93 protein-coding genes are annotated in these 92,003 nt (G+C 31.8%); 54 read left to right on the top strand and 39 right to left on the bottom strand.

The window, feature by feature from the left end:
* Positions 1-511 precede the first annotated feature (511 nt).
* The gene (locus tag ACIQ66_RS03410) at positions 512-2,152 is read left to right on the top strand and encodes an RHS repeat domain-containing protein (protein WP_396211400.1); all 1,641 of its coding nucleotides are present in this window, start codon (positions 512-514) and stop codon (positions 2,150-2,152) included.
* A 5-nt stretch (positions 2,153-2,157) separates the two neighbouring features.
* Positions 2,158-2,541, top strand: a complete 384-nt coding sequence (locus ACIQ66_RS03405) for a hypothetical protein (RefSeq protein ID WP_396211399.1) — start codon at positions 2,158-2,160, stop codon at positions 2,539-2,541.
* 119 nt (positions 2,542-2,660) lie between these two features.
* On the opposite strand, the gene ACIQ66_RS03400 is transcribed toward ACIQ66_RS03405, so the two are convergent.
* Positions 2,661-4,802 carry a glycoside hydrolase family 97 protein gene (locus tag ACIQ66_RS03400; RefSeq protein WP_396211398.1) on the bottom strand — a complete coding sequence of 714 codons (2,142 nt, stop codon included), beginning with the start codon at positions 4,800-4,802 and terminating at the stop codon, positions 2,661-2,663.
* 143 nt (positions 4,803-4,945) lie between these two features.
* On the opposite strand from ACIQ66_RS03400, the gene ACIQ66_RS03395 reads away from it, so the two are divergent.
* The 12 genes from ACIQ66_RS03395 to ACIQ66_RS03340 all read left to right on the top strand — a co-directional run bounded on the left by ACIQ66_RS03395 (position 4,946) and on the right by ACIQ66_RS03340 (position 12,124).
* Complete coding sequence (locus tag ACIQ66_RS03395; RefSeq protein WP_396211397.1) at positions 4,946-5,404, top strand: DUF1801 domain-containing protein; 459 nt, start codon at positions 4,946-4,948, stop codon at positions 5,402-5,404.
* Positions 5,404-6,039, top strand: a complete 636-nt coding sequence (locus ACIQ66_RS03390) for a Crp/Fnr family transcriptional regulator (protein ID WP_396211396.1) — start codon at positions 5,404-5,406, stop codon at positions 6,037-6,039. Before ACIQ66_RS03395 ends, ACIQ66_RS03390 begins: the two co-directional genes overlap by 1 nt.
* The gene (locus tag ACIQ66_RS03385) at positions 6,040-6,834 is read left to right on the top strand and encodes a sulfite exporter TauE/SafE family protein (RefSeq protein WP_396211395.1); all 795 of its coding nucleotides are present in this window, start codon (positions 6,040-6,042) and stop codon (positions 6,832-6,834) included.
* 116 nt (positions 6,835-6,950) lie between these two features.
* Positions 6,951-8,369, top strand: coding sequence for a rhodanese-like domain-containing protein (locus ACIQ66_RS03380; protein ID WP_396211394.1), 1,419 nt, complete (start codon positions 6,951-6,953; stop codon positions 8,367-8,369).
* A 123-nt stretch (positions 8,370-8,492) separates the two neighbouring features.
* A complete protein-coding gene (locus tag ACIQ66_RS03375) occupies positions 8,493-9,899 on the top strand; it encodes a rhodanese-like domain-containing protein (protein ID WP_396211393.1) in 1,407 nt (468 codons plus the stop codon).
* Between the two features lie 7 nt (positions 9,900-9,906).
* The gene (locus ACIQ66_RS03370; RefSeq protein WP_396211392.1) at positions 9,907-10,104 is read left to right on the top strand and encodes a hypothetical protein; all 198 of its coding nucleotides are present in this window, start codon (positions 9,907-9,909) and stop codon (positions 10,102-10,104) included.
* A 2-nt stretch (positions 10,105-10,106) separates the two neighbouring features.
* Complete coding sequence (trxA, locus tag ACIQ66_RS03365; RefSeq protein ID WP_396211391.1) at positions 10,107-10,409, top strand: thioredoxin; 303 nt, start codon at positions 10,107-10,109, stop codon at positions 10,407-10,409.
* A 10-nt stretch (positions 10,410-10,419) separates the two neighbouring features.
* On the top strand, positions 10,420-10,686 hold the full coding sequence (locus ACIQ66_RS03360) for a cation transporter (protein ID WP_396211390.1): 267 nt from the start codon (positions 10,420-10,422) through the stop codon (positions 10,684-10,686).
* Position 10,687: 1 nt separating this feature from the next.
* Positions 10,688-10,882, top strand: coding sequence for a DUF6132 family protein (locus tag ACIQ66_RS03355; RefSeq protein ID WP_396211389.1), 195 nt, complete (start codon positions 10,688-10,690; stop codon positions 10,880-10,882).
* Complete coding sequence (locus ACIQ66_RS03350; protein ID WP_396211388.1) at positions 10,883-11,482, top strand: class I SAM-dependent methyltransferase; 600 nt, start codon at positions 10,883-10,885, stop codon at positions 11,480-11,482.
* Positions 11,483-11,611: 129 nt separating this feature from the next.
* The gene (locus tag ACIQ66_RS03345; RefSeq protein WP_396211387.1) at positions 11,612-11,812 is read left to right on the top strand and encodes a hypothetical protein; all 201 of its coding nucleotides are present in this window, start codon (positions 11,612-11,614) and stop codon (positions 11,810-11,812) included.
* A 138-nt stretch (positions 11,813-11,950) separates the two neighbouring features.
* A complete protein-coding gene (locus ACIQ66_RS03340) occupies positions 11,951-12,124 on the top strand; it encodes a hypothetical protein (RefSeq protein WP_396211386.1) in 174 nt (57 codons plus the stop codon).
* Between the two features lie 12 nt (positions 12,125-12,136).
* Here the strand turns inward: ACIQ66_RS03340 and ACIQ66_RS03335 are convergent, their stop codons facing one another.
* The 4 genes from ACIQ66_RS03335 to ACIQ66_RS03320 all read right to left on the bottom strand — a co-directional run bounded on the left by ACIQ66_RS03335 (position 12,137) and on the right by ACIQ66_RS03320 (position 16,956).
* Complete coding sequence (locus ACIQ66_RS03335) at positions 12,137-13,489, bottom strand: hypothetical protein (RefSeq protein ID WP_396211385.1); 1,353 nt, start codon at positions 13,487-13,489, stop codon at positions 12,137-12,139.
* Positions 13,486-14,907, bottom strand: a complete 1,422-nt coding sequence (locus ACIQ66_RS03330; protein ID WP_396211384.1) for a choice-of-anchor B family protein — start codon at positions 14,905-14,907, stop codon at positions 13,486-13,488. The genes ACIQ66_RS03335 and ACIQ66_RS03330 overlap by 4 nt, the downstream gene beginning before the upstream one ends.
* Positions 14,908-14,929: 22 nt before the next feature.
* Positions 14,930-16,333, bottom strand: coding sequence for a dihydrolipoyl dehydrogenase (gene lpdA, locus ACIQ66_RS03325; RefSeq protein ID WP_396211383.1), 1,404 nt, complete (start codon positions 16,331-16,333; stop codon positions 14,930-14,932).
* 170 nt (positions 16,334-16,503) lie between these two features.
* A complete protein-coding gene (locus ACIQ66_RS03320; protein WP_396211382.1) occupies positions 16,504-16,956 on the bottom strand; it encodes an Lrp/AsnC family transcriptional regulator in 453 nt (150 codons plus the stop codon).
* Positions 16,957-17,147: 191 nt separating this feature from the next.
* On the opposite strand from ACIQ66_RS03320, the gene ACIQ66_RS03315 reads away from it, so the two are divergent.
* The 3 genes from ACIQ66_RS03315 (at position 17,148) to ACIQ66_RS03305 (ending at position 21,168) form a co-directional block, all read left to right on the top strand.
* Positions 17,148-18,350, top strand: coding sequence for an aminotransferase class V-fold PLP-dependent enzyme (locus tag ACIQ66_RS03315; RefSeq protein ID WP_396211381.1), 1,203 nt, complete (start codon positions 17,148-17,150; stop codon positions 18,348-18,350).
* A 131-nt stretch (positions 18,351-18,481) separates the two neighbouring features.
* A complete protein-coding gene (locus ACIQ66_RS03310; protein WP_396211380.1) occupies positions 18,482-19,642 on the top strand; it encodes an ATP-binding cassette domain-containing protein in 1,161 nt (386 codons plus the stop codon).
* 14 nt (positions 19,643-19,656) lie between these two features.
* Positions 19,657-21,168, top strand: a complete 1,512-nt coding sequence (locus ACIQ66_RS03305) for a hypothetical protein (RefSeq protein ID WP_396211379.1) — start codon at positions 19,657-19,659, stop codon at positions 21,166-21,168.
* Between the two features lie 149 nt (positions 21,169-21,317).
* On the opposite strand, the gene ACIQ66_RS03300 is transcribed toward ACIQ66_RS03305, so the two are convergent.
* Together ACIQ66_RS03300 and ACIQ66_RS03295 are read right to left on the bottom strand one after the other, a co-directional pair.
* Positions 21,318-21,545 carry a VF530 family DNA-binding protein gene (locus ACIQ66_RS03300; protein ID WP_396211378.1) on the bottom strand — a complete coding sequence of 76 codons (228 nt, stop codon included), beginning with the start codon at positions 21,543-21,545 and terminating at the stop codon, positions 21,318-21,320.
* A 185-nt stretch (positions 21,546-21,730) separates the two neighbouring features.
* A complete protein-coding gene (locus tag ACIQ66_RS03295; protein WP_396211377.1) occupies positions 21,731-23,260 on the bottom strand; it encodes a S8 family peptidase in 1,530 nt (509 codons plus the stop codon).
* A 328-nt stretch (positions 23,261-23,588) separates the two neighbouring features.
* Between ACIQ66_RS03295 and smpB the strand changes: the two genes are divergently transcribed.
* Positions 23,589-24,041, top strand: coding sequence for an SsrA-binding protein SmpB (gene smpB / locus ACIQ66_RS03290; protein ID WP_396211376.1), 453 nt, complete (start codon positions 23,589-23,591; stop codon positions 24,039-24,041).
* 73 nt (positions 24,042-24,114) lie between these two features.
* On the top strand, positions 24,115-25,164 hold the full coding sequence (locus tag ACIQ66_RS03285) for a Fic family protein (RefSeq protein WP_396211375.1): 1,050 nt from the start codon (positions 24,115-24,117) through the stop codon (positions 25,162-25,164).
* 45 nt (positions 25,165-25,209) lie between these two features.
* Here the strand turns inward: ACIQ66_RS03285 and ACIQ66_RS03280 are convergent, their stop codons facing one another.
* Positions 25,210-25,851: a protein-L-isoaspartate(D-aspartate) O-methyltransferase gene (locus ACIQ66_RS03280; protein ID WP_396211374.1), complete on the bottom strand. Its 642-nt coding sequence runs from the start codon at positions 25,849-25,851 to the stop codon at positions 25,210-25,212.
* 143 nt (positions 25,852-25,994) lie between these two features.
* Between ACIQ66_RS03280 and ACIQ66_RS03275 the strand changes: the two genes are divergently transcribed.
* From ACIQ66_RS03275 to ACIQ66_RS03235, 9 genes are all read left to right on the top strand, one after another.
* The gene (locus ACIQ66_RS03275; protein WP_396211373.1) at positions 25,995-26,963 is read left to right on the top strand and encodes a Gfo/Idh/MocA family protein; all 969 of its coding nucleotides are present in this window, start codon (positions 25,995-25,997) and stop codon (positions 26,961-26,963) included.
* A 70-nt stretch (positions 26,964-27,033) separates the two neighbouring features.
* The gene (locus ACIQ66_RS03270) at positions 27,034-27,924 is read left to right on the top strand and encodes a 3-hydroxyacyl-CoA dehydrogenase family protein (protein ID WP_396211372.1); all 891 of its coding nucleotides are present in this window, start codon (positions 27,034-27,036) and stop codon (positions 27,922-27,924) included.
* Between the two features lie 62 nt (positions 27,925-27,986).
* Positions 27,987-29,204: a DUF1015 domain-containing protein gene (locus ACIQ66_RS03265; protein ID WP_396211371.1), complete on the top strand. Its 1,218-nt coding sequence runs from the start codon at positions 27,987-27,989 to the stop codon at positions 29,202-29,204.
* Between the two features lie 144 nt (positions 29,205-29,348).
* Complete coding sequence (locus ACIQ66_RS03260) at positions 29,349-30,017, top strand: YggS family pyridoxal phosphate-dependent enzyme (RefSeq protein ID WP_396211370.1); 669 nt, start codon at positions 29,349-29,351, stop codon at positions 30,015-30,017.
* A 28-nt stretch (positions 30,018-30,045) separates the two neighbouring features.
* On the top strand, positions 30,046-31,407 hold the full coding sequence (locus ACIQ66_RS03255) for an exonuclease domain-containing protein (RefSeq protein WP_396211403.1): 1,362 nt from the start codon (positions 30,046-30,048) through the stop codon (positions 31,405-31,407).
* A gap of 192 nt (positions 31,408-31,599) precedes the next feature.
* Positions 31,600-32,517 (top strand): tRNA (adenosine(37)-N6)-dimethylallyltransferase MiaA, encoded by a 918-nt coding sequence (gene miaA / locus ACIQ66_RS03250; RefSeq protein ID WP_396211369.1) that lies wholly within the window; start codon positions 31,600-31,602, stop codon positions 32,515-32,517.
* 27 nt (positions 32,518-32,544) lie between these two features.
* The gene (locus ACIQ66_RS03245; protein WP_396211368.1) at positions 32,545-33,228 is read left to right on the top strand and encodes a hypothetical protein; all 684 of its coding nucleotides are present in this window, start codon (positions 32,545-32,547) and stop codon (positions 33,226-33,228) included.
* Between the two features lies 1 nt (position 33,229).
* Entirely contained in the window at positions 33,230-33,838 is a 609-nt protein-coding gene (locus ACIQ66_RS03240; RefSeq protein ID WP_396211367.1) for a hypothetical protein, read from the top strand.
* Position 33,839: 1 nt separating this feature from the next.
* Complete coding sequence (locus tag ACIQ66_RS03235) at positions 33,840-34,586, top strand: acyl-[acyl-carrier-protein] thioesterase (RefSeq protein ID WP_396211366.1); 747 nt, start codon at positions 33,840-33,842, stop codon at positions 34,584-34,586.
* Between the two features lie 104 nt (positions 34,587-34,690).
* Here the strand turns inward: ACIQ66_RS03235 and ligA are convergent, their stop codons facing one another.
* The 5 genes from ligA to rpsF form a co-directional block, all read right to left on the bottom strand.
* Positions 34,691-36,682, bottom strand: a complete 1,992-nt coding sequence (gene ligA / locus ACIQ66_RS03230) for an NAD-dependent DNA ligase LigA (protein ID WP_396211365.1) — start codon at positions 36,680-36,682, stop codon at positions 34,691-34,693.
* A gap of 71 nt (positions 36,683-36,753) precedes the next feature.
* Positions 36,754-37,224, bottom strand: a complete 471-nt coding sequence (locus ACIQ66_RS03225; protein ID WP_396211364.1) for a DUF6495 family protein — start codon at positions 37,222-37,224, stop codon at positions 36,754-36,756.
* A gap of 95 nt (positions 37,225-37,319) precedes the next feature.
* Positions 37,320-37,760, bottom strand: a complete 441-nt coding sequence (gene rplI / locus ACIQ66_RS03220; protein ID WP_396211363.1) for a 50S ribosomal protein L9 — start codon at positions 37,758-37,760, stop codon at positions 37,320-37,322.
* A gap of 65 nt (positions 37,761-37,825) precedes the next feature.
* Positions 37,826-38,122 carry a 30S ribosomal protein S18 gene (rpsR, locus tag ACIQ66_RS03215; protein WP_298175114.1) on the bottom strand — a complete coding sequence of 99 codons (297 nt, stop codon included), beginning with the start codon at positions 38,120-38,122 and terminating at the stop codon, positions 37,826-37,828.
* 4 nt (positions 38,123-38,126) lie between these two features.
* Positions 38,127-38,468 carry a 30S ribosomal protein S6 gene (gene rpsF, locus ACIQ66_RS03210; RefSeq protein WP_298175115.1) on the bottom strand — a complete coding sequence of 114 codons (342 nt, stop codon included), beginning with the start codon at positions 38,466-38,468 and terminating at the stop codon, positions 38,127-38,129.
* A gap of 168 nt (positions 38,469-38,636) precedes the next feature.
* Here rpsF and ACIQ66_RS03205 point away from each other — a divergent pair, with 168 nt between their 5' ends.
* Positions 38,637-39,332, top strand: a complete 696-nt coding sequence (locus ACIQ66_RS03205) for a LytR/AlgR family response regulator transcription factor (RefSeq protein ID WP_396211362.1) — start codon at positions 38,637-38,639, stop codon at positions 39,330-39,332.
* On the opposite strand, the gene priA is transcribed toward ACIQ66_RS03205, so the two are convergent.
* Genes priA through ACIQ66_RS03180 form a run of 5 tightly spaced genes read right to left on the bottom strand, consistent with a single transcriptional unit; the run spans position 39,329 to position 45,163 of the window.
* Positions 39,329-41,776, bottom strand: coding sequence for a primosomal protein N' (priA, locus tag ACIQ66_RS03200; protein WP_396211361.1), 2,448 nt, complete (start codon positions 41,774-41,776; stop codon positions 39,329-39,331). The genes ACIQ66_RS03205 and priA overlap by 4 nt on opposite strands.
* Positions 41,777-41,791: 15 nt before the next feature.
* The gene (locus tag ACIQ66_RS03195; RefSeq protein WP_396211360.1) at positions 41,792-42,214 is read right to left on the bottom strand and encodes a DUF2147 domain-containing protein; all 423 of its coding nucleotides are present in this window, start codon (positions 42,212-42,214) and stop codon (positions 41,792-41,794) included.
* Positions 42,207-43,142 carry a YihY/virulence factor BrkB family protein gene (locus ACIQ66_RS03190; protein ID WP_396211359.1) on the bottom strand — a complete coding sequence of 312 codons (936 nt, stop codon included), beginning with the start codon at positions 43,140-43,142 and terminating at the stop codon, positions 42,207-42,209. The genes ACIQ66_RS03195 and ACIQ66_RS03190 overlap by 8 nt, the downstream gene beginning before the upstream one ends.
* Positions 43,143-43,150: 8 nt before the next feature.
* A complete protein-coding gene (gene nadC / locus ACIQ66_RS03185; RefSeq protein ID WP_396211358.1) occupies positions 43,151-44,008 on the bottom strand; it encodes a carboxylating nicotinate-nucleotide diphosphorylase in 858 nt (285 codons plus the stop codon).
* A 33-nt stretch (positions 44,009-44,041) separates the two neighbouring features.
* Positions 44,042-45,163 carry a cysteine desulfurase family protein gene (locus ACIQ66_RS03180; protein ID WP_396211357.1) on the bottom strand — a complete coding sequence of 374 codons (1,122 nt, stop codon included), beginning with the start codon at positions 45,161-45,163 and terminating at the stop codon, positions 44,042-44,044.
* A gap of 236 nt (positions 45,164-45,399) precedes the next feature.
* Here ACIQ66_RS03180 and ACIQ66_RS03175 point away from each other — a divergent pair, with 236 nt between their 5' ends.
* Positions 45,400-46,359, top strand: coding sequence for a hypothetical protein (locus tag ACIQ66_RS03175; protein WP_396211356.1), 960 nt, complete (start codon positions 45,400-45,402; stop codon positions 46,357-46,359).
* A 342-nt stretch (positions 46,360-46,701) separates the two neighbouring features.
* Here ACIQ66_RS03175 and ACIQ66_RS03170 read toward each other — a convergent pair whose 3' ends face one another.
* On the bottom strand, positions 46,702-47,253 hold the full coding sequence (locus tag ACIQ66_RS03170; protein ID WP_396211355.1) for a Smr/MutS family protein: 552 nt from the start codon (positions 47,251-47,253) through the stop codon (positions 46,702-46,704).
* Positions 47,254-47,504: 251 nt separating this feature from the next.
* On the opposite strand from ACIQ66_RS03170, the gene ACIQ66_RS03165 reads away from it, so the two are divergent.
* Together ACIQ66_RS03165 and ACIQ66_RS03160 are read left to right on the top strand one after the other, a co-directional pair.
* Entirely contained in the window at positions 47,505-47,777 is a 273-nt protein-coding gene (locus tag ACIQ66_RS03165; RefSeq protein WP_396211402.1) for a DUF2752 domain-containing protein, read from the top strand.
* An 18-nt stretch (positions 47,778-47,795) separates the two neighbouring features.
* On the top strand, positions 47,796-48,134 hold the full coding sequence (locus ACIQ66_RS03160; protein ID WP_396211354.1) for a CCC motif membrane protein: 339 nt from the start codon (positions 47,796-47,798) through the stop codon (positions 48,132-48,134).
* Between the two features lie 60 nt (positions 48,135-48,194).
* Here the strand turns inward: ACIQ66_RS03160 and rocD are convergent, their stop codons facing one another.
* A complete protein-coding gene (rocD, locus tag ACIQ66_RS03155; RefSeq protein WP_396211353.1) occupies positions 48,195-49,475 on the bottom strand; it encodes an ornithine--oxo-acid transaminase in 1,281 nt (426 codons plus the stop codon).
* A 261-nt stretch (positions 49,476-49,736) separates the two neighbouring features.
* Positions 49,737-50,282: a DUF1697 domain-containing protein gene (locus ACIQ66_RS03150; RefSeq protein ID WP_396211352.1), complete on the bottom strand. Its 546-nt coding sequence runs from the start codon at positions 50,280-50,282 to the stop codon at positions 49,737-49,739.
* Between the two features lie 208 nt (positions 50,283-50,490).
* On the opposite strand from ACIQ66_RS03150, the gene rlmD reads away from it, so the two are divergent.
* The 3 genes from rlmD to ACIQ66_RS03135 are packed head-to-tail and all read left to right on the top strand — an operon-like array spanning position 50,491 to position 53,178.
* Positions 50,491-51,909 (top strand): 23S rRNA (uracil(1939)-C(5))-methyltransferase RlmD, encoded by a 1,419-nt coding sequence (rlmD, locus tag ACIQ66_RS03145; protein WP_396211351.1) that lies wholly within the window; start codon positions 50,491-50,493, stop codon positions 51,907-51,909.
* 50 nt (positions 51,910-51,959) lie between these two features.
* Complete coding sequence (locus ACIQ66_RS03140; protein ID WP_396211350.1) at positions 51,960-52,451, top strand: DUF6452 family protein; 492 nt, start codon at positions 51,960-51,962, stop codon at positions 52,449-52,451.
* Positions 52,423-53,178: a DUF6048 family protein gene (locus ACIQ66_RS03135; RefSeq protein WP_396211349.1), complete on the top strand. Its 756-nt coding sequence runs from the start codon at positions 52,423-52,425 to the stop codon at positions 53,176-53,178. Before ACIQ66_RS03140 ends, ACIQ66_RS03135 begins: the two co-directional genes overlap by 29 nt.
* A gap of 92 nt (positions 53,179-53,270) precedes the next feature.
* On the opposite strand, the gene ACIQ66_RS03130 is transcribed toward ACIQ66_RS03135, so the two are convergent.
* On the bottom strand, positions 53,271-53,765 hold the full coding sequence (locus ACIQ66_RS03130) for a metallophosphoesterase family protein (RefSeq protein WP_396211348.1): 495 nt from the start codon (positions 53,763-53,765) through the stop codon (positions 53,271-53,273).
* Positions 53,766-54,070: 305 nt separating this feature from the next.
* Between ACIQ66_RS03130 and truA the strand changes: the two genes are divergently transcribed.
* From truA to lpdA (ACIQ66_RS03110), 4 genes are all read left to right on the top strand, one after another.
* Positions 54,071-54,826, top strand: a complete 756-nt coding sequence (truA, locus tag ACIQ66_RS03125) for a tRNA pseudouridine(38-40) synthase TruA (protein WP_396211347.1) — start codon at positions 54,071-54,073, stop codon at positions 54,824-54,826.
* Positions 54,827-54,855: 29 nt separating this feature from the next.
* Positions 54,856-56,616, top strand: coding sequence for an ABC transporter ATP-binding protein (locus ACIQ66_RS03120; RefSeq protein WP_396211346.1), 1,761 nt, complete (start codon positions 54,856-54,858; stop codon positions 56,614-56,616).
* Complete coding sequence (locus ACIQ66_RS03115; RefSeq protein ID WP_396211345.1) at positions 56,582-57,001, top strand: hypothetical protein; 420 nt, start codon at positions 56,582-56,584, stop codon at positions 56,999-57,001. Before ACIQ66_RS03120 ends, ACIQ66_RS03115 begins: the two co-directional genes overlap by 35 nt.
* A gap of 153 nt (positions 57,002-57,154) precedes the next feature.
* Positions 57,155-58,543 carry a dihydrolipoyl dehydrogenase gene (lpdA, locus tag ACIQ66_RS03110; RefSeq protein ID WP_396211344.1) on the top strand — a complete coding sequence of 463 codons (1,389 nt, stop codon included), beginning with the start codon at positions 57,155-57,157 and terminating at the stop codon, positions 58,541-58,543.
* A gap of 150 nt (positions 58,544-58,693) precedes the next feature.
* Here the strand turns inward: lpdA (ACIQ66_RS03110) and lgt are convergent, their stop codons facing one another.
* From lgt to ACIQ66_RS03080, 6 genes are all read right to left on the bottom strand, one after another.
* A complete protein-coding gene (gene lgt / locus ACIQ66_RS03105; RefSeq protein WP_396211343.1) occupies positions 58,694-59,608 on the bottom strand; it encodes a prolipoprotein diacylglyceryl transferase in 915 nt (304 codons plus the stop codon).
* Between the two features lie 5 nt (positions 59,609-59,613).
* The gene (locus ACIQ66_RS03100; RefSeq protein WP_396211342.1) at positions 59,614-60,546 is read right to left on the bottom strand and encodes a hypothetical protein; all 933 of its coding nucleotides are present in this window, start codon (positions 60,544-60,546) and stop codon (positions 59,614-59,616) included.
* Between the two features lie 27 nt (positions 60,547-60,573).
* Positions 60,574-61,326 carry a triose-phosphate isomerase gene (gene tpiA, locus ACIQ66_RS03095; RefSeq protein WP_396211341.1) on the bottom strand — a complete coding sequence of 251 codons (753 nt, stop codon included), beginning with the start codon at positions 61,324-61,326 and terminating at the stop codon, positions 60,574-60,576.
* A complete protein-coding gene (locus tag ACIQ66_RS03090) occupies positions 61,326-61,826 on the bottom strand; it encodes a TlpA family protein disulfide reductase (protein ID WP_396211340.1) in 501 nt (166 codons plus the stop codon). The genes tpiA and ACIQ66_RS03090 overlap by 1 nt, the downstream gene beginning before the upstream one ends.
* Positions 61,827-61,883: 57 nt before the next feature.
* Entirely contained in the window at positions 61,884-62,996 is a 1,113-nt protein-coding gene (locus ACIQ66_RS03085; RefSeq protein WP_396211339.1) for a MauE/DoxX family redox-associated membrane protein, read from the bottom strand.
* A 112-nt stretch (positions 62,997-63,108) separates the two neighbouring features.
* Positions 63,109-63,648 (bottom strand): DUF1599 domain-containing protein, encoded by a 540-nt coding sequence (locus tag ACIQ66_RS03080; protein WP_396211338.1) that lies wholly within the window; start codon positions 63,646-63,648, stop codon positions 63,109-63,111.
* Positions 63,649-63,826: 178 nt separating this feature from the next.
* Here ACIQ66_RS03080 and folP point away from each other — a divergent pair, with 178 nt between their 5' ends.
* Both folP and ACIQ66_RS03070 read left to right on the top strand, forming a co-directional pair.
* A complete protein-coding gene (gene folP, locus ACIQ66_RS03075) occupies positions 63,827-64,654 on the top strand; it encodes a dihydropteroate synthase (RefSeq protein WP_396211337.1) in 828 nt (275 codons plus the stop codon).
* Positions 64,655-64,666: 12 nt separating this feature from the next.
* Complete coding sequence (locus tag ACIQ66_RS03070; protein WP_396211336.1) at positions 64,667-65,314, top strand: hypothetical protein; 648 nt, start codon at positions 64,667-64,669, stop codon at positions 65,312-65,314.
* 76 nt (positions 65,315-65,390) lie between these two features.
* On the opposite strand, the gene rlmH is transcribed toward ACIQ66_RS03070, so the two are convergent.
* Positions 65,391-65,864 (bottom strand): 23S rRNA (pseudouridine(1915)-N(3))-methyltransferase RlmH, encoded by a 474-nt coding sequence (gene rlmH, locus ACIQ66_RS03065; protein WP_396211335.1) that lies wholly within the window; start codon positions 65,862-65,864, stop codon positions 65,391-65,393.
* An 80-nt stretch (positions 65,865-65,944) separates the two neighbouring features.
* Between rlmH and ACIQ66_RS03060 the strand changes: the two genes are divergently transcribed.
* The 3 genes from ACIQ66_RS03060 (at position 65,945) to ACIQ66_RS03050 (ending at position 71,662) form a co-directional block, all read left to right on the top strand.
* The gene (locus ACIQ66_RS03060; protein WP_396211334.1) at positions 65,945-69,364 is read left to right on the top strand and encodes a hypothetical protein; all 3,420 of its coding nucleotides are present in this window, start codon (positions 65,945-65,947) and stop codon (positions 69,362-69,364) included.
* A gap of 355 nt (positions 69,365-69,719) precedes the next feature.
* Positions 69,720-70,970: a sensor histidine kinase gene (locus ACIQ66_RS03055; protein ID WP_396211333.1), complete on the top strand. Its 1,251-nt coding sequence runs from the start codon at positions 69,720-69,722 to the stop codon at positions 70,968-70,970.
* A 2-nt stretch (positions 70,971-70,972) separates the two neighbouring features.
* Entirely contained in the window at positions 70,973-71,662 is a 690-nt protein-coding gene (locus ACIQ66_RS03050) for a response regulator transcription factor (RefSeq protein ID WP_396211332.1), read from the top strand.
* A gap of 56 nt (positions 71,663-71,718) precedes the next feature.
* Here ACIQ66_RS03050 and ACIQ66_RS03045 read toward each other — a convergent pair whose 3' ends face one another.
* Both ACIQ66_RS03045 and ACIQ66_RS03040 read right to left on the bottom strand, forming a co-directional pair.
* Positions 71,719-71,994, bottom strand: a complete 276-nt coding sequence (locus ACIQ66_RS03045; protein WP_298177167.1) for a type II toxin-antitoxin system RelE/ParE family toxin — start codon at positions 71,992-71,994, stop codon at positions 71,719-71,721.
* On the bottom strand, positions 71,987-72,226 hold the full coding sequence (locus ACIQ66_RS03040) for a type II toxin-antitoxin system ParD family antitoxin (protein WP_396211331.1): 240 nt from the start codon (positions 72,224-72,226) through the stop codon (positions 71,987-71,989). Before ACIQ66_RS03040 ends, ACIQ66_RS03045 begins: the two co-directional genes overlap by 8 nt.
* A 171-nt stretch (positions 72,227-72,397) precedes the next feature.
* Here ACIQ66_RS03040 and ACIQ66_RS03035 point away from each other — a divergent pair, with 171 nt between their 5' ends.
* Together ACIQ66_RS03035 and ACIQ66_RS03030 are read left to right on the top strand one after the other, a co-directional pair.
* Positions 72,398-73,246 carry a transketolase gene (locus ACIQ66_RS03035; protein ID WP_396211401.1) on the top strand — a complete coding sequence of 283 codons (849 nt, stop codon included), beginning with the start codon at positions 72,398-72,400 and terminating at the stop codon, positions 73,244-73,246.
* Between the two features lie 4 nt (positions 73,247-73,250).
* Entirely contained in the window at positions 73,251-74,204 is a 954-nt protein-coding gene (locus ACIQ66_RS03030) for a transketolase family protein (RefSeq protein WP_396211330.1), read from the top strand.
* Between the two features lie 74 nt (positions 74,205-74,278).
* On the opposite strand, the gene ACIQ66_RS03025 is transcribed toward ACIQ66_RS03030, so the two are convergent.
* From ACIQ66_RS03025 to ACIQ66_RS03015, 3 genes are all read right to left on the bottom strand, one after another.
* Positions 74,279-75,457, bottom strand: a complete 1,179-nt coding sequence (locus ACIQ66_RS03025) for an AIR synthase related protein (protein ID WP_396211329.1) — start codon at positions 75,455-75,457, stop codon at positions 74,279-74,281.
* A gap of 73 nt (positions 75,458-75,530) precedes the next feature.
* Entirely contained in the window at positions 75,531-76,418 is an 888-nt protein-coding gene (locus ACIQ66_RS03020) for an OmpA family protein (RefSeq protein WP_396211328.1), read from the bottom strand.
* Between the two features lie 404 nt (positions 76,419-76,822).
* Complete coding sequence (locus ACIQ66_RS03015; protein WP_396211327.1) at positions 76,823-79,012, bottom strand: glutamine synthetase III; 2,190 nt, start codon at positions 79,010-79,012, stop codon at positions 76,823-76,825.
* Positions 79,013-79,230: 218 nt separating this feature from the next.
* On the opposite strand from ACIQ66_RS03015, the gene ACIQ66_RS03010 reads away from it, so the two are divergent.
* Positions 79,231-80,196 (top strand): TerC family protein, encoded by a 966-nt coding sequence (locus ACIQ66_RS03010; protein ID WP_396211326.1) that lies wholly within the window; start codon positions 79,231-79,233, stop codon positions 80,194-80,196.
* 70 nt (positions 80,197-80,266) lie between these two features.
* Here ACIQ66_RS03010 and ACIQ66_RS03005 read toward each other — a convergent pair whose 3' ends face one another.
* Complete coding sequence (locus tag ACIQ66_RS03005) at positions 80,267-80,785, bottom strand: hypothetical protein (protein ID WP_396211325.1); 519 nt, start codon at positions 80,783-80,785, stop codon at positions 80,267-80,269.
* A gap of 90 nt (positions 80,786-80,875) precedes the next feature.
* Between ACIQ66_RS03005 and ACIQ66_RS03000 the strand changes: the two genes are divergently transcribed.
* The 4 genes from ACIQ66_RS03000 to ACIQ66_RS02985 all read left to right on the top strand — a co-directional run bounded on the left by ACIQ66_RS03000 (position 80,876) and on the right by ACIQ66_RS02985 (position 82,515).
* On the top strand, positions 80,876-81,445 hold the full coding sequence (locus ACIQ66_RS03000) for a DUF1543 domain-containing protein (protein ID WP_396211324.1): 570 nt from the start codon (positions 80,876-80,878) through the stop codon (positions 81,443-81,445).
* Position 81,446: 1 nt separating this feature from the next.
* Entirely contained in the window at positions 81,447-81,587 is a 141-nt protein-coding gene (locus ACIQ66_RS02995; RefSeq protein ID WP_396211323.1) for a hypothetical protein, read from the top strand.
* The gene (locus ACIQ66_RS02990; RefSeq protein ID WP_396211322.1) at positions 81,587-81,961 is read left to right on the top strand and encodes a YchJ family protein; all 375 of its coding nucleotides are present in this window, start codon (positions 81,587-81,589) and stop codon (positions 81,959-81,961) included. The genes ACIQ66_RS02995 and ACIQ66_RS02990 overlap by 1 nt, the downstream gene beginning before the upstream one ends.
* A gap of 110 nt (positions 81,962-82,071) precedes the next feature.
* Positions 82,072-82,515, top strand: a complete 444-nt coding sequence (locus tag ACIQ66_RS02985; RefSeq protein ID WP_396211321.1) for a hypothetical protein — start codon at positions 82,072-82,074, stop codon at positions 82,513-82,515.
* Positions 82,516-82,634: 119 nt separating this feature from the next.
* Here the strand turns inward: ACIQ66_RS02985 and ACIQ66_RS02980 are convergent, their stop codons facing one another.
* The 3 genes from ACIQ66_RS02980 to pyrF form a co-directional block, all read right to left on the bottom strand.
* Positions 82,635-86,057 (bottom strand): methylmalonyl-CoA mutase family protein, encoded by a 3,423-nt coding sequence (locus ACIQ66_RS02980; protein ID WP_396211320.1) that lies wholly within the window; start codon positions 86,055-86,057, stop codon positions 82,635-82,637.
* Positions 86,058-86,389: 332 nt separating this feature from the next.
* A complete protein-coding gene (locus ACIQ66_RS02975) occupies positions 86,390-87,172 on the bottom strand; it encodes an alpha/beta fold hydrolase (protein ID WP_396211319.1) in 783 nt (260 codons plus the stop codon).
* Entirely contained in the window at positions 87,169-87,990 is an 822-nt protein-coding gene (gene pyrF, locus ACIQ66_RS02970) for an orotidine-5'-phosphate decarboxylase (protein WP_396211318.1), read from the bottom strand. Before pyrF ends, ACIQ66_RS02975 begins: the two co-directional genes overlap by 4 nt.
* Before the next feature lie 89 nt (positions 87,991-88,079).
* On the opposite strand from pyrF, the gene ACIQ66_RS02965 reads away from it, so the two are divergent.
* On the top strand, positions 88,080-89,201 hold the full coding sequence (locus ACIQ66_RS02965; RefSeq protein WP_396211317.1) for an AI-2E family transporter: 1,122 nt from the start codon (positions 88,080-88,082) through the stop codon (positions 89,199-89,201).
* Between the two features lie 206 nt (positions 89,202-89,407).
* On the opposite strand, the gene prfA is transcribed toward ACIQ66_RS02965, so the two are convergent.
* Entirely contained in the window at positions 89,408-90,481 is a 1,074-nt protein-coding gene (gene prfA, locus ACIQ66_RS02960) for a peptide chain release factor 1 (RefSeq protein WP_396211316.1), read from the bottom strand.
* Positions 90,482-90,643: 162 nt separating this feature from the next.
* Between prfA and ACIQ66_RS02955 the strand changes: the two genes are divergently transcribed.
* Positions 90,644-91,147 (top strand): DUF6265 family protein, encoded by a 504-nt coding sequence (locus ACIQ66_RS02955; RefSeq protein ID WP_396211315.1) that lies wholly within the window; start codon positions 90,644-90,646, stop codon positions 91,145-91,147.
* 10 nt (positions 91,148-91,157) lie between these two features.
* On the top strand, positions 91,158-91,661 hold the full coding sequence (locus tag ACIQ66_RS02950) for a DUF6265 family protein (RefSeq protein WP_396211314.1): 504 nt from the start codon (positions 91,158-91,160) through the stop codon (positions 91,659-91,661).
* Positions 91,662-92,003: the final 342 nt, after the last annotated feature.

Genomic DNA, 92,003 nt, shown 5'->3' with positions numbered 1-92,003 from the left:
GCGGGGTGCAAATATAATAATTCTTTTTTACCCTTTCCAAATTTAAATCAAACCTTTTTTATTCTTTTTTTTAAAACACTGAATATGCGGTTTTTGGAAAACAAATTTTGTTTAAAAACATCCCTGTTGAATCCTAAAGTCTTCTGAAAAACATATTAAGTAAATAAAAAAATGCTGAAATAGTCCCGATTATCTCACTGGTTTAAATTTTTCATAGGAGTTCGATGAATTTCATTTGCAATGGAAATCCTTTTTAATGTTTTACAAAACAATAAAAAGACCTGCCTGCCGGCAGACAGGTTGTAACGAAAAGCGGGAACAAGGATAACTGATAAAGCCCGAGCCATTCGCCCCTACTCCCAAAAACTTATTTTCGTTTCAAATAGTATATGAAACCCCAAACGATATAGATAAAGCATTATACAACGGCAATATCAGTGAAGTTTACTGGCGTAGCAACAGCGATAATATAAAGCGTAAATACACTTTTGATTATGACAAGCTAAACCGATTGACCAACGCTGTCTATGCCAAACCCGATGCCAACGCCCCACTTACTAATGCCTACAACGAAAGCATGAGCTACGACAAGAACGGAAATATTACCAATTTATATAGAAACGGCGGACAAGATTTACCTATAAACAATCCGTTAGAAATTGATAATCTAACCTATAAATATGACAGTAACGACAACAAATTAAAAGGCGTACATGATAATTCTAATAGTTTACAAGGTTTTAAAGACAAAACAGGAAGCACTGTTAATGATATAGATTACACTTATGACGCCAACGGAAACATGCTAACCGATGCCAACAAAGGGATAACAAATATCAAATATAACCATTTAAACCTACCAACCGAAATTATTTTTAACAACAGTAATTCTAAAAAAATTACTTATCTTTACAACGCACAGGGTGCAAAGTTGCAAAAAGTGGTTACTGATGGTCCAAGTATGGTAACAACAGATTATTTGGATGGATTTCAGCACAAAGCGCAAATTTTAGAGTTTTTTCCGCATGCAGAGGGCTATGTAACCAATACGCAAACTCTTAAAAATGGTGGTGCAAAAAAAGATAATTTTAACTATGTTTTTAATTATCTTGACCATTTGGGTAATATACGATTGAGTTATGCATGGGATTATAATTTGAACGTTCTTAAGATAATTGAAGAAAACAACTACTATCCGTTTGGGCTCAAACACACCAACTACAACAGTGATTTAAGAGGGCATAAAGCGGTTTTAAATGAAACCAAAGTGGAGTTAAGAGCTATACCTGGTGGCGGTAATACGGCTGAATCGGCGATGTATAAGTATAAATACAACGGGAAGGAGTTCCAAGACGAGTTAGGGCTTAACTTCTACGATTACGGTGCTAGAAACTACGACCCAGCTATAGGTAGATGGATGAATATTGATCCAAAAGCCGAAACTTCAAGACGCTTTTCTCCATACACATACGCTCTTAATAATCCTATATATTTTATTGACCCAGATGGAATGATGGCAACGCCGGGTGATGAGTTGGTTGTTACAGGTAGTAGCCCTCAAGCTGTAGATTCATTTAAAAATGAAGTTAATAATGGATTAGGAGGTACTCATAGTTTAAATATTGATGCAAATGGCAAGGCTTCTTTATCTAAAACTAATGTTGAAGGTCCAATGACAGAACAACAACAAGCATTATATGATACATTTGACAAGGCAATTAGTGATACTGCTACTACTGAAATTGATATTGTAGCTAATGATCCAACTGTAGAAATTGGAAGTTTTGATACAGGACAAATAGATATTGCAGATGCAAAAAAACTTGGAAGTAGTGATTTGACAACTCCTGAATTTGTATCATCTCAAGGTGCAATTGGGCACGAAGTAGCTGAACAATATGACAAGCAGGTAACTTCGGTATCTCCTCCTTCAGCTCCATCAGTTTATACTTCTCACGCTCAAGGATTAAAAACTGAGAATGCAATAAACGGGAGTGTACGAAGTGATGTTGGAACATTTCAAATCAATGATAAAGCTGGCAATCCAATACCTGGAGGAAGTGCTATCCAAAGCACAAGCACTATTGGAAAAACTACAAAAACTGTAAATATAATAATGCTAAACGGTAACGTTAATCAAGTACAAAAATAGTATAAATGAAAACTATAAATATATTTTTTATAATGTTCAGCATTATAGCTTTTGGACAAAATCAAGTTAAAATTGATTCAACATTTAATCATTATTTTAAAGCATTAGATTTAGAATTAAGTGAAAATAAAAACTTAAACGAAAATGGTTTATATTTTGATGAAATGACTCTTGATGACGGAGAGAAAATATACATTAATAAATATGCTAATAAAGCAATAATTTTTCTTCAAGAAATAACAAAAATTAAAGCTCCTGTTAAATTTACTGCACAATCTTTGGCTTCATATGTTGACAAAGAGACATTAGAAAAATGGAAGCATTGGTATTTTTTAAATAAACGAAAGATTAAGTGGTGTAAGAAAGATAATTTACCATATATAAAATAGTCAATGTAAATATTATGGTAAGTATTAATATCTATTTATAAGATTTCAAAAGTAGTAATATACTAACAAAAAACCGAGCAATTAATAAATGGTTCTTGATTTTATATAGTCAAACTATTTTACAGTTTTTTCAATCCTTTTACATCTGTTTTACCAGCTTCTACAATGCTTATGGCATAACCACCACCTACAGCAACAAATTGAGAAAGTTTGGATTTGTTAGTTACCAAAACTTTTTTGATGGTATAGGCTTGCGGATTCGTTTTATAATGTGCATTATTAGCATCTGCATAAATGGTAGCAATATATAGTTTACCTGAATCTAAGAAATCAAACTTTATTGCCGATGTTCGTGTATCATTTCCTCCTACACTACCAACAAACCAATCAGATTTTCCTTTAGCTTTACGAGCAACTGTAATGTATTTTCCAGGTTCAGCTTCAAGATACTTACTATCATCCCAATCAACAGCTACATCTTTAATAAACTGAAAGGCATCCAAAAACTGATTGTAATGTTCTGGTAAATCTGCCGCCATTTGTAATGGACTATACATAGTAACATACAAAGCTAATTGGTTGGTCAAAGTAGTATTAACATGCGAATTATTGTTTGGACTAAACTTTTTAATATCCATTTCAAAAATACCCGGTGTATAATCCATCGGACCACCTATTAATCTAGTAAAAGGTAATAAAGTTGTGTGATTTGGTTTTGAACCACCAAAAGCTTGAAATTCTGTTCCTCTAGCCGATTCATTTCCTATTAAATTAGGATAGGTTCTAGCTATACCTGTTGGGCGAACTGCTTCGTGAGCATTGACCATGATTTTGTATTCAGCTGCTTTTTCAATTGCGTACTGATAATGAGTTATCATCCATTGGCTGTAATGGTGTTCGCCTGAAGGCAAAATATTTCCAACATAACCACTTTTTACGGCATCATAATTGTTGTCTTTCATAAATTGATATGCTTTATCCATATAACGCTCATAATTACGAACAGAAGAAGAAGTTTCATGATGCATAATCATTTTTACACCTTTACTTTTAGCATAATCTCTAATTTCTGGTAAATTAAAATCGGGATATGGCGTTAAGAAATCAAACACAAAATCCTTTGAATGACCAAACCAATCTTCCCAACCTTCATTCCAACCTTCTACCAAAACACCATCTAGCCCATGCTGTGCAGCAAAATCAATATGTTTTTTAACATTAGAGGTTTTAGCACCATGTGTTTTGTTTGGTTTTGCTTTAGAATAATCTGTTACTCCAAGTTGTACAGCTGGAAACTCATCAGTATAAGACCACGAACTTTTTCCAGTAATCATTTCCCACCAAACACCAACGTACTTAATTGGTTTTATCCAAGATGTATCTTTTATTTTACAAGGTTCATTAAGATTATAAGTCATTCTAGAAGCTAGTATATCTCTAGCATCATTACTAACAATAATCGTTCTCCAAGGCGAAGTAGTAGGTGCTTGAATAAGTCCTTTGTCGCCTTTTCCATCAGGAGTTAACCATGATTCAAAAACCATTTTTTTATCATCCAAATTCAGATGCATACAAGAATAATTAATCAAAGCTGCCTCGTGCAAGTTGATGTAAATTCCATCTTGGGTTTTCATCATAAGAGATGTTTGAACTCCAGTATCAGAAAATTGTTTTTGAGAAGCATTTTCTGAAACTGCTCCTTTGAATAACTTTCTTATTTCAGATAATTTACTTTCGGTAAAATCGTATTCTTGCGTATCATAATCCCCTGGAATCCAAAAAGCAGTATGATCGCCAGTCATTGCAAATTGTGTTTTTTCTTCTTTTATTACAAAATACACAAGATTTTTTTGCTGTGGAAATTCATATCTAAATCCTAAACCATCATCAAAAAGACGAAAACGAATAACAATTTGCCTATCGGTTTCTTTTTGATTTAAAGTAACTGCCAATTCGTTATAATGATTTCTAATTTTATTTTCTTCACCCCAAACTGGCTTCCAAGTTTCGTCAAATGTAGATATATTTGAATCTGCAATAGTAAAATCATTTAACAACGACTTTTTATCATTCTTTAATTCAAGCCCTAATTTACTTGTTTTAATAACCGTTTTTCCATAATAAGCTAAATCATAAGTTGGAACTCCATTATCATTTATTGAAAATGTCATTATAAAATTTCCGTTCGGAGATTTTAATTGTTGTGCATTAGCCAAAAAAAAAGTAAAACAAAGGGAAGCGAATAAAAATATTTTTCTCATTTTTAAAAAAAAATTAATTGTATCTGACAAATATACAAAAATCCAAAATTTACAATTGTATTAATCTAAATAACTATTGAAAATTAAATAGATTTATTATATTTGTTGTAAAAGCAATTAAAATCTGATTTAATTTGGAAATTATGCAATCAAAAGCTACAAATCCTGAGCAATATATAGCCGAACTTACTGATGACAGAAAAGAAGTCATACAAAAACTTCGCGAAATAGCTCTAAAAAATCTACCCGATGGTTTTGAAGAGCAAATAAGTTATGGTATGTTGGGTTATGTTGTACCGCTTACGATTTATCCAAATGGTTATCATTGCAATCCGAAAGATCCATTACCTTTTTTTGCTATTGCATCACAAAAAAATTCCATAAACATCTATCACATGACTGTTTATTCTGATAAAAATTTACATGATTGGTTTTCGGCTGAATATCCTAACTATTGTAAATCCAAATTGGATATGGGAAAAAGTTGCATCCGTTTCAAGAAAATGAACGATATTCCTTTTGATTTGATTGGTGAATTACTTTCAAAAGTAACAGTTGAACAATGGGTTGAACAATATGAAAAAACACTAAAAAGAAACTAATGTTAGATATAATAAAAGAAAATTACGGAATCATTTTTGAAGAAAAACTTCTGGAAGAAATTGCTCAAGTTGCTCAGATATATGATTTTAAAGAAGGTGCTATTTTAATTGATTTTGGCGATTATATCAAAAACATGCCTTTATTATTGAAAGGAGCAATCAAAATTTTAAGAGAAGATTTTGACGAAGGCGAATTACTATTATATTTTATAGAAAAAGGTGACACTTGTGCTATGACAATGGCTTGTTGCCTTGGAGATACAAAAAGCGAAATTAGAGCTGTTGCCGAAACAGATGTTCAACTTATCATGATTCCTGTAAACAAAATGGAAGAATGGCTTGGTAAGTATAAATCGTGGAGAAATTTTGTTTTTAACAGTTATAATAATCGATTAAAAGAAATGCTTTCTGCTATTGATAACTTAGCGTTCATGAATATGGATGAACGATTGTTGAACTATCTATTTGAAAAAGCTAAAATAAACAATTCCAAACAAATCCAAAATACACATCAAGAAATCGCTTATGATTTGCATACTTCAAGAGTAGTGATTTCAAGATTATTAAAAGCATTAGAAAACGAAAGAAAAATAAAATTGCATAGAGCTTCAATAGAATTATTGACTACCAAATAAATGGAAACAAATCATCTAATTGGCTATTTTTTAGCAGTTGTCGTTGGTATTACACTTGGCTTGGTTGGAAGTGGTGGTTCAATACTTTCAGTTCCAATTTTGGTTTATGTTATGAGTGTCGAACCGATTTTAGCAACAGCCTATTCATTATTTACAGTAGGAATTACTGCTTTATTTGGTGGTATTCAAAAAGCAAAAGTAAATTTAGTCGATTTTAAAAAAGTATTTTTATTCGGAATACCAACTATTCTTTCAGTTTTTATTACTCGAAAATTTGTTGTGCCTTCAATTCCAACTATTATCTTTTCTAATCAATCCTTTACTCTAAATAAATCGGTTTTTATAATGGTAATTTTTGCTATTGTGATGATTTTTGCTTCTGTTAGGATGATAAAACCATCTAAAGAAATCGTTGAAGAAAATATAAAACCCAACTATTTTAAGATAGTTTGTATTGGACTCTTAATTGGTTTTGTCGCAGGTTTTGTAGGTGCTGGCGGCGGATTTCTCATCGTTCCAGCCTTACTCTTTTTGACAAGAATTCCCATGAAAATTGCCGTAGGAACTTCCCTTTTCATTGTGGCAACTCAATCATTAATTGGCTTTCTAGGCGACTTACGTCCTGAACAAATTATTGATTGGAAATTACTTCTAACTTTTACATTCTGCTCCATAATTGGTGTTTTTATCGGGAATTCTATTTCAAAAAAATACTCTGGAGAAAAACTAAAATCGGGTTTTGGTTGGCTTGTTCTAGTTATGGGGATATATATAATTCTAAAAGAATTAATATGATTTACAGCTTTTTAGTTTAAATTAAAAAAAAATCTCAGTATATTCTATTATTTTAAGTGATATTTATCATGTTTTCAATAAGTTATAAATAGTAATTTTGAGGAAAATTTATAAATATGAAGTTAGAACAACTATATACTGGATGTTTGGCACATGCCGCATATTACCTTGAAAGTAATGGAGAAGTTGCCATTTTTGATCCACTTCGCGAAGTACAACCCTATATTGACAGAGCTCAAAAAGATAATTCGAAAATAAAATACATTTTTGAAACACATTTTCATGCTGATTTTGTAAGTGGTCACGTTGATTTAGCTAAAAAAACAGACGCAACAATCGTTTACGGACCAACTACCATGAAAACTGGTTTTGACATTCATGTTGGCACAGACGGTGAGGTATTTAAAGTTGGTGATGTACTAGTAAAATTGATTCACACTCCAGGACATACTATGGAAAGTTCGTGTTTCCTAATTTCGGATGAAAACGGAAAAGAACACGGAATTATTTCTGGCGATACTTTATTTATTGGTGATGTTGGTCGACCAGATTTGGCTCAACATGTCATTGCTGACTTGACTCAAGACAAATTAGCACGTCATTTGTATCATTCTTTGCGAAACAAAATTATGCCATTGTCTGATGATTTGATTGTTTATCCAAATCACGGAGCTGGTAGTGCTTGCGGCAAAATGATGAGTAAAGAAACAACAGATACTTTAGGAAATCAGAAAAAAACAAATTATGCTTTGCAAGAAATGACTGAAGATCAATTTGTAAAAGCAATCTTGACCGGATTAACAACGCCTCCTCAATACTTTCCGAAAAATGTTTTAATGAATATTCAAGGTTATGAAAGTTTAGATGAGATCATGATTCGCGGTCACAAACCTTATGATGCCAATACATTTGAAGTTGTAGCAAACGAAACTAAAGCTTTAATTTTGGATACACGAAGAGCAGAAGATTTTGCAAAAGGATTTATTCCATCTAGTATTAATATTGGTTTGGAAAGCAATTTTGCAATGTGGGTTGGCGAAATGATTTTAGATTCAAATCAAGAAATTTTAATTGTAGCTGATGATAACAGCAAAGTTGATGATGCCATAATTCGATTATCTAGAGTTGGATACGATCACGCAATTGGGTATTTAGAGGGAGGATTTAAAAGCTGGTTAGCTGCCAATAAAGAAATAAATATTGTAAACAGAATAACTGCTGAACAACTAAAAAAACATTACAACAAAGATAAATTAGTTCTAATTGATGTTAGAAAAAGAAGCGAATACAATTCAGAACATTTAGTTAATGCTATAAATATTCCATTGAATGAAATCAATAATCATTTAGCTGAATTTCCAAAAGATAAAGTCTTTATTGTTTATTGCTTAGGTGGCTATAGAAGTATGATTGCTTCCTCAATTTTAAAACAAAGAGGTTTCGATAATTTCGTTGATGTAATTGGTGGATTTAACACCATTAAAGCCACTAACTTACCGTTAACAGAATACGTATGTCCATCTACACTATTGTAATATAGTATTTTTATTTAATCTTTAGAAAGACATCTAGTTCTTCCCGATTTTTTTTGTTAAAATTGTAACAATTGTTACTATGTTATCTACCAAAACTATTTAATTTTACAGAAAATTAGAAAAATGAAAATAGAACAAATATACACTGGTTGTTTAGCACAAGGAGCTTATTATGTTGAAAGCAATGGAGAAGTTGCAATCATTGATCCTTTGCGTGAAGTACAACCATATATTGATATTGCTACTGCAAATAATGCCAAAATAAAATACATTTTTGAAACGCATTTTCATGCAGATTTTGTTAGTGGTCACGTAACTCTAGCAGAAAAAACAGGTGCACCAATAGTTTTTGGACCAACAGCCAAACCAAATTTTAATGTTCATATTGCAACAGATGGTGAAGTTTTTAAACTAGGAGAAATAACAATAACATGTTTGCACACACCAGGACATACTATGGAAAGCTCTTGTTTTTTGTTAAAAGATAAAGATGGGAAAGATTATGCACTTTTTAGTGGCGACACCTTGTTTTTAGGCGATGTTGGTCGTCCAGATTTAGTACAAAAAGCAGCCGATATGACACAAGAACAATTGGCTGGATTTTTATATGACAGTTTACGTTCAAAAATAATGACATTGGCAGACGATGTTATTGTTTACCCAGCACATGGTGCAGGAAGTGCTTGTGGCAAAAATTTGAGCAAAGAAACTGTAGGAAGTATTGGTGATCAAAAAGCGACTAATTATGCACTTCGAGCCAATATGACCAAAGAAGAATTTATTGCTGAAGTAACTGATGGTTTATTGCCTCCTCCTGCCTATTTTCCTATGAATGTGAAATTGAATAAAGAAGGTTATGCAAATGTTGAAGATATTATTAAAGAGGCAAAAACTTTTGATGCTAAAACATTTGAATTGGTTGCTAACGAAACCGATGCATTAATTTTAGATGTTCGCCATCAAGATGATTTTGAAAAAGGTCATATCCCTAAATCAATTTTTATTGGAATTGATGGGCAATTTGCCCCTTGGGTTGGTGCTTTAATTATAGATTATAAACAACCTATTCTACTGGTAACTACACTAGGTCGTGAAGAAGAGACTATAAAGAGATTAGCAAGAGTTGGATATGACAATACTTTAGGATACTTAAAAGGTGGATTTGAAAGTTGGAAAAATGTTGGTTTAGAATATGATACGGTTACTTCAGTTTCCGCTCAAGTTCTTGAAGATAAAGTAAATCAAAATGCTCCAATTTTTGATGTTAGAAAACCAGGTGAGTATAAAGCAGAGCATATTGTTGATGTTCCTTCTACTCCACTCGATTTCTTAAATGAACACATAGCAGAGTTTCCAAAAGAAGAAACTTTCTATTTGCATTGTGCTGGAGGATATCGCTCTATGATTGCTGCATCGATTTTAAAAGCGCGTGGTTATCATAATGTGGTAAATGTATTAGGTGGATTTTCAGCAATTAGAAATACCGGAATTAAGACAACAAACTACGTTTGTCCATCAACTTTGAAATAAATTAAAAATGAAACAACTACTATTTACCAACTGGCATTTTATGCGATTTCTTAGAGTTGCACTGGCATTATTCTTATTTTATAATGCATATGTTACTCACGAATGGTTTTTTATAGTTTTTGGAATTTTCTTTTTGGTTCAAGCCTTTTTTAATATGGGTTGTGGACCAAATGGTTGTAATGTTAATTATGATAAAAAAAACTAATTATGAACGATACTTTTCAAGATATTATAAATTCTGATAAACCTGTATTGATAGACTTTTATGCAACTTGGTGCGGTCCATGCCAAATGCTTAGCCCAATTCTAAAAGATGTAAAGGATAGTCTTGGAGAACGTATTTCTATCATAAAAGTAGATGTTGACAAAAATCAGGAATTAGCTTCAATTCAACAAGTTAGAGGTGTTCCAACAATGCTTTTATTTCAGAATGGAAAACAACTTTGGCGACAGTCTGGTGTAGTTTCTAAAGAAGAAATCATCAAAACTATTTTGGATAAAACAAATTAGAAAAAATAACATGGAAACAATTTTTGAAGTTGAAAACATAAAATGCGGTGGTTTCATGAATAGTATAAAAACAGCGCTTCTCAAACTAAAAAATGTGGAAGATGTAACAATTAATAAAGAGATTGACACCATTTTTGTAAATGGAAATGCTGAAAGAGAAATTATCATTGCTAAATTAAACGAATTAGGTTATCCTGAAAAAGGAGAAAACACCTTACTTCGTCAAGCCAAATCGTATGTAAATTGTGCAATTGGCAGAATGAGTCAAACTATATAAAATGAACAAAAAAGTAATCATTATTACATCAGTTGGTGTTGTTGTAGGAGCAATTGCAGGTTACGTCTACTATTATTATGTAGGATGTGCCAGCGGAACATGCGCTATAACTTCCAAACCGCTAAATAGTTCATTATACGGCGGATTAATGGGAGGATTATTGTTCAATATTTTCGTTACCAATCCAAAAAAATAGATGAACAATTTCTGGAACGAACGCTATGCCGAAGCTGATTTTGCCTATGGTTGTGAACCGAATGTTTTTTTAAATGAAAATATTTCAAAAATAACCAAAGGAAAAATACTATTTCCAGCCGAAGGTGAAGGCAGAAATGCCGTTTTTGCAGCACAATTGGGTTACGAAGTTAGCGCATTCGATACAAGTGAAGAAGGTCAAAAAAAAGCAATCCAATTAGCTCAAAACTGCAAAACATCAATCGATTACAAAGTAGGTTTTTTGGAAGATTTGAATTATTCTGAAAATGAATTTCATGCAATCGTTTTAATCTACGCTCATGTTCCAGCCGAAATAAGAAAACAATTTCACCATAAATTACTTTCTTTACTTAAACCAAATGGTATAATTATTTTTGAAGCATTTGGTAAAGAACAATTGAAATACACTTCAGGCGGACCAAAAGACATCAAAATGTTATTTTCTGAAGAAGAAATAAAAGAAGAATTTCCAAATGTTCAATTTTCAATTTTAGAAACCATTGAAACAGAATTAAACGAAGGAAAGTATCATATAGGTAGAGCAAATGTAGTCAGGTTTATTGCCAAGAAACATTGCTGAAATACAATTTTTAGTTATGAACTCTTCTAGTTACAAAAAAGTTAATTAGTTTTAAAAACAAAAAAATAATTATATATTTGGTTCAGAATTTGTAATAGAAAAGAAATTAACAATTTAAAAAAAATAAAAATGAAAAAATTAGTGTCAATTTTAGCTGTTGCAGCTTTTATGTTTTCAATGAATGTTTCTGCACAAGAGCCACAAGAAAAAGAGAAAAAAGCTAAAACAGAAAAATCTTGTTCTACAGAAGAGAAAAAAGCTTGTGGAACTGCTGAGAAAAAAGCTGGATGTTGCTCAGCCAAAAAAGCTAAAGAAGATAAAAAAGCATAATTTTTCTTCAATTGTCTTAAAATCAAACCATTCGTAAAAAAACGAGTGGTTTTTTTATTACTTTTTTATTTATATTTAAAAAACTAATCAATAATATTTATAATTATAAGAAATGAAACAATCATTACTCGAGTGCTAATGGGTACACTTTTAGTATTTGCTTTTTCATCTTATTTTCTTGATTTATTTTCACAACCAAAACCAACTGCTCTATTTTCAGTAATGGCTTATTTTGCAGCTAGTCAGCATTTATTTCCATTAACAAAAGTAAAAAGTCAGTTTTCATTATTGAAAAATGACCATTCCCTTTAGGATTTTAGTTGTTTATTTTAGTTTTACAACCCATAAATCATTTTCTCCTTTATTTTGCTGGGTATCAAAATCATTACTTTGTGAATCTCCGACAACTATTATTTCATTTTGACTATTTTGGTAGAAATCAGTCGCAACATCAAAACTTGAACCACCAACGGTTGTTTCCCAAAAAATACTAGAATTCGCTTTATTATCAATTTCGAAAATCCAAAAATCATTTTGTCCTTTAATTGTTTTACCATCTATAATACTCCTTGTATTTCCAACGACGCCAAAGTTTCCGTTTGAAAGTTTTTTGATAGTCGTAGCCGTATCAAACTCTGTACCTCCAAATGATTTATTCCAAATAAGATGTCCATGATCATCAATATGAATCACCCAAGCATCAAAACCACCAAGAGATTTAGAAACATCTTTATCACCACTGTTACTTCTTCCAACAATTAAATACGAATTATTATTTGTTTTGGTTATTCCATATGCTTGGTCTATTGCAGAACCACCATAATTATGTTTCCAATGCAAAGCTCCATTCTCATTTATTTTTACAACCCAAAAATCATAACTTCCTTTGCTGTCTGTAATATCAAAATTTGAACTTTCAGAATATCCAACCATAACTAAACCCCCATCGTTTGCTTCAACAACATCATTTATTCTATCATTTTGTGTTCCGCCGAAATATCTATACCATTTGAAATTTCCATTCTCATCAATCTTTATACCGATAAACTCACCTGAACCATGAAGAACATTTCTATGTCCAATTTCGTGGCCTTCTCCATTATTTTCAGTTCCTCCACTACCTTCTATTCCAGAAAATTCTGCAAAACCAACTACAAAATATCCTCCATCTCTAGTTTGTATTACCTTATGAGCGTGATCATGCCCAGTAAAACCATAATTTTTATTCCAAATTATATCACCATAACCATTAATCTTGGCTATAAAAAAATCATGAAACCCAACATTTCCTGGCACATCGCCATCAGAGCTTGCGCTATATCCAGCAATTACATAATTTCCATCTTTTGTGGCAATTATACTTGTACCATAATCATTTTGAGAACCACCAATTGTTTTACTCCAAACCTTATTTCCTTCTTTATCAATTTTTAAAATCCAAATATCTATTTTATCATTACCTTTTAATATATCTCCATCATTACTATTAGTACTCCCAATAATAATCATTCCTCCATCAGGTGTACTTACTATTCCACTGATGTTTTCTTCCATAGATCCACCAAATGATTTACTCATTACAATAGTTGACTTAGAAATGGAAACTAATTCATCAACCTGATTAGAATCTGAACAAGAAAAAACAAAAAATGATACTATAAATATTATTTTTTTCATTTTACAATTAATTTTAATGAAGTTGAATTATTTACATTAACAATATAAACGCCTGAATTTAAATCTTCAATATTCAAATCTATATGATTACTATTAATAGAATTTATAGTTTTAATTCTTTTTCCTATTAAATCAAAAATCTCTATAGTTTCTATTAAATTTTTAGATTCAATACTGACCATATTTGTTGCTGGATTTGGGCTTAACTTAAATGAATTTCTTTCAAAATCTTGAAAACTAAGGGATGCACTTTTCTTTACAATATACAAACCAGTGTCAATATCACTCATTATAATGCTACCGCTAGCAAAAAATGGGTACGTATTCCAAACTCCATTAAATTGAGCATTATTATTACTAGGATAGGTGTCAAAAAAAGCAATTTCATTCATTGTATTTGTTGCTGTAATAGAACTTGTATTGAGAATTCGAAGTCCTGCTGTATAACTAGCTAGGAAAAAATCATTACCAATACAGTATCCATTATGATCTATTGCTGATGTGGTTGCATAATATTCTCCTTTTAAAACAGGATTATCTAAGTCGGTCACATCAATAATAATTGACCTTCCGTTAAAACCAAAATTAAGTTCATCTAACTCATCACTTAATATCCAATACTTTTTATCAGCTGTAAACCAACCTTGATGAGCATAATAGTTGTTGTTATATGTAAAGTTAGAAATTGTAGCAGGATTAGATTTGTTTGTAACATTAACAATTGCTACTTTATTTTCATTGGCACCCATAAAAATTTCTTGCCCTTGATAATCTGGATCTGGACCATCATAAAGAACAATTTGAGCATCATGTGTATAACCATCATCGTCATGACTGCCAACTAAAACAGGAGCTGTAGGATTTTGCATGTCTAAAATTTGGGGGCCACCGTTAACAAGATTTGTCCCATCACAATAAGTAAAACCTGTAGCAGGATTGCTTGATACAGTATGACAATTTCCAAATCCAGTATATCTGGCATCAGGAGTGAATGTTTGTGGTGTTGTTACATTTCGCAATCGTGTTAAATCGAATATTTGCATCCCATGACCAGCTGTTTCACTAACTATTAATGCATGATTATTTATTACGCTAATTTCTCTCCAAATACTAGATGTATTATTGTGCCCTAAAACTTTACCTTTATAAACAGGTGCGCTAGGATTGGTAATATCAACAAAAGCGGTATGTGTTGAGCAACCCATAATAGCATATTCCTTATTAGTTAATGGATCAGTCCAACCCCAACATCCGCTGCCTTCAGTTGTATTGTTATTACCCCCAATTTGAGAAAAAGGCATATGTGCTTTCAAATCAATATTATTACAAGGATAAATTCCTGCAAATCCATTAATACAATTTTGAGCAATGGTAAAACTTGAAACTGTTAAAAGTAAAATAATTATTAATTTTTTCATAACCTATTTTTAAATTGTTGATTTAAACGTGCAAAGCCCTATTATCGGTTGCTGCTAAAGCTGCTTCTTTTATAGCTTCTGCAAAAGTTGGATGTGCGTGACTCATTCTTGAAATATCTTCGGCGCTGGCTCTAAATTCCATTGCGATAACGGCCTCTGCTATCAAATCGGCACAACGAGCACCAATCATGTGAACGCCTAAAACTTCATCTGTTTTAGCATCAGCTAGAATTTTAACAAAACCATCTGTATCACCACCAGCACGAGCTCTTCCCAATGCTTTGAATGGAAAACTTCCAGCTTTGTAGGTAACTCCATCTGCTTTCAATTGCTCTTCTGTTTTTCCAACAGCAGCAACTTCTGGCCATGTATAAACTACACCTGGAATCAAATTATAATCGATATGTGGTTTTTGTCCGGCTAAGATTTCGGCAACTAAAACACCTTCTTCTTCTGCTTTATGCGCTAACATTGCTCCACGAACAACGTCTCCAATGGCGTAAATATTAGGAACATTGGTTTGCAAATGATCGTTTACTTCTACTTGTCCTCTTTCTGTTAACTTCACTCCTGCTTTTTCAGCATTCAGTCCGTCTGTGTAGGGACGACGACCAACAGAAACCAATGAATAATCACCTTCTAATGTGATAATTTCACCTTTAGCGTTTTCTGCTTTTACAGTAACTTCCTTTCCTTTTCTTTCAACTGATTGTACTTTGTGAGAAGTGTAGAATTTCATTCCTTGTTTTTTCAACACTTTTGTCAATTCTTTTGACAAAGCTGCATCCATTCCTGGAATTATTCTGTCCATGAATTCAACAACTGAAACCTCAGCACCTAATCTTAAATAAACTTGTCCTAATTCAATTCCGATAACACCACCACCTATAATTACTAAATGTTTAGGAACTTCTGGAAGTTTTAATGCTTCAGTAGAAGTAATTACTCGTTCTTTATCTAACTTTATAAATGGTAAACTTGATGGTTTTGAACCTGTTGCAATAATTATATTTTTAGCTTCAATAACTTCTGAAGAACCATCAGACTTGGTAACTTTTACATGAGTAGCATCAACAAATGAACCCAATCCTTCAAAAACAGTTACTTTGTTTTTATCCATTAAGAACTTAACACCGCCCGAAGTTTGGTCAACTACTGCTTGTTTACGTTCAATCATTTTTTGAAGATTTACTTTAACTTCTCCGGAAACTTCAATTCCGTGATCGGCAAAATGTTGTAACTCTTCATAATGATGTGAAGATGACAATAATGCTTTAGAAGGAATACAACCTACGTTAAGACAAGTACCGCCAAGCGTTGAATATTTTTCGATAATTGCGGTTTTAAAACCTAATTGGGCACAACGAATTGCCGAAACATATCCGCCTGGACCTGAACCTATTATGACTACGTCAAATGAACTCATATATATATATTTTGTGCGTTTTTATAAATAGTTATGCAAATTTACAAATAAAATTGCAATATAAATAACATAAATCTATTGCAATTTCATAGATAATTAAACTTTACTAGATGGACTTTTTTCGGTATGAAAAAAAGAATAAATTACAACTTAATATTCTATATGTCTTATCACAATTCCAAAACAGAGGTATTCTTTACTTCGCTTATCATAAAGGTGCTATGTGTACTTCCTATATGCTTTAGCGTGGTGAGTTTAGTTACCAAAAATTCGCGGTATTCTTGCATGTTTTTTACGGCTATTTTCAAAATATAATCATAATCTCCGCTTACATGATGGCATTCGAGAACTTCTTTTAGTTGTACTACTTCACTTTCAAACTTGTTCAAAAACTCTTTAGTATGTTGTATCAATTTCAAATGGCAAAAAACCACAAAGTTCTTCCCTACTTTTTCTTTGTCGAGTAAAACAACATATTTAGCAATAATGCCTTCTCGCTCTAGCTTTTTAATTCGCTCATAAATAGCAGTTACCGAAAGATTGAGACTTAATGAGAGCTCTTTGGTAGTTTTCTTGGTGTCGTGTTGTAGTAGCTGTAGTAGTTTTTTGTCGATTATGTCCATTTATGGTTATCAGTTGTTTTATATTATCTATTTAATATTTGTTTTATATTCAAAAATAGTTTTTTTTTCTTTACAAAATAATATTAATAGTTTTAAAATCTAATTTAACATACAAACATTGACTATTAATCTAATAATAACGAATTTTGAAAAAAGTTAACAAATAACCGACAACTGACAACAAAAAACTCATGAAAACCTTAAATCCAGCAGACAAAATTCAAGATTTACAATACTTTGGAGAATTTGGTGGTGTAAATCCATCTATTTCCGATTCTTCTACCTATACTTTTCTTTCGGCTAAAACCATGTTCGACACTTTCGAAGGAAATGCCGAAGGTTGCTACTTATATTCTCGTCATTCATCACCAAGTAATTTGTATTTAGATAAAGCAATTGCTGCAATGGAAGGTACGGAAGCTGCTAATGTCTCAGCTTCTGGAATGGGTGCCATAACTCCTACTCTTTTGCAATTGTGTGGCAATGGTGATCATATTGTTTCTAGCCGAACTATTTATGGAGGAACATATGCTTTTTTGAAAAACTTCACACCTAGATTTGGTATTAAAACAACTTTTGTTGACATCACTAAATTAGATGTTGTTGAAGCTGCTATTACCCCAAACACTAAAGTTTTATATTGTGAAACCGTAAGCAATCCTTTATTGGAAGTTGCTGATATTACTGGCTTAGCTAAATTGGCTATCAAACACAATTTAAAATTAGTGGTTGACAATACTTTTTCACCTTTATCGGTAGCGCCTGCACAAATGGGTGCTGATATTGTGATTCATTCGTTAACCAAATACATCAATGGAAGTAGCGATACGGTTGGAGGTGTAGTATGTGGTTCAAGAGAATTTATCAATAGTTTAAAAGATGTAAATTCGGGAGCAAGTATGTTACTTGGACCAACAATGGATAGTTTACGAAGTGCTTCGGTAATGAAAAACTTGAGAACACTTCACATCCGAATGAAACAACACAGTCATAATGCTATGTATTTGGCAACCAAATTCGAAAACGATGGATTGAAAGTGGTTTACCCAGGTTTGGTAAGTCATCCAAGCCATAAATTGTATGCTGGAATGATAAATCCTGAATATGGTTTTGGTGGCATGATGACGGTTGATGTAGGAACCATTGATAAAGCGAATGAATTAATGGAATTAATGCAAGATAGAAATTTAGGTTATTTGGCAGTTAGTTTAGGTTTTTACAAAACGTTATTCTCTGCTCCGGGAACTTCAACATCGTCCGAAATTCCTTTGGAAGAGCAAAAAGAAATGGGATTAACCGATGGTTTAATTCGTTTTTCTATTGGATTAGACAACGATATAGAGCGCACTTATCAAATGATGAAACAATGCATGAAAGATTTGGGAATTTTGTAGTCACAACTAATTCAAAAAATATGAATCCGCTAAAGAATTTTCTTTGACGGATTTTTTTATATTTACTCAAAATACTAATTTCTCTTTTTTTGAGTTTTATACGAACTATTCAAGTTAAGAATATATATATTATGAATGAATTTGAAAAACAATACCAAGAATTGCTTTCACTACTTCAATTTGAAGATTACCCTATAGTTTTAAAACGAATTATTGATTTAACACTTGATACTGAAACTCTTTATTACTATAAAAAGACAGTTGATTTTCTAAAATGGTATGATAAAAACGAAACAATAACTGAAGGCAAAAAAGAAAAATTCCAAGCCATGTTGGCCGATTTGCATTCATTTCTTTCAACTAAACCTATTGCTCAAATAGAAACATTGGTAAATGCAACCGCTGTAACAAAATCGTATGGTACTTCTTTATTTTCGCTTGGTCCAATTGATATAAAATTAAAGCAAGGTGAAATTTTGGGATTAGTCGGCGAAAACGGAAATGGAAAAACAACTCTTTTACGATTATTATGCGGCGAATTGGTGATTACTAGCGGCAGTTTACACTATTATTTCAAACACGACGATTTATACAATTTAAGAACCAAATTAGTTTACATTCCGCAACGAACAGAAACTTGGCATGGTTCAATGTTTGAAAATCTTCAATTTACAGCAGCAACTTATGGTTACAAGCCAGAAGAAAATGCTTTGATTGTAGAATTAATTATCTCAAGATTAGGCTTGCGAAAATTTAGAAAACATAGTTGGAAAAGCTTGTCTTCTGGTTACAAAATGCGTTTTGAACTGGCTAGAATGTTGCTTAGAAAACCTAAAATATTATTGATAGACGAGCCTTTGGCAAATTTAGATATTTTGGCACAACAAACAGTTTTAGAAGACTTTAGAGCTATAGCCAAATCGCCATTTAGACCTATTGGAATTGTACTAAGTTCGCAACAATTATACGAAGTAGAAAAAACGTCTGATCAGGTTATTTTCTTAAAATTAGGTAAACAAAAAAACTTACACAACACTACCAAAACTGAAACTATTTTACCAGAAAATCAACTTATAATAGAATTTGAAAGCGAATGGACTCAAAAACAGTTAGGCGAATTGTTTAATAATTTCAATCTAATTTCCCTTCAGTTTAACGGTGGAACTTATATGGCAACTTTTCCACAAACCATGACTGTTCATGACTTTATGAAAATTAGTGTCGATAATAAAATCCCACTATTGTATTTCAGAAATATTTCGAACTCAACAAGACGATTTTTCGTTTCCTAAAAAAAAATAGAATTATGCTCAAAAAGATACAAAACCATTTATTGATTAACCATCCAATAGCATGGAATACTAAAGTGATTCCGCTTTCAATTTTACTAGTGCTACTAAACATAATTTTCTTTATTGTTGGTTATTCTACAACAAGCGTAAACTTTGATGAAACAGATAGAAATTATTTGTATGATAATGAAATAACTGTCAACTTTTTTGCTGTATTGGTTTCCATTTTGGCATTAATAATGTGGTTGGTATATTATTTCAAAAATAATTCATTCAAATCGTTTTACCCAAGAACTAATTTTTCATTGTTTAAAGAATGGAGCATTACATTGTTAATCAGCTTCTTATTGTCGCTGTTTATCACTTCTTTCTATTTTGGAAAAGATGTTAAAATGAGAAGTTATTATTCTGAAAGTGAAACTAAAAGACGATGCGAAATTTTAAGTAAAGGTTCTTTCTTTATTGATGGTTCATTTTCTAACAATTATAATGATTCTGAATATACGGTAGCTGAACCTGCAGAAACTATTGATACAGCCAGTTCTGCTCAAAATTATATTTCATTCAAAGGCAAAAAATATTCTTGGAATTCATTACTAAACAAAAACTTAAATCATTACAGTTGTTTTGACTACAAATCAGATTCAGTAAGAAAAGTATCTATTCAAAACTTATTAGTTACCAACCAAAAAGATTCTATAAAACGTATTCTTAAAAACTATTTATCTATAGCCAAAGAACACAAACTGCAGGCAAATGTTGATGAATCAAAATGGTTTGAACTGATTTATAATTATCCTACGTATGAAAATTATAAAATAGTTGGTGATAATGGAGTTGGTGATTATTACTATCCAGATAACTATAATAACAATTATAAGTTTGACTCAATAAATAAGTACATAAAAACAATAAACGGTCAGCAATTTGAATATTATAGATACTTCGTACCAGAAAAAAATATGAGTTATAACTACACCAAAATTTCAGATGCTTGGAACAGCCCAATCATAAACTTAAGTACATTACTAATTTCAATTTATATTGCCATAGCATTGTCATTATTAGTATTTTCTTTCCGTGTAACTTCTGGAAGAAATTGGTTAATTGCACTTGTAGGAATTGGAGTTTTGAATATTTTATTTGGGATTTTAAGTGCTATAATAGGATCGCAATTTAGTTATCCCATTTTGCTTCTATCACTAATTATTTTACTTTTATTCTATTTTATAATTACCACTAGTAAAAAAACAAGAAAACAATTATCAGGAATAACATTAAACGGAACTTTGTGGTTATTACCTGCTATCATTCCGCTAATTTATTTTATTGTTTTAGAAAATTTTAAGAGAATAGTACATAATACAATCAATATAGATTATTATAAACATACACTATATCCAACTATTAAATTTTTAGAAGTCAACTCAATCAATATGGCTTATCTAAATATAGTTTTTATTCTAATTATGATGCTTTTCTTTTCAATAAACATAAAAAAATGGAAAGGAATTGCTGAAGATTAATATTGTTTAGAAACGAAAATTCAGGCATTTTTGGAATGGTAATTCCCGCTATTCGTTCCAATCTTTAATAAAAATTGCCCTAGGTTTAAACCCAGAGCAATTTTTATTAAAGTATTTCCTCTACTATCGGGGTTAGGTGAGAATCCATTTTAAGTTTTGCTAAGTTTTGGTAGCGTTCTAACGTACAAGTCTTCAACTTTTTTTCTTGCCCAATCGGTCTTACGAAGAAAAGTCAAACTCGATTTTACGCTCGGGTTTTCTTTAAAACTTTTAATGTTTATTAATTCCGCCAAAGTATCAAAACCGTAAAAGTCAACAAGTGCTTCAATAATTTTTTGAAGTGTAATACCGTGAAGTGGATCTTTCGATTTTTGCATAAAACAAAAGTACAATTCTCAAACAGAATTCAATAAAAACCAACATCTTTTTTTACAAATTGCACCAAATCAAACGAACTATCTAATCTCAATTTCACTAAATCTTACTTAATCAATTCAAATTCGTGAAATAAACTTTAAAAAATTTAATTCTTAAAAATTATTGCAATTCGTGTTTTAATTTCTTATTGAACTGCTAACAAAGCATTGATATTTCCATGACCATAATTAGCATTCCTAGTTGGATAATAAGTAGATGATTGTTTCATCTTAGTCAAAACTTGTGCTCTTGTCCAAGTTGGATTTTTAGCCCAAACCAAAGCCGCAATTCCAGCAGTAGTAGCCGTAGCAATAGATGAACCACCAACATAATCAGTTTGTGCATTGTAATAACTATTCACCGGAACAGTATTTCCAGAAGTTGCTCTTTGCATTTGAATAGTAAAATCTATTTTTCCGCCAGAATGGCAAACATCACATTTTACATTAGAAGTATTTTCTTTAACACCTGTAACTGCAACCGCTTCAGCCATTGATGCTGGAAAAATTACACCTACAAAATTGGTAAAACTTGTTGATGTTCCCCCGGCGCAAAAAATTAGTTTTCCTTTGTTGTAAGCGTACTTTACACCATCTTCTATTTTTCCAACAGAAAAAATATGTCCCATCGACATTGATATAATTTTTACGGCAGCGTTATTTCCTAAAGCAACAAATGCATTTTTAACACCGTTTTGCTCATGATAACCATCTAAAACTACATTTGAAGCAGCTCTATACGTTATTAAGTTTGCGTTGTAAGCAACACCTACAGGCATTCCATTAGCATTACGTGGTGCAGCCGCAACAGAAGCCATACTTGTACCATGTCCACATAAATCATTTGGACCATCAGTAGTTGTACTCCAAGGCCAAATAGAATCAACATAAGTTCCATATTTGTATACCGTTCGTCCAGTTGAAAAACCATTGTTAAAACTTGATCCAAAAAGCGATTGACTAGGAGAAATTCCAGTATCTACAACCCCTATTGTCACACCAGCTCCAGAACTGAAACTCCAAGCTGCTGGAATATTGTGCTTATAAAAAGTCCAAGGTGCTTTCGCATTTGGCAAAACAGTAGTAAAATCAGCAGTGTTTAAAACCTCCGATTCATAACCACAACCAGATGAGCCAGATGAGTTTGTTGTGTTAGAGGAACCATCAGCATTTGAAGCCCTATAAGAGGCATTATTTTGAAAATATTTATAATCTGATGGCTCAAAGTAGCGAATATATTGACTTTTTCTTAATGCAATAACGGTTTCTTGTTTTTCAATAATTACATCTACTAAATTCAAAAATTTATCTGACGAAATTACAATTTTATCTAGCAATTTCCCTTCATAATGCTGTATAATATTTAAAATTTCTTGTTCAATTTTTTGGTTATCGGGAGATTTACTTCTGTCATAATCATTTTTGGAAGTTCCAAAACCGATAGTAGCAATATTATTTCCTCTTTTAATTGCACTCCAAAGAAAGTGATCGTCAACATGACTCCAATCAAAGGTATTCTTAATACTAATAGATTCGTCAATTGAAGTATTTATCCTTTCAGCCGAAAGAGCAGAAGTTTTCGAAGAATCAATAGTAATATCTTCATGATTGTCTTGGTTACAAGACGCTAAAAAAACGATAGAAAGACTAAGCAGTGAGAGAAATTTCTTTGTCATATTGTTAATTTTTTATTTAGGTTGGTTTTACGAATGTAGCATTATTTTTTTTTTAATAAAAAAAAATCGCTACTTAATTAAGAATAGCTATTTTCTGTACCAAGTGCTAATCTATTTTAACCAATAACTTATCTATAAATTTTATTAAAAAACAATTCCTGCAATTAAAAATATTTTTTTCATTTTGTCTTTAGTTTTAAAATTACAGGACAAATTTAGTAGCTACCATTCAGAGAAAAACTGATACAAATCATTGTTTAATTTTTTTTAGACTTAAAATGGTAGTTCTTATTGCAGAAAAAATCTTTTTTATAGTACATTTGTACCAATGCTAAAGACAATCAATATAGTAAACAAAAGAGCTAAGTTCGATTACGAAATAATTGACACTTATACCGCTGGTATTGTGCTTACCGGAACAGAAATTAAATCTATTCGTTTAGGAAAGGCTCAAATTGCAGAAAGTTTTTGTGAGTTTAATAATAATGAGTTATTCGCTATTAATACCTATATTGAAGAATATGCTTTTGGTAATCAATTCAACCACAAATCTCGTAGCGAACGAAAATTACTTCTTAATAAAAGAGAATTAAAAAAACTTGCACGTGATGTTCAATCTAAAGGTTTGACAATTGTCCCTCTTAAATTATTTACCAACGAAAAAGGAATGGCAAAACTTGATATTGCTTTATGTCGTGGTAAAAAAACATATGATAAACGGGAATCACTCAAAGAACAAGACACTAAACGAGATATTGACAGAATAAAAAAAGCTTACTAAACTTTTAAATAGTAGGAAAGTTTTTTTTATCAAAAAATATGACTAAATTTGTCAAGAATTTAAAAGTCATAAAATGAAAACGCTATTAAAAAATGCTAGAGAAAAAAAAGGACTAAAAACAAGAGAGGTTGCACAACTACTAAAAATTGATCAAGCCTTAATAAGTAAGTTTGAAAATGGTTCAAGAAAACCAACCAAAGAACAAATTTCAAAATTAGCTTCTTTATTAGATATCGATTTTGAAACATTAATGATTGCTTGGCTAAAAGAAAAAATTCTTTATGAAATTGGAGATGATAACTTGGCTTTACAAGCAATGTCAATGGTTAGAGAAGAAATTGAAAATAGTTATAAAATTAGCAAGAGAATTATTTCCAAAAATCTTCAATCAATATTAGACGAAATTGATGCAATGAAAAAACAATTAGATTCTTTTAGAGAATTTGATAGTTTTAGAATTGCCCAAGCTTTAGAACTCGAATATACATTTGAAAGTAACAGAATAGAAGGAAACACGCTAACCTTACGAGAAACCGATTTGGTTATTAATGAAGGTTTAACTATTTCTGGCAAAAGTATGCGTGAACATCTTGAAGCAATCAATCACGTAGAAGCAATTGGATACATAAAACAACTTATGGAAAGAAATTTCCCTTTTAATGAAAGAGAATTACTTTCTATACATAATTTAATTCTAAGAGGAATCATACCTGAAGATGCTGGTCGTTATCGTCGAGTACAAGTAATGATAAAAGGAAGTGCGCACATGCCACCACAACCTTTTATGGTTCCAAAAGAAATGGAAGATTACTTTATTTGGTATAATGAAAACAAAAGTAAATTGCATCCAATAATTCTAGCAGCAGAAATGCACGAACGTTTGGTTACCATTCATCCATTTATAGATGGAAACGGAAGAACTTCTCGTTTAGTTATGAATTTAATTTTGCTACAAAATGGCTATGTTATTGCCAATATAAAAGGAGATTACGAATCAAGAATGAGTTACTATCAATCGTTAGAAAATGCACAAACTTCTGGCAACAAAGAAGATTTTTTACTTTTTATTGCCCATATAGAAAAAGAGTGTCTTGAGCGTTATATAAATATTATAAAACAATAATTATAAATAACGCTTTCTTAGTTTTGAACTTTGACAAAGTTACTGTTAATTTTTGTTTTCCAATAAAGGTACAAATTTAAAATCACCAAATTCATGTTTTTCAAATTGTGTTTCGTTTTTACGAATTAGCAATGTCATGATTTGTTCTTTTTCACCTACTGGAATGACTAATCTACCTCCTATTTTTAGTTGTGCCATTAACGCCTTTGGAATTATAGGAGCGCCTGCTGTTACAATAATACTATCAAACAGTGCATAATTAGGTAAACCTTTATAACCATCACCAAATGAAATATGCTTAGGTCTAATTCCTAACTTGGGTAATAACAAAGATGTCGTTTTGAATAACTCATTTTGTCTTTCTATAGTATAAACGGTTGCTCCCATTGTGCACAAAACAGCTGTTTGATATCCAGAACCCGTTCCAATCTCAAGAACTTTATCACCTTTTTTTACTTCTAATAATTGTGATTGAAATGCAACAGTATAGGGTTGTGAAATAGTTTGCCCAGCTCCTATTGGAAAAGCTTTGTCTTGATAAGCAAAATCTTCAAAACTAGAATTCAAAAACAAATGTCTTGGAATTTTTTTGATGGCTTCCAAAACGTTTTTATCGGTAATTCCTTTATCCTCAAGAACTTTTGCTAATTGATTTCGAAGTCCTTGATGTTTGTTGGTATCTTTCACTTGGGCAGGTATTTTAGTTTGGTAAAAATAAAGTTAATAATATCAATAAACAAATTCCATATTCTAAAAAACTCTAAAACTTTTAAACCTCTAAACTTTTAAACTAAAAACTAAAATTGTACTTTTGATAAAATTTAATTTTTATGCTCAAAGTTGGCGTTTTAGGTGCTGGTCACCTCGGAAAAATACATTTGCGTTTATTACAACAATCAGAAAAATACGAATTGGTTGGTTTTTATGATGAAAATCACGAAAATGGAGCAAAAATTGCTGGCGAATTTGGATACAAACAATTCGATACCATTGCCAAATTAATTCACGCAGTAGATGTTATTGATATTGTAACCCCTACGCTTTCTCATTACAAATGCGCTAAGGTTTCTATTAAAAGCGGAAAACACGTTTTTATTGAAAAACCAATTGCTACTACGGTTGAAGAAGCAGAAGAAATTATTGCTTTAGCAAAAGAATACAATGTAAAAGGCCAAGTTGGACACGTTGAAAGATTCAATCCTGCTTTCATTGCTGTTAAAGATCAAATTGAAAACCCAATGTTTATAGAAACGCATCGTTTGGCTGAATTCAATCCTCGCGGTACTGATGTTCCTGTGGTTTTAGATTTGATGATTCATGATATTGATGCTATCTTGAGTGTTGTAAAGTCAAAAGTTAAAGCCGTTCATGCAAGTGGTGTTTCGGTTTTGAGTCAGTCGCCAGATATTGCAAATGCCCGAATTGAGTTTGAAAACGGCTGTGTTGCCAATATTACTTCGAGTAGAATTTCGATGAAAAACATGCGTAAATCAAGGTTTTTTCAAAAAGATGCCTACATTTCTGTAGATTATTTAGATAAAATTTGTGAAGTAGTAAAAATGAAAGAAGCACCAGAATTTCCTGGTGATTTCGATATGATTTTACAAAACGCAGAAGGCGAAAAAAAACAAATTTATTTTGCTAATCCAGAAGTTTCACCTAATAATGCCATTTTAGACGAATTAGAAACTTTTGCTGATGCCATTGTAAATAATACAAATCCAATAGTAACTTTAGAAGACGGAACGGAAGCTTTACGTGTTGCTTATATGATTATTGATTCGATGAACGAAAAATAACATTGACCGCAAATTAAAATATAAATTTATGAATTGCGGTGGAAAAAATTAAACAAACTAAACAAACATAATGAAAACAATAGCTGTAATAGGCGCAGGAACGATGGGCAACGGAATTGCTCACACTTTTGCACAAAGCGGTTTTACCGTAAAATTAATCGATATTTCAGAGAAATCTTTAGAAAAAGGAATGGCAACTATAGCTTCCAATTTGGACAGAATGGTTGCAAAAGGATCGATTACTGAAGATGACAAACATAAAACTATCGGAAATATAATCACTTACACCGAAATTAAAGATGGTGTTGTTGGAACGGATTTAGTAATAGAAGCTGCAACAGAAAATGTAACGTTGAAATTAAATATTTTCAAACAATTGAGTGAAGTTTGCGATCATAATGTGATTTTGGCAACCAACACTTCATCAATTTCAATTACTCAAATAGCAGCACAAGTAGTTCATCCAGAACGTGTAATAGGAATGCATTTTATGAATCCGGTGCCGATTATGAAATTGGTTGAAATTATCCGTGGGTATTCTACTTCTGATGAAGTAACTAAAATAATCATGGAGTTATCAGTAAAATTAGGTAAAACGCCAACAGAAGTTAACGATTATCCAGGATTTGTTGCCAACAGAATTTTAATGCCAATGATTAACGAATCAATTGAAACGTTGTATAATGGCGTTGCAGGCGTTGAAGAAATCGATACTGTTATGAAATTAGGAATGGCACATCCAATGGGACCATTACAATTGGCTGATTTTATTGGACTTGATGTTTGTCTTTCTATTCTAAACGTAATGTATGACGGATTCAAAAATCCAAAATATGCTCCTTGCCCTTTATTAGTAAATATGGTAATGGCTGGAAAACTCGGAGTAAAATCGGGTGAAGGCTTCTACGATTATTCTGAAAGTAAAAAAGCAGAGAAAGTTTCTAAACAATTTTTGAAGTAAACAGTCGCAGTTTTCAGTCGCAGTAAACTGAATACTGAGACTGAGACTGAAAACTATAAAACATGAGTAAAATAATTCCTTTCAAAGCCGTTCGTCCAACTCCTGATAAAGTCGCGTTGGTAACTTGTCGTAATTATGATGATTATTCGCCTGCGGAATTGGCTTCGTGGTTAGATTTCAATCCGTATTCGTTTTTACATGTCATAAATCCTGCCTATGTGCATTCGCAAAAGATTACGTTAGACAAGCGTTTTAAAGGTGTCGCTCATAAATATCAAGATTTTAAAAACGATGGTGTTTTTCTTGAAGATGAAAAACCAGCTTTCTTTTTATATGAAATTCAGACCAAAAGTCAATCTTTTACAGGAATTGTTGCAGGAACTTCAATTGATGATTACAAAAACAATGTCATCAAAAAACACGAAGATACTTTGCAATATCGTGTAGAATTATTCAAAGATTATTTGCATCAAACAGGTTTCAATACAGAACCAGTTTTGATAACATATCCAGATAAATCAGAAATCAACAATTGGATTTTAGAAAAGAAAAAAGAAAAACCGATTTACCATTTTGCCACAACCAACAAAGAAAAACATACACTTTGGAAAGTTGATTCTGATTCAGAAATAGTTTGGTTAGAAAAACAATTTGAAAATATTGCTGAATTGTATATTGCTGATGGTCACCACCGTTCGGCTTCGGCAGAATTATTATTTGATGAAGACAATCATTTAGGAAATCAGAATTTAAATTACTTTATGAGTTTTCTAATTGCTGAAAGTAATGTCAAAATTTATGAGTTCAACCGAATCATTCGTGATTTGAATGGTCATTCGAAAGAAGACTTTATCCTAAAGCTATCAGAACATTTCATCATCAAAACCAAAGAACAAGAATTGTGGAAACCACAAGGAAAATTTGAATTCGGAATGTATTTAGATGGTGCTTTTTATGCGCTGTTTTACAAATTAGAAAATAACAAAAATTCATTATTAGAGAATCTTGATGCACAAGTTTTATACGATAAAGTATTGCAACCCATTTTAGGAATCGAAGATTTGAGAAATGACGAAAGAATAGAATACATTCCTGGAAAACAATCTATTTTAACCATAAAAGAATTAGTTGACGAAGGTGAATTTGAAGTCGGATTCATGTTGTTCCCAAGTGATATTTCAGAAATTAAAGCTTTGGCAGACAACAATTTAATTATGCCACCAAAATCAACTTATATTGAACCGAAGTTTCGAAGCGGATTGATGGTGTATGAGTTGTAGATTAACGTTTGAAAAATAACGATTTTTTGATTTTAGAAAATAGAAAATAAATAGATTTTTAAGAACACAGATTTAAGAAATTAGAGAAATTTTTAATGTTTTATAGATTACTAAAATCTGTGTTTCTAAAATAAAATTAGATAAATGTCAATAAAACAAAACCTTACTCAAATAAAATCCCAACTTCCAAATCACGTAACACTTGTAGCCGTTTCTAAAACCAAACCTGTTACCGATTTAATGGAAGCTTACAAAGCTGGTCAACGAATTTTTGGAGAAAATTATGTTCAAGAATTAGTTGAAAAACACGAAGCACTTCCTAAAGATATTCAATGGCATTTTATTGGTCATTTACAATCACGAAAAGTAAAACTTATTGCTCCTTTTGTAAATTTGATTCACGGAGTTGATAGTTTGAAATTATTGAACGAAATCAACAAAGAAGCTCAAAAAAACAATCGTGTTATTGATTGTTTACTTCAAATTTTTATTGCCGAAGAAGAAAGTAAATTTGGATTGGATGAAGAAGAATTGAATGGAATTATGAAATTTATTACTCAGAATAGTGAAATTTATCAAAACATTAGAGTCATTGGTTTAATGGGAATGGCAACGTTTACTGATAATCGAAACCAAATCCAAAAAGAATTTAATCATTTGAAAACAATTTTCGACAAACTTAAAACATTACCTAAAACCCAAAACCTAAAACCTACAACCTTATCAATGGGAATGTCTGGCGATTACAAACTAGCAATCGAATGCGGAAGCACAATGGTTCGAATTGGAAGTAGTATCTTTGGTGTGCGATAACAATTTTAAACTTTTAAACTCTAAACACATTTACTGCATTCTCGACATAGAAACCACTGGAGGTCAATTCAACGAAGAAGGAATTACCGAAATCGCCATCTACAAATTTGATGGTCACGAAGTCGTGGATCAATTTATCAGTTTGGTCAATCCCGAAATTCCCATTCAGCCATTTGTAGTTAAATTAACTGGTATTAACAATGCTATGTTGCGCTCAGCTCCAAAGTTTTATGAAGTCGCCAAACGCATTATCGAAATCACTGAAGGCTGTATCATTGTAGCACATAACGCTTCTTTTGATTACCGAATTTTACGCACTGAATTCAATCGTTTAGGTTATGATTTTATAAAACCAACTCTTTGCACCGTTGAACTATCCAAAAAATTAATTCCAGACCAACTTTCTTATAGTCTAGGAAAACTAGTTCGCGCATTGGGAATTCCTATGGCTGATAGACATCGTGCTAGTGGTGACGCAATGGCAACAGTCAAATTGTTCAAAATGCTTTTGGCAAAAGACACCGAAAAAGAAATTTTAATCAGTTCTATAAAAGCCGAAATCAAAACGGGTTTGTCGCCAAAATTGCTAGATATTGTTGAAAGTTTACCTTCTAAAACTGGAATTTATTACATTCACAACGAAAAAGGTAATCTGGTTTATATAGGTAAAAGCAAAAACATTAAAAAGCGTATCAATCAGCATTTTACGGGAACTTCTGGCAAAAGCAAAAAACTTCAGCGTGAAGTATTTGCAGTAACTTTTGAAGAAACGGGTAGCGAATTGATTGCACTTCTGAAAGAAAGTGAAGAAATCAAAATCAACAAACCTATTTACAATCGTGCGCAACGAAAAAGCATTTTTCAATGGGCTTTATATAAAGAAAAAGATACTAAAGGTTATTTCAATCTAAAATTGCAAAAAGCCGATGGTCGCAAAAAGGAAATCACCTCGTTTACATCCATTCAAGAAGGCAAAAATGCACTTTTCAGAATCACTGAAAAATACAATTTGTGTCAAAAATTAAATGGCTTGTACGAAACTCAAAACGGTTGTTTTCAGTACAAAATAAAAGAGTGCAATGGCTCGTGTTTAGGCATTGAATCGCCCGAAATATATAACGAAAGAGTCGATGAATTCATAAACGAAATGACTTTTGAGAACAACAATATGGTCGTAATCGATAGAGGTCGAACCGTCAACGAAAGAAGCGCAGTTCTAATCGAAAACGGCATCTACAAAGGCTATTGTTTTTTTGACCTAAATTACCAAGTCAACAACATCGAAATATTAAAAAATATTATCATTCCAATGCAAAATAACCGCGATACACGCACAATTATTCAAGGATACTTGCGCAAAAACAAAGTAATGAGAATACTTAAATTTTAATTTTTTAGAAGCTATTTCCCGTCTCGTATTTAGAACGAGATTGCAACCTGCAGGCAGGCAGGCAGTTCTTTTTTTTAAAAGAAAAAAAGAAAGGGATTTCCACTACAAACACGAAGTGTTCACCGAACACCTATGAAAATAAATGTTTTAGTGAGGTAATCAGGGCTAGGGCATCACGTAAAACTACAACTTTTGAATTATTTAATTACCATAATCGGACCAACAGCCATAGGAAAAACTTCCTTGAGTATTACTTTGGCACAACATTTTGGTTGCGCTATTATTTCGTGTGATAGTCGCCAGTTTTTCAAAGAAATGAAAATTGGTACTGCCGTTCCAACCGATGAAGAATTGGCTTCGGCAACTCATCATTTTATCCAAAACAAATCTATTTTTGAAAATTACACCGTAGGCGATTTCGAAAAAGAAGCTATTGCCAAATTAGACGAATTATTTCTAAAAAACAATATTCAAATCATGGTTGGTGGTTCGGGTTTGTATGTAGATGCCGTTCTAAAAGGTTTTGATGAATTTCCTGAAATTGATAGTAAAATAAGACATAAAGTACGCCAAAACTATGAAAAAAATGGAATCGAATTTCTTCAAAATCAATTGAAAAAATTAGATTCAGAATATTTCAGTTTCATAACAGAAACCAATCCGCAAACGCTACAAAATCCGCAGCGAATGATGCGATTTGTTGAAGTTTGTTTGAGTACAAATCAACCTTATTCATCGTTTCTAAACAAAGAAAAAAACAAAAGAAACTTCACGCCAATCATTATAGGTTTAGAAGCCGAAAGAGCAACCATGTACAACCGAATCAACCAACGAGTTGACATCATGATGAATGAAGGTTTGCTAGCCGAAGTTGAAAAATTAGTACCAAATAAAGAACTGAATGCTTTACAAACAGTTGGTTATCGTGAATTATTCGATTATTTTGAAGAAAAAACAACTTTAGAAATCGCCATCGAAGAAATCAAAAAAAATACACGAAGATTTTCAAAACGCCAATTAACCTGGTTCAAACGAACAGAAAATGTAACTTGGTTTGATTTTGAAACTACTATTCAAAAAATAATATTGAATATAAAATCGAAACTTTAATTTCATTACATTTGAAAAAAATACATGATGAAAAAATTGTTATCTGTTTTTAGTTTATTATTCTTTTTTATCTCATGTGAAAGAGAATATGACGGCACAACACGCTATGTTTTTGATACACAAGTTTTAGATAAAAACAACCAGCCACTTGCAAATATTCCTGTTCAATTGTATTTTAACAGTTATTATTCTTTTTTTGGGAATCAAGATGATGGAAACGTTTTTATGACGACTAAAACAGATAGTAATGGTAATGTAAGATTGGTTTTTCCGTTTCCGACTCAAAACAGTAACGCAGTTGGAATCATAGAAATTGGGGAGTCAACTAATTATAATTCAGATAATAACAATTTTACATTTATAAATTTTCAGCCTTCTAATTTTACAAATTTTTATTTAAGAGAAACTCCAGTTACACTTTTTTCCAAAAATGAACTTGTCAATTTTCAAACTATTGTAAATAATACAACTATAAATAAAAGCGTTTCAAATATAGAAATTGAAGGAAGTCAATTTATACCTTTTAAAGATTTTTTAGCAAATAATCAAAATAATTATTACCAAAACTTTGCCAAATTAGAAAAAAACCAAACCATTATTTTAAAATATACGGTTACAGATTATCAGTTCAATCCAGCTACAACTGAAGTTATATCGGTTTCGATTGATGTTTTAGAGACCGATTTAAACTATACAATAACAATCAATTAAGATGAATAGATATAAGTTAGCTATCGCATTATTGTTTAGCCTTTTTTCGGTTATTGCACAAAATGATTCAATAAAAGTTGAAAAAAAAATAGTAAGGTTTACAGAATATTTCCGAGTAGGAATAATAAAGCCTATTTCGTTAGGAAATAACACCTATTCAGAAGATATAAAATCTAAATTTGGAATTAATTCGAGTTTGTCTATAATTTCTATTTATGATTTTAATCTTGGCGCTGGTGCGGATATAAGTTGGTATAGCATTGAAAAACCAGAGAATATCGGAACCTTTTCAAATGCAAAAACACTTGCTTACCATTTTGAAATTAATCGAGTTATAAAACTGAATACAAGTTTTAACCTGATTCCTTATATAGGTATTGGTCAAACTAATTTTATCTTAAGAGAAAGAAATGTAAAAAGATTAAATAAAAATGGAAATTTATATCGAATTGGATTTTTAAATTCCTATAAACTAGACAATACAGCAAATATTTATCTTGGACTTGAATATAATACCACAAAATTCAACATCCAAACAATTCCAGAATTAGTAGATTATTATAATCAAAATAACCAATTTGTACTTTCATTTGGTTTTTTAATGAACTAAAATGCCTATTTCACCTAACTTCACTTCTGTCCTATACAAAGATTGGGAAATCAATTTTCTGCAATGTTATCCAAACGGGAATTTGAAATATACCGAGTTGTGCAATCTTTTTCAATTAACAGCGGCGGCACATTCTGAATTGGGCGGCATTAGTTTTAGCGATATGCAAGAATTTCATCAAGCATGGGTTTTGAGCAAAATGCTAGTAGAAGTGCATAAATTACCCAAATGGAAAGACAAAGTAACCGTAAAAACTTGGATTAAATCGTTAGAAAATTCGCGTTCGGTTCGTTGTTTAGAACTGTATCTTGGTGAAGAAAAAGTAGTAGGTTGCGAAACTTTTTGGGCGGTTTTCAATACACAAACTCGCCGTCCAGAATCATTAGCATTGCCCAGCGATCAGTTTGAAAAATATCCTGAAGCAAGTGCAACACACAACTCATTTTCAAAAATTAATATTCAAAATGAACCTGACTGCCGAGAGACACGTTTTACAACCATTGCCAAAAGACAAGTGGCTTTATCAGATTTAGATATTGTAAATCACATGAATAGCGTAAAATATCTCGAATGGTGTTTGGATACAATCAACCCAAAAGACTTAATTTTAGGCAAACTCAAAAGTTTTGAAATGAATTATCTAAAAGAATTATCGCTTTCTGACCAAGCAACAATTGCTCAAAATGAATCTGTAATAACCATCAATAAAGATGGAAAGACTTGTTTTGCTTTGAGTTTTGTAGTGTAATATTTCAACACAAATTATCAAAAATTATTTTGCTTTTATTATTTCACTAATTAAAATTTGTGAAATTTAAGTTTTGAAAAATTCTTGTAAATTCATATCTTTTACTAACCAATCATTCCTATAAAGTCATCTTCGCTGATAATTGCAATTCCGAGTTGGTTGGCTTTTTCAAGTTTAGCTGGTCCCATATTGTCGCCTGCCACCACATAATCGGTTTTAGACGAAATTGAACTTCCCACTTTTCCGCCATTATCTTCGATTGCTTTTTTTAAATCATCTCTTGAAAATTTTTCAAAAACACCCGAAACCACAAAGGTTTTTCCAACTAACTTGTCAGTCGCATTTGGATTAAAGGTTTCTACAACTTCAAATTGAACTCCATGCTTTTTTAATCTCTCAACTGTGATTACATTGGTTTCATTTTCAAAAAACTCAATAACACTTTGCGCAATTCTATCACCAATTTCATCTACCAAAATCAAATCTAGTATAGACGCTTGTCTCAATGCATCAATACTTTTATAATGTTTAGCCAACTTTTTGGCAACTGTTTCTCCAACATAACGAATTCCTAACGCATACAAAACACGCTCAAACGAAACATTTTTAGATAATTGAACGCCATTTACCAAATTATCAGCCGATTTTTGTGCCATTCTCTCTAATGGTGTTATTTGGTCAACTGTCAATTCATACAAATCGGCATAATTCTGAACTAAACCATTATTGTATAGTAAAGCTACAGTTTCTCCACCTAATCCTTCTATATCCATCGCTTTTCGCGAAATATAATGTTGAATTCTACCAATAATTTGTGGCGGACAACCATAAAAATTTGGGCAATAATGTTGCGCTTCGCCTTCTTTTCTGATTAATTCTGTTTCACATTCTGGACAATGTGTTATATATTGAGTGGGTTGTGTTGCGTTTCCTCTTTTGGCTACACCAATAATTTTTGGAATAATTTCACCGCCTTTTTCTACAAAAACTTCGTCACCTACTCTAATATCCAATTTTTCAATTTGATCGGCATTGTGCAAAGAAGCACGTTTTACGATAGTTCCAGCGAGTTGAACAGGCTCTAAATTGGCAACAGGTGTAATTGCTCCAGTACGACCAACTTGATATGAAATTGAATTTAAAGTTGTAGTAACTTGCTCAGATTTAAACTTATAAGCAATCGCCCAACGTGGTGATTTTGCTGTGTATCCTAATTCATTTTGATGGTTAAAATCATTCACTTTTATCACAACACCATCTGTTTCGTATGGCAAATTATGGCGATGCGTGTCCCAATAATTGATAAATTCAAAAACTTCATCAAGGTTTTTTGCCAATTTAGATTCATTAGGAACTTTGAATCCCCATTTTCTAGCAGCTTCTAATCCGTCAAATTGACTTTTGAAAGGAAGATTATTTCCTATAATAAAATACAAAAGGCAATCTAAAGGACGTTTGGCAACTTCAGCACTATCTTGTAATTTTAAACTTCCAGAAGCAGTGTTTCTTGGGTTAGAATAAGGAGTTTCACCAATTTCGATAAGTTCTTGATTCATTTTTTCAAAACCTTCAAACGGCAAAATAATTTCACCACGAATATCAAATTTAGGCGGAAAATTTCCTTTCAAAACTAGCGGAATCGACTTAATGGTCTTAATATTATTAGTTACTTCATCACCTTGAAAACCATCGCCACGTGTTACTGCTCGTGCTAATTTTCCGTTTTCATACGTTATACTGATAGAAGCACCGTCATATTTTAATTCGCAAGTATATTCTAGATTTACATTTCCTAGAACTTTTTGAATTTTGGTTTCCCAATCGTACAAATCTTCTATTGAATAGGAATTATCAAGCGAGTACATTCTATTTTCATGAACTACAGTAGCAAAATTCTTAGTTATGGTTCCACCAACACGCTGTGAAGGTGAATTTTCATCAAAAAATTCAGGATGCTTGGCTTCTAATTCTTGAAGTTGTTTTAGTTTTTGATCAAACTCAAAGTCGGAAATCGTTGGGTTATCCAACACATAATAGTTGTAGTTATGCTGATTGAGTTGTTCACGCAAAGATTGAATTATACTTGAAATATCCATAAAAAAATTGGCTATAATAGTGTTTAATTTTGCACTAAAATAACCAATAATTTTGAATTTGTTGCAAAAAACTATTGCATAATTGTATTAATTTGGTTGTAAAGCTGTCCATCACTCAAAATGGTGCCTTGCCTTATCAAATCGAAGATTGCTTCGTTGCGTTCTTTGTCGTAGTTCTTTTTACCTGTCAGAATTTCAACAGTTTCTGTAAAAATATTGTCAGTTAACCATTGCAAACCATCTTTGGTAAGAAAATCAACTTCAGGAACTAATGATTTTAATACCATAGAATCAATATAATCTTCTTTGCAATGAAATAAGAAAATATGATTTTTAGAGAAATGTTCAAGGTACTCTGCTTTAGTTAAAACACCTTCCCAAATTAAATCTGAAAAAATATCTAGTTCTTGCTCGGCTACTTCTTTTTTTTCTTCTTTAATAGAATCCCATTCTTTTTTATCAATAGATTGAGAAGCTAGAAAATTAGTAAACTCAGGATGTAGTTCCTCAAATTGTTCTTTGGTAAGTCTTGCGTATTTCATTTTGAAAGTTTGGCTAAATCTTTAAATTTTAAATTAAAAAAAATCCCGATTTCGTTTTGCAACGATTCGGGATTTTGTATTATTGAAGCTAGCAATTATTGCTCAGCAACTATTTCATAAGGTAATTCAACAATTACATCTCTGTGAAGTCTAACGTTAGCAAAATATTTGCCTGTACGTTTAACGATTCCAGATGTGATGAATTTTCTATCAATTTCTTGACCTGCTTTAGCAAGAGCTTCAGCAACATCAATATTTGTAATTGAACCGAAAAGTTTTTCACCACCAGCTTTCGCTGAAATTTTAATTTCTAAAGCTTTTAGTGCCTCAGCAATTTTCTTAGCGTCATCAACAACCTTAGCTTCTTTGTGAGCTTTTTGTTTCAAGTTTTCAGCTAATACTTTTTTTGCAGACGATGTTGCTAAATGAGCAAATCCTTGAGGTATTAAGAAGTTTCTTCCGTATCCCGCTTTTACAGTAACTACGTCATCTTTGAAACCTAAGTTTTGTACGTCTTTTTTCAATATAATTTCCATGTTGTTGTCCTTTTTTACAGAAGTTAGGTTTCATAGTTTGAAAACCAACAACTTAATTTAATGTATTATTTTAATAAATCCGCCACATATGGCATTAAAGCTAAATGTCTTGCTCTTTTCACAGCAACAGAAACTTTTCTTTGGTACTTCAATGAAGTTCCTGTTAAACGACGAGGAAGAATTTTTCCTTGCTCATTAACAAATTTCAACAAGAAGTCAGCATCTTTATAATCGATGTACTTAATTCCTGATTTTTTGAAACGACAATATTTTTTTACTTTATTAGTATCAATATTTAGAGGTGTAAGATATCTGATATCTCCATCTTTTTTTCCTTTTGCAGATTGTTCTATTGTAGCCATTAGATTATGCTTTAGCGGTTTTTAATTTAGCTCTTCTTCTTTCAGCCCAAGAAATTGCATGTTTATCTAAACTTACAGTTAAGAAACGCATTACTCTTTCGTCACGTCTGAATTCAGTTTCAAAAGCGATTAGCACTTCTGGTGCCACTTTGAATTCGAATAAATGGTAAAAACCACTTTTCTTGTTTTGGATTTCGTAAGCCATTTTTTTTAGACCCCAATCCTCTTTCGATACCATTTCAGCTCCTCTAGACGTAAGAAATTCTTCAAATTTGCTTACTGTTTCCTTTACCTGTACATCAGATAAAACGGGATTTAAAATGAAAACAGTTTCATAATGATTCATATAATTTGTATTTAATAATTAAAATGGGTGCAAAAGTAATCATTATTTTTAAATCGACAAGCAATTATTTCATTTTTATCGCTGTAATGCAAAAAAAACCGATAAAATTAGGTTTGTTAAATTATTGTTATTATTTTCGTAAATCAAAATCTTTTAATACATCTATATATGAAGTTGAATTGTGTTGTTGTGGATGACAGTTCGTTACAACGAATGATAACTGCAAAGTTAGTGAATAACCATCCCAATTTACGTTTAATTGGTGATTTTTCAAACGCCATTGAAGCCAAAAATTGTATGTCTGTGCATACTATAGATTTGATTTTTTTAGATATTGAAATGCCTGTAATAAGTGGTTTTGATTTTCTAGATGGGCTAAAAGTTAAACCTCAAATTATTTTTATTACATCAAAAGCTGAATATGCCGTGAAAGCTTTTGATTATGATGCAACAGATTATCTGCAAAAACCTATCGCTTTAGATAGATTTAATGCCTCAGCTAAGCGAGCGATGGAAAACCACATGCTTAAAAGAGAAAATCATGATGAAAATGGGGATCATATCTTTATTAAGAGTAATCTAAAAAAGTTAAAAATTTTTACTTCTAAAATCAAATGGATTGAAGCATTTGGCGATTATGTAAAAGTAGTTACCGAAGAAGATACCAATTTGGTTTTATCGACAATGAAGTCTTTTGAAAAAGATTTGTCTAAGGAAAAATTCATTAGAGTTCACAAATCTTATATTATCAATATAGATAAGGTAGAACGTTTTAATAGTAAGTTTGCCGAAATTGGAATTACCAAAATTCCATTGAGCAGAAATAAAAAGGAAGATCTAATTAAAGCCTTAGCTATTGCTTAAAAATCTACATTTACCGCTATTTTTATAGCTCTATATTGTGCAACCGTTTCAAAACTATTCAGTATTTTCTGGATAGTTTTTTTTGTTGTGATTAAGGGTGTGCTCTGAGGAATTTTAATCATTATTGTTCGAATATATTCATTTCGAATTCTACTAATTGGTGGTTCCTCTGGTCCTAGAACCGGAATAGATAGATTTTGTTGCATTACTTGATACAACCACATAGATCCTTCTTTTAATTTATCAAAATCTCGGTGTTTCAAAGTGAATTTTATCATTCTGAAATAGGGCGGATAGTTGTATATACTTCTCTCATACAATTGCTCTTTGTACATCCCACTATAATCATTATTAGTAACTTGCTGAATAGTATTATGATTAGGATTATAAGTCTGAATTACAACTTTTCCACGTTTTTCTGAACGACCTGAACGACCAGCAACTTGCGTCATCATTTGATAACTTCTTTCAAAAGCCCTAAAATCGGGATGATACAGCATATTATCAGCATTCATAATTCCGACAAGACTTACATTATCAAAATCTAATCCTTTGGCTAGCATTTGAGTTCCAACTAAAATATCAAATTCACGGTTTTTGAAAGAATCAATTATTTTTTCAAAACCAAATTTTCCTCGAGTTGTATCCTGATCCATTCGTCCGACTTTGGCATTTGGAAAAAGAGTTATTAATTCTTGTTGAATTTGCTCTGTTCCAAAACCTTTAGTTGTAAGATCTACACTTGAGCAATTATGACAATTAGTTGGATTGGCAATGGAGTAGCCACAATAATGACATCGCAACTGATTTTTATGCTTATGATACGTCAAACTCACATCACATTGCTTACATTGAGGCACATGACCACAAGTCATACATTCGACAACGGGCGAAAATCCTCTGCGATTTTGAAACAAAATAACTTGTTCACCAAGCGAAATGGTTTCAGTAATAGATTCAATTAAATCGTCACTGAAATGACCATTCATTTTTTTTCTGAAATATTTATCTTTCAAATCAACCAACTGGATTTCTGGCATTTGCACTTTTCCGTATCGCTCGGAAATTTCTACCAAACCATATTTTCCTGATTGTGCATTATAATAGGTTTCTATACTTGGTGTTGCCGAACCCAAAACCACTTTTGCTTTTTGAAAGTTGGCCAAAACAATAGAAGCATCCCTTGCATGATATCGTGGTGATGGATCCACTTGCTTGAAAGTCTGTTCATGTTCTTCGTCAACAATTATCAAACCTAAATTGGAGAAAGGTAAAAACAAAGCCGACCTTGCTCCTATTACAACTTGTGCCTTTTCAGAATTTTCTAAAACTTGTTTCCAAACTTCAACGCGCTCGTTATTATTATATTTAGAATGAAAAACGGCAACTTTATTACCAAAATAGGATGTTAAACGAGTAACTAATTGAGTAGTCAAAGCTATTTCGGGCAACAAATAAAGAACTTGTTTTTCGCTAGCCAAATACGATTCGATTAGCTTTATGTAAATTTCGGTTTTTCCGCTTGAAGTTACACCGTGAAGCAAATTGACTTCTTTGGTTTCAAAATTCTGTTGCAATTCGTCAAATGCTTTTTGTTGCGCTTGACTTAATTGTAGCTGGTTTTCCTTTTTATTTTTATCAAAATTTACTCTGTCTTCTTGCAGATAATATTCTTCGAAAATCTCTTTATCAACTAATGCTTTTACAATTGAAGATGTTGAATTGGCGGTTTCTACCAAATGCTTAACGGTAATTGGTTTTTTGAAACTGGCGCTTAACTGGAAATAACTCAATACAATTTCTCGCTGTTTTGCTGCGTTTTTGAGTGTTTCTAGTAATTCATTCAAACTTTCACTTGAACTGTATTTGATATGTAAACGAACGTAACGAATTAACTTTGGTTTGTAAGTTTCGTTCATTTCTTCGTGAAGCACCAACACATTTTTATCGAGTAAACTTTGAATAATTGGGAAAATAGTTTTCTTATTCAGTATAGCAGAAATGTCATCAATCTTGAGAGAACTCTGTTGTTGCAATGCTTCAAAAACAAGAAATTCTTCATCTGTTAACAAACTTTCATCAATAAAGACATCTTGTTTTTGCGAAATAATTGTTTCATTTTCAAGTAACAAGGCACTTGGCAAAGCACTTCTAAAAACGTCGCCAATGGCGCACATATAGTAAGATGCAATCCATTGCCAATGTTGAATTTGGAGAGAATTTACAATTGGTTTTTCGTCTAAAATTTGATGAATTTCTTTTGCATCGTACAATGTTGGATTGTTACGATGCACCTCGGCTGCTAATGAAGTGTAGATTTTGCTTTTGCCAAACGGAACAGCAATTCGCATTCCGGGTTGAATGTAAAGGTATTCTGCTTCAGAAATTCTGTAGGTAAAAGTTTTAGAGAGCGATAACGGTAGAATTACTTCGACAAAATACATTTGCAAACTCTATAATTATGATTTAACCCTATACCAATACTGTGTTCGACCTAATAAAGATAGTCCTATAAAGCCTCTAACTTTTAGCTTGTCTTTCCCATCTAGTTTGATGTAACAATTGTAAAGTTTACCACTTTTCGGGTCTAAAATTTGCCCATCATTATATTCGTCGCCTTCTTTTTCCAAACCTTTTATGATGGTAAGCCCAAGAATAGGCTTGTTTTTATCAGGATTAGGACATAAGTTACATAATTTGTCTCGCTTTTCTGAGTCAATTATTTCAACAATTTTGCCATATATTTTTTTATCTTTTTGAAAAACCTCAATTACAGAAGTTTCCTTACCTGTTTCATCATCAATAGTTTTCCATTTTCCAATTATTGATTGCGAAAAAAGATTTGATGAAATCATACATACAAGAATTACCAATCTAATCATACTTTTGCTGTTTAAAATTATTTTTATGCTTATTTATTATGGCATTTAGTTCAAATCCGAGTAACAAAATTATACAGTTTATCCAGATGAAAAACATCATTATTAGCAAAGTTCCAATTGAACCATAGAGTTCGTTGTATTTTGAAAATTTTTCAACCCAAATTCCAAATCCATACGAACTTAGCAATATTAAAATTGTTGTTGTTACTGAGCCAACGGTAATGAAGGCACGTCTTTTATCTCGCTTTATTCCGAATTTGAATAAAATGGATGTTGTCATAAGTATCATTAAAATAACGAAAATGTATCGACCAATTCGGATAAGTGAAATCTTTTCACTCAACACATCTTGAAGAATGGTTTGCTGAATTATTACTTCAAAAACAATGATAGTTGCGATGGTTACAAAAAGCACTGTTGTTAGCAACAATGACATGGCAATTGCTACTAAATATTGTCGAACATAAGGTCTTTTTATGGCAATATTTTTGGAACTTTCAAAACCACTAAGCACAGCATTTAAGCCATTTGCCATTAAGAAAATAGACAACATAAATCCTGAAGATAGCAAGCCTGAATTACTATTATTAAGAATATCATTAATTATTGTTGCAATAGCATCATACGTTCTGGGCGGAACACCTTGCTCGACAAACTCAAGAAAATCTTGTTGAAAACCTTCAATTGGTATATACGGAATTAAGTTAAGAATGAACAGCGTAAATGGAAATAGCGCCATGAAGAAACTAAACGAAATTGCAGCGGCCCGATACGACAAATCGCCTTCGATAATTCCGATGGTGTAATGTTTTAGAAATTCATAAAGCGACATTCCGTTGAGAAAAGGAAGTTTTATCGACTTTAAAAACCTTACCATTCCCTTGACTAATGGAATTTTGCCTACAAGTATTTTTACTTTTTCATCCATTTCTTCAATCAAATCGCTTTTAAACTCAAGTCCATGTTATAAACCGAATGCGTTAATGCACCTGACGAAATATAATTTACACCACATTCAGCATATTGTCGGATGGTTTTTTCATTAATATTTCCTGAAGATTCTGTTAGACTTTTGGTTCCAATTAATTCGACCGCTTTTTTGGTGTCTTCAAAATTAAAATTGTCAATCAAAATTCGGTAAACGCCTTCAGATTGAAGAATTTCTTTAATTTCATCAAGGTTTCTGGCTTCAACAATTATTTTTAAATCTTTTTTATTTTGTTTTAAATATTCCTTAGTTTTATTTATGGCATTGGTAATTCCACCAGCAAAATCATTGTGATTGTCTTTTAGCATAATCATATCGTAAAGAGCAAAACGATGATTTTCGCCACCGCCAATTTTGACAGCCCATTTTTCGCAAGCTCGGAAACCAGGTGTTGTTTTACGAGTATCTAATATTTGGGTCGAAGTTCCCTCTAACATCTGCACATAACTATTGGTTTTGGTTGCAATTGCCGACATTCTTTGCATTGAATTTAAAACCAATCGTTCCGCTTTCAGGATAGATTGTGAACTTCCCGAAACGTGAAAAACAACATCGCCAAAGTTTACTTTTTCACCATCATTTATAAATATTTCCAATTGAAGATTGGCATCTACATAGTTAAAAACCATTTTGGCAAATTCAACTCCAGCGATAATTCCGTTATCTTTAACAAGAAGTTTTGCTTTTCCTGTTGCTTCTTTTGGAATACAAGCTAATGAGCTGTGATCGCCATCACCAACATCTTCTCTAATGGCATTTTGAATAATTAGATTGAGTTCGTTATAAAATTGAGTTTCTGAAATCATCTGAAAAAAATTTGAATGGCTAATGTACTAAATTTAAATTCCTTTTAATCCTTCAATCAATTCGTCAATATCACTTTTGGTATTATTATGACCGAAAGAGATACGTAAACTTGGTTTTTTCAATTCATCTTCAGGCAAAATTTCAGCTAAAACATGTGAAGGTTTTACACTCCCGCTTTGGCATGCGCTACCTCTAGAAACAGCAATTCCTTTCATATCCAAATTGAATAAAATCATAGCCGTTTTTTCTTCAGAAAAAGGCAATAAAATATTCAAAATATTGTAAAAAGTAGCTTCTCCGTTCACTCTAATTTCTGGAAAATTTGCTTTTAATTGTTCCAGGCAATAGTCTTTTAAATCTGAAATATAGTGGCGTTCTTTATTTAGATTTTCATAACTTAACTCTAATGCTTTTGACATACCAACTACTTGATGAACAGCCTCTGTACCTGCACGAAGTCCTTTTTCTTGTTCGCCACCATAAAGCATTGGTTGCAAAACGTTTGTTTTCTTTACAAAAGCAAAACCCGCACCTTTTGGTCCATGAAATTTATGTGCACTAGCAACTATAAAATCAACTGGAAGTTCGTTCAAATTGAATTCAGTTTTTCCAACAGATTGAACGGTGTCACAATGAAATAAAGCATGATGTTGCTCGCAAATACGACCGACTTTTTCAATGTCTAAAACGGTTCCAATTTCGTTATTTACGTGCATTAACGTTACTAAAGTCTTCACTTTTTTAGATAATAATTCAACTAAATGAGTAATATCAATTTGTCCACTTGGCAGAATTTTCACAAAATCAACATCAATTCCGTACATTTTTTGCAAATAATTTACGGTATATAAGGTTGCATGATGTTCAATTTTGCTAGTAATAATTCTCTCAACTTTCAAATCTCTAACGGCACTTTTCAAAATCCAGTTAGTAGCTTCAGTAGCGTTTGAAGTAAAAATTAGTTCTTGTGCTGCACAACCTAACATTTTTGCAATCGATTTTCTTGAAGTTTCAAGAGCAGTTTTGGCACTTCTACCATAACTATGTGCCGAAGATGGATTACCAAAATCATTTTGCAAAACCGCTATCATCTCATCTATAACTTCTTGGCGAATAGATGTGGTGGCGGCGTTATCAAGGTATATTTTTTTCATATCTGCTACTTTTTTTTACTATAAAAATTAAGCTAAATTTCTAATTATATTGGCTTTTAAATAACTTATCAATTTTGAAGTTCCAAAGTTACAAATTTCATTGTGTTAATGGAATACAAATTGATTGGCTAATGTAAATTAAAATTCTATTTTTGTTACATAATAAATTACAAAAATATTGGTTTAAAAAAAACGATGTTTTTGATTGCTTTTTAGTACTAAAATACAAATTTCAAATGAAAAAAATTATTGGATTATTACTGATTACAACGCTTTTTAATGCTTGTGACGATGGAGATGTACAAGTAGAAACTGTTGATTTGAATGATGCTCAAACAAAAAAATGCACAGAAAACAATGTATTATATCAAATAAAAGATACTAAATCGATTATTTTAGAGCTAAGTAGTGCACAGTTTACTTCTTTTTTTGAAAATAAAATGAAAGTCAAAACAGATTTTATTGCTGGTTCATTACTTTACCGCATATATAATGGAAATGTCGCATTAGAAAATATTTGTGGATCAATTAGACCGACAACACCCAACGTTACCGAAGAATGGACGGCACAAAGTGCCTCATTACAAGTTACTACAACAGCTGTTAAATCTCCACCTGTAGAATCTGGATTTTCTAAAATTATAGGGTATAAACATGCGATGATTTTAAAAAATGTCTCTTGGCAAAAATCTAATGGAACAAGCCAAGTTGAAACAGAAAGACCTTTTGGAAACTATACCATAAATGCTGTTAACTTGCCAATTAATTTTACAGCAACCGATTTAAAAACAACAACTTGTAATAATAATAGTTTGTTTATTGTTAATGGAAGTGAATCATTTCTATTAAAACTTGACGCTACAACCTTTACCTTTTTATTTCCAGCCATTCCAGTTATTGGAACAAAACAAGCTTCTATTTCTTCTGATAACAAACTAACTTATACATTATTTAATGGAGTAATATCTAACGACTATTTTTGTACAACACCATTACCAGCTACACCCATAATTGTTGAACAATGGATTAGTGATTCAACAGCTTCAAATGGAATAATAAAAGTAAAAACAGAACTTTACGGAACTACTCAACACAAATATATTGTTACTCTCGAAACCACCACTTTAAAAAGAGGAACTAATGATTTATATCTTGGAACTTCTTATAAATTGGGCGAGTTTATTTCCTCAAACTAACCTCAACTTTTAATAAAAAACAAACCCATCAATTCATTTTTGATGGGTTTTCTTTTGTCTAATTTTTACAAAAAAACAGTTTTATGATGACAATTTACAACTAAAAAAGTTGATTTAGTAAGTTTGCTTTGATTGAAATTCGATGAAAAACAAATCCTTTTTAGTCTTTTTTTCATGCAAAAATCGAATTGTGTTTTACTTGAAAATTCATCTGAAAATCATTTTTAAAATTGAATTCTAACAAAAATATAACTTCTAAAATAGATTAAATTTGTATCGTATTTCAAAAATTATTTGTTTCAAATTTCAATAATTTTAATTAAAAAATAGCCTCAAAAAATTCTATTTTACATTTTGCTTGATGTAAATTTCGGTTGCTCCTTGTCCATATTTTTGAAAATTGGCTTCTTTAAAATCTATATTTGGATAACGTCCTAACATAAAATCGAGCTCCGATTTTAGAATTCCTTCACCAACACCATGTATAAAAACGATCTTCGGAATGCGATTTCTGATAGCAAATTCGATGTGTCTTTTTGCTGTTTCTGTTTGCATATTTAGGATGTCATAATTGCTCATTCCTCTAAAATTTTTAACCAATTTTTCGATGTGCAAATCAAATTCTGGTGGTGGAATTTCGCCTTTAATTTTCTTTTCTTTTTCAAAACTTCGCGGTTTTGGCTCTTCTTTTTCCTTTTTTATTTTAGTTAAATCAAAACTTCTTATAGATTGTTCTAAATTACTGGAATTGTTTATTTTAATTAACTCGTTGACAAAATATGTCATCGTAAATCCGTCACTAGTTTCTATTGTTACTTGGTTTTTTTCAACCGAAACTACTACTCCGTCAACCGCTTCATCTAGCACCGAAACTTTGTCTCCTCTACTTATCATTTTACTGTAATTTTATTAAAATTAAAACGCTGTTTTTTATCAAAATTTGAATTCATTTTTAAACAAAAAAAATGAAATCAAATTCAAATTTTCGTTTCAAAAAATAGTTTGCTAAAAAACGTCACTCCTATTTTTTAAAAAATTCAAAAGTAGGAAACTTAAAATTATAAAAAGTTTATTCGGTAATGAATATAATTTTTTCGTAAAATTGTAGTTCAAAAAAAACACCCCTTTTGGATTTAGAGAAATACATGATTCCATGTCTGAGCAAAAAACTTTTTGGAGTGGAATGTTTGGGTTGTGGTGTACAACGATCCTTGGTTTTAATTTGCCAGGGAGAATTTGCAAAAGCGTTTCAAATGTATCCTGCCATTTACACCACGATTTTGTTTTTTGTTTTTTTGGCTTTACATCTTTTTCACAAGTCTAGAAACTATTCTAAAATTGTAATTGGACTTGCTATTATAAATGCCATCATAATGGTTGTATCCTATTTTTCTAAACCTTTAAATTGTTGCTATTAATTTTTTTTAAATCAAATCATGGAAAATCAGAAATTGCCCAATACCACTATCGTTTTACTTCTTGGATTATTTTCAATTATAACTTGTTGGGTTATGGGAATTGTCGGATTGATTTTTGGAATCATAGCATTGGTTATTGCAAAAGGCGATTTACGTCTTTACAGAGAAAATCCAGATCGATATACAAATTTTGCCAATTTAGCCATAGGAAGAGTTTTGGCAGTGATTGGAATTATCTTGAGCAGTATTTACCTTGCCTTCATCATTTTTATTTATACTGTTATTGGAATTGAAAATGTTGAAGAATGGCAAAAGAATCTTCAAAACAAAATTGAATACCAAGAAAAACATCGCTAGTTATAAAGCAAAAAAAATCTGCTTTATTCGAGCAGATTTTTAATTTATGAAATTGAAATTTTATTTTTCAAATTGTTTCAGCGTATTGATGATAATCGAAACACAATCTAACAATTGTTCATCATTCATTACCAAAGGCGGAGCGAAACGAATAATGTTTCCGTGGGTTGGTTTAGCCAGTAAACCATTATCTCTCAAAGCAAGACAAATATTCCATGCTGTATCGCTTTCTTCGGTATCGTTTATGACAACTGCATTTAACAAACCTTTTCCACGAACTAAAGTTGCAATAGTTGATGTTTGAATATACTCGTTTAGCTTTTCTCTAAATATTTTACCCAATCTTCTGGCGTTTTGAGCTAAATTTTCTTCCTCAACTACTTCTAAAGCAGCAATAGCAACCGCAGCAGCTACTGGATTACCTCCAAAAGTTGAACCGTGTTGACCTGGTTTGATAACATTCATAATGTGATCATTGGCCAATACTGCTGAAACAGGATAAGCACCACCTGACAAAGCTTTACCAAGAATTAAAATATCTGGAGTAACATAAGTTGCTTGTTTTTCGCAAGCATTTTCGCAAGTGCAATTTCCACAAACTGCCAATATCGAACCTGTTCTTGCAATTCCGGTTTGAACCTCATCAGCAATAAACAAAACATTGTTGGCTTCACAAAGTGCTTTAGCTTTCGCCAAATAATCTTCTGCTGGTGTATAAACTCCAGCTTCTCCTTGAATAGGCTCAACTAGGAAGCCAGCTATGTTTTTAGACGATTTAAGCGCGCTTTCCAATGCATCTATGTTGTCGTAAGGAATTTTAATAAATCCTGCCGTATAAGGTCCAAAATTCTTTCTAGCATTTTCATCATTTGAAAACGAAATGATAGTGGTTGTTCTTCCGTGGAAATTTCCATCACAAACGATAATTTGTGCTTCGTTTTCAGGAATTCCTTTTTTCTCATAAGCCCATTTTCTGCAAAGTTTTAAAGCTGTTTCTACCGCTTCTGCACCAGTATTCATTGGAAGCACTTTATCAAATCCGAAATATTTTGTGATATATTCTTCGTAAACACCCAATTTATCATTATAAAAAGCACGAGAAGTCAATGTTAATGTTTGCGCTTGTTCAACCATCGCGCCAATAATTTTTGGATGACAATGTCCTTGATTTACTGCCGAATAAGCCGAAAGAAAATCATAATATTTTTTTCCTTCAACATCCCAAACATAAACACCTTCACCTCTACTCAAAACAACTGGTAACGGATGATAATTGTGAGCTCCGTATTTATTTTCCAACAAAATAATTTCTTCGGAGCTGATTTTTTCTAAAACTGACATAATTTTTTCTTTTTTACCCAAACTCGTCATGAGCTATTTTAAAATATCAACCTGTCTGCCGACAGGCAAGATTCCTTCTTGTGGAGAGAAATCATCCATAATTTTACAAAGGTAAAATTTTAGTTTAAAAGTTTATATGTTTAAGAGTTTAATATTGTTACTAACAAACATCTTTAAACTAAATTAAACAACTTTAAACCAAATTAAAAAACCTTACCCTTTTAAACTCTTAAACATATAAACTCTTAACCCTTTATACTTCTAAACTTCTTCCTCAAACATTTCCAACAACTTATTTACAGTATTCCAATTTCTCATGGTTGCGGTTACGTTTAGTTTTTTCTCGATGTATTTTTGGTCTAAACGGGTTTTTCCTGCGCCGATGTTGTATTTTATGAAAATTCTGTTGCCGTCTATTACTGCTTCGTCGGGTTTGAATTGGCTGATTTTTAATTCATTTATGGCTGAACTTGGCAATTCTTTTGAAATAAAAGCTACATATAATTTCTTAGTATCCAATTCTTTTTCTTTGGTAAACGGATTGTTTTTTAAGCACAACTCCAAATCGTTTTTGCCTATTACAATTACGGGAACTTCGTGTCCAAAACTTTTGTAAATCTCTTGTTTGATGGTAAATCCTACCGTAACAGGTATTTCTTCGTTGGTTTCTACAAACACATTTCCTGATTGTATGTACGTAACTACATTAGTGAACCCGATGGCTTCTAACGTAGTTTTTAATGCTTCCATTTTTATCATGTTGTGCCCTGAGACGTTGATGCCGCGAAGTAGTGCTAGGTGTTTCATGGTGTAAATATAATTAAAAGATACAATTCCTACAGGTTTTATAAACCGGTCAGGTAATTAAAATGCGGTGATTATTTTATCTATTCACCGCAAAAAATACGGTGATTAATCAAAATAATCCCCGCATAATCATAATCACTAGCACTTTAATGTTATTTAATTGCAAAAAATTAATCCAAAAAACATTTCAAAACCTTATTTTTGCCTCATGGGAAAAAAGAAGACAGACAGAATTATTTTTGAAAACGTTACCGTACTTGATGCTGGTGCTAAAGGTGTTTCGGTAGCCAAAGCTCCTGAAGGACAAGTAATATTTATACCTAATGTTGTTCCGGGCGATGTGGTGGATGTGCAAACATTCAAGAAACGCAAATCGTATTTTGAAGGAAAAGCGATAAAATTTCACGCCTTTTCTGAAAATCGTATGGAACCGGTTTGCGAACATTTTGGTGCTTGTGGCGGCTGTAAATGGCAAAATATGAAGTATGAACAACAATTGTTTTACAAAAATAACGAAGTCTACAATAACCTAAAACGCATTGGTAAAATCGATTTGCCCGACTTTGAACCGATTTTAGGTTCGGAAAAACAGTTTTTTTACAGAAACAAAATGGAATTCGGGTTTTCAGACACGCGTTGGTTGACCGAAAATCAGATTCAATCGAGTGAAGAAAATTTGAGCAAGAAAAATGCTTTAGGTTTTCACGTTCCAAAAATGTGGGACAAAATTCTAGATATTGAAAAATGTTGGCTGCAAGAAGATCCATCAAACAATATTAGAAATTCGATAAAAGAATTTGCCGATAAAAACGGAATGACCTTCTTTAATGCAAGAAATCACGAAGGTTTGTTGCGAACACTAATGATTAGAACTGCTTCAACTGGCGAAATTATGGTGTTGATTCAGTTTTTTGAAGACGACAAAGCCAATCGTGAGTTGATGATGGATTTTATTCACGAGAAATTCCCGCAAATTACTTCGTTGCAATATGTAATCAATAGCAAAGCTAACGATACGCTTTACGACCAAGACATCAAACTATACAAAGGAAGAGATTACATTTTGGAAGAAATGGAAGGTTTGAAATTTAGCATCAACGCTAAATCATTTTACCAAACCAATTCGGACCAAGCGTATGAATTATATAAAATCACAAGAGAATTTGCAGGTTTAACTGGCAACGAAGTGGTTTACGATTTATATACTGGAACAGGAACTATTGCGCAATTTGTTTCTAAAAAAGCGAAAAAAGTAATTGGTGTAGAAGCCGTTCCAGAAGCGATTGCTGATGCAAAAGAAAATGCGAAACGTAATGAAATTACCAATTGTGAGTTTTATGTTGGAGACATGAAAAACGTTTTCAATGACGATTTTATATCGCAACACGGCAAACCAGATGTAATCATTACCGATCCACCAAGAGACGGAATGCATAAAGACGTAGTTGAAATGTTATTAAAAACGGGGGCTCCGAAAATTGTTTACGTAAGTTGTAACTCGGCAACGCAAGCAAGAGATTTGGCCTTGATGGACGAAATGTATAAAGTTACTCGTGTGCGACCTGTAGATATGTTTCCGCAAACGCATCATGTAGAAAATGTTGTACTTTTGGAGCTTAGAAAATAGTGTTCAGTTTTCAGTCGCAGTATTCAGTTATTTAGTTTGAAGTTAAGTTTATGAAAAAGATATTTTTGTTATTGGTTCTGTTTTCACTTTTAGGATGTGAGAAAGATGATATTTGCGATGAGAATACGGCTACTACTCCACTTTTGGTGTTAGAGTTTTTTCGTGCTGATAATCCAACTATTATCCAAAATGTTACAAGTCTTAAGATTACTGCTAATGGTCAGTCTGAATTTGGTACTTTTTCTGGTGTAAGTAAAATTAAGTTACCATTGAATACTGTTGCTGATTTAACTAAATATAAATTAACACTAAATAGCGGAGCAACTAACGCCAATACTGATTATTTACAATTCAATTACGCTAGAAACGAAGTTTTTGTTTCGAGAGCATGTGGTTTTAAAACTACTTATACATTGAATGCAACTGGCGGTGTTGTGAGAACTGATGAAACACCTGCAGATACTACTTGGATTACAAGTTTCACAATACTAACTTCAAACATTGAAAAATCAAATGAAACGCATATTAAAATCTTTTTTTAGTTTATCATTTGTGCTGCTTTCTTTGTTAGCTAATGCTCAAGAAGTTGCCAAAAAAACGGCTGAAATTGCTAAAAAAGACACGGTTGCTCCAATCAAAGTGAATCGTTATGGTTTGCGAGTTGGTGTTGACTTGTTTAGATTATCTCGTTCTTTTTGGGAGGAAGATTATAGAGGTATTGAAGTTGTTGGAGATTACAGATTAACCAAAAAATATTACATCGCTGGAGAATTGGGTAACGAAGACAAAACAGTTCAGGAAGATTACTTAAACTTTACAACAAAAGGTTCTTATTTTAAAGTAGGTTTTGATTATAATATGCATCAAAATTGGATGAATTTAGAAAATTCCATTTACATCGGAATGAGATACGGTGTTAGTTCGTTTAGTCAAACATTGAATAATTACAAAATTTACACTACCAATCCTTATTTTGATACTAATCAATTAATAACTTCTGGTAAAGAATTTAAAGGATTAACGGCTCAATGGGCAGAAGTTGTGGCAGGTGTAAAAGCGAAGGTTATCAATAATGTTTATGTAGGTTTTAGCTTTAGAATCAACAAATTATTTACCAACAAAACACCTGATGGTTTTGATAATCTATACATTCCGGGTTTCAACAGAAAATATAGTGGTGATTTTGGTGTAGGTTTCAATTATACGGTTTCGTATTTTATTCCGTTGTACAAATCAGCGGTTAAGGTTGAGGAAAAACCTAAAAAGTAGGATATTAATAGTTACGCTTATGATTGAACGTAAGCACTTAAAATTAATATTTTTTTACTTAAAATTCAAAAACGGATTTTTTTTGCTAGTCACTACCTCTTCCCCAACTCAATAACTTCCAAATCTTTTATTTTATCAGCTTCTATTACAAAGCGCAACATGGTTCGCACTTCATGAAAACCACTTTTACCACAAGCACCGGGATTCATGTGTAGCAAATTATTTTTCTTATCAAATATCACTTTTAAAATATGAGAATGTCCACAAATGAACAATTTTGGTGGATTATTCTGCAATTCTTCTCTTATCCCTAGATTGTATTTTCCCGGATAACCGCCAATATGCGTAATCCAAACATCAACACCTTCACACCAAAAACGATCATGCAACGGAAACTCCATTCGCGCCTTGTCACAATCTATATTTCCATAAACAGCACGCAAAATCTTTACTTTTTTAAGTGTATCGGTTACAACCAAATCTCCAATATCACCAGCATGCCAAACCTCATCAGCTTGTTGCACATATTTCAAAATCACATCATCAATATGACCATGCGTATCCGATAAAAGTAAAATTTTCTTCATAATTTTTAGAAGCTAATCCAGCTATCCGTTTCAAACGAAGTTCACTGAACTCTATTTAAAATAAACACCATGTGAAGTAATCTTTACTTTTTTAAAGAAAAAAAGTAAAGGATTTCCACTACAAACACAAAGTGTTCACCGAACACCTATTATAATTTATGTTTTGTGAGGTAATCTAGGCTAGGGCATTCGGTAAAAATAAACATTCTTCTCTAAATTAAAAATTCACAAACACACATTCTACCAAAATATATATTAAGTATCTTTGCACCTGCAAACTGCGATTGAACACTGATTACTTTAAAATGCGCTATTTCATTCAAATTTCTTACAACGGAACAAACTATCACGGTTGGCAACAACAACCTAACGCTAGTTCTGTACAAGAAACACTAAACAAAGCCTTGTCAACTGTTTTGAATTGCAAAATCGATTGCATGGGCGCAGGTCGCACTGATACTGGTGTACACGCAACACAAATGTACGCTCACTTTGATTGTGCTGAATTGCAAAATACAACTTCAATTATTCACAAACTCAATTCTTTTTTGCCAAAAGATATTGTTGTGCATGATTTAATTCAAGTTCACGACGATGCTCATGCGCGCTTTGATGCAACTAAAAGAACTTACGAATACCATATTCATTCGTTCAAAAATGCTTTTTTGCAAAACAAAAGCTGGTATTTTCATCAAAAACTAAATGTTGACTTAATGAATCAAGCTTGCAAAATCCTTTTCAATCATACCGATTTTCAATGTTTTTCTAAAGTTCATACCGATGTTAACACTTTTGATTGCAAAATTTATGAAGCTTTTTGGAAACAAGAAAATGCAAATCTTATCTTTACCATTTCGGCAGATAGATTCTTGCGCAATATGGTAAGAGCTATCTTAGGAACAATGGTAAACGTAGGCATAGAAAAAATAACATTAGAAGAATTTCAAACTATAATAGAAAGCAAAGACCGCAACAAAGCAGGTTTTTCAGTTCCAGCACACGGATTGTATTTAACTGAAATAGAGTATAATTATTTAAAGAATAAAGAAAATAAAGAATAGAAAATAGACTCTAAAAAATTTAACATTAAATGAAAGCGAAAGCATTCGATACTAACATATTCAAGCGAATTCTAAAATACACCAAACCCTTTCAATGGCGTTTTAATGGAGTAATTATTTTTGCTGTATCGTTATCTGTTTTTGCCGCACTTCGCCCTTATTTACTTAAGCAAACGGTTGATGGTTATATCAAAACGCACGACCAACAAGGTTTACTTTTCTATATTAGTTTGATGATTATTGTTTTAATGGCAGAAGTTTTTTCACAATTTTATTTTGTGTATTGGGCCAACTGGTTAGGACAAGATATTGTAAAAGACATTCGCATAAAACTTTTCAAACACATGTTGAGTTTTAGAATGAAATATTACGACAATGCGCCCGTTGGTCAATTAGTAACTCGTTCGGTTTCTGACATTGAAGCGATTGCCAAAATCTTCAGTCAAGGCCTTTTTATGATTATAAGTGACTTGATGAAAATGTTGGTTGTTCTCCTTTTTATGTTCTACATGAACTGGCGATTAACTTGGATTGTTATTGTTGCCATGCCGATTTTGGTTTATTTTACCCGAATTTTTCAAAAGAAAATGCAAGTAGCTTTTGAAGAAGTACGAACCCAAATTGCCAACCTCAACACGTTTGTACAGGAACGCGTAACAGGCATGAAAATCGTTCAACTTTTTAACCGTGAAACTATTGAAGCCGAAAAGTTTAGCGAAATCAATCAAAAGCACAACAAAGCATGGATAAAAACGATTTTGTACAACTCAATATTCTTTCCAATTGCCGATATTATTTCGTCGCTAACATTAGGTTTTGTTGTGCTTTATGGTGGCGTCAAAATTTTAAACGGCGATCACTTTACCACTTTTGGCGATTTGTTTTCCTATACTATGTTTATCGGAATGTTGTTCAATCCATTGCGACAAATTGCAGATAAATTCAACGAGATGCAAATGGGAATGATCGCAGCAAACAGAGTTTTTGATATTTTAGATACAGACGACCAAATTCAAGATACAGGAACGGTTGAAGCTCCAGTTTTTAGTGGTTCAATCGAATTTAAAGATGTTCATTTTGGTTATTTGGCAAATGAAGAAGTAATTAAAGGAATAAGTTTCAAAGTAAATTCTGGCGAAACCATTGCAATTGTAGGTGCTACTGGCGCAGGAAAATCAACCATTATCAATCTTTTGAATCGTTTTTACGAAATTAATAGTGGCTCTATTTTCATTGATAATCATAACGTAAAAGAATATTCTCTGAGTTCAATTAGAAAACAAATCGCTGTGGTTTTGCAAGACGTTTTTCTTTTTGCCGACACCATTTTGAATAACATAACCCTTAATAATCCCGAAATTTCACGTGAGCAAGTTGTTGAAGCTGCCAAAAAAATTGGTGTTCACGATTTCATTATGAGTTTGCCCGACAATTATGATTATAATGTTAAAGAACGTGGCATAATGTTATCATCTGGGCAACGACAATTAATTGCCTTTTTGAGAGCTTATGTAAGCAATCCGAGTATTTTAATTTTGGATGAAGCCACATCTTCTATCGATACTTACAGCGAAGAATTGATTCAAAGAGCAACCGAAACCATCACTAAAGACAGAACTTCAATAGTAATTGCACACCGATTGGCAACTATTATGAATGCCGACACTATTATTGTTATGGACAAAGGTTTAATTGTTGAACAAGGAACGCATCAAGAACTAATTACTAGAACCGACGGCTATTATAAAAAACTATATGATTCACAGTTTTCTGTGGCAATCGCTAACTAAATTCAAAATAAAATATGGAATTTACAGTAGCAATTTCAGAAGAAAAAGTTCCGCTAAAAAGAATAATTGGCTTAAATTATTCATCGTTGTTTTTCTAATTAATTGGGCAAATTCCTATATAGGAAATACTGATACTGCCTATTTGAAGAGATTCAAACTAGAAAATCCTAATCAAGAAGGAATTGAATTACGAGAAGTTGCCAAACCCGATTTTATTTTGATGACAACCGAAGGTAATTTTGGCGAATCTCAAATTTTAAGGTTACCCGAAAATACATTTGAATTTCCGTTGCCATTAATGCTTTGTATGATGACACATGAAATGGTTCATGCGATTCAAAAAAAAGAATTGGAATTATTGAAAGATGGAAGATGGAAGCTATAAAGTTATTTGCTTGCAAACTTTTAAACTCTTAAACTCTTAAACTTTTAAACTTTTTTACTAATTTTGCAATCTCAATTAATTTAGAAAATCATACAAGAAATGACAAGAGCTTTTGCAACTGCATTTTTACAATAAAAAAATAATTACGAAAAAATGAAATACGATATTATAGTTTTAGGAAGTGGACCAGGCGGATATGTTACAGCTATTCGTGCCTCACAATTAGGCTTTAAAGTAGCTGTTGTAGAAAAAGAAAATCTTGGTGGCGTTTGTTTAAATTGGGGTTGTATCCCAACAAAAGCGTTGTTAAAATCAGCTCAAGTTTTTGACTATTTAAAACATGCTTCCGATTATGGATTAACTGTTTCTTCTTTCGATAAAGATTTTGGAGCTGTTGTTTCAAGAAGTAGAGGTGTTGCAGACGGAATGAGTAAAGGTGTTCAATTTTTGATGAAAAAAAATAAAATTGATGTAGTTGAAGGTTTTGGAAAACTTAAACCAGGAAAAAAAGTTGATGTAACGGCTACTGACGGAAAAGTAACTGAATATTCAGCAGATCACATTATCATTGCAACTGGTGCTCGTTCAAGAGAATTGCCTAACTTGCCTCAAGATGGTGTAAAAGTTATTGGTTATAGACAAGCAATGACGTTGCCAACACAACCAAAATCGATGATTATTGTTGGTTCTGGTGCAATTGGTGTTGAGTTTGCTCATTTTTATAACTCAATGGGGACAAATGTTACTATTGTAGAATTTATGCCAAATATTGTTCCTGTTGAAGATGAAGATATTTCTAAACAAATGGAACGTTCCATGAAAAAAGCGGGGGTTTCAATCATGACTAGTTCGTCTGTTGAGCGCATTGATACCTCTGGTGCTGGTGTAAAAGCGTTTGTAAAAACGGCAAAAGGCGAAGAAGTTTTAGAAGCAGATATTTTACTTTCGGCAGTTGGCATTAAAACAAACATAGAAAATATTGGTCTTGAAGAAGTTGGAATTGCAACTGATAAAGATAAAATTTTGGTAAATGCTTACAACCAAACGAATGTTCCTGGCTACTATGCCATTGGTGATGTAACGCCAGGTCAAGCATTAGCTCACGTGGCTTCAGCAGAAGGAATTAACTGTGTTGAAAAAATCGCAGGCTTACACGTAGAACCAATTGATTACGGAAATGTTCCAGGTTGTACTTATGCTACTCCTGAAATTGCCTCAGTAGGTTTGACTGAAAAACAAGCTAAAGAAAAAGGATACGAATTGAAAATTGGAAAATTCCCATTCTCAGCATCAGGAAAAGCATCTGCTGCTGGTACAAAAGATGGTTTTGTAAAAGTGATTTTTGATGCCAAATACGGAGAATGGTTAGGTTGTCACATGATTGGTGCTGGTGTTACCGATATGATTGCAGAAGCAGTTGTAGCAAGAAAACTAGAAACAACTGGACACGAAATTCTAAAAGCAATACATCCACACCCAACTATGAGTGAAGCGGTTATGGAAGCTGTTGCTGATGCTTATGGTGAAGTAATTCACTTATAGAAAATTATACAAAATACAATCACTATCTAGCCCTGATAGCAGTGAAAATAAGAAATGCCTCGTTGTTCGAGGCATTTCTTATTGTAATTGATAGCAGGAATTACCAACACTGATAATGCCCGAGCCACCTGCCGGCAGGCAGGTTCGCTCCTATTCTTCATGATGAAGTGGTTTTTGTGCCATTATAATAAAGTAAAGCCCCACAGCAACGAGCGGAATACTTAACCATTGACCTGTTGATAATAATCCGAGTGATGATTCAAAACCGCCCTGGCTTTCTTTTACATATTCTACAAAGAAACGAACGGTAAAATTAAGCACTAAAAACGAACCGAATAATAATCCTAGTTTTTTGCGAGCATCTGTTTTCCAAAACATAAAAAACAAAATAGCAAATACAAAAATGTAGAAGAAAGCTTCATAAAGTTGTGCTGGATGTTTTGCAGGAACTTCTTGTAATATGTTGACAAAATTTGGATCGTTAACTATAGCACTGTAAGCCTCATTTGGGTCGGCAATTTTAGTTTTGGCAATTACTTCTCTTGATGAAAAATGATCTCTAACAAATCGAACACCAAATTGAGATGTAGTTTCTTTACCAACAATTTCGGAGTTGAAAAAATTACCTAATCTAACGAAAATAGCACCACTTGCAACTGGAATTACAACTCGGTCTAAAACCCATAGCAAAGGTCTTTTCATTATGTTTTTGCTAAAGAAATACATCGCAACAATAATTCCTAATGCAGCTCCATGACTTGCTAACCCTTGAAATCCTGTAAATTCAAATTCGGGATCAAAACGAAAAGGCAAAATGATTTCGGTAAAATGATTTCGGTAATATTCCCAATCATAAAAAAATACATGACCAAGCCTCGCACCTAATAATGTGGCAAAAAATGTCCATACAAAAAGAGAGTCTAATTTTTCTATAGATTCTTTTTCGCGAATAAATATTTTTTTGGTAATGTACCAACCAAGTCCAAATGCTATTACAAACATTAGACTATAAAAACGAACCGTTATTGGTCCTAAGTTAATTCCTTCAGATGGATTCCAGATCATAATGTTTATTTTTTTGAAGAAGTTAATGATTGCAAAAATTCTTCTTTAGTGAAGGGTATTGGTAATTTTGATAAATTCTCTTTTGACAAAGTATATTTGGATTTTACAGTTTTATCGGTATAAATGAATACTATATTAAAAGAGGTAAAGTCATAATAATCCAAAATTGCTTTAGTTTCTTCCGATGTGCTAACAAACTTGAATGTTTCATACATCATTTTTCCAGTAACGGTTTTTTGATTTAGTTCAATTTCTTCGTTATACTTTTCATTATTTGTAGTTTCCTTATAAACATCAACCTTAAATGTTAATGAAACTCGCAGCTCTTTAGCTTCATTTTTTTCATTCGTTCTAATATATCTTCTAAGATTGGCTACTAAATTACTTCTAATCAATTGATTTGCATCATCAATTAATTTAGTTCTTTGTTTAGCAGTAAACTCTTCGTTAGTCAAATCAATTTTAATTGGAATATAAGGCTCTAACAAGTTGCCAAAAATAAAATTGTTGTTTTCAATCTTCACTTTTCCTAATTTAGAAAGAATTTTAGTTCCAAAAATTAGTGGGATTTCTTGATCTTTTACTACAATTACATCAATATTGTTTAACATCAATCCTCCAATTGTAATTTCTTTTAGGTTAAATTTTAAACCAGGTGTTGCACCTAATTTTTCTAAATCATAAAGATTTTCCATTCTTAAATCTTCTTTTTTCAAGCTGTTGTTTTTGAACAAATAATCGGCATCAATCAATGAGATTTTAACATCATAATTCAAAGTATCAACAATAAATTTCATTGAAATTCTATTTACCGCACATGGAAAAACCGTAATTTCTTCTGTTCTTATAGTTTCAACAGCAACAGCAGTAGTATCAACCGTTTGCGCAAAAGAAATTGCACTTAAAAAGAATATAAATAGTAAGGAAAACTTTCTCATATTTTGAAATTTTAAAAAATAGAAATCTTAAATAGCGTTTATAATAGCTGCAAAATCATCAGCTTTTAAAGCCGCACCACCAATCAATCCGCCATCAACATCTGGTTTACCAAAAATTTCTTTTGCATTATCCGGTTTTACACTTCCACCATATAAAATTGAAACATTGTCAGCAATATCGTTTCCGTATGATTTACGAACCGTTTCTCTAATAAATTCGTGCATTTCTTGTGCTTGTTCTGGCGAAGCTGTTTCTCCAGTACCAATTGCCCATACTGGTTCGTATGCCAAAACAATATTTTCCCAAGACGTTTTATCTAAATGAAATAATCCGTCACGCAATTGGTTTTCAACTATATTAAAATGTTGTTTGTCTTGTCTGTCTTTCAATTCTTCACCAAAGCAAAAAATAACACTCATATTGTGTTTTATAGCGGTATCAACTTTAAATGAAATGATAGCATCGGTTTCTCCAAAATAAGCACGACGTTCTGAATGCCCAAGAATTACAGTATTAACACCAACACTTTGTAACATGTCAGCCGAAATTTCACCTGTATAAGCACCATTTTCTGCTTGATGCATATTTTGTGCAGCAACTCCAATATTAGTAAATTCTAAATGTTCTACAGCCGAAGCTAAGTTGATAAATGTGGGCGCTACAATAATTTGAACTTCTTTATCATTTGGAAGTTTATTGATTAACTCGTTTAATAAATCTTCCGTTTCTTCAGCGTTTTTGTGCATTTTCCAGTTTCCTGCAACAATTTTAGTTCTCATTATTCTAGTGTTTTTAAAGTTGAATTTATTTTTTCAAAATCTGTTTCGATGGCTCTGTAGATAACTACTTTTTGTTCTTTGTCAATTACAATATATCTCGGAATCCAATCTAAATCTATTGATTTTCCGAAAGCGCCTTTCATCATATTTTCATCATTTACCCAGTAATTTTCTCCTTTAACTTGGTGTTTTTCTATTCCGGCTTTCCATTTGTCAAGAGCTTTATCCATTGATATGAAAAGATAAACAACATTTGGATTATTGACTTGTAATTCTTTTACTTTTGGCATAGCTTTTACACAATCGCTACACCATGAAGCCCAAACTTCTACCAAAATTGTTTTCCCTTTATATTGATTTAAAACATCGCCAAAACTAATATCTTTACCTTCAAGAGTGGTTAATTTTTGTTTTTTACTTTTACTTGAAAATTGTTTTTGTGCATTGGTACACGATATTGTTGTCATAATAAGTAATAAAGCAATTGCAATATTTTTCATAATCTCTAATTTTTAACAAAGTTACTAAAGCTGTAACTTCATTTTTATAAAATTGGGTTATAATTTAGGATTTGTTTTTTTCAATTCAGCATAACCCTTTTTAATAAATTGATTGAATTCAGCACTATTAAATTTATTATCGGATATACCCCAATAAAATTTAACATCGTTTCCATTCCAGAGATACTTAATCCCTGGCGTGTCTTTGCCGCTTCCAAGAATGGTCCAAAACGGAATAATTTCTATTACTTGATAAGGATAAGTTGCTCCTGATTTTTCAAAAAATTGCGGAATCAAATCGGCTTCTTCGTTCATAAAAAGTATTGATAATGGTGGCAAACTAGCGTCTTTTTTACGCATCTCTGTTAGTTGTTTTGCTGTTTCTATACAATGTTCACAACCTGGTGCAAAAAAACCAAGAATCTTTTTATTTTTATCAATATTTGGGAAAAACTTCTTGTAACCTGATTTTACTTTTTTAGGTTCAATCGCTTCTTTTTCAATTTTTACTATTGCTGCAGAATCTTTTTGGATTTCAGTAACTGGCATTTCAACTTTTACAGAGTCTATTGCAATTGTATTCCCATCAGAAATTGTATCTTCAACCGTTTCTTCAATTGGAGAAATGGTAAATTTTGCTGCAGGCGGCTGAATTGGGGCCAACATATAAATCCCTAAAATAGAGGCAAAAAGAACAGTTGTCAAAAGCCAAAAATTGTGTTTTAGCGAATGAGATTTTGGCATAATTGTATATAAATATGCTAACAAACCAATGGCAACAAGGTTTTTGATAATTGCTTCGATTGGTGTCATTGGAATTAACTCACCAAAACAACCACAGTTTCCTGAATTTCCACCGCTTAAAAAAGTTACAAACGTCAAATGTCCAACAAAAACAGCCAAAAGTAAGATTGTAGCTGGAATTATAAATTTACGTAACCAATGATTTTGCAATAATAAAAGCCCTAAAGCCATTTCAATTCCAATCAAGGATCTTGAAAAATAAGGCGCAATACTTTCTGAAAAACCTAATGTGTAAAGTTGTTTTACTTCAAAAGTTGAAATTGCAAAATATGGCGATGGATATAATTTGGCAATAGCCGAAATAATGAATAAAATGGCAACAATAATTCTAATTGCCCAAGCTATATAAGTCTTTTTGTTTTCCATAAATATATTTTTAAACAAAGGTAAAAAAGCGAATCTTTATGAGTTGTTAATGAGATGTTATTAGTTAAAATTCCAAAATACAAATTACAAATAAATTTTAAATCATTAATTTTTAAAACTTCTTCATTAAAATCAACGCAAAAACCGAATAGTTAATTATATCTTGGTAATTAGCATCAATTCCTTCCGAAACCAATGTTTTTCCTTTGTTGTCTTCAATTTGTTTTACACGAAGTAATTTTTGCAAAATCAAATCAGTTAATGAGCTTACTCGCATTTCGCGCCAAGCTTCACCATAATCATGGTTTTTGTTTTCCATTAATTCTTTAGTTAATGAAATTTTTTCATCGTATAATTTTGTGGCAGTGACAACATCCAAATCGGGTTGGTCAACAACACCTAATTCTAACTGAATAAGCGCCATTATACAATAATTGATAATTCCGATGAATTCACCAGTTTCATCTTCATCAACTTTGCGAACTTCATTTTCTTGCAAACTGCGAATGCGTTGCGCTTTGATGAAAATTTGGTCGGTAAGCGATGGTAATCTCAAAATGCGCCATGCACTTCCGTAATCGGTCATTTTTTTGGAAAATAAATCGCGACAAACGCCAATAACTTTATCGTATTCTTGTGAAGTATTCTTCATTAATAGTATCTTTGTAATATATTTTTCAAAAGTAGTGAATTATGTCTAATATCAAAAGTAGAATAAACCCAAAAAACTCATAAACTTTTAAACCCTTAAACTCATAAACCCTTAAACTTTTAAACTTCAAAACTCTTAAACTTCAAAACTCTTAAACTTCAAAACTCTTAAACTTTCAATGACACTAAACTGCAAAGGACAACTTATCGATTTAGCTTTACCAAAAGTGATGGGAATTCTCAATGTAACGCCCAATTCTTTTTATGACGGTGGAAAATTTGCAGATGAGAAAGCTTTACTAAATCAAGTTGAAAAAATGTTGAATGAGGGTTCGACTTTCATTGATATTGGGGGTTACTCAAGTAAACCCAATGCCGAATTTGTTTCAGAAGAAGAAGAATTGCAACGTGTTATTCCTATTGTTACTACTATAATTCAAAAATTTCCTGAAACTTTAATTTCTATTGATACTTTTAGGAGTAAAGTTGCCAAAGAAAGTATTGAAAATGGTGCAGCAATAATAAACGACATTTCGGCAGGAAATCTTGATGAAAACATGATGAAAACTGTTGCCGAATTACAAGTTCCGTATAGTATGATGCACATGAAAGGAACTCCGCAAACCATGCAATTACTCACGCAATATGAAAATATTGTAAAAGAAATGATGTTCTATTTTTCTGGAAAAGTAGCACAGGCTAGAAGTTTCGGAATAAACGATTTGATTCTCGATCCTGGATTTGGTTTTGCCAAAACACTCGAACAAAATTTTGAAGTTTTGAACAAATTAGAATTATTTAAAATGCTAGAACTGCCAATTTTAGCAGGAATTTCTAGAAAATCAATGATATACAAAACCTTAGAAACCGATGCCAAAAATAGCCTAAACGGAACAACATCGTTAAACACTATTAGCTTGATGAAAGGCGCCAAAATTTTACGTGTTCACGATGTAAAAGAAGCGGTTGAATGTGTCAAATTATATAATTTGTTAAAATCCAAATAATCAAATACCAAAATGAAAAATATAGTTTATATTTTTTTAGTTTTAGCGTTAGTTTCTTGTAGCAATAAAGAAGTTTTATTGCCACAAGTTGATAGAACAATTGTTGCAACTGTTGAAGATCATTCTCCAATTTATATGTTTTTTGAAACCAAAGAAAATGATACTTTAGTCGATTTAAATCGAAAAAATTCGATAAGTTCAACTAACTGGATTTTCAATATAGACAAGCGTTTGCCATTGAAATTAGTGATTCCTGAAGTCATAAAAATGCAAGCAAAAAAATCGGGAAGTATGCACAAAAATGCTGAATCTCAAAACTATTTTTCGTATTCTGACAGCATTCACAAAAAATTAGCGTTTGTACCATTTACGAAAATAAAATATGTACTTGGTAAACCTCAATTTGGTATTCAAATTTATTTTTCAAAAAATGATAAAATTATTGTTATAGAAAATCAAGATAAAAGCCAAACAGAAGTAAAAAAAGAAAAATTATTTGAGTACCTTTTATCAATTCCTGGTAACAAAGCGAATAAGTATATTTTTTGCCATGATTTAAAAAGTAATTATCAAAAATTCATCAGAAATAATGTCTATATAGCAGAACTACAACTTCAAATTCCAGTTATGAATTTAACCAATGAAGAATACATTTATTGAGATTCTTCCTTCGTCAAAATGACAAACAAGCTAATAACTGCCTACTGCGACTGACAACTGTAAACTTACTACCAAATCACTGATGATGATAAGGTTCGTTTCTTAAAATAGTAAACCCGCGATACAGTTGTTCAATCACAAAAAGTCGTACCATTTGATGCGAAAAAGTCATGGCAGAAAGTGAAATTTTACCTTGTGCTTTTTTGTAAACTTCATCGCTAAAACCATACGGACCGCCAATTACAAAAACCAAGGTTTTAATGCCAGCATTCATTTTCTTTTGCAAATAATCAGAAAAACCAACACTTGAAAATGTTGTACCGTTTTCGTCAAGTAAAATTAATTGATCGGTTGCCACTAATTTAGCCAAAATAAGTTCGCCTTCTTTCTCTTTTTGCTGACTTTCAGAAAGATTTTTAACGTTTTTTATATCGGGAATGATTTCTAAATCAAATTTGATGTAAAACGACAACCGCTTTGTATAATCATCAATTAGTGTTTGTAACGATTTGTTGTCGGTTTTACCAATGGCAAGTAGTTTGATATTCATATATTTTTTATAAAATTCAAAGATAACAAATCAAAAAAAAAATTACAATAATAAATACTACTTTTGACGTTATAGTTACTATGGCAAAAAAGTATTTAATTGTGGTATTTCTTTTCTGTTTTTCTGCGCTTTTGGCTCAAGAAAACGGTTCGACTTATGCTACAAAAAAAATTGCTTTTACCAAAGACACGGTTGCAATCGAAAAAAATAGCATCAACAATTCATATTTCAAGATTTTAGACAAAAATCAAACCGTTATTGATACAAGTTTTTACAAAATAAATTTCCAAAAAGGAAAACTTATTTTCAATCCTACCTACATTTCACAAGATTCTATTACTATTCAGTATCTTAAATTCCCCGATTTTTTAACCAAAACTTATGCTATTTATGACGAAAGCAAATTGGTGCCTAATCGCGATGGAAATTTATATTCAATTCAAGAAGCTAAACTCAATGCATTCAAGCCTTTTAATGGTTTGAATACTTCTGGAAGCATCACTAGAGGTGTTACTATTGGAAATAATCAAAATGCGGTTGTAAATTCTAATCTGGATTTACAAATAACTGGAAAAATATCTGATAAAGTAAGTATTCGTGCTTCTATTCAAGATAGTAATATTCCACTTCAAGACAATGGATATTCACAAAAATTAGACGAGTTTGATCAAATATTTATAGAACTTTTTTCAGATAAATGGGCTATTCGTGCAGGCGATTTGTTTCTTGAAAACCGCCAATCACGATTTCTAAATTTCAATAAAAAAGTACAAGGTTTGTCCACCAATTTCAACTTTGGAAATGAAGAACATAAAACCAATATTTTTGCTTCAGGTTCATTGGTTCGTGGTCAATATGCCAAAAGTGCTTTTATTGGACAAGAAGGCAATCAAGGACCTTACAAATTACGTGGAACCAATGGCGAACTTTTTATTTTGGTAATTTCGGGTTCCGAACGTGTTTATGTTAACGGAATTTTGAAAGAACGTGGAGAAAACAAAGAGTATGTTATCGATTACAATGCAGGAGAAATCACATTTACGTCTTTATTTCCAATAACTTCCGAAATGCGAATTACTATTGAATACCAATATGCTGAGAGAAATTATACACGCTTTGTAACCTATTTTGGAGCTTCTCACGAAACCAAATCGTGGAGTATTGGTGCGAATGTTTATTCTGAAAACGATATAAAAAACCAGTCGTTGCAACAAAATTTATCCAAAGAACAAGCTCAAATTTTAATAAATGCTGGTGATGATTCTGCGTTAATGACTTCACCTTCAGCATTTGAAGATAGTTATTCTGAAAATAAAATTTTATACAAAAAAGTAATTATAGATGGAATCGAAGTTTTTAAATATTCAAATGTTTCAACAGATGTATTATACAATGTTCGTTTTACTTTTCAAGGAGAAAAACAAGGAAATTATAATCTAAAAAACGGAAACGCAATTGGCAAAATCTACGAATATGTTTCGCCTATAGCTGGTATAAAACAAGGAAGTTATGAGCCAATTGTAAAGTTGATTGCACCAACTAAAATTCAAATTGCTAATTTGTTTGGAAAATTCAATCCTTCAGAAAAAACACTGGTCGATTTTGAATTAGGCATTAGCAAAAACGATTTGAACTTGTTTTCATCTAAAAATGATAATGACAACAATGGTTTAGCTGGCAAAATAAATGCCAAACAACGTCTTTTTACCAAAAAATGGGAAGTTGATGCTTTTGCAAATTTTCAATTGGTTCAAAAAGATTTTAGAACAATTGAACGACTTTACACGATTGAATTTAACCGTGATTGGAATATTGCTTCGCTTGAAGGAAATCAAAGTTATTTGGTTTCGGGTATGAATTTTAATTTGCCACAAAAAGGAACTTTTACTTATCAATATGAAAACCTAAATTTCTCCGATAATTTTTCAGGAAATCGACATACAATAAACGGAAATTTCAAATTAAAAAGCTGGACATTAAACAATTTGAGTAGCATAATGAAAAGCGATGGAACAACTGCTAAATCTGATTTTATTCGTCATCAAACGCAAGCTAAATTTCATTTTAACAAAAATTGGATTGGATCATCTGTTAGACTTGAAGACAATAAAGAAAAACTAAAAACGACTAATTCATATTCGGCTTTAAGTCAAAAATTTACCGAATTTGGAACATTTGTTGGTCGTGGTGATAGCACCAAAGTTTTTGTTGAAGTTGGTTATTTGCAAAGAGCTAATGACAGTTTGCAAAACGGATTTGTGCAACGTGTAAACCGATCGCAATCTTATTATATGAAATCAAAATTGATTCAAAATGAGAAAAGTGATTTGTCGGTTTACATCAATTATCGAAACTTAAAATATGAAAACCAATCTATTGCTGATGAACCTTCGTTAAACTCACGAGTTTTGTACAACGATCAGTTTTTTGATCAATTATTGCAAACTACAACAGCATTTGAAACCAATTCGGGTTCGATTTTTCAACAAGAATTCACCTACTTAGAAGTCGAACCAGGACGAGGAGTTTACATGTGGAATGATTATAATAGTAACGGAATTCAGGAATTAGAAGAGTTTGAAGTAGCACCATTTCCAGATCAAGCAAAATATGTTAGGGTCTTTTTACCAAATCAAAATTTTGTAAAAACACATCAAAATAAGTTTTCAGAATCAGTAACTTTTAACCTGCAAAAATGGCAAAACGAAAAAGGATTTAAGAAATTACTATCTTATTTTTATAACCAAACTTCATTTTTAATTGATAGAAAAATAAAGCGAAAAGAAGCTAATTTCGATTTAAATCCGTTTAGCAATTCCGAAACCGATTTGCTTGGTTTGAACACAAGTTTCAGAAATAGTTTGTTCTATAATAGAGGTAAACAAAAACATTCAACAACCTATACTTTCTTGAATAGTCGCGCTAGAAATTTACTTTCAATTGGTTCACAAGAAAGTAAAAACCAATCACATCAATTGCAATACCAGCATTTATTTCAAACCAATTGGCTATTTGAAGCCGACGGAAAAACCATAAAAACGGCAACATCAATAAAAGACATTGGATTTACAGAAACTATTTCTTCGAGAAATTATGAGCTAAAAGGCTACCAATTCATGCCTAAAATTTCTTATTTGTTTTCAAAAAATGCAAGTTGGGATTTATTTTACGAATTTCAGAAAAAAGACAATCAAATTGGCGAATTAGAAAGCCTAAAACAATCGCGATTTGGAACTTCATTTACAGTGGCAAATGAAAAAAAATTAACCATGAATGGCGAGTTTTCTCTTTATAATAATGATTTTGTTGGAAGTCAAACAACACCAGCAGCCTTCCAAATCCTGGAAGGGTTACAAGCTGGAAAAAATACGGTTTGGCGAATTTTAATTCAGAAAAACTTAACTCAATATCTTGATATAAATGTGAATTATCAAGGTCGAAAAAGTGAAACTAGCCAAACTATTCATACTGGAAGTGTGCAATTGAGAGCTTATTTTTAAATAAAATAGTTATGGAATGGTTTTGTAAACTGAAAATTGCAATTTTAACATTCTAAATTTAATTAAATTAAAACTAGTCAAAAAGTATTGTTATTATGTTTAGTATTTATTTTTTTAATGCCATTTTTGCTCAATCAGCAAATAAATGTTTAAAACAAAAGCAAAACGGTAAAAACGTATATTGATAGTGACGAAAATTAATTTTTAGATTAATTAAAAAATAGAAACTCCAAAGCATCAAGGTTTTGAATTTTTTTTTGAACTAAACCAATCACATTCGTGTTAATGAGTTGTTAAGGTTAGTTTTGATTACAATTTTTGATTATTTTTAGACCTATATTTTAAAATCTTTAAGTTGAAAATTAACAGATTAAATACCATTATAATTCTCGGATTGTTTGCTATCATTGGAATTTTGGTAGCACAATTACTTTGGACAAGGCAAGCCTACACAATTGAAGAAAAAAAATTCAGTCAAAAAGTGTACGTTTCTTTGCTAGAAGTTGCCAAAAAGTTATACGAAGGAACCAATAATGAATTGCCGTCAGAAAACCCGATTCAGAAAGTTTCCAACGATTATTATATTGTAAATGTAAACAACGATTTTGATGCCGAAGTTTTAGAATTTTACCTAAAATCTGAATTTGAAAAAGCTTCTATCAAAACCGACTTTGAATATGCCATCTACAATTGTCAAAGTGACGAAATGGTTTATGGAAATTATATTTCACTAGATAAAAGCAATAATAAAACATCTGTTTTTTTTCCAAAACATGAAAACTTAGTTTACTATTTTGCGGTTCGTTTTCCTAACGAACGCTCTTTTTTGTTCAGTTCGCTAAAGTTTTGGTTTGTACTTTCATTTGCTTTAATTATCATTTTGTTGGTTTATGTTTACTCAATTGTAACGATTTTGCAACAAAAAAAATATTCCGAATTACAGCGCGATTTTATCAATAACATGACGCACGAATTCAAGACACCATTGTCTTCTATTTTGATTGCCTCTAATTATTTAATTAATCAGGACAAAATAAAATCGGACGTGAGACTTTCTAATTATTCCAAAATTATCATCGAACAAAGTAAAAAATTAAACAGTCATATTGAGAAAATTTTGACCATTGCCAAGTCCGATAGCGTACAAATGATTATCAGAAAAGAAAATGTTTCAGTTATCCCAATAATTGAAGAAGTGATTGAAAATGTGAAACTTAGAAACGAAGAAGTGACTATCGAACTAAAAACTATTTTGTCAACTATTGATATTGAGGCCGATGTTTTTCATTTTACAAACCTTATTTATAATTTGGTTGACAATTCTATAAAATATTGCGACGGAAAACCAAAAATAATCATCGAAATTTCAAGAACTTACACGCATTTAGTCATCAAATTCATTGACAACGGAATTGGAATTTCTGAGAAAAAGTTGCCCTTTATTTTTGACAAATTCTATCGCGAAACTACAAAAAACAGCAATGAAGTAAACGGATTCGGACTTGGATTATACTACGTAAAAAAAATATGCGAACTTCATAAATGGCAAATTATGGCTAAAAATAACACCGAAAAAGGAATAACAGTATCACTTTTAATCAAATAAAAATGAGTCAATTTAAAATTTTATATGCCGAAGACGACGAAACTTTAGCTTTTTTAACCAAAGATAATTTGGAACAAAACGGCTACGAAGTCTATCATTGCTCAGATGGTTCTTTGTGTATAGAGAAATTTCAAAAAGAAAATTTTGACATTTGTATTCTAGATATTATGATGCCCAAAATGGACGGTTTTGAGTTGGCAGAAGCCATAAGAAAAGTAAATTCAGATATTCCAATCATTTTTCTTTCGGCAAAAACACTAAAAGAAGATCGAATAAAAGGTTTGCGATTAGGCGCCGATGATTATCTTGTAAAGCCATTCAGCATTGAAGAGTTGGTACTCAAAATTGAAATTTTTCTCAAGCGTTCACAAAAAAATAAAGTGCAAGAACAACAATTTTATAAAGTGGGTAACTACCAATTTGACCCAACCAATTTTCTAGTTTTTAATTCAGATGAAAAAGTAAATCTTACCCAACGCGAATCAGAATTGTTACAACTTTTCCTCGATAATAAAAATAAAGTGCTCAAAAGAGAAGAAATTCTCAAGGCGTTATGGGGAAATGACGATTATTTTTTGGGCAGAAGTTTAGATGTTTTCATTTCACGTTTGCGCAAAATTCTGGTAAACGAAAAAAACATCACTATCGAAAATCTTCACGGTATTGGATTTAAGTTTTCTATTTTGGAATAAATTTATATTATTTATTTTATTGAAAAATCATTTGATAAAAATAGAAATATTTATTTCTAAAAATTTTGCCTGCCAATGATTACCATGATTTCTATTTCATCGGCATTAATTTTATAAAAAATAGTGTCAACTCCACAAACACAATAGCGATATCCTCTTTTATAATGATTGCCATTGGGAAACAAAAAAGGATTTGATGCTATTTTAGAAAAACATTCAAAAAACATTTCGTAATATTTAACAGCTTGTTCCAAACCAAATAGACCAATACCATATTCAAAAATCCGAGTCAAATCTTCTTCAACTTGAATGTTAAGTTTATAACTATACATTCAATTTTTTCTTAATTTCTGCTAATAATTCTTCTTTAGTCTTTGTGCTAAAACCACTTTTCTCTGCCTTTTCTATCTTCATTCTCACAAATTCAACATAAGCATCTTGCTCACGAGCTTGCTTGATTAAATAATTTACTGCTTCACTTTTACTAGTAAATTCTTCGTTAGCTACCTGTTGTTTTAACCATTCATCATTTTGATTAGCTAATGTAATACTTTGTCTCGACATATATAACATATTTTGTGGTGTAAATATACACCATTTTGTTTTGATTGTACTAATTTTTTCTCAAAATAAATTAGTAAACTATTGTTCAAAACCATTAATAACTTCTGCTAAATAGATTTGTAACAACTATAAAATACATTTACTTTTGTCACATCATAAATTTAACTACATATAATGGCAAACATTCAACAACTACAAGATTTAACAACACAAGTTCGTCGCGACATTTTGCGAATGGTACATGCTGTAAATTCAGGGCATCCGGGTGGTTCACTTGGTTGTGCAGAATTTTTAGTAGCGCTTTACCAAGAAATCATGACTAGAAAAGTAGGTTTTGATATGGACGGAAAAGGAGAAGATTTATTTTTTCTTTCTAACGGTCATATTTCTCCTGTTTTTTATAGCGTTTTAGCAAGAAGCGGGTATTTTCCAGTTTCAGAATTGGCAACGTTCCGTAAATTGAACACACGTTTACAAGGGCATCCAACAACTCATGAAGGTTTGCCTGGAGTTCGTATTGCATCAGGTTCATTAGGACAAGGCTTGTCGGTGGCAATTGGTGCTGCACAAGCAAAAAAATTAAACAATGACACTAATCTAGTGTACACACTTCACGGTGACGGCGAACTGCAAGAAGGTCAAAACTGGGAAGCTATTATGTATGCTTCTGCCAAAAAAGTTGACAATTTAATTGCAACTATCGATTTAAACGGAAAACAAATTGACGGAACAACCGACGAAGTTTTGAGCATGGGAAGTTTGAGAGCAAAATTTGAAGCTTTTGATTGGGATGTTCTAGAAGTTGCTGAGGGAAATAACCTAGAAGCAATAATAGCCGGACTAAATGAAGCTAAATCAAGAACTGGAAAAGGAAAACCAGTTTGTATTTTGTTGCATACCGAAATGGGGAATGGTGTTGATTACATGATGTATTCGCATGCATGGCACGGAAAAGCTCCAAATGATGAGCAATTAGCAAAGGCTTTAGAACAAAATGTTGAAACTTTAGGCGATTATTAGAATTATGAAAAAATATACAAATACAGGAAGTAAAGATACACGTTCGGGTTTTGGTGCAGGAATGACTGAATTGGGACAAAAAAATGAAAATGTTGTGGCACTTTGTGCCGATTTAATAGGTTCGTTAAAGTTTGATGATTTTAAGAAAAACCATCCAGAGCGTTTTTTCCAAATTGGAATTGCTGAAGCGAATATGATAGGAATTGCTGCAGGATTAACGATTGGTGGAAAAATTCCATTTACAGGAACATTTGCCAATTTTTCTACTGGTAGAGTGTATGACCAAATACGTCAATCTGTTGCTTACTCAGATAAAAATGTAAAAATTTGTGCTTCTCACGCCGGATTAACATTGGGTGAAGATGGAGCTACACATCAAATACTAGAAGATATAGGTTTGATGAAAATGCTACCAGGAATGACGGTAATCAATACTTGCGATTATAACCAAACCAAAGCGGCAACACTTGCTCTTGCTGATCATCATGGACCAGCTTATTTGCGTTTTGGTCGTCCTGTTGTGCCTAATTTTACACCAGCTGACGAACCATTTGTAATAGGAAAAGCGATTATGCTTAATGAAGGTTCTGATGTTACTATTGTTGCAACTGGACATTTAGTTTGGGAAGCACTATTAGCTGCTGAAAAGTTAGAAGAAAAAGGAATTTCAGCTGAAGTGATTAATATTCATACTATCAAACCTTTAGACGAAGAAGCTATTTTAAAATCGGTTGCTAAAACAGGTTGCATTGTAACTGCCGAAGAGCATAATTTTTTAGGCGGATTAGGAGAAAGTGTTTCAAGAGTATTGGCACTTAATAATCCAAAACCTCAGGAGTTTGTTGCCGTAAACGATAGCTTTGGCGAAAGCGGAACTCCAGAACAACTAATGGAAAAATACAAGCTAAACAACCAAGCAATAGTTGAAGCCGTTGAACGAGTTATGAAAAGAAAATAACAAGTTTTATAATTTAAAAATCTCTTCAAAAAAACATTTGAAGGGATTTTTTTATTTCAGCAAAATGAGAAAAATTAATAGTCAAAAGTTCCAAATTCACTTTTTATAGTGAGTTTTTTTGTTTCGCTTGCTTCAACCCTACCAACAATTTGCGCTTCAACTCCAAAAGATTTTGAAATGGCAATTATGTCATTTGCAATTTCGGCAGGAACGTATAATTCCATTCGGTGACCGCAATTGAAAACTTGGTACATTTCTTTCCAATCGGTTTGCGATTGTTCTTGAATCAATTTAAAAAGTGGCGGAACAGGAAATAAGTTGTCTTTTATTACATGAACATTATCTACAAAATGTAAAATCTTAGTTTGTGCGCCACCGCTGCAATGCACCATTCCGTGAATTTCATTTGGTGTGTACTTGTCAAGAATACTTTTTATAATTGGCGCATACGTTCTTGTAGGTGAAAGCACTAATTTTCCTGCATCAATTGGAGAATCTACAACCGAATCTGTCAATTTTACTTTTCCAGAATAAACCAATTCTTTTGGCACTTGCGCATCAAAACTTTCAGGAAATTTATCAGCTAAATAGTTGTCAAAAACATCATGTCTTGCCGATGTTAAACCATTGCTTCCCATGCCACCATTGTAACTTTTTTCATAGTTAGCTTGCCCAGAAGAAGCCAATCCAACTATTACATCACCTGGTTTTATATTAGCATTATCAATAACTTTAGAACGTTTCATACGAGCCGTAACTGTAGAATCTACAATAATTGTTCGAACCAAATCACCGACATCGGCGGTCTCGCCACCAGTGGAATGAATTGTTACGCCAAAAGATTTCAATTCGGCAATTAACTCTTCAGTTCCATTGATAATAGCGGAAATAACTTCGGCTGGAATTAGGTTTTTATTACGACCAATTGTTGAAGAAAGCAAAATATTATCGGTTGCGCCAACACATAACAAATCGTCAATATTCATTATTAATGCGTCTTGAGCAATACCTTTCCAAACAGATAAATCATCTGTTTCTTTCCAATACATGTAGGCTAAAGACGATTTTGTTCCAGCACCATCAGCATGCATTATTAGGCAATAATCATCATCATTGGTCAAATAATCGGGAACAATTTTGCAAAAAGCCTTTGGAAATAAACCTTTATCGATGTTTTTGATAGCGTTATGAACGTCTTCTTTGGAAGCAGAAACTCCGCGCAAATTATAGCGTTGGCTGTTGTCAGAACTCATTGTGTAGTTATTGTTGTGTCTGGCAAAGATAATTAATTAGATGGAAGTTGGAAGTTGGAAGTTAGAAGTTTTTTCAATTTTCTAAAATCAAGATTTCTACTCTTCTATTGGCGGCTCTTTCTGTTTCGTCTTTTTCAGGAATTGGAAAAAGTGGTTGTGAAACTCCAAAACCTTTGTAGGCAACTCTTGAGCTTTCAATACCGTTTTGACGTAAAAAATTAGAAATGGCTTTGGCTCTTTGTGAAGACAAATCAACTCTGTCTTTGGTCATGCAACATAAATGTCCTTGCAATTCAATTTTTAATTTAGGATTATTTTGCATAACCAATAGCAATTCGTAAAGTTTGCTACGCGATTCATTGACAACTGCAAACGTATTTATTACAAAATTCAAATTATCAATTTTTAGCTTATCACCAACTGCTGAATTACCAATTTGTTTCATAAATTCAACATTTAGCTTATACTCAACTCTACTTCCGTCAGGATTTTCGATTACTAATTCTTTTGGGTAATTGATTTCTTTTTTTGGTTGAATTACAATTTCATCTTTTTTAATTCCGAGAATTTCATCTTCTTTTGCCAAATCTTTTTCTAGCAAATAATAAATAGTAACTTTTCTGTTCTCGGATTTGTTGGTAGATTGCTTGAAATTCTCTCCGAAACTTCTAGTTTTAAAATCTTCACGAATTTTGATTTTATCTTTTACTTGATTGAAAATAAAATTTACTCTTTTTTTAGCCAAAGTATCATTAAAACCAGAAGTTCCGTCTTCATCGGTATAACCATTTATAGCTACAATTTTCACTTCTTTGTTGGCAATCATCCAATCTTGTAATTTCTTATTTTCAGTCTTTGTAAATTCATGCTTATTACTTTCAAAATAAACCACAAATTGCTCTTGAGAAAAAGAAAAAACAGATTGAAGAAAAATATAGATAAAAAGAAGTTTCGTTTTCATTTTGTATAATTTATTCAAATTTAGTCATACTAATTATAGATAGCAAAAGTTACACCAAAAAAAAGAATCAAAAAATAGAATTGTATGAATTACATTTTTTGATTCAACTATAATTTAAAAACTAAGTTTTATTCAGCTGCTACAGCCGAAGAATATTTACTGTTTTTAAATGCTGAAACCCATTTCATTTCAAAATCAGATGGTATTTTTGGTTTTTTGATGGTTTTTTTAGTAAATCATCCTAAAAACATTCAACTATTAGTGTTATTAATAATCAAAAATTATATTTAGTAATGGGTTTATAAAATAGTGATTTTAGAAAAAAAACTGCTTAAAATTTATAAGCAGTTTTTATTTATTCAACTCTGTCAAAGTTTAAAAATTTGACAGAGTTTTACTTTTACTTATCTCGTAAACAACAACTCTCTATATTTAGTCAATGTCCAAATTTCGTCATCAACTAACAATTCTAATTTATCACAATGTTCTCTAATAACTTCAAAGTATGGTTTTACTTTATCACAGTACATTTCGGCCATTTTTTGAGCATCAGTTAAAGCATTTGCTTTTTTACGGGCTTCGGTCATTGCTTCTACATTAGAGTTAATTCCTTCAATATGAGAAGAAATTTCTTTGATTAAAGATATTTGTTCTTTGGCAATTTTCTCGAAGTCTTTTCCGAAGATTTCTTTCAAGCCACGAACATTTTCAATCAACGTATTTTGATAACGAATAGCTGTTGGAATCACATGATTTCTTGCGATATCGCCTAAAACTCTTCCTTCTATTTGGATTTTCTTTGTGTATTCCTCCAATTCAATTTCGTAACGAGCTTCCACCTCAACGTGATTCATTACATTTAAGTCTTTGAATAAATCTAATGCTTTTTTAGAAACTCTAGCTTTCAAAGCAGCTGGAGTTGTTTTATGATTGCTCAATCCACGTTTTTTTGCTTCTTTTTCCCATGCATCACTATAACCATCACCTTCAAAAAGAATGTTTTTGGTTTCTTTGATGTATTCTCTTAATACATTAAAAATAGCTTCGTCTTTCTTTAAATCTTTAGTTTCAATTAAAGCATCTACTTCTCTTTTGAAATCTTTCAATTGTTTTGCAACGATAGAATTTAAAGTTGTCATTGCATTTGCACAATTTGCAGATGAACCAACAGCTCTAAATTCAAATTTATTTCCTGTGAAAGCAAATGGAGACGTTCTATTTCTATCGGTATTATCCAACATTACATCTGGAATTTTACCAACAACGTTTAGTTTCAAATCGGTTTTTTCTTCTGGAGACAATTTCCCTTTTGAAACACCTTCTAATTCAGCCAAAACTTTAGTTAATTGCTCACCAATGAACACAGAAATGATTGCTGGCGGCGCTTCATTTGCTCCTAATCTATGGTCATTACTTGCCGTTGCAATGGCAGCACGAAGTAATTCTTCATATTCATTTACCGCTTTAATTGTATTAATAAAAAACGATAAGAATTGTAAATTACTCATAGGAGTTTTACTTGGAGAAAGCAAGTTTACACCAGTATCTGTAGCCAACGACCAGTTATTATGTTTTCCAGAACCATTTACACCTTTAAAAGGTTTCTCGTGAAAAAGAACCATAAAATCATGACGCTCGCCAACTTTAGACATTACATCCATCAATAATGAATTGTGATCTACAGCTAAATTAGTTTCTTCAAAAATTGGAGCCAACTCAAACTGATTTGGAGCAACCTCATTGTGACGCGTTTTTACTGGAATTCCAAGTAACATACATTCTTCTTCCAATTCTCTCATATAATTTAGAGCACGAGAAGGAATGGATCCAAAATAATGGTCGTCTAATTGTTGTCCTTTTGCAGAAGTATGTCCAAGTAACGTTCTACCTGTCATCATTAAATCGGGACGTGATTGTGCTAAAGAAGCATCTACCAAAAAATATTCTTGTTCCCAACCCAAAGTTGCAGTTACTTTTTTAACATTTTTATCAAAATATTTACATACATCAGTCGCCGCTTCGTCGACCGCATTTAAAGCACGTAAAAGTGGTGTTTTATAATCTAAGGCCTCACCTGTATAAGAAATGAAAACCGTTGGAATACATAAAGTTGTACCAAAGATAAACGCTGGAGAAGTTGGATCCCAAGCTGTATATCCACGTGCTTCGAATGTATTTCTGATTCCACCATTTGGGAAAGAAGAAGCATCTGGCTCTTGTTGTACTAATTGTCCGCCACCAAATTTTTCAACTGGATCGGAACCATCGTACGAAGTTTCAAAAAAAGCATCATGTTTTTCGGCAGTTGTTCCTGTTAAGGGTTGAAACCAGTGTGTATAATGAGTTACACCTTTAGAAAGTGCCCACTCTTTCATACCCATTGCGATATAATCGGCTAATTTTCTGTCAATTTTAGTTCCATGTTGGACAGCATCTTTAACACCTTTATAAGCATCAGAAGTTAAAAACTGCTTCATTGCTTTGTCATTAAACACATTTGAACCAAAAAGATCTGATTTTCTACCAGCTTCTTCAAATTTTACAGGCTTTCTAGCCGAAGCATCTTTTAATGCTTGAAAACGTAAAGTTGACATAAATTAAGTTTTTAAATAGTTATACCCTAATAATTTGATACAAATATAACAATATTTAGATTAAAAAATAATTATACCCTATTTTTTTAGGGGTGAAACTAATAAATTATAATTTTCAAAAATTCAAATTCCAATTCCAATTTTACTATATTTTATTATGGAATTTGGGATTTGGAATTTGGGATTTTATAATGTTATCTTTGTGAAAAACAATTGTTATGCTAGTTTGGATTATATTTATTGCTTCAATTTTATTTTTTCTTGCTTTAGATTTGGGTGTATTTAACAAAACGCCTCATATTATATCTTCAAAAGAAGCTGGAAAATGGACAGGGATTTTTGTGACTATTTCATTTTTATTTTCAGGAGTTATTTATTGGATTTATCAAAATAATTATATTGAAAACCCTACTAATCTATCGCCTAATTTGGCTGTAATTAAATATATTACAGGATATTTAATTGAACTTTCACTTAGTGTTGATAATATTTTTGTGATTGCAGTCATTTTTGCATCTTTCAAAATTCCGCAAAAATACCAGCATAGAGTTTTGTTTTGGGGAATTCTTGGCGCTATCGTCTTTAGAGGATTAATGATATATTTTGGTGTTTTACTGATAAATAAATTCAGCTGGATGACTTATTTATTTGGAGCTTTCTTAATTTTTACTGCCGCTAAAATGGTATTCAAAGGTGAAGAAGAACAATTTAATCCAAAAAAATCTTTTATTTTTAGAAATATGCGAAAAGTTATGCCCGTAACTATGCATATGGAAGGACAAAAGTTCTTTATTAAAAAAAGAGGATTTACTTTTGCAACTCCTTTATTTGTTGCACTTATAGTTATAGAACTAATGGATGTCCTTTTTGCTATGGATAGTGTTCCAGCGATATTAGCTATTACATCTGACCCATTTTTAGTATTTAGTTCCAATATATTTGCCATTCTTGGATTACGATCAATGTATTTCTTTTTAGCAAATATGTTAGAGAAATTTAGTTATTTAGAATACAGTTTAATAGCTATTTTGACATTTGTGGGAATAAAAATGTTACTCATCCATCACTTTAAATTTCCAGAATGGGTTTCTTTAGGATTTATTGCATTAGCATTATTAGGTGGAATATTATATTCATTACATAAAGCAAAAGAGAATGAAAATCAGTTACCTAAAAATGAATAAGAAAGAAAGAGGTTGCTTTCACAACCTCTTAACTGCCCAAACAAACAAACTATAGACTAACCAAATCTATTTACTTTAAAACTGTCACTTTTGAATCATCAATATTATAAGCTTTTATAACAGCATTATAATCTGAAAAATCAATTGAAGAACTACCTTTTGAAAAATAACCAGGAACAATTACTATTCTAAATGTTTGATTTGTAATGTAACTTGGTGTAAATGTCAAATCATAAGTTCCACCTGCATATATTGTAAAATCTTCTCTACTAAAATCAAAGTCATAATCTAATTCACCTTGAGGAAGATATAAAGTTCTAGGAATTGATTGCCAAACATTGGAATTGTTACTAGTTGTTCCAGACTTTCTATAAATCAATATCACATCCGAAGAATAAATAGTTGGATTTAATCTTTGATAAATTTCATAATTGTTACCTCCAGTATATCCAAAGTTAATATTTCTCAATTCAAAAACTTCGCTAATTGTATCATTATCAACTGGAGCTGGTTCAATTTCATTGACTGTGCAACTTTGCAGTCCTATCATCCCGATAAAGACTAACAATAATGTAATTTTTTTACTCATTGTTTTTTGATTTAAATGATTAATGATATAGTGTACATTCCAATTGTTGTGCCAAAGTTTAGTTTTAACAAAATTTTGTACTTTTGAAAAATGGAAAACCACTACAAACTCTACATGATAATGCTTGGTTGTCGCCCTGAAGGCAGATATACTGAGCAACACGACATATTTTTTGGCATCGGAAAATCGCTGAAAGAATTAATTCCGAGTATGAAAGCTTTTTGGCCAGAAGCTAAAGGAAAAATTCACATTGATGCTTGGCGAGAAGTTACCATGGTTGATAATTTCAAAATTGAAGTTGTTGCTAGAAATAATTCCATAGCAACAGATTCGCAATTATTTTTTATTAACCTTGGTGGTTATAAAGAAAATGAATTTGAAGAATACCATTATAAGGTTTTAGCAGTTGGGAATTCAATGGCAGAAGCTTCTAAGAAGGCAAAATCTAATGCTTTTTTCAAACATTTTACTTTCAAAGGTGCCACTTCGCATATTGATGATAAATACGGAATTGATGTAGATGATATTTTTAATGTAAAAGAAATTCTTTCGTCTACCTTTACAGAACAATTTGAATTAAAAATCACACCAACAGAAGATAGATTCCTACAGAATGACAAACTGAATGTTGGCTATCTCAAATTAGATAAAATTGTATAAAATGGGAAGAAACAACGAACGAAATATAAAAACGCACAACGATAAACTTCACAAAGAACAAGACAAAGTCAAAGCTAAGAAAGCAGCTCGAGAAGAAAAACTAAAAGCAATGGTTAGAAAATTTAATGAAACAAAAGAATAATGACTACTTGCTATTGTGGAAGTACTTTCTTATTTGAAAACTGTTGCCATCCTTATATTAAAGGTTTGGCAAAAGCACCTACAGCCGAAGCATTAATGCGTTCAAGATATTCCGCATATGCAACTCAAAATGCTGATTATCTAGTTGCAACAACTCACATTTCTACAAGAAAATTTCATAAAAAAGTTGCAATTTTAGATTGGAGCAAAAGCAACCAATGGATAAAATTAGAAGTTTTAGCTTCAACAGAAACTAGAGTAAAGTTCAAGGCTTATTATCTAGACTATCAACTAAAAGCGCAAATTCATGAAGAATTTTCAAGCTTTGTTTTTGAAAATGGAAGTTGGTTTTATGTTGATGGTGTTTATAATTAGCACAACAATTATATACCACTTTTTTTCCTTTTAAACAATGATTTTAGTAACAAATACTTCGTGCTTTTAATGCTAAATTTACAAAATAATAAAAGTTTAAAAAGACGATTATGAGCAAAAATGAAGTTGTTAGCAAAATTATAGAAGAACAAAAAACAGTTATAGCCAATTTAGAAAATTCGGTTTCAAGATACCGAACTGCTTCCGATATTGATGAACATGATAGTATTGATCCTGAAGATTTTTCGCACCAAGAAGAAGCTAAAGATATGCAATTACGCTATGAGCAAATGGCAATACAAGCAAAAACCAATTTAGACATTTTAGAATCATACAAAAACAAAAATTGCGCAAAACTAGTAGCTGGAGCTTTGGTTGAAACAGAAGATTTATATCTTTTTATAGGAATTTCTACTCCTCAATTTATATTGAATGATAAAAATGTAATTACTATTTCTGAACAAGCTCCCATCTATTCCTTATTAAAAGAGAAAGTTGTTGGAGAAAAAATTACAATTGGAAAAATAGAAAACACCATTTTATCTATTTCTTAATTTAACTTGAATCCAAATTTCTTCTTCTGAATTAGTTCATTATTTATATAAATGAAAAAATTATTTAAAAAAAAGAGACGCGATAAATCGCGTCTTTAAATAATATATTTTTGTGATTATTACATATTCCTTCTATATTGTCCGCCAACTTCAAACAAGGCACTCGTGATTTGTCCTAATGAACATACTTTTGTGGCATCCATTAATTTTTCAAAAATGTTTTGGTTGTTGATGGCTGCTTCTTGAATAATATTGATTTGTTCGGCAACTTTTTCACCGCTTGTTTTTTGCAAATTGGTTAACATATCGATTTGATATTGTTTTTCTTCTTCGGTGGCACGAATTACTTCGGCTGGAATTACAGTTGGTGAACCTTTGGAACTTAAGAAGGTATTTACACCAATAATTGGAAATTCTCCTGTGTGTTTCAAGGTTTCGTAATACAAACTTTCTTCTTGAATTTTTGAACGTTGGTACATGGTTTCCATTGCTCCAAGTACACCACCACGTTCAGTAATTCTGTCAAACTCTTGCAAAACGGCTTCTTCCACTAAATCAGTTAATTCTTCAATGATGAACGAACCTTGAATTGGATTTTCATTTTTCGCCAAACCTAATTCTTTATTGATAATCAACTGAATTGCCATAGCTCTACGAACAGATTCTTCGGTTGGTGTCGTAATCGCTTCGTCATATGCATTTGTATGTAATGAATTACAGTTATCATAAATTGCATACAATGCTTGTAAAGTTGTACGAATATCATTGAAATCAATTTCTTGCGCGTGTAACGAACGTCCAGAAGTTTGAATATGGTATTTCAACATTTGTGCTCTTTCGTTGGCTCCGTATTTATTCTTCATGGCTTTTGCCCAAATTTTACGAGCAACTCGACCAATCACTGCATATTCTGGATCAATTCCGTTGGAGAAAAAGAATGATAAGTTGGGTCCGAAATCGTTGATGTTCATTCCACGACTTAAATAATATTCCACGTAAGTGAACCCATTAGCCAACGTAAATGCCAATTGTGAAATTGGATTTGCTCCAGCTTCTGCAATATGATACCCAGAAATTGAAACCGAGTAGAAATTGCGAACATTTTGTTTGATGAAATATTCTTGAACGTCACCCATCAATCGTAATGCAAATTCTGTAGAGAAAATACAAGTATTTTGTGCTTGATCTTCTTTTAAAATATCAGCTTGAACCGTTCCACGAACTTGAGCTAATGTTTTAATTTTGATATCATTATAAACATCCAAAGGTAAAACCTGATCTCCAGTTACTCCTAAAAGCATCAAACCTAAACCATTATTTGCTTCTGGTAAATCGCCTTGGTATTTTGGTCTAATAGTTCCTTTTTTCTTGTAGATTTTGTTGATTTTTTCTTCAACTTCTACTTGAAGATTATTTTCAACGATGTATTTTTCACAATTTTGATCGATTGCTGCATTCATGAAAAATCCAAGTAACATTGGCGCTGGACCATTAATTGTCATTGAAACCGAAGTTAATGGATGACTTAAATCGAAACCTGAATATAATTTTTTTGCATCGTCTAAACAACAAATAGAAACTCCAGCATTTCCGATTTTTCCATAAATATCTGGACGAATATGTGGGTCATTTCCATATAAAGTAACCGAATCAAAAGCAGTTGATAGACGTTTGGCTGGTAATCCCGCAGAAACATAATGGAAACGTTTATTAGTTCGTTCTGGACCACCTTCTCCTGCAAACATTCTGCTTGGATCTTCTCCTTCACGTTTAAATGGATACAAACCTGATGCAAATGGAAATTCACCTGGTACATTTTCTTGCAAATTCCATTTTAATATATCACCCCAAGCTTGGTACTTTGGCAATGAGATTTTTGGAATTTGAGAATGTGATAAACTTTCGCTATGTGTTTTAATTTCAATGACTTTATCACGAACTTTAAAACTATAAATTGGATTTTTGTATTTGTTTACTTTTTCATCCCAAGTTAAAATGATTTCCCAATTGTATGGGTCAAGATTCATTTTTACTTTATCAAATTGGTCTAAAAGCAAATCCATAAAAACCTGAGATTCCTTCGGAATGACAAGATTGTGGTCAATTCCAGCTTTTGTTAAGTTTGGTTTGCTTCCAAAAACAGTTTCTATCGTTTTATAAATTCCATATAACATTTGAGCTACTTCTACTTGAGTTAAAGCAGTTTCATCATATTTTCTATTACTTTCGGCAATCTCAGATAAATATCTAGTTCTATGTGGCGGAATTACAAATATTTTCTCGCTCATTTCACGAGTAATTTGGAACGTAGATTTTAAATCAGCTCCGGTTTTTTCTACAATTTTATCCATAATAGATTTGTAGAGTGTATTCATTCCTGGATCGTTGAATTGTGAGGCAATTGTACCGAAAATAGGCATCTTTTCTACATCAGCATCCCAAAGATTGTGGTTGCGTTGGTATTGTTTTTTTACATCACGAATGGCATCTAAAGCGCCACGCTTATCAAATTTATTTAAAGCAACCATATCGGCAAAATCCAACATATCGATTTTTTCCAATTGTGTAGCCGCACCAAACTCAGGTGTCATTACATATAAAGAAACATCAGAATGCTCAATAATTTCGGTATCTGATTGACCAATTCCAGAAGTTTCTAAAATAATAATATCGTATTTGGCAGCTTTTAAAACTTCGATTGCTTCATTTACATATTTCGACAAAGCCAAATTAGATTGGCGAGTTGCCAACGAGCGCATATAAACTCTAGGATTATTAATAGCATTCATACGAATTCTATCACCTAAAAGTGCACCACCCGTTTTACGTTTTGATGGATCAACCGAAATTAATCCAATGGTTTTTTCTGGAAAATCAATTAAAAATCTTCTAACTAATTCATCAACTAATGATGATTTTCCTGCGCCACCAGTTCCTGTAATTCCTAAAACAGGAATTTTGGATGTTTGATTTTTAGTGTGAATTTTATCTAAAGTTTCTTTAGCAACATCTGGAAAATTTTCGGCAGAAGAAATTACACGAGCAATGGCTGTTGGATTTTTTTCTTCTAAATGATTGATTTCTCCATTCAATTTATCCCCTATTGGATAATCAGAACGTTGTACCAAATCGTTAATCATTCCTTGTAAGCCCATGGCACGACCATCATCTGGAGAATAAATTCTTTCGATTCCGTATTCTTGTAATTCCGAAATTTCACTTGGCAAAATTACACCTCCGCCACCACCAAATATCTTAATATGCCCTGCTCCTTTTTCCTCAAGCAAATCATGCATATACTTAAAATATTCGTTATGACCCCCTTGATATGAAGTCATTGCAATAGCATTTGCATCTTCTTGAATGGCGGTATTCACAACTTCTTCAACACTTCTATCGTGACCAAGATGAATAACCTCAACACCTGTTGCTTGAATAATTCTTCGCATTATGTTGATAGCAGCATCATGACCGTCAAAAAGTGACGCAGCTGTTACAATTCTTACTTTATTTTTAGGAATATAAGGACTTTGTGCTTCCATTGTTAATTTTTCTTCAAATTTAAGTGCGCAATTTACGAATTTAATAATTTTTATTCGATTTAAATTCCTTAAAATTTAAGCCACTATATCTACTAATTATTTGAAATTAAATTAGACATACAATATGAAAAGAATAGCAATAGTTATAGTAGTAACAATACAGTTTTAGGATGAAATTACTGGCTGTTTGATAAGTATAACATTCTATTAACATAACTATTGACAAAATAGTTTGATATTTGCATTGTAATAAATAAAATTTATTATTTTGTTTTGGTTAGTTGAGTTTAAAAAATTGCCAGTGTTTTGAAAAAAGCATTGGCATTTTTTTGTTAATTACTTTGAATAAACAAAATTACTTCTTTATTAAAAACAGAGGCTTGCTCTACATTTACAACATGTCCACATTTTTCAATTACAAATAATTTGGATGATTTATAGTGTCTTGCAACCACTTTTCGAACGGAAGGCAAAAACATATAATCTTCTTCTCCCATTACATAAAATGTTGGAATAGAAAGTTCTTGCTGACGAAACCATTTTAAGATAGGATTGATTTCGGCAGTGAGTTTGAACCATCTTATAAATTCTTTTTGGTATAACTTTTTTGCCTCATTTATAAACAACAACCTTGACTGCTTATGATTTTTATTAGGCATAATGACAAACGCAAAAAACTTATATAGAACCAAATAAGGTAAAACATATTTAAAAATATTTCCCAATCGCATCAATATTTGAGAGCGGAAATTCATTTTCAAAATTGCACCGCCCATAATCATACTTTTTACTCGATTTGGGTGTGTTTCTGCTAATTGTCGGATTACAATTGTTCCTAACGAAATACCAACAAAATGAGATGATTTTATTTGTAAAAAATCTAAAACTTCTAAAACGTCATTGGCTATTGACTTGAATGTGTAATGTTGCTTGATAGCTTTTTTAATGGAAGAATTTGAGTTGCCGTGACCACGTAAATCTAACAACAAAACATTAAAATGCTTTTGAAACTCTCTTATTTGCTTAAACCAAATAGAAGAACTTCCTCCTGCGCCGTGCACAAAAGTTACCCATTGATTGGCGTTTTCGTTTTTATAGAGTGTATAGGAAATCAAATGTTACTTTTTAAAATCGCTTCCATTTCGCTTTGCATTTTCATGGCTTCTTGTCTTGCTTTTTGTGCAAAATCGTGACCATTGGATGCATAAATTATGGCTCTTGACGAGTTGATTAATAACCCAACATTTTCACTCATTCCATATTTGCATACTTCTTGTAAACTTCCACCTTGGGCACCAACTCCTGGAACTAACAAAAAACTAGTTGGAATTATTTTTCTTATTTCAGTGAAATATTCCGCTTTGGTTGCTCCTACAACATACATTAGATTTTCGGAGTTTTTCCAAGTTTTTGAAGTTTCAATCACCGTTTTATAAAGTTCTTTTCCTTCTATCATTTTTGTTTGAAAATCAAAAGCTCCTTCGTTAGAAGTTAATGCTAATATAATAGTATGTTTGTTTTCAAAAGCTAAAAATGGTTCTACAGAATCTTTCCCCATATAAGGTGCAACTGTTACCGAATCAAAATTCAAATCTTCAAAAAACGCTTTGGCATACATAGAAGAAGTGTTTCCGATATCGCCACGTTTTGCATCGGCAATTGTGAAAATTTCGGGATATTTTTCGTTTATATAATTGATTGTTTTTTGCAAAGACTGCCAGCCTTTTATTCCGTATGCTTCATAAAAAGCAGTGTTTGGTTTATAGGAAACGCACAAATCATGTGTAGCATCAATTATAGCTTTATTGAATTCAAAAATAGGATCTTCTAGTTCTAATAAATGTTGAGGAAATTTAGTCAAATCAACATCTAAACCTATGCAGAGAAAGGATTTTTTGTATAGAATTTGTTCAATTAGTTGTTGTGTTGTCATTAACAGTAGTTTGACAACAAAGTTACTAAACTTGATGTATTAAAACTAAAATCAGAAAAATTTAATTAAATTAGCCTAAAAAATTAAGTATGGCTTCAAAAAACAAAATTACTTTCAACACTTCTAATTTTCTTTTTTTGATATTGTTGGTTTTTACTATGTATGTATTAAAACCATTGGTTGTTCCATTGTTGTTTTCAATTATGCTTTGTATTCTGGTGTTTCCAGTTGTTAAATTTTTAGAGTATAAATTACGATTCAATAAAGCGCTATCGGCTTTGACTGCAATAATAGTAATGATTATCAGTGTTTTTATTTTGTTTTCATATATTGGATTTCAACTTTCTGATATTGTTTCAAAAAGTAGTTTTTATGCTTATAAATTAGAACAGATATATAATAATTATGCTAGTGATATTGAATCAAGTTTTAATTTTAAAATAAATGATTTAACAAAGAATTCAATAAATATTGGAAAAACATTGAAAGATAATTTTTCCAATATTATGCAATTTATCGGTGCTTCAGGAAGTATTCTTGGAGATTTGGTTTTGATTCCTATTTATATGTTCTTTTTTTTGTTTTACAGAAGTTTTTTTCAAAGTTTTTTATTGAAAGTTTTTTCAAACGACAATAAAAATACGAGTGTAAAAATGATTATTCAAAAACTATACAAAGTTCAAAAAAGCTATTTATCTGGACTTTTTACCGTTATGGGAATTGTTGGTGTTTTAAATAGTATCGGACTACTAATTCTAGGGATTGAAAATGCTTTTTTCTATGGATTTTTAGCGTCTTTATTACTATTAATTCCTTACATCGGAATTATAATTGGATCGTTAATTCCAGCAGTGATTGCTTTAGTTACAAAAGATTCGGCATGGTATGCTGTTGGTGTTATAGCTTTATTTGGTTTTATTCAATTTTTAGAAGGAAACTTTATTACACCAAAAATTACTGGCTCAAAAGTTAGTATAAATGCATTGGTAGCAATTGTCTCTATCATAGCATTTTCGATGCTTTGGGGAACATCAGGAATGATTTTGGCATTACCAATTGTAGCCAGTTTAAAAATTCTATTTGATAATATTGCTGGTTTAGAGCCTTACGGATTTATATTAGGTGAACCCGATGAAGAACATGTAACACTTGAAGCAAGAATACGATTGAAAAAGTGGAAAGAAATTAGGAGAAAGAAGTTGGGAGTTTGAAGATGGAAGTTAGAAGTTTTCAAGAGTAAAAATGGATTGCTTTCTAGCCCCGATTGCAATGAAAATCCTTTTCTTTTTTTCTTTAAAAAAAGAAAAGATTGTAATGGAAAGCGGGAAATACCATTACTGATAAAGCCCAATCCATTCGCTTCAAAAAAAAATGCCAAACTTAATTAGTCTGGCACTTTGTTCTATTCTATTTTGTTTTAAAAAACTTCCGATTCTTTTAGTTTTTCCATGTTGTTGACTAATTGAAGTTCGTCAACAAACTTTTGAATTTTGCCGTTCATAACGCCATCCATATCGAAAACATCTAAACCAATTCGGTGATCTGTTACACGCCCTTGCGAATAATTGTACGTTCTAATTTTAGCTGAGCGGTCACCCGAACTAACTTGAGAAGTACGTTTTACGGCATCTTCAGCTTGTTTTTTGGCTAATTCCTGTTCGTATAAACGAGAACGTAAAACGTTCAACGCTTTGTCTTTATTCTTGTGTTGCGATTTTTGATCTTGACATTGTGCCACCAATCCAGTTGGAATATGTGTCAAACGCACAGCCGATTTTGTTGTGTTTACCGATTGACCACCAGGTCCAGACGAACAGAAAAAATCTACACGAACATCATTCATATCTATTTGTACGTCAAATTCTTCCGCTTCTGGCAAAACCATTACTGTTGCTGCCGAAGTATGTACACGACCTTGTGTTTCTGTTTGTGGCACACGTTGCACACGGTGAACGCCTGCTTCAAATTTTAAAGTTCCATAAACATCTTCGCCGGTTACTTCAAAAATTACTTCTTTGAAACCACCAGAAGTTCCTTCATTCATATCTACAACCGAAGTTCTCCAACCTCTTGATTCACAATATTTAGTGTACATCCTGAATAAATCTCCAGCAAAAATTGACGCTTCATCGCCACCAGTTCCGGCACGAATTTCAACCATTACATTTTTCGCATCTTCTGCATCTTTTGGAATTAGCATAAACTTGATTTCGTCCTCTAAAATTGGAAGACGTTCTTTGGCTTCATCCAATTGCATTTTGGCCATCTCAACCATTTCGGCATCGCTACCATCATTTATGATTTCGTTGGCTTCTTGCATATTTCCAGTAACATTAATCAACTCTTCGCGCTTTTCCATCAAATCTTTAAGTCCTTTATACTCTTGATTTAATTGCACATAACGTTTTTGGTCGGCAATAACGTCGGGTTGAATAATCAAATCCGAAATTTCGTCGAAACGCTGTTTTACATATTGAAGTCTTTCTAACATTGTACTCTTATTTTTGGAGTGCAAAAATAGTGAAAAGATTGCAGAAATGTAAACACGAATTTCACAAATTTGCACAAATTAGTATTGTCTGAAATTTCACAAACAAAATATACTGTTTAAGCTGGTATTTTTACTATTTTTACTTTTTCAAAACATCTATTTATGAAGTCAACTAAGTCATTCTTACTTTTTTTATTCTCAGTAACCCTATTTATTTCTTGTAAAAAACAAGACGAAAAAGAAAATTCGATAAAAGAATACAAACAACTTAAAAAAGCTAGTTGGTTTTTGGGAAATTGGGAAAACAACTCAAAAGAAGCGCTTTTTAAAGAAAATTGGAGTCAGAAAAATGACAGTTCTTATTTTGCTGAAAGCTTTGTAATTGTAAAAAAAGATACCGTTTTTTATGAAAAAATGGATTTGTATCAAGTGCAAGATTCTTTGATAATGAAGATTTCTGTTAAAGAACAAAATAAAGAAAAACCTGTTTCCTTTTATATGACAAAATCGAATGAAAAAGAATTGGTTTTTGAAAATTCAAAACATGATTTTTCAACAAAAATCATTTACACTAAAATTACAAATGACAGTTTAGTTGCTGCAATTTATGGAAAAAAAGGTGGAAAAGAGATAAGTGAACTTTTTCCAATGAAAAAAACTAATTAATATTTTAAGAATGAAAAAAATACATTTTTCAATTGTTGCACTACTGCTACTTTCTATTATTTCGTGCAAAAAATATGATGCACAAGGTAATCTTATTAAAGATTATGACGAGTTAGAAAAAGCTAACTGGTTAGTTGGCGAATGGGAAAAAACAGATAGTTTGGGTACGCTTAAAGAAATTTGGACCGAATATGACGATAGCACTTATGTAGGTGAATCGTACTATATAATAAACAAAAAGGATACGATTCACAATGAAAAAATTGAATTGATGCAAACTGGAGAACATTTGATTTATTATGCTACCATAAAAGGTGAAAACAACGACGAGGCTATTCCCTATCAAATGACTAGTGATGAAGATAGTTTGATTATTTTTGAAAATCCTAAATATCCATTTCCAACCAAAATTCAGTATAACTTGAAAAAGAATAAAAGCATTATGGCTACCATTTCTGGAAAACAAAACGGAAAAACTAGTTCAGAAACGTATGTGTTAACAAGAAAAAAATAACTCAAAACCTTACTATTGATTTTTTTTTGAATTTTTATAATTTCATAAAAGAAATTTGTAATTCCATTTGCTGGTAATTAAAAAATAAACATAAAAGTCACAAAGGTTTTTGATACTCTTTTGTGACTTTTGTGTTAAATAATTCTCTTTATATTCATATAAAAAACCTCGTCTATTTCTAAACGAGGCTTCTATTTTCTATTTTCTTTTCTCTATTTTTTTTCAGGAATCGAAGCCAAAATCTCCAACAAGAACTTCCAGAATTTTTGAGAAGAAGCAATATTCGCTCTTTCATCTGGGCTGTGTGCTCCGTGAATAGTTGGTCCAAACGAAATCATATCC

The organism is Flavobacterium sp. (assembly GCF_044377315.1).
In the GTDB taxonomy this organism is placed as follows: domain Bacteria; phylum Bacteroidota; class Bacteroidia; order Flavobacteriales; family Flavobacteriaceae; genus Flavobacterium.
Note: the sequence above shows the minus strand (reverse complement) of the source record. Positions and strands in the feature narration are given on the sequence as shown.

Excerpts from the sequence above, each read along its gene's own strand:
- ACIQ66_RS03405 (WP_396211399.1), top strand. The coding sequence starts at position 2,158 with ATGAAAACTATAAATATATTTTTTATAATGTTCAGCATTATAGCTTTT.
- ACIQ66_RS03400 (WP_396211398.1), bottom strand. The coding sequence starts at position 4,802 with ATGAGAAAAATATTTTTATTCGCTTCCCTTTGTTTTACTTTTTTTTTG.
- ACIQ66_RS03395 (WP_396211397.1), top strand. The coding sequence starts at position 4,946 with ATGCAATCAAAAGCTACAAATCCTGAGCAATATATAGCCGAACTTACT.
- ACIQ66_RS03390 (WP_396211396.1), top strand. The coding sequence starts at position 5,404 with ATGTTAGATATAATAAAAGAAAATTACGGAATCATTTTTGAAGAAAAA.
- ACIQ66_RS03385 (WP_396211395.1), top strand. The coding sequence starts at position 6,040 with ATGGAAACAAATCATCTAATTGGCTATTTTTTAGCAGTTGTCGTTGGT.
- ACIQ66_RS03380 (WP_396211394.1), top strand. The coding sequence starts at position 6,951 with ATGAAGTTAGAACAACTATATACTGGATGTTTGGCACATGCCGCATAT.
- ACIQ66_RS03375 (WP_396211393.1), top strand. The coding sequence starts at position 8,493 with ATGAAAATAGAACAAATATACACTGGTTGTTTAGCACAAGGAGCTTAT.
- ACIQ66_RS03370 (WP_396211392.1), top strand. The coding sequence starts at position 9,907 with ATGAAACAACTACTATTTACCAACTGGCATTTTATGCGATTTCTTAGA.
- trxA (WP_396211391.1), top strand. The coding sequence starts at position 10,107 with ATGAACGATACTTTTCAAGATATTATAAATTCTGATAAACCTGTATTG.
- ACIQ66_RS03360 (WP_396211390.1), top strand. The coding sequence starts at position 10,420 with ATGGAAACAATTTTTGAAGTTGAAAACATAAAATGCGGTGGTTTCATG.
- ACIQ66_RS03355 (WP_396211389.1), top strand. The coding sequence starts at position 10,688 with ATGAACAAAAAAGTAATCATTATTACATCAGTTGGTGTTGTTGTAGGA.
- ACIQ66_RS03350 (WP_396211388.1), top strand. The coding sequence starts at position 10,883 with ATGAACAATTTCTGGAACGAACGCTATGCCGAAGCTGATTTTGCCTAT.
- ACIQ66_RS03345 (WP_396211387.1), top strand. The coding sequence starts at position 11,612 with ATGAAAAAATTAGTGTCAATTTTAGCTGTTGCAGCTTTTATGTTTTCA.
- ACIQ66_RS03340 (WP_396211386.1), top strand. The coding sequence starts at position 11,951 with ATGGGTACACTTTTAGTATTTGCTTTTTCATCTTATTTTCTTGATTTA.
- ACIQ66_RS03335 (WP_396211385.1), bottom strand. The coding sequence starts at position 13,489 with ATGAAAAAAATAATATTTATAGTATCATTTTTTGTTTTTTCTTGTTCA.
- ACIQ66_RS03330 (WP_396211384.1), bottom strand. The coding sequence starts at position 14,907 with ATGAAAAAATTAATAATTATTTTACTTTTAACAGTTTCAAGTTTTACC.
- lpdA (WP_396211383.1), bottom strand. The coding sequence starts at position 16,333 with ATGAGTTCATTTGACGTAGTCATAATAGGTTCAGGTCCAGGCGGATAT.
- ACIQ66_RS03320 (WP_396211382.1), bottom strand. The coding sequence starts at position 16,956 with ATGGACATAATCGACAAAAAACTACTACAGCTACTACAACACGACACC.
- ACIQ66_RS03315 (WP_396211381.1), top strand. The coding sequence starts at position 17,148 with ATGAAAACCTTAAATCCAGCAGACAAAATTCAAGATTTACAATACTTT.
- ACIQ66_RS03310 (WP_396211380.1), top strand. The coding sequence starts at position 18,482 with ATGAATGAATTTGAAAAACAATACCAAGAATTGCTTTCACTACTTCAA.
- ACIQ66_RS03305 (WP_396211379.1), top strand. The coding sequence starts at position 19,657 with ATGCTCAAAAAGATACAAAACCATTTATTGATTAACCATCCAATAGCA.
- ACIQ66_RS03300 (WP_396211378.1), bottom strand. The coding sequence starts at position 21,545 with ATGCAAAAATCGAAAGATCCACTTCACGGTATTACACTTCAAAAAATT.
- ACIQ66_RS03295 (WP_396211377.1), bottom strand. The coding sequence starts at position 23,260 with ATGACAAAGAAATTTCTCTCACTGCTTAGTCTTTCTATCGTTTTTTTA.
- smpB (WP_396211376.1), top strand. The coding sequence starts at position 23,589 with ATGCTAAAGACAATCAATATAGTAAACAAAAGAGCTAAGTTCGATTAC.
- ACIQ66_RS03285 (WP_396211375.1), top strand. The coding sequence starts at position 24,115 with ATGAAAACGCTATTAAAAAATGCTAGAGAAAAAAAAGGACTAAAAACA.
- ACIQ66_RS03275 (WP_396211373.1), top strand. The coding sequence starts at position 25,995 with ATGCTCAAAGTTGGCGTTTTAGGTGCTGGTCACCTCGGAAAAATACAT.
- ACIQ66_RS03270 (WP_396211372.1), top strand. The coding sequence starts at position 27,034 with ATGAAAACAATAGCTGTAATAGGCGCAGGAACGATGGGCAACGGAATT.
- ACIQ66_RS03265 (WP_396211371.1), top strand. The coding sequence starts at position 27,987 with ATGAGTAAAATAATTCCTTTCAAAGCCGTTCGTCCAACTCCTGATAAA.
- ACIQ66_RS03260 (WP_396211370.1), top strand. The coding sequence starts at position 29,349 with ATGTCAATAAAACAAAACCTTACTCAAATAAAATCCCAACTTCCAAAT.
- ACIQ66_RS03245 (WP_396211368.1), top strand. The coding sequence starts at position 32,545 with ATGAAAAAATTGTTATCTGTTTTTAGTTTATTATTCTTTTTTATCTCA.
- ACIQ66_RS03240 (WP_396211367.1), top strand. The coding sequence starts at position 33,230 with ATGAATAGATATAAGTTAGCTATCGCATTATTGTTTAGCCTTTTTTCG.
- ACIQ66_RS03235 (WP_396211366.1), top strand. The coding sequence starts at position 33,840 with ATGCCTATTTCACCTAACTTCACTTCTGTCCTATACAAAGATTGGGAA.
- ligA (WP_396211365.1), bottom strand. The coding sequence starts at position 36,682 with ATGGATATTTCAAGTATAATTCAATCTTTGCGTGAACAACTCAATCAG.
- ACIQ66_RS03225 (WP_396211364.1), bottom strand. The coding sequence starts at position 37,224 with ATGAAATACGCAAGACTTACCAAAGAACAATTTGAGGAACTACATCCT.
- rplI (WP_396211363.1), bottom strand. The coding sequence starts at position 37,760 with ATGGAAATTATATTGAAAAAAGACGTACAAAACTTAGGTTTCAAAGAT.
- rpsR (WP_298175114.1), bottom strand. The coding sequence starts at position 38,122 with ATGGCTACAATAGAACAATCTGCAAAAGGAAAAAAAGATGGAGATATC.
- rpsF (WP_298175115.1), bottom strand. The coding sequence starts at position 38,468 with ATGAATCATTATGAAACTGTTTTCATTTTAAATCCCGTTTTATCTGAT.
- ACIQ66_RS03205 (WP_396211362.1), top strand. The coding sequence starts at position 38,637 with ATGAAGTTGAATTGTGTTGTTGTGGATGACAGTTCGTTACAACGAATG.
- priA (WP_396211361.1), bottom strand. The coding sequence starts at position 41,776 with ATGTATTTTGTCGAAGTAATTCTACCGTTATCGCTCTCTAAAACTTTT.
- ACIQ66_RS03195 (WP_396211360.1), bottom strand. The coding sequence starts at position 42,214 with ATGATTAGATTGGTAATTCTTGTATGTATGATTTCATCAAATCTTTTT.
- ACIQ66_RS03190 (WP_396211359.1), bottom strand. The coding sequence starts at position 43,142 with ATGGATGAAAAAGTAAAAATACTTGTAGGCAAAATTCCATTAGTCAAG.
- nadC (WP_396211358.1), bottom strand. The coding sequence starts at position 44,008 with ATGATTTCAGAAACTCAATTTTATAACGAACTCAATCTAATTATTCAA.
- ACIQ66_RS03180 (WP_396211357.1), bottom strand. The coding sequence starts at position 45,163 with ATGAAAAAAATATACCTTGATAACGCCGCCACCACATCTATTCGCCAA.
- ACIQ66_RS03175 (WP_396211356.1), top strand. The coding sequence starts at position 45,400 with ATGAAAAAAATTATTGGATTATTACTGATTACAACGCTTTTTAATGCT.
- ACIQ66_RS03170 (WP_396211355.1), bottom strand. The coding sequence starts at position 47,253 with ATGATAAGTAGAGGAGACAAAGTTTCGGTGCTAGATGAAGCGGTTGAC.
- ACIQ66_RS03165 (WP_396211402.1), top strand. The coding sequence starts at position 47,505 with ATGATTCCATGTCTGAGCAAAAAACTTTTTGGAGTGGAATGTTTGGGT.
- ACIQ66_RS03160 (WP_396211354.1), top strand. The coding sequence starts at position 47,796 with ATGGAAAATCAGAAATTGCCCAATACCACTATCGTTTTACTTCTTGGA.
- rocD (WP_396211353.1), bottom strand. The coding sequence starts at position 49,475 with ATGTCAGTTTTAGAAAAAATCAGCTCCGAAGAAATTATTTTGTTGGAA.
- ACIQ66_RS03150 (WP_396211352.1), bottom strand. The coding sequence starts at position 50,282 with ATGAAACACCTAGCACTACTTCGCGGCATCAACGTCTCAGGGCACAAC.
- rlmD (WP_396211351.1), top strand. The coding sequence starts at position 50,491 with ATGGGAAAAAAGAAGACAGACAGAATTATTTTTGAAAACGTTACCGTA.
- ACIQ66_RS03140 (WP_396211350.1), top strand. The coding sequence starts at position 51,960 with ATGAAAAAGATATTTTTGTTATTGGTTCTGTTTTCACTTTTAGGATGT.
- ACIQ66_RS03135 (WP_396211349.1), top strand. The coding sequence starts at position 52,423 with ATGAAACGCATATTAAAATCTTTTTTTAGTTTATCATTTGTGCTGCTT.
- ACIQ66_RS03130 (WP_396211348.1), bottom strand. The coding sequence starts at position 53,765 with ATGAAGAAAATTTTACTTTTATCGGATACGCATGGTCATATTGATGAT.
- truA (WP_396211347.1), top strand. The coding sequence starts at position 54,071 with ATGCGCTATTTCATTCAAATTTCTTACAACGGAACAAACTATCACGGT.
- ACIQ66_RS03120 (WP_396211346.1), top strand. The coding sequence starts at position 54,856 with ATGAAAGCGAAAGCATTCGATACTAACATATTCAAGCGAATTCTAAAA.
- ACIQ66_RS03115 (WP_396211345.1), top strand. The coding sequence starts at position 56,582 with ATGATTCACAGTTTTCTGTGGCAATCGCTAACTAAATTCAAAATAAAA.
- lpdA (WP_396211344.1), top strand. The coding sequence starts at position 57,155 with ATGAAATACGATATTATAGTTTTAGGAAGTGGACCAGGCGGATATGTT.
- lgt (WP_396211343.1), bottom strand. The coding sequence starts at position 59,608 with ATGATCTGGAATCCATCTGAAGGAATTAACTTAGGACCAATAACGGTT.
- ACIQ66_RS03100 (WP_396211342.1), bottom strand. The coding sequence starts at position 60,546 with ATGAGAAAGTTTTCCTTACTATTTATATTCTTTTTAAGTGCAATTTCT.
- tpiA (WP_396211341.1), bottom strand. The coding sequence starts at position 61,326 with ATGAGAACTAAAATTGTTGCAGGAAACTGGAAAATGCACAAAAACGCT.
- ACIQ66_RS03090 (WP_396211340.1), bottom strand. The coding sequence starts at position 61,826 with ATGAAAAATATTGCAATTGCTTTATTACTTATTATGACAACAATATCG.
- ACIQ66_RS03085 (WP_396211339.1), bottom strand. The coding sequence starts at position 62,996 with ATGGAAAACAAAAAGACTTATATAGCTTGGGCAATTAGAATTATTGTT.
- ACIQ66_RS03080 (WP_396211338.1), bottom strand. The coding sequence starts at position 63,648 with ATGAAGAATACTTCACAAGAATACGATAAAGTTATTGGCGTTTGTCGC.
- folP (WP_396211337.1), top strand. The coding sequence starts at position 63,827 with ATGACACTAAACTGCAAAGGACAACTTATCGATTTAGCTTTACCAAAA.
- ACIQ66_RS03070 (WP_396211336.1), top strand. The coding sequence starts at position 64,667 with ATGAAAAATATAGTTTATATTTTTTTAGTTTTAGCGTTAGTTTCTTGT.
- rlmH (WP_396211335.1), bottom strand. The coding sequence starts at position 65,864 with ATGAATATCAAACTACTTGCCATTGGTAAAACCGACAACAAATCGTTA.
- ACIQ66_RS03060 (WP_396211334.1), top strand. The coding sequence starts at position 65,945 with ATGGCAAAAAAGTATTTAATTGTGGTATTTCTTTTCTGTTTTTCTGCG.
- ACIQ66_RS03050 (WP_396211332.1), top strand. The coding sequence starts at position 70,973 with ATGAGTCAATTTAAAATTTTATATGCCGAAGACGACGAAACTTTAGCT.
- ACIQ66_RS03045 (WP_298177167.1), bottom strand. The coding sequence starts at position 71,994 with ATGTATAGTTATAAACTTAACATTCAAGTTGAAGAAGATTTGACTCGG.
- ACIQ66_RS03040 (WP_396211331.1), bottom strand. The coding sequence starts at position 72,226 with ATGTCGAGACAAAGTATTACATTAGCTAATCAAAATGATGAATGGTTA.
- ACIQ66_RS03030 (WP_396211330.1), top strand. The coding sequence starts at position 73,251 with ATGAAAAAATATACAAATACAGGAAGTAAAGATACACGTTCGGGTTTT.
- ACIQ66_RS03025 (WP_396211329.1), bottom strand. The coding sequence starts at position 75,457 with ATGAGTTCTGACAACAGCCAACGCTATAATTTGCGCGGAGTTTCTGCT.
- ACIQ66_RS03020 (WP_396211328.1), bottom strand. The coding sequence starts at position 76,418 with ATGAAAACGAAACTTCTTTTTATCTATATTTTTCTTCAATCTGTTTTT.
- ACIQ66_RS03015 (WP_396211327.1), bottom strand. The coding sequence starts at position 79,012 with ATGTCAACTTTACGTTTTCAAGCATTAAAAGATGCTTCGGCTAGAAAG.
- ACIQ66_RS03010 (WP_396211326.1), top strand. The coding sequence starts at position 79,231 with ATGCTAGTTTGGATTATATTTATTGCTTCAATTTTATTTTTTCTTGCT.
- ACIQ66_RS03005 (WP_396211325.1), bottom strand. The coding sequence starts at position 80,785 with ATGAGTAAAAAAATTACATTATTGTTAGTCTTTATCGGGATGATAGGA.
- ACIQ66_RS03000 (WP_396211324.1), top strand. The coding sequence starts at position 80,876 with ATGGAAAACCACTACAAACTCTACATGATAATGCTTGGTTGTCGCCCT.
- ACIQ66_RS02995 (WP_396211323.1), top strand. The coding sequence starts at position 81,447 with ATGGGAAGAAACAACGAACGAAATATAAAAACGCACAACGATAAACTT.
- ACIQ66_RS02990 (WP_396211322.1), top strand. The coding sequence starts at position 81,587 with ATGACTACTTGCTATTGTGGAAGTACTTTCTTATTTGAAAACTGTTGC.
- ACIQ66_RS02985 (WP_396211321.1), top strand. The coding sequence starts at position 82,072 with ATGAGCAAAAATGAAGTTGTTAGCAAAATTATAGAAGAACAAAAAACA.
- ACIQ66_RS02980 (WP_396211320.1), bottom strand. The coding sequence starts at position 86,057 with ATGGAAGCACAAAGTCCTTATATTCCTAAAAATAAAGTAAGAATTGTA.
- pyrF (WP_396211318.1), bottom strand. The coding sequence starts at position 87,990 with ATGACAACACAACAACTAATTGAACAAATTCTATACAAAAAATCCTTT.
- ACIQ66_RS02965 (WP_396211317.1), top strand. The coding sequence starts at position 88,080 with ATGGCTTCAAAAAACAAAATTACTTTCAACACTTCTAATTTTCTTTTT.
- prfA (WP_396211316.1), bottom strand. The coding sequence starts at position 90,481 with ATGTTAGAAAGACTTCAATATGTAAAACAGCGTTTCGACGAAATTTCG.
- ACIQ66_RS02955 (WP_396211315.1), top strand. The coding sequence starts at position 90,644 with ATGAAGTCAACTAAGTCATTCTTACTTTTTTTATTCTCAGTAACCCTA.
- ACIQ66_RS02950 (WP_396211314.1), top strand. The coding sequence starts at position 91,158 with ATGAAAAAAATACATTTTTCAATTGTTGCACTACTGCTACTTTCTATT.